A 115,343-nucleotide genomic window follows, 5' to 3' on the forward strand; every position below is an offset into this window, starting at 1 on the left:
TAGTCTCACACCTCGCCCCTCAATAAAGCTTAGAAAAATGAAATTAATAGTAAATACAAAGAATATAAGATCAATCATCAGAGCAGGCGCCTTAGGCCTGCTGCTGATTGGATTGAAAGCAGAAACAGCGAAAGCGCAATTGCACCCTTTGGGTGCCATTTATTATCAAAACCCTTATCTGATCAACCCTGCCTTAGCTGGTAAAGAAGAAGGTTTTTTTGCCAATGCAGCTGTCCGTCGTCAATGGTCGAACATGCCAGGTGCTCCTTCAACCCAGGCATTAAGTTTTGAGTATGGATCCGGCAAGAAATCAGGGGTAGGAATTAACCTCTACAATGATGAAGCGGGTCTTCAGAAAAGGACCCGGGTAAGAGGAACGTACGCTTATCAGCTTCCACTGGATGCAGATGGTCAAAGACTAAGCTTCGGTGTATCACTAGGCTATAGTGATGACCGGTTGATGCAGGAACGTTTAAGTTCTAACGTAGATGGTTCTGACCGTTCAATTGCGGGTTACCAGGACCGCGACACGTATTTTGATGGTGACTTTGGTGCTGCTTACCAGGGCAAGAAGTTAGGTCTGGAGCTTGCAGTACCAAACTTAAAATCATTCTTTAAGAAAGATCAGGCGGAAGGGAACCTGGCTGACGAATCAAAGCTGTACACAGCAGCAAGCTACAAGATGTTTTTCGCTGATGCTTTGGATGGTATGACACTGGAACCGAAGGTAGCTTATCGCCAGATCAAAGGTTTTGAAGACATTGTAGACTTTGGAGCAAATATGAGCCTGGCAGAAAATAAGGTGAATGTGATGGCAGTTTATCACAGTACCCGTAGCACTACGATCGGTATGGGTGTTAAGTACCAGAAGTATCTTGTGATTAGCGGGATTTTCACTTCTGGAACTGCTGCAATCCGGGATTATACCAATGGCAATTTCGAACTGAATCTGAGGGTAAGCCTAGATGAAGTATTTAAGGGGAAGAAGTAGAGAGGTTACCTCTGCTTCGAAGGTTTTTTATGTTAACAGGTTGTAACAGGAGGGCTTCTGCGGTTTCGCGGGAGCCCTTGATTTTTTTAGAAAGCTCCACCTAGTCAATTTTCTAATTGGAATAGGTCATTTAGGCCTGAAACAAGGGCAAATTAAGTCCGAACTACTGAATCTCATACCTAAATCAATAAACAAATCCCTATCGCACCCGTAGGAAACGCCCGAAAGAAGGGAGCAGATGGTGCCTGCTCAACGACATTGAAAATTTTAATGAGTGATGTATGAGTAAATTCTACTTGAAATGTTTTTTTGTCTGGCTATCCTTATTAGTTGGAGTCACAGGTAAATCCTATGCTATGGGATATATCTTTGACTCGTATTATTTGAAGGAGCAAGCTCAGATTAAAGTAAAGGTCACAATCTGGGAGGATGATTGCGGGACCTGTACTAACGATGCTCTTGCAGATTCACGGCTATTCGTGAATGTAAATGGAGGTAGCTTCGACCTCTTGCGAGGGGCGACTCGGGGGAGTGCCGGTGGTTGGTTCCGCGATTCCAAAGTAAGTATTGGAGGAGAGTACCGGGAAGGTGATCACTATTTTAGGGATTACTATATTCAAGTTCCGACAGATTGGTTTGGAAAGAACATTACTGTTGGGTTTGACTATGTCTGGAATGATAGTGATGATCGTGCTGGTACTAAATGGGGAAATCATTATATTCCTACCATCGACGGAGCGGGGTTTAACTTCTGGTCGACTGGGCAATTAAACGATGTCGTTGTTAAATGGAATAAGCCAAATTTAAACGGGTATCCGCAATGGGGAATAGCCTACGACGTGTATCGTAACAATTCCTTTTTGGGAACTACAACTAATCAGGAGTGGACCGATCTAGGTGCTCAAAAAGGTATCAAGTATAACTACAAAGTTAAAACCCGGCTTACTACAGCTGGCAATTCTGTTATTGAGTCCTACTCAGGAGACGTAAGCTCCTGGAGTAACATGAAGGTTGAAACAACCAACGCCCAACTATTTTTCTGTGATAATGGTATTTGGGTAGATTGGAAAAATAAACCAGTATTGGATGGGGTATGGAGCTATCGTGTTGCAAGAGCTACTAACAACCAATTCACAGCTAATTTTAAAGAGATAATAGTTGACAACCAGAACGAATGGCATATTAAAGATGAGTCGGATCTGGAGTATAATCAAACCTATTTCTACCAGCTAAGGGTATACCGGGACGGAGCGGAGATCCAAGCCCTAAGATCTAACACTCGTCAGATCACGGCTGCTAATCTTAAACCGGCGGTACCATCTGTTAACCTCGAAGTAAGCGGGATTCATCATCGCCTGAGCTGGAATTACGACTGTTTCAATAATGACAAATTCCAGCTGATCCGGAAGGTTTATCAGGTTGGAATCCTGCAGGAAGAGTCTACTATTAATCTTGCAAAGGACATTCGCGAATGGATGGACACCAGGCTTAAATCCTGTTATACCTATGAATATCAATTAATAGCTATTAACAGGTATACACAGTCTGAAGGTAATATTATTACCAGAACTGTTACAGATAATATCACTGACGCATTCGTAATAACAGATGCTGAAAAGCTGGATCCTGAAAATAATTTCTATAATCACGATTTCAAGTTCAAGGCTTCGAAAGGTTTCTTTACTAACTACGTTCAGTTACAGTGGGAGGCGAAATATCCTTCACGTATTCAAAATTATCATATCTATCGTCGCATTGCCGGCTCTGGTACTCCTTACGAGTTGATCCGGGTAGAAGGCAGTAGCGCAACCTTATTTATAGATGAATACACAGAAGCGAATACTATTTATGAATACCGTATCCAAGGCTCTGCTCCTTGTGATGGTGTTACCTTAAAGACTGATTATGCGGTAGCATTAGGTTTCCGTTCACCTTTCGGTACTATTACAGGCCGTGTTGCCTTTGAAGGGGGCCAGGGTGTAGAAAATGTAATGGTTCGCGCTAGAAACACTGAAGGTGCTGTTGGTAAAGCGATTAAATTTAAAGATCAGACTGCCTCGGTAGGCTTTGTTTCTTCTAAAGTTTTTTGGCCAGGAGTAAATGGCTGGGGACTAGATGCATGGTTGCGCCCCGAGAATATCAACCAGGATTATGTATTGTATGACCATTTTGATAATGGAAAGGGACTTAAACTTTCTTATACTAATGGTCGCTTTGTGCTTCAATCGGGTGCTGAACAATCTAGCATTAATGCGAAAGTATTATTTGGAAACAATGAATACACCCATTTATCCGTTAGCTTAACTGCTGCTAACGATGTGCAGTGGGTGGTAAATGATTCTGTATTTACAGCACAAAAGTTAAATAGTGGATTTGTTAAAGCAGACGATGAAAATCTTCCTTTAGTTATAGGTAACAGTCGCACGAAAAACCAGGGCTTTGTAGGAACGATAGACGAGGTACGTGTTTGGACTGTCGCTCACAATGGAACAGAGCTGGAAAGAGATCACTCCCGTTTTATGGTGGGTGGTGAAACTGGCCTGACTGCTTATTTGCGTTTTGATGAGGGCTTCTCGGCCAATGGCTTCGACGTTTCCAAGTCAGGACGTAAGTTTAATGAGAATCATAGTAAGATATCCGGAAACTTTGAGTGGACTTCTACAGTGCCTTCAGAAAGTCAGTTAGCTAATGTTGCTTTCACTGACGCTAAAGGTGATTACAAGATGACTAATATTCAGTTTAGAGGAGCGGGTGAAATTTATGAGATCACGCCAATGCTTGGTATCCATAAATTTGAGCCTTCATCGATGACCTTATTTATTGGTGATGGTGCCCTTACTCACAATGGAAAAGACTTTAAAGATGTATCTGCATTTAGAATGTATGGTACAGTAAAATATAAAGGAACTCAATTTCCTGTAAAGGGAGTAAAGGTGATGGTTGATGGAAAACAGGTCCTTAATTCAGATAACGAACCTGTAATGTCTAATGCTAATGGAGAGTACGACCTGTTGGTTCCGATAGGAAAACACAATGTAACTTTCAGCAAAGCTGGACACTCCTTTGCAAACCCTGCTTTCCCTTCTAAAGGTCTTCATGACTTTCAGGAAAATTTAAGAGGAGGTTATAATCTGATCGATACTACTACCGTTATGGTTCGCGGACGAGTAGCGGGCGGTCAGGTTGAGGAAGCAAAATCACTTGGTGTAAGGCTTTCATCAAACAATCTTGGTCGGGCTAAGATCGTTCTTAAACCAGAGATAGACGCCGCACTTGATTCGTTAGATGTAACCAAAAGAACACTTGAGATTGTTACTGATGAGCAATACGGTGAATTTGTTGGCAGGATCATTCCTGAAAGATTTATTGTTCAATCTGTAAGAACGCTTAACAGAAGAAAAAGCACGAACGATTACTATAGCTTTGGTGATCAGAAGATACTCGATCTTACCCCTCCGGTAGATGGCTATAGCTGGGAATATAAGTATGACACGAAGGTAACTACTAAGAAAGTAGACTCAGCTGCTTACCATTTCAAACGCCAGTTTATCTTACATACAGATGCGAAGTACACGATCAATGAAGGAGAGGCTATCGGTGAAACGTCTTACAAGGTAGGCGATAAAACCATTAACCTCGTTAAAGAAGATAAAACTCCTTTATTTGGTGCGCCGGTATTTAAAATGAATGCAGAGTACGAATATCCTATTCATTTCTATGAGGAGTATGAGAATGCGGATAAAGAAGAAAGTGACGCTTCTCGTTTTACACGCGTGCCAATCACAAGTGCTGAAGTTAGAGTTGCAAACAGTTTAAAGCAAGGAAGCCAGGATGAAACATTTGAGCTGAATGACAGTAAGGGAAAACTGAGTTATAAGTTCAATGCTACAGGCCCAAATCTGAACGGTGATTACCTGAAAGGGCTGCAGCTGGCTATTAAAGTAGGTGATTATCCAATCAAAGCATTCCCAGCATTAAAAGGCTATATCCTTGGAGCGGTATCTACAGGTTCAGGTTTCGTTACTAAAGGACCAAGCGTGGTGGAATTTGTATTACGTGACCCTCCGGGGACAGGCAGTTATTCTTACCTGTCGAAAGGTTCATCAATGTCAAAAACCATGTCCCTTAGTGAAACAAGCTCTAGAAGCGAAGGCTTCAATGTGGCGGCTAGTTTAGGACTTACTTTCACCACATCCAGTGGAGTTGGTGTGGAGGTTGAGCTGGAAAATGAATTTGTCAACGATATCGGAGGTGGTGAAACTGTTTCCAGAGGTGCAACAAAAGAAGGTGAATTTGTTGAAACGATTGACATTAATGAGGCATGGGAAACCAGCAGCAGTCCTGACTTCGTGGGAAGCAAAGGCGACTTGTTCGTAGGTAGCGCCATGAACTTTATTATTGGTAAGACCGAGACCTTTGAATTGGTTGAATGGACTGATGAGTTCGAGAAGTTTGGTTTCGCAAGAACTGACTTGATTGAGATCGACGGTAAAAATTATGCCCTGATCAGACGTCAAGGTATTGCGGCAGCGCAAAACAACTTCGGTACGCGTTTCATGTACACCAAATTCCATATAGAAGAGAAACTGATCCCTGAGATAAAAGCATTAAGGAACAGCCTTTTCACTAATGTAAAAACTAAAGCTTACTATAACTCCAAGCTTGCGGTTGACGACAAGAATTATGGAGCAGACAATTACGATAAAAAAGCTTTTGGAGCTTCAGCATGGGTATTACCTAAAGAAGGAGCTTCATCAATAAGAAAATCAGGCGGTCCAAGTTACGATTTCAATCCTCCGAGAGCCGGATATATCGACTCTGTTTATATGTATAACCAGCAGATCGCTCTTTGGGAGAAAGCATTGCGAGACAATGAGGCTAACAAGGTGATCAGCAGACAAAATGCTAAACAAAGTAATAACGTATCGTTTGACGGTGGTACTAATTACACCTGGGATAAAACGATGACCAATGAATGGAGCACTACGAATACAATAGAGATTGCATCCGAAAGTTCCTTAGAAACTGCTTTGGGTTATAAGGTAAATGCATTTGGAATTGTACTTGAAACAAGTACCAGCTGGGGTACCTCAAAGACAAGGTCTGACGGATCAGGTGGTAGTAATAGCTTAAACTTTGGATATGTTCTTTCTGACGGAGATGAAGGTGATTACTATAGTGTTGATGTGATTGACCCTTCTGATCTTAAGTTCCAGACTAAAACAGGTAAGACAACCGATTGGGCAGAATACTATAAATATCAGGAGAACGGTTCTCAGACTAATAATGGATTCTTCTCTCCAATGTTCTTTACTCGTGGTGGTCAGACGATGTGTCCTTATCAGGGTGAGGAAAAGACCAAATACTATCAGCCGGGAGAAATCCTGAATGCTGCAACTATGAGAAGAGAAGTTCCTTCTATCTCAGTAGAGCAAGCAGTAGTTTCTAATGTTCCTGAAACAAATGCTGCAGTATTTACAATGAAGCTGGAGAACCTTAGCGAAACTGAGGCTGATGATACCTGGTTAGGTGTTCAGGTTCTGGATGGTACTAATCCACACGGTGCAATTGTATCTATTGACGGAGCCTCAGCCAATAAAGCATTCCATGTTCCTTTTGGGGAAGTACTTAAGAAGACCTTAACTATTAAAAAAGGACCTGGTGCTGTATACGATTACGAAAAGATAGGTATCATCCTACATTCACTTTGCGAAAGGGATGACGTTGCTGATACGGTATATATTTCAGCTCATTTCGATCCGGCTTGTACCATTGTAGATATGAAAAAGCCGCTGGACAACTGGCTTGCTAATGTCGAATCGAATGGTAAGGTGGAAGTGGAGATGACTGGCTATGATGTAAACCTTGCTTCATTCAAATCTATTGAGTTACAGTACAAGAGCACAGCATCGAATACTTGGGCAACTCTTCATACCTTTTACAATAAAGAGGCTGACTATGACGCTGAATTAGCGAAAGATAAAAATGCTGCGATTAGCAAGATTAATGGTAAACCAACGATCATTTACGACTGGATGGTAACTGATCTTCCCGATCGTAATTATGAAATGCGTGCAAAATCTGTTTGTGCGGATGGTTCAATAAACTACTCGCAGGTAAGAACAGGTATTAAAGATGCAACGCCACCATTAGTATTTGGCGCACCTCAGCCGGCAGACGGTATCCTGTCTCCTAATGACGAGATAATGATCCAGTTCGGAGAGCAGATAGAAGGTGGTTTGGTAACTAAAAATGATATCCTTATAAAAGGTGTATTGAATGGTTCTAAACGTGCTCATGGTGCTTTCCAAAAGTTTGATGGAAAAGAGGCTTTCGCTAAAATACCGGTAGGCTTAAGTCTGGATCAACGTTCATTTACGGTTGAATTCTGGGCAAGACCTCAATCAAATGCTACAGACCATGTGGTATTCTCACAAGGTGAAGGCGCAGAAATGTTGAATATCGGATTTAATACCGCAGGAAGGTTATATGCAGAGTGGAACGGTCAGCCACGAATTACGTCGACCAAATCTATGGATGCAGATACTTGGGCACATTATGCAGTAAGTTATGATCTGGCTACTAAGAAAGTAAATATGTATGCTAATGATCAGCAGCTTGCTGAGAAGGAACAAGTAAATGAGTTTACAGGAATTGGTAGTGTAAGCATTGGTCAGAACACTGCTGCTTCGGCTAGATACCATGGTGATCTTTATGGATTGAACGTTTGGGATATCTACAGAAGCCGTGATGAGGTATATGCCGGTCAGTCTAAGAAGTTAAGCGGATCGGAGCGAGGCCTTGTAGGTAGCTGGGCAATGAATGAACTAGGTGGTAAGATCCTTAAGGATGCTGCACGTGCTCTTCACGCTCAAACAACAGCCACCTGGATGACTGAACCTGCTTCTTCTGCAATCAACTTTACGGGTAATAGCTATGTTCAGGTTCCGGCAGCTCATGCGCCAATTACGAAGAATACAGATTTTACCCTTGAGCTTTGGGTTAAAGCAGGAAGTGCAGCAAAGGAGTCTACTATATTCTCTGCATATCAGGATAATACCGATATGAAGTGGTCTTTAGACTTTGATGGAAAAGGCGGTTTGTTCCTGAAAAATAATGAGCTATTATTTAAAGGGATAGATAATAATATCCTTGACGATCAGTGGCACCATATTGCCATGGTGACAGACAGGAGAGGTAATTTATCATTCTACCTTGACGGTGAGTTGAAAAATTCACGAAAGGCAGATGTTCTTACTAAACTTGCTTCTGCATCACTTTACCTTGGTGCACATTATGAGAACAAGGCAAATGCTAACGGCACCTTGATTGGAAGCTTTAGCCAGAACTTTACAGGTAAACTGGACGAGTTCAGGTTGTGGAACTCAGCGAGAACAGCCGAGCAGATCAAGCGTGCAATGCATATTAAGCAAGCGGCTACACTTCCTGACTTGCAGATCTACTATCCGTTCGAGACTTATGTTGACAATAGCGGAGTGATGCTTTCTTCCAATTCTAATAAGGATCTGAGTGGAAAGAGTACCTCAGTTGCTCAATTCAATAATGCAGCGTACACTACTGAGTCTCCGCTAATTGACAGACCTCAACCGGAACAGTCAGTAGATTTCAATTTTGTAGTGAACGGGGATAAAATCCTGATCACCCTAAATGAAACGCCTGCGCTTGTTGAGAAAACTATTCTGGATATTTCTGTAAGAGGAATTATGGATAAGCACAATAACGTGATGCAAGGTGTAAGAACCTGGTCGGTTTTTGTGGACAAGAATCAGGTTAAATGGAACGATACGAACCGTAAGTTCGAGAAGGAACTGTACAAGCCAATGAGCTTTGAAGTTCAGATCGTTAATCAGGGAGGTACTCAGGAGAAATACAGTTTGGAGGGATTACCTGCATGGTTAACTGCAAGTCCTGCTGCTGGTACTATTGAACCCAATAGTCGTAAAACGATTACCTTCACGGTTGAGGAAAGTCTGAACATTGGTAACTATAAGAATGACCTGTTCCTTCGTACCAACTTCGGTTATGATGAGAAGCTGACGCTTGATCTTAAAGTGTTTGCTCCTGGTCCAGATTGGAAGGTAAATGCGGCTAACTTTGATAAATCGATGAGCGTGATCGGTCAGATCAAGATCAATGATAAATTCTCTATAAATCCTGACGATAAGGTAGCCGCCTTTGTAAATGGCGAGCTAAGAGGTGTTGCTCCAGTGAAATATGTAGCAGGATATGATAAATACCTGGTGTTTATGGATGTCTATGGAAAAGTGAATGAACTTGAAAAAGTTTACTTCAACATCTGGAACGCATCATCAGGTGTAGTACATACCAATGTAACACCTACAGACATGGTATTCCGTGACGGGGAAGTTTATGGTGCCCCATCTAACCCTGTTATCTTCGTTGCTAGTGATGAGGTTTACCAGGACATAGCACTTAAACAAGGGTGGAACTGGTTGTCATTCAACGTCAATGTTAAGACTACGGGACTTGATAAATTAATAGATCCAACTATCCTTGACAAAACAAGTGTGTTCATGGATCAGCAATGGACGGCGGATTACTCAATCGGTTCATGGGCTCCTCCAGGTAAACAGGTGAATAACACTGGAAGCTATTTATTAAGAGTAAGTAAAGACGCGAACCTGAGGATCAAAGGCGGTATGCTAAATCCAGCAAATGAGCAGATCACTTTGAAAAAAGGCTGGAACTGGGTTGGTTATACGCCACAGGTAAGTATGCCGGTGAAGGATGCGCTTGCGGGAGTTAAACTTCAGAATGGTGATATCATAAAGAGCCAGACAGGATTCTCGATTTATGATGAATACATGGGCTGGATCGGAAGCTTGAATTACCTTAAAATAGGTGAAGGATACCGTATCAAGTCATCAGCAACAGGAGACGTTAAATTTGTATTCCCTAAAGCTTCGATAAACTCCGGCGCTACTACTATCGCTTCAGTTAAAGGCTCTGCAAAAACGCTTGCTGCTTCAAAGAAAGAGGATAGTAATCAATACACTGTCTTCTCTGAAAAGGCTGCTGCTTCCCGTTTCAACATGAACATGATTGCCGCTATTGAAGGCTTAACAGTTCGTGAAGGAACAGTGATAAAAGCGTTGAATGCAAAAGGTGAACAAGCCGGCTGGGGAAGTGTGATCACTATTGAGGGTAAGCAAGTGTTCTTTGTGACCCTTAACAGTGATAATCAGAATGAAGTTTTAAGCTTTGCATATAATGATGCAAAGGGTAATCTAATCAGTACACTGAAGGAATCTGTTGTCTTCAAAAATGATAACATTGCTGGTACATTGGCTGAACCCTTTATATTCACCTCCGATAAGGTATCAATGAAGCTTGAAGCTACAGTACAGTTAACAGCTTATCCAAATCCTTTCGAAAGCGAAGTAACATTTAAATGGAAGAATGACCCATCTCAGAATACCGTAATAGAGGTTCTGGATCTGTCAGGAAGACTAGTTCGTGTACTGGTAAATGCCAAGCTTGCAGAAGAGGAGGGAGTATATGTGTGGGATGCCAGAAACGAAGCTTCTTTAATTCCTGGAATGTACGTCGTACGCCTTACTCAGGGTAAGCACAAGGAAACCATCAAAATAATTAAAAAATAATCTTATAGTCCTGCACGCACCATCGTGCGTGCAGGTTTCTAATGCTGATTTAGATAATCTATTAAAGAAATTCATAATAATCTGATGAAGAAATTTTTACTTATCTCATTCGTCCTCATGCTAGCAGCGACTATCTCCAGGGCTCAGGCTCCTTTGTGGTCTGTGAACTCGCAGGATTACGCCTACCAGATGGCACTTGTAGCTGCTATTAATATTGACGGGGTAGAAGCTGATAATTCTAACACTACCTTAGCCGCCTTCATTAATGACGAATGTCGTGGCGTGGGTAAGCTAACTTACATTGCTTCAGTAAACCGGTACATGGTTTACATGAATATTTATAGCAATTCGGGTGAGGGAACCGTAAAGTTTAAGCTTTACGATGCTAAATTAAACCGGACCGTTAACATAGAACAGACAGAGCCGTTTGAGATACAGAAACTTACTGGTTCTACCAGTGCTCCCCTTGTTGTTTCGTACCCTCGTTTAAGCTCTGAGGCGAAGTTCTTTACTTACAAGTTGCCGGGACAGGAAAAATCTGAAATTGTTGGTAATGACATTAATGTTGTTGTTCCTTTTGGCTCTTCGCTAAATAACCTGATCGCTGAGTACACTACTCCTGAAGTTGCAAAAGTTTCAGTAGGTACACAAGTACAAACCAGTAAGGTGAGTGCAAATACGTTCAGCTCTCCTGTGATCTATAAAATAATAGCACCCGATGAAACCAAATCGGCCGAATTTAAGGTGTCGGTTAAGTATGGAAATGCTACTCCGGTTAATATTACCTTAAGTAATTTGCAGCTCAGTGAGAACTCGCCGATAGGTACACTAGTTGGTAATTTGCAGGGAGTAGACCCAGATGGAGATCTAAACTTCGTGTACAGTTTGGTTGCTGGCACGGGATCAACCGACAATACTTATTTTCAGATCAATGATAATAAACTAAGTCTTGCCAAAAAGCTGGATTTTGAAGTGAAAGAGTTCTATTCTTTAAGGGTTAAAGCGGATGATGGAAAAGGTGGTTTAGTTGAAAAAGTATTAACGGTTACTGCCTTAAACGAAAATGACACAGCTCCGGTAGTATTGACCAAATCTATTACTATTCCTGAGAATCAGGAGTCTGAAACCTTGGTGTACCGCATGGAATTATCAGATGCTGATGGTTCTTCGGTATTTACTTATAGGATAAGCGATGGAAATCAGGACGGAAAGTTCAGTATTCACGAACAAAAAGGAGAGATTAAAATTGCGAAAGCAATTGATTATGAAACTGATAAAAGAAGTTTTACGCTCGAGGTAATGGTGAATGACGGGAAAAATGAAAGCCGGGCTTTAATCACCTTCAATATTCAAAACCTTAATGACAATGCTCCGGTGGTTAAAGAGCAAACTATCCAGATGAGTGAAAAAGCTGTCCTGGGTAGCCTGGTACATCAGCTGTTACCAGCAGATGCAGACGGTGTAACAACCTTTACTTATCGAATAGTTAACACTAATCCACTATTCGAAGTTACTCCGCAAGGTTTGATCCTGGTTAAGGCAGGCTTGGATTATGAGAAAGCTAAAAGCCACAGTTTAAGAATAGGAATTGCTGATGGAGCTAACGAAGCTTTCTACACATTCAACGTGCAGCTTCAAAATGAAAACGATGAGAAGCCTCTGTTGGTTAAAAAACAGATTGAGTTGAATGAAAAAACGGCTCCGGGAACAGTCATTACTCAGTTAGAAGCAACGGATCCTGATAAAGATGGTTCTCCTATCACCTTTACTTTGCTGCAGACTGATTCTCCATTCCAATTAGCAAGCGATGGTACATTGACCTTGAAAAAAACCTTGTCTTACTCATCATACCCTAATTACAAGCTAAGAATAAGTTTGTACGACGGTGTAAATACTTCTGAAGAAGAGCAGGAGATCACTGTTATTCAAGATGCTACGGTTAATTTCCAACCAGCTAATGTGATTACTCCAAACGGTGATGGTATAAATGATACCTGGGAGATTAAGGATGGACACTTATATGAGAACTATACGTTCAAGGTGATCAGTTCACAGGGTAGAGAAGTCTTTTTCCAAAAAGGTTACAAGTCTCCTTTCTGGGATGGTCGTTTTCAAGGCAAGGACCTACCGGTAGGTACCTATATATACATTGCACAGTCTGATGACAAGACAAAAACTTTTAAAGGGACTCTATCCATACTTCGTTAACCTATCAAGACATAATAGATGAAAAAGAATACTTCATTTTTTATAATAATTTCCCTGCTGAGCTGTATCGGCAGCAAGTCATATGCCCAGGCAGTGCAGGATTACCTGTTTAAAAACTGGGATCTAACCTATATCAATCCTGGAGCATTAACTACTGATGGCGGATTGAAGAGCACGGTGCAATACAATCGCAATACGATTGATGGTGTTAATACTGAAGTAGGTGCTCAGTTTCAGATGCACTCCAACTTCGGTAAAAATCATGGGGCAGGTATATCGATGCAAAGTCAGAAATCGGGAGTGTTTTCTGGAACCAGCTTTGGAGCCGGTTATGCTTACCGTGTTAAACTCAGCGCTAATCAAAGTTTATCATTAGGATCAAGGGTAGCCTATTTTAAGCAAAGCATTAACCGGGGCGAGGTTATTAATGCAAATACGTCAGATCCTGTTCTTTACGGCGATGCTTATCAGGAGGGAAATTTGATGATCTCGGCGGGAGCGTTGTATCAATGGAAGGGATTACAGCTGGCTGTTTCTTCACCTGAGTTCTTGCCTATGGAAGGAAATACGGTGATTAGTAGAAATTACAATGCCTATATTGGGTATACCTTCAAGTTTGAGGGTATAAACCTGCGACCAAATTTCTATTACGAGGATATAAAGACCCTTGGCGATTGGTATGAAATGGGTATTTATGGAGAGCTTGAGAAGCAAGTAATCCTTGAAGCCTCTTACACCTCGCAGGAGAGTGTGCGTTTAAGAGCCGGTGTTAACTACAAGAAATTGAACATGGGCTACGGATATGATAGCGGCAGTTCATCTCAAAACGCAGGGCTTAGTAAAAGCAGTCATCAGCTATTCCTGCAGTATAGCTTTGGGAAAGTGGTAGATTAGTGCAATAAAGCAATCTCCAGCCAAAATACAAGGGTTTCTGCAACTTGCAGGAGCCCTTTGTTTATTAGGGTTTTAGAAATTAAAGGTTTTTCTTTTATCTTTCCAACATGAAAGGAATTTGTCAGGATGATATTTGATAAGGTAGAGCTCATTCCGCTTCAGCCCCTGCATGCAAGGTTAAGGGAAAAGGCATTGCGGGAACTTAAACACGATCCCTTTTCTAAATACATTGGTGATAATATTAAGGATATTTCTAACAATGTAACCTGGTTGAATGATGCTGTCAAGAAGAACCTTCATGGGAGTTCCTTAAAGCACTATGGCATCTTTTCGGCTGATAAAGAAACTTTCATTGGGGAGATAGGAATAGATGCTTTCGATGAAGCGGAAGGTGTCGCGAACGTTTTTTACTGGGTACGACCCGGATCAAGGAACAGGGGAATTGCAAGGCAGGCGATCGAATTGCTTAAAGTTGAAGCGGCTTCATACAATATCCAGTATTTCAAATTCATTATTGATAAATCAAATTTCCTGAGCGAAAGGGTGATCCGTAAAGTGGGTGCTTCGAGGAACCTTGTGTTGAATGGTTCGGTAGAAACCGGTGATCCGCACAGGTACTATTACTTTTTGGAATTACAAGGGGAAGAAGATAAGATTGGGAAGATAGCTTTATAAAAAGACTACAAGATCTTAAAGGGCTTTTGCAACAATGCAAAAGCCTTTTTGCTGTTACAGTTCTTTAAGAACAAATGTTACAATTTCAGTGTTTTGTCAAAATGGAGATCAAAGGAGAGGGGCAACAACTTGCAGAGCTATGTTCCGTTAAGTACTAGTAGTTTAAAACACTTATTTCCCCCTGATTGTATTATACCAGGATGGGAAAATGTGTTGGTTTTTGTTGCACCTTCGTGATGGGTGAAGAATAAGAGTTCGGGCTAATCTAATTAATGGGAAAATCGGGAAATAATATTTACCGCACCAGTGCACCTGGGATGATAAGGAGTGCCTTAAAGTTTGCACCTGTACCAATGGCGGTACTTGAAGGCTTTGATCTGGTGTTGACTTACGCCAATCAGGCACTATTTAAGGTATGGGGAAAGGATAAGAGTATTGTTGGAAAACAACTTCTTGAAATATTGCCTGAGTTGCACGATCAGCCCTTTCCCAATCAGCTGAAACAGGTTCTTTTAAGTGGCGAGGTTTATGAGGAAGACGAAGCTCCTTCTTATGTAGTTAAAAACGGCAAAGTAGAAACCATTTATTTTGATTATTCCTATACTCCTGTTAGAGATGATGAAGGTTTGGTAATAGGGGTTTTAGTAGTTGCTAATGATGTTACTGACCGCGTTGAAGCACGTGCTAACTTTGAAAAAAGTTCTATCGAAGCAAAGCAGGCTCAAAAAAAACTGGAAATGACCCTCGGTGCCGGAAGAATGGGCTACTTTGAGGTTGATCTTAATTCAGGAGCTATCACGGGTACTCCGCAATTTCGTACCACCTTTGGCTTCGATGAAGAAGAGGATCTAACCCGGGAAACCGTGATGAACAGGATGCTTCCAAAGTACAGGGAGCTTGTTGAAGAGAAACTGGCCTTTGCATTTGAGAACAAAACTGTTTACACTGCACAATATGAAATAGTATGGCCTGATGGTTCCCTTCATTGGATCAAAACAACCGGTTATGCAGTATATAAGGGATCAGGAGAACCTATAACGCTGTGTGGTGTCGCTATAGAGGTAACGAGGGAGGTGCAGGCCGATGAGAAGCGCTCTATCCTGGCAGCAATCATTGATTCTTCAGACGACACGATCTTAAGTAAGACCCTTGATGGAATTATTACGAGCTGGAATCCTGCTGCCCAGCGGATGTTCGGATATACCGAAGAGGAGATCATCGGCAAACATATTTCAACCCTGATCCCTCATCGATTGCTATCCGAGGAAGACCATATCATCGGAAATATCAAACAGGGGAAGAAGATCGATCATTTTGAAACTACCCGCCTTAGAAAAGATGGTTCAGAGATCAATATTGTACTTTCAGTATCGCCCATAAGAGACCGGTCCGGTACTATTATCGGAGCTTCTAAAATAGCCAGGGATATTACCGAGACAAAGAAAGTAGAGGAAAAGCAGGCCATACTGGCAGCTATTGTTAACTCTACTGACGATACCATCCTCAGCAAAACCCTTCAGGGGATTATTACCAGTTGGAACCCTGCTGCCGAGCGGATGTTTGGTTATACCGAGCAGGAGATCATCGGTAAACATATTTCTGTTTTAATTCCGCCCGAACATCTGTTCGAAGAAGATATTATCATTGGAAATATTGCCAGGGGTAGTAAAGTTGACCATTTTGAGACCGTACGTGTTACCAAAGATGGCAGGAGGATCAATATCTCGCTTACCGTTTCACCCTTACGCGATGGGAATGGGAATATTATAGGAGCTTCGAAGATTGCCCGCGATATTACTCCCCAGAAACTGGCGGAAAAGCGACTCAGGAACTATGCACATACACTTGAGACGATCAACGAGCTATGTAAGACAATATCTGGGGAACTTGATGTTGAAAGATTACTGCAGATAGTGATTAGTGCGGCTACGCGTGTTACTGGAGCAAACCTGGGAATGATCTTTTATAATAGCCGGGATGTGAACGGCGATTTAAGCAGAATGCATTCCTTCTCCGGTCAGGGAAGCCTGGTGTTTGACCGGATGCAGGAAGAAGGGAAGTTAGATGCACTGGATCAGCTGATAGCCTGTGATGAAGTACTTCGGATAGACGATATAAAAAAGGCCTCCCTGGATAATTGCAGACAGTTTGAGTCTCTTTTCGAAGCCATTAATATGGTGAACTTCCTGTTGATGCCCGTCACGTCGAAATCTGGTGAAGTAATAGGAACAATTCTTCTGGCGGATGACGAAGCATCGAAGTTTAATCTCGAGCAGGAAGAGATCGTGCTTGCTATTGCTTCTCAGGCATCCATTGCGCTGGAGAATGCACGCCTCTTTGAAGAAGTGAATGTTCTGAACACCAAGAAGGACGAGTTTATCGGGATGGCGAGTCACGAGTTAAAAACACCCCTTACAAGTATGAGCGGCTACCTTCAGATCCTGGAACGTGTACAGCAGAAGGAGGAGCATAAAAGCTTTGTTCAGAAAACGATCAGCCAGGCGAATAAGCTATCTGCCCTGGTTAATGATATACTCGACGTCTCCAAGATAGAAGCAGGTAAGTTACAATTTTTACTTCAGCGTTTTGATCTCTCTGCTTTGGTGCTCGAGTGTATTGAACTTATCCAGCTTTCTAATTCTTCCCATAAGATAGATGTAACTTCTCCATTGCCTCTTGTTCATTTAACAGGCGACCGCCACCGGATAGAGCAGGTTATTATCAATCTCTTAACTAACGCCATAAAATATTCGCCGGGAGCGATAAAGGTGAAGGTATTAATGGAGGTGAATGAAGAGGAGGTTAGAGTAGGAGTTAAGGATCAGGGGATCGGCATTGCTTCTGATAAAATTCCTCACTTGTTTTCACGCTTCTACCGTGTGGAAGGTCTTAACCCGGGGATGTCTGGACTGGGGATCGGTTTGTATATTTCCAAAGAGATCATTGAACGGCATTTTGGAAGGATATGGGTGGAGAGTGAGGAAGGGGAAGGAAGTACCTTTTGGTTTTCGCTGCCATTACAGGGGATCGCCTAAGTTAATTTCATCTGGTTTATAGCGCGATCTTTACTCGCTGGAATTGCTTTTTCACTTGATTCGTATTGTCTTTTTTCGTACCTTGTTTACACCAATAAACCTGGATCATAGCAGGATATATTTTATGGAAAGTGACTTCTATCATTCGCTTTTATAGATATATCATCGAGATTTATAGTATAAACCTTCAATTCTCTTGTTATGAAAACGATTCTTCTCTTAACCGATTTTAGCAAAAAAGCTGATCATGCTGCTGAACTGGCTGTTGAAGTAGCTGAACGTGTAGGTGCAGACATCCTCATTTATAATGCATGTCTGATCCCTGAAGTAATACCCGCAGCCGAAGCGATTTTCTGGCAGAACGAAACCTATGGGATGCTGGAGGATGAAACTAAGGTTTTGCTGGAGAAAACGGCAAACAGGCTTAAAAAAAAGGTAGCTGAGGGCGATAAGAATTTGTATAAACCGGAGATTAACTTCTTCTGTGATTTTGGAACAGTAGCCGACACCATCGCCACGGTTGTTGAAAAGAATCATATATGGCTGGTGATAATGGGTACCAAGGGAGATAATGGAATCAGCAACTTCCTCTTTGGAAGCAATGCTTACGGTGCCATCGATAATGCGAACTGTCCAATCCTGCTAATTCCGGAAAAAACAGATATTGAAGATATAAAGAAACTTGCTCTGGCTACTGATCTTCAGATCGAAGATATGAAGCAGGTGGATTTCCTGGCAGAGTTTGCACGCCTGTTTAAAAGTGAGGTAGTGGTTACTTACGTATCACCAAAAGGGGTTACTTCTGAAGAGGAACAGGAGCAGATCTTTGAACTCGTTAGCCGTTTAAATAATGGTACAGCCTCTTTTAAGGGTATCTCCGGAGATGAGGTCGAAAAGAAATTGGAGGAATTTTCACAAAGCGAGCATGTAGACGTGCTGGCGGTGATCCATAAGAAGTATAATTTGCTTGAACGGATCTTCCATAGCAGTACTACAAAAGTTCTTATCCGCCATTCCAAAGTACCCCTGTTGGTATTACCGGGATAGGAATAAAAGGCAGGGCTTGAGTAGGAAGCCCTGCCTTTTCCATTTAATTTTTTCTTACTCGCGATTGAAGATCTCGACCCAGTGCTGCAGGCGTTTTACATGCTTTTCCTTCAGCTGATCAGGCAGTAACCTCCATGACCAGTTATTCTCAGCGACAGCAGGGGTATTCATCCGGTGCTTCTCACCCAAACCTAACACATCCTGAAGTGGCAGGATAACGGTCTTAGCGACGGAGGCATAAGCTAAACGGCCAAGTATTTTATGAATGTTACTATCCTCTGGTTCAATACCAGCATAAGCTGTTAGCCGCAGCTTCATATCCTTATCCACTTCTGTATGGAACCATCCTACTGTGGTGTTATTATCATGGGTACCCGTATATACCAGGAAGTTCTGACCATAGTTATGCGGAATGTCAATTGAATCAGGAAGGTTATCCCCAAAAGCAAATTGAAGAACTTTCATTCCGGGGAATTCAAATTCATCCCTCAGGTCGTATACCGGTTGATCTATATCCCCAAGGTCTTCTGCTACAAATGGAAGTTTCCCGAGCTTATTCTCCAATGCTCTGAAAAAGTCAGATGCTGGTCCTGGTTTCCATTCTCCATTTTTAGCTGTTTCCTCGTTTGCCGGTACATCCCAGTAGGACGAGAAGGCACGGAAATGGTCTAGCCGGAGGTAATCGAATAATTCCATGTTCTTGCGGATGCGATCGATCCACCACTGGTATCCCTGCTCTTTTAAAACATCCCAGCGGAAGATCGGCATTCCCCACAACTGTCCATCTTCATTGAAATAATCAGGAGGAACTCCAGCTACCCCAAGGGGCTTTCCTTCTTCATCCAGCGCAAATATTTCTGGGTTAGCCCATACGTCGGATGAGTCGTAGCTTACGTAGAAGGGAAGGTCGCCAAACATGCGGATATTGAGGTTGTTGCAGTACTGCTTTAGCTCTTTCCATTGCTTCATGAAAATAAACTGCAGCCATTGGGTCTTCGAGATTAGATATTCCTCTTTCTCCCGGAATTCAGCGAGCGCTGCTCCATCCCGTAATTTATACTTGCGGTCCCATTCATACCAGGGCTTGCCATCGTTCTTTAGCTTAAGGGCAATGTAGAGTGCGTAACTATCCAACCAGTAAGCCTCGGCTTTGCAGAACTCTGTAAAAGCCGTACCAAGCTCAGCATAGGTACCTTTTCTAAAGTTTTGGAAAGCTTTTTCGAACAGTCCGTTCTTGATTTTCTCAGCCTCTTTGAAATTGGCTTTCTCTTTCGATGAAAGTTTGATACCCTTCAGGTCTTTCGAGTCCAACAAGCCTTCCTCTACCAGCTGTTCGGGACTGATGAGCAAGGTATGTCCGGCCATACTGGAAATAGCACTGTAGGGAGAATACCCTTGTCCGACTGCGGTAGGACTTAAAGGTAATATTTGCCATAATTTCTGTTTAGCGGTAGCAAGGGTATCGGCAAAGCGTCGTGCTTCCGGTCCAAAATCGCCTGTTCCAAAATTTGATGGTAGTGAGGTGATGTGTAGCAGGATACCCGCACTTCGGGGATTTTCGGGCTTGGTAAGTTTTAAAAGTGCAAAGGGCAGATGAGCAAAAAGATCTTTTACGAATAGCTCATTTTCTGTCTTGCTTTTTGTTTTCAGAAAAACGTTCTCTAAATCCTTAGGCGCATTTTTAGGAAGAACAATGCGCGTTTCCTTCCATTTGATCTCCAATAGGTCGCGCTCCTGTTCTTTGGCGATCGTAGCAGCATGCAGGGGTACAGCGACGATATACCACGTTTGTTTATGTTTACGGGCATAGGCCAGAACGTTATCCTGATACTTGCCTTTTACTTTCAGAGGTACATACTCGCCTTGTTCGAATAAGTCTTTTGAAGCCTGACGTTCCTTATACAGAACCTGGGTAAGCCATAATTTGATTTTGCCCGAATAGCGATCCTGCCAAAGCTGCTTTAAATTTCCTTCCGGATCTTCCGTTTTGCTCTGCAGGTCTGAAAGCCATTGCTGACGTTTATCATAATCTACTGGCCTTCTATTGTCAGGGTCTACCAGGCTCAAATCCCAGAGTTCGCAACCCTGATAGACATCGGGCACGCCGGGACAGGTGAACTTAAGTAATACTTGTGCTAAAGAATTAACGATCCCAAAATCGACCACCTTCTTTTGAAGGTTTTGCAGATGCCTGAAGAATGGCTTATCCGTATCGAGGAGGGAAAGGGCAAAGTTTTTTGTAGCGTTTTCGTATTCCTCGTTAGGTGTGGTCCAGTTCGATTTATCCTTGGCTTCACGTAAAGCCTTTTCGAGGTAATCCTGCAATCGGTTTTTCAAATTATCTTCATCCTGCCCAGGCATCGGCAGAGCGCCAACGAGGGTCTGATAAATGAAGTATTCGTCGTTCACCTCGGGATTATGGTTCTCTTTAAGATGTGTATTCAGGTATTGCCATAACTCAATCGTCTCCAGCCATTCATCGGCAATATCTGTAAGAACATTCAGGCGGGCACGTACATCCTCACCGCGCTTGGTATCATGGGTAGAGGTGGCGTTGATGGATAATGGCCAGTTCTCCTGCCGGTCCTTCATCCGCTCATGAAAATCTTCAGCAGTGATTCCGAATGCTTCCGGAGCATCGCCTACTTCATTATGGCCCACAAAGCGGTTATAGGTATACATCAAGGTATCTTCTACTCCCTTAGCCATTAAAGGCCCTGAAAATTGCATCAGGCGCTGGTAGAAATGAAGGGCTTTCTGATTCTCTGCCGGGTTGTTGTCTTTGGGTTTTTTGAGCAAAACGTCTGCGATCAACTCTAATGATTCGGCGAGCTTTGGCTTGCTTTTCTTTATTTTTTTGATCTCTGCTTTCAGGGCATCTGCTTCTTCCTCATCCAATGGCAGGTTGTTGCCATAGTAACGGTAAACCGGACAGTGGATAAGGATCTCGCCAATCGCTTTTTTCAGGTCCTGAGTGTCAATTGACTTTAGCTCTGATTCCTTTGCAAGGTCTGATTTAAGGAATAGTTGTAACAGGTTATCCAGCTCGCCCTGCATATGGTTATACAGGATATATGATTTTTTATCGTGGATCTGCTGGTGGATTTCTGTTTTATCGCCAATCAGCTTTTCATAAAACTTAGTAAAGGCTTTTTCTGCTTTGGTATTGGTGAATAGATTGTTCACAATAGCCAGGAAGTCGTAGCCCGTGTTTCCTTGTATGGGCCAGCGCTTTGGAATATCTTCTCCAGGTTCAAGGATCTTTTCTACTACGATATAAGTATCCTCGCCGCTAAGCTTTCTAAGATCTTCCAAATATTGGGTCGGATTATAGAGCCCATCGATATGATCTATCCGGAGTCCGTTAAAGACGCCTTGCCCGGTCAGTTTTTGAATATATTGATGAAAATGATCAAAGACGTTCTTGTCCTGTATGTTAAGACAAATTAGTCCGTTAACGGTGAAGAAGCGTCTGAAATTGATCTGGCTATCCGTCTCCTGCCAGTGACATAATTCATAAACCTGTTCCCCGGTAATTTCTTTTAAGCGAACAGCATCATGGTTTATAGCGTTAATAGCTTCGGCAATTGCTGTTTCTGACGACTCGTTCTTCTTCAAAGAGTCCAGCTGTAACAGGAATTCATTCCACTCCTTCGAATAGATCTCAGCATCTTCGATCTGGTGTAAGCCCTGCATCTGATCTAGCAATTGCTGAATTGCCTGATTGGGAGCTTTTATCTGACTTAGGATGCTTTGGTATGACCGGGGCGTAAGGGGATAGAAGCTATCATAATAGGCAAGGCCATACCTGCCATTCTTATAATCGATCTTTAATTCTCCCTTTTCGATAACTTCTTCCAGTTTCGATCCAAGAAAGGGAACCATGATCTTTCCTCCATGAACCGGGCTTTCCCATCCTATATCAAAAAAGCTTGCATATTTGGATTGTTTTCCCTTCTCCAATACGTCCATCAGCCACTCGTTATTAGGATCGAATGCCATGTGATTAGGTACGATATCCTGAAGCCAACTTATGTTCTGGTTCTTAAGCTTTTGGCTGATGCTTAAGAGTTGCTCTTCCGACCCTATTTCAGGATTAATCTTGTGGGGATTCAATCCGTCGTAACCATGGGTACTGCCTGAAGTAGACTGAAAGACCGGAGAGGCGTAAACGGTGCCTACACCCAAATCTTTTAGATAGGGAATGATCTTTTCAAAAGCTTCAAAAGTAAATTCTTTGTGAAACTGAAAGCGGTATGTAGATATGGGGTTAAACATGAGAGGTTTTTGTTATTTCTTGAAATAAAAATCGTTTAGCTTGCCTCAGGAGCACTGTTTTGATAGATAACCATTGCCTCTGCCGGAATCAGGATGTTTTCTCCTTCTGCGGCATAATCAGGTATCTCTTCAGACCCTCCGAATTCAGAACTGGCAGAGTTAAGTAATTTATGCCATTGAGCACTGTATCCGGGTAACCTGATCTTTTTAGGGGTGTTAGCAAAGTTCAATAGAAAAACAAGATCAGTACCCTGGTCCCAACGATGAAGAATAACCACCTGCTCATCTTTCTGATGTTCTACCTCTAATTGGGTACGATCCAGTTTACTAAGGACAGGATGATCTTTCCTTAATTGAATAAGTGTTTTATAGTAATTGAAAAGGATGCTGTGAGGCTGCTGCTGAGGCAAATGCCATTGCAATTTAGATTCCTGAAAGGTGCTTTCAGAAACGGGGTCAGGTGCTTCTCCTTCTGCGTGAAAGGCTGCGAACTCTGCCTTTCTGCCTTTTCTTACCAATTCTGCCAATTCCTGGTCGGTGTGACTGACAAAATAGAGGAATGGATTTGACTCTCCGTATTCTTCGCCCATAAAAAGCATGGGGATATAAGGGCTGATCAGGACAGCACCCGCGAGCAGTTTTTGCATCTCGAAGCTATGAAGCTGACTCGTGCGCTCTCCCAACATGCGGTTTCCTACCTGGTCGTGATTCTGTGAAAAGACGATAAATTGCTTTCCCGGGTTATTCTCGGCCTTAATACCGAACATCTTCTTGCGGTGAGGGGAGAACTGCCCATCATATACATACGCGTCTTTATATGCTTTAGCAAGGTGATCAACATCAATGAAATCTGAATAATAGCCATTGCGGTCGCCACCTGCAGTTACCCGTAAGGCATGGTGAAATTCATCCACCCACTGCGCATCCATCCCGTAGCCCTCTTTTTCAAGCGGATTAATATACCTTGTATCATTCAGGTCGAGCTCTACGATGAGATAATGTCTTCTTCCGGTTTCCTGCATCAACTGATCTACATTCTGTTTGATCTCCCGCAGGATATGAACAGGACTAAAGTCTTTGATCGCATGAACAGCATCCAGCCGTAAGGCGTCAATATGAAAGTCACGGAACCACATCATTACATTCTCTATAAAGTAGCGTCTTACGCCGTCGCACCATTCGTCGTCAAAGTTTATCGCATTACCCCAGGGAGTGTTGTATTTATCCGTGAAATAGTGGCCAAAATCTCCAAGATAGTTTCCCTCCGGCCCCATGTGGTTATAGACACAGTCGAGGATAACTGAAATGCCTTTTTGATGACATGCGTCTACTAGGTGCTGAAGTCCAGCTGCCCCTCCATAAGTATTTTGTGCGGCAAAAGGAAGTACTCCATCATACCCCCAGTTCCGGCCGCCTGGAAATTGGGCTACGGGCATGATCTCGATCGCATTAACACCGAGCTCAAGAAGGTAGTCTAATTTTTTCTCAATTCCTTCGAAGGTTCCCTCGGGACTAAAAGTTCCGGTATGTAATTCGTAAATGATGTATTTTTCAAGGTCTAGGTTCTGCCAGTCCTGGTCTGTCCACTGATAGGTCTTAAGGTTAACGGCGAGTGAGGATCCGTGAACCGTATCTTCCTGGGCGCGGGAAGCAGGATCAGGGCGGTCCTTTTCGTCGTCGAGTACGAACATGTACCGGTCGCCCGCTTTTATTTCTGAAGTAGTTAAAGACCAGTAGCCGCCTTCTTCTTCCTGCAGCGCTAGTTTTTTCCCATTCTCTTTTAGCAGTATCTCCACTTTCTCAGCTTTCGGTGCCCAAAGCAGCACTTCTGCCTGTTCTTCCTCATTGAAGCTTACACCCAAAGTTTTGTGTTTCATCTTATTTAATTCTTCTTGGCACTGGTTGCAATGCCTGGTAGGTAGATAATGAAGTCGGGGATGCTTATTGGCAGATCCCCGACGTACAGATTATTTATTCAGGTATAGGTAGGGTTAATGGTATTTATCTCGGTACGATCTGTTTAAATACCATCACCGATCTTCCCTCTACTGTCACGGTGTCTTTTGGAGCAAATACTTCCCCTTCCCTGGAATCGTTGATGTAACCACTATGAGTATCTATTACTTTGATCCACTCTTTACCGTATTTTTTAGTGGGTAGTGCATACTCGATAGGCTCATAATGAGCATTGAATATTACATAGAAATGGTCATCGAGAACAGGCTCTCCTTTAGGCCCCACTGTACGGATCCCTTTACCGTTCAGGAACACACCGATCGACTTAGCGAAGTTATCTGCCCATGCCTCATCCGGCATTTCTGTTCCATCGGGCAGGAACCAGTTAATGTCTTCCACACCAATACCTTTTATCGGCTGTCCTTTAAACCAACGGCGTCTGCGGAATACGGGGTGGTGTTTACGGAAGTGGATAAGCCTGCTGGTGAATTCCACCAAATCTTTATCTGCTTCTCCCCAATTGATCCAGGAAATTTCATTGTCCTGGCAGTAAGCATTATTATTACCGCCCTGACTTCTACCTGCTTCATCACCAGCTACCAGCATTGGTACACCCTGGGAAATGAACATGGTGGTCAGGAAATTTCTTTTTTGTTTATTCCTTAATTCTATGATCTCCGGATCGTCTGTTGGTCCTTCCACTCCGCAGTTCCAGGAACGGTTGTGGCTGTCTCCATCATTGTTGTTTTCCCCATTGGCTTCGTTATGTTTTTCATTATAGGATACCAGGTCATGCAGGGTGAAACCGTCATGAGCTGTAATGAAGTTTATACTGGCTGTTGGTTTGCGGTAGTCATCTTTGTACAAGTCTGAACTTCCGGTAAATCTTTCTGCAAATTCACCCAGTACACTTTCTTCTCCGCGCCAGTAGTCACGTATACAATCACGGTACATACCGTTCCATTCTGCCCATCCCGGAGGGAATTTTCCTACCTGATAGCCTCCTTCTCCGATATCCCATGGTTCGGCAATTAGTTTTACCTGTGAGATCACGGGATCCTGGTGAATGATATCAAAGAACGCACTTAGGCGGTGTACTTCATGAAGTTCGCGTGCCAATGTAGAGGCAAGGTCAAAGCGAAAGCCATCCACATGCATCTCCAGGATCCAGTATCGTAAGCTGTCCATGATTAAGCGTAAGACATTAGGAAGGTTAGCGTTGAGTGTATTTCCACAACCTGTATAGTCCATGTAATAACGCTTGTTGTCGTCTACCAGGCGATAATAGGAAGCGTTATCAATCCCGCGGAAGCTCAGCGAAGGCCCCATCTGATTCCCTTCAGCTGTGTGATTGTACACCACGTCAAGGATCACTTCAATTCCTGCTTTATGCAGTTCCTTCACCATGTTTTTGAACTCTATCACCTGCTCTCCCTGTGTACCACTACTGGAGTAACGCACATCAGGGGCAAAGAATCCGATAGTATTATATCCCCAATAATTAGTGAGATCTTTTTCGAACAAGTACCGGTCGCGCACGAACTGGTGTACGGGGAGGAGCTCAATAGCCGTAATTCCAAGCTTTTTCAGGTACTTGATCGTCACGGGATGTGCAATAGCGGCATAACTGCCCTTTATCTCTTCCGGAATATCCGGATTCATTTGTGTAAAACCTTTTACATGCGCTTCATAGATGATCGATTTATGATAGGAGACCTTAGGCGCCACATCCCCTTCCCAGTCAAAGTTTGGGTCGATTACAACACTTTTAGGAATGTACGGAGCACTGTCGCTTTGACTGAAACTCAGATCTTCGTCAGGATGTCCCATCTCATAAGGGAAAAGGGAATCGTGCCACTGTACTGTACCGGCAATTGCTTTTGCATAAGGGTCAATCAAAAGTTTGTTAGGGTTGAACCGATGACCCTCCGAAGGCTCGTAGGGCCCATGCACGCGGTACCCGTACAATTGGCCCGGCTTCATGTCAGGAATGTATACATGCCAAACGTGGTGGGTCCGCTCCTGGATCTTTATCCGGTCGCTTTCTTTTGAATCGTCATTGCTGTCAAATAAGCACAGGTCTACACCTGTAGCGTTCTCCGCGTATATAGAAAAGTTGACACCTTTTCCGTCCCAGGTAGCTCCGAGCGGATAGGGACTTCCAGGATATATTAGTCTGCTCATATTGGCTATAAAATGAAAAATCAGTACGAAATGTTTTACAGTTATGCAAGGCTTTTTTGCAGAATTTGAAAACAGGTGTTTATAGCGAAAAGGGGAGCGTATAAAAACCTGGGAATAAAGAATTGATCAGCAGTTTTACAGCACGATCCTTAATTCCCCTTTTATTTTAATTAATTTTGCTTCGATTATGTCGGATATTATACAGCTTTTACCAGATTCGGTAGCCAACCAGATTGCAGCAGGGGAAGTAGTGCAGCGGCCCGCATCGGCAGTAAAGGAACTTCTGGAAAACTCAATTGATGCCGGGGCTTCTAAGATACAACTCATTGTAAAAGAAGCGGGAAAGTCTTTACTTCAGGTAACTGATGATGGATGCGGTATGAGTATTACCGACGCACGCATGTGTTTTGAAAGGCATGCAACCTCTAAGATCAAACAGGCTACAGACCTTTTTGCCATCCGTACCATGGGGTTCAGAGGCGAAGCAATGGCCTCGATCGCTGCTATCGCCCAGGTGGAGCTAAAAACCAGACGGCATGAGGACGAGCTGGGAACGCTTATTTGTATAGAAGGTTCTGAAGTAGTTAAGCAGGAACCTGTGTCAGCGCAGCCCGGTACGTCTATTTGTGTGAAGAACCTGTTCTATAATATTCCAGCCAGAAGGAATTTTCTCAAGGCAAACTCGGTTGAACTAAGGCATATCATTGACGAGTTTCAGCGTGTTGCCCTGGCTCATCCGGAGATCTTTTTTACCTTCCATTCTGATGGCAATGAAATTTTTCACCTGCCTAAAGCCACATTGAAGCAACGAATAGTCCATCTTTTTGGAAATTCTTATAATCAGAAGCTGGTTCCGGTAGAGGAAGATACCACTATCATCAATTTAAAGGGCTTTGTAGGCAAACCGGAATTCGCCAAGCGAACCCGAGGTGAACAGTTTTTCTTCGTGAACAAGCGTTTTATTAGGGACCCTTATCTGAACCATGCCATATTAACGGCCTTTGAAGATTTGCTTCCGGAAGAAACTTACCCTCTGTATGTACTCTTTATCGAAATAGATCCATCCAAGATCGATATAAACGTGCATCCTACAAAGACAGAGATCAAGTACCAGGACGAGAAGTCGATCTATGCGATCATTCGCTCTGCTGTAAAACGCTCTCTGGGGCAATATAATATTACACCGACAATCGACTTTGACCAGGAAACGGGTTTCAGTCACATGATCTCTCAAAAGGCTCCTGAAGATATTATTCCTCCGCAGATCACCTTCAATCCTGATTTTAATCCATTTGCAGCTGATCAGAAGCAAGCGCGTGGCACTTCTTCAACTTCCTCTTCCTACTTTGAACGCGGCTTTGGTTCTGAAAAGAAGGACGTGAGCAAGAATTGGGGTTCATTGTATGAGATCGTTGAATCTCCAGTAGCGGAACAACAGCAAATAGAACTGGAGCCTGAGATTGAGAAAAAGAGCCATAAAACCAGCGATCGTCAAATATTTCAGCTGCATAACCGTTTTATTATTTCACAGATCCGTTCAGGCTTTATGCTTATAGATCAGCAGGGGGCACATGAACGTGTTTTGTACGAGCGTTTCCTGCAGCAGCTCGACACGCATAAAGGGGCGAGTCAGCAAAGCTTGTTTCCGCAGACGGTGACTTTAAGTGCAGTAGATTTTGAGCTGGTTCGAGAACTGCTTCCGGATATACAGTCGCTCGGTTTTCAGGTACGTGAGTTTGGTAAGAATACCGTAGTTGTGGAAGGGATACCTGCTGATATAAGTGCAAATGTGAGCGAGGTGGAAATGCTTGAACATTTGATAGAGGGTTTTAAAAACAATTTTACGCTCTTGAAATTAAATAAGCGTGATAACCTGGCCCGTACGCTTGCCCGAAATGCAGCTATTAAGGCCGGAACACCGTTATCGCAGGAGGAAATGAACAATCTCATCGATCAGTTATTCGCCTGCGAAATGCCTAATTCGTCCATTTCCGGGAAACCGGTTGTTATCACTTATGCCATGGACGATCTTTTACAGAAATTTGAAAAATAAAAGGCCGTGAAAAACGGTATTATATTAAATGAACAGCTACAGATCATCTCCTCTTGATAATATTCCTCCGGTTGTAAAGAACCTGTTAATAATAAATGTTATTTTCTTCATTGCGACTCTGGTGATCAGAAGGGGCGGGGATATGATCCTGGTGGACCTTTTAGGCGTTCATTATTTTGATTCCCCCAAATTTAGAATCTGGCAGCCCATCTCGTATATGTTTATGCATAGTCCCACCGACTATTTCCATATACTATTCAATATGTTTGCTTTATACAGCTTAGGGGCTGCTATAGAATACGTTCTTGGTTCAAAAAGATTTTTAAATTTCTACCTCCTTACAGGGTTAGGCGCCTTAGCGCTTCAAATGGCAATTCAGGCTTTTGAAGTGTATTCATTAACGGGGGGAATAACTATAAATCCAGAGACTTATCAATCTCCAGATCAGTCAGCCCTTCAAAAATTGGGAGAGATTTATTATGGCCCTATGTTAGGTGCCTCAGGTGCAATTTTTGGTATATTTATCGCGTTTGGAATGCTCTTTCCAAATGCAGAATTGTTTATTATGCTGATACCAATACCGGTTAAAGCAAAATATATAATGCCTGTATACGTGTTAATAGAGCTGTTCTTAGGAGTGAGACAGTTTGCAGGTGATTCAGTTGCTCACTTTGCACACCTTGGAGGAGCATTATTCGGTTTTATATTGATTAAACTTTGGGGGATCAGACGTCCCGGAGGGTTTTTATGAACAGATCTGTAGTTAGTGATTTATGGTATAAAATGGTACATTCGGGAAGCCGGATGAACTTTTTTATTGGTATTAATACCATTATTTTCTTGTTCTTTGCGGTGGTTAATGTTGTGGAGTTCCTTTTCCGCATGGAAACTGGAATTCTTCCTTTTCTGAAAGTCAACCTGGCTTTACCCGCATTTTTACCATCACTGCTCTATAAGTTCTGGACCTTGTTCACGTACATGTTCGTTCACGAGGACTTTCTGCATTTTATCTTCAATATGTTAGCCTTGTACTGGTTCGGCCGGATCTTCGAAGATTTTCTAAATGCAAGGCAGTTTACCTTCACCTATATCGCTGGCGGAATAGTAGGAGGCTTATTATTTATTCTCTTCTATAATGTTTTCCCAGGCTATCAGGAAACCCTCCCATACGCTACTGTTGTAGGTGCTTCTGCTTGTGTAATGGCAATAATTGTTGCCACGGCTACTCTGCTTCCTGATTATAATCTACACTTATTGATCTTTGGAAGTGTTCAGCTGAAGTATCTTGCCTTAGTTTACATCTTGATCGATATTATTGGTATGGCTGGTCTTAACGCAGGGGGAGCTATCGCCCACCTTGGAGGTGCCTTGCTTGGCTTTGTTTATATTAAACAACTAAAGGCAGGGAATGACTGGAGTAAGACCTTTCAGCGCAAACCTAGATTGAAAGTAGTTCACCGGGAAAAAGTCACTTCAAGGGTTATAAATGACATTCCCGAACAGGAAGTGATAGACAGGATACTTGACAAGATCTCACAAAAAGGATATCAGAGCTTAACAAAGCAGGAAAAGGAATTGCTTTTTAAGGCTAGCAACAAGAATGAGGAGTAAAACCAGGAAAAAAGGATCGTCTATAGGGTACTTTAGTAAAAGCATCTTTGTGCTTAATACTATCGCTGCTGTTACTTTGCTCTTAAGCTATCTGGCCGCATTCATAAATCCTCAGTCCTTCTGGCCCTTTGCATTCTTTGGTTTAGCCTATCCATTTCTCCTCCTGATCAACATTGCTTTTGTAGTATACTGGCTTTTCCGGAAAGCGAAATATTCACTGCTCTCCCTGGCTGTTATCCTTATTGGCTGGAAGTTTGTAACAGGAAATATCGGTTTCAGAGGCTCCACCGGTATCCAAGTTCCTAAATCATCCCAGAATTTCATACGTGTTCTAACCTGGAATGCTCATTATTTTAAGAAGTTCGACTCTCAGAACGATAAGATCGTAAAGGATCAGATGCTGGATGTGATCAGGAACGAACAGCCGGATGTTCTATGTATACAGGAGTTTTATTCCAGGAAGAAGGGCGAATTCAATATCAGAAAATCAGTGTTAGAGATCTTAAACACCGAGCATTATTACCTGGAGAACATCATGGCTAATGATTATGAAGGAATTGGGTTAGCTATTTTCTCAAAGTATAAGGTCAGGAACAAAGGCCAGATCGTATTCCCTAATACCGACGCAGGTAATCAGGTGATCTATGCTGATTTTAAAGTCAATAATAAGAGCTTCAGGATCTATTGTGTACATCTTCAGTCGATCAAATTTCAGCCTGAGGACTACGACTACCTCAAGGAAGTTAAACAGGCCAACGCGAATGCCGAGTCTTCGAAACGTATTGGGAGCCGCTTGAAAAATGCATTTCTTAAAAGGGCTGAACAGGCCAAAATATTGAGGAGACATGCATTGGACAGTGGTCTGCCGTATCTTATTGCAGGTGATTTTAATGATACTCCTGCATCTTACACCGTTAATACGCTTAGTAAAGGCATTAAAAATAGCTTCAGGGAAAAAGGTAGTGGGTTTGGGGTAACTTATAACGGAGACTTCCCGAATTTTCAGATCGACTACATCCTTGCGTCGAATGATTTTAATGTTAAAAACTACTGTATCATACCTAAAAAGCTCTCCGATCATTATCCTGTTCGTTCGGACATGGAGCTTAAATAATCTGTTTTAGCCGGATTTCATCACCGCATTTATTTCCCTATTTTATTAAGTTTGCAGAATGACTAACAGCCTTGTTATTTATAATACGCTTACCCGTACAAAAGAAAAGTTTGAGCCTTTAAATCCTCCTTTTGTGGGTATGTATGTATGTGGTCCGACTGTTTACAGCGATGTGCACTTGGGAAATTGCCGCACCTTTGTTTCCTTCGATCTGATCAATCGTTACCTTTTGCACCTTGGCTATAAGGTAAGATATGTCCGCAATATAACGGATGCCGGACACCTGGAGGGTGACAGGGATGAGGGAGATGATAAGTTCTCTAAAAAAGCAAGGCTGGAGCAATTAGAACCCATGGAAATTGTACAGCGTTACACGATCGGTTTTCATGATGTAATGCGATTATTTAATACGCTGCCTCCAAGTATAGAGCCCACCGCTACCGGTCATATCGCTGAGCAGATCGAGATGGTGAAGCAGATCATAGATAATGGCTTCGCTTACGAGCGGGAGGGAACGGTGTATTTCGATGTGGAAAAGTACTCTCAGGGTAATAACTATACCATTCTGACCAATCGTAATCTCGAAGAACTTCTTGCTAATACCCGCGATTTGGGTGGGCAGGATGAGAAAAAAGGCCGCCTGGATTTTGCCCTTTGGATAAAAGCAAAGCCCGAGCATATCATGCGCTGGCCTTCTCCCTGGGGATGGGGATTTCCGGGATGGCATATTGAATGTTCTGCTATGAGCAGTAAGTACCTGGGCGATGTTTTTGATATACATGGAGGCGGAATGGACCTCGCGGCAACACACCATACTAATGAAATTGCACAGTCGCAAGCTTGTAATCATACCTCTCCAGCTAAATACTGGATGCATACCAATATGCTAACTGTTAATGGTGCCCGTATGTCAAAATCGGCAGGAAATGGTTTTCTTCCGCATGAATTGTTCACAGGAAGCCACCCGTTGTTGCAAAAGGGCTATTCGCCAATGACTGTTCGATTTTTTATGCTGCAGGCCCATTATCGTAGTACCCTGGATTTCTCAAATGAAGCCCTGGAAGCGTCAGATAAAGGGTTTAAACGACTGATGAATGCTATTGATCTTTTGGATAAGCTTAAGCCTTCAGCTACATCAAACGTTCAGGTGGGAGACCTTAAACAAGCCTGTTATGATGCGATGAACGACGACTTTAACAGTCCTGTAGTAATCGCACAGCTATTCGAGGCCGCCCGGATCATTAATGGTGTCTATGATGGTAAGGCTCAGGCTACCCAAGAAGATATCGAGGCATTAAAATCCCTGATGGATGACTTTGTGTACGATGTATTGGGTTTGAAGGTGGAGAAGGCCGAAACAGACGATATTGGCAAGATCATGGAATTTATCATCCAGCTTCGTTCGGAGGCCAAGGCGAATAAGGATTACCTAACCTCTGATAAGATTAGAAATGGTCTTCAGGATCTGGGCATTCAGCTAAAAGATAGTAAAGAGGGCACAACCTGGACAAAGGCTTAACATTTTGGAGTATCCTAAGGATGGATCTATTTATCATCTTTAGGATACCTCACCTTCCTGACAAAACAATTTTCTACTTTTTGAAGTAGTATCTTTCAAATAAGATAAACCCTCCTGGCTCGTTTGTCTTCTATGATGAAATTTTAGTCTTAATGAAATTATTTTCTAGTATTAGTTTTCTTCTGTTTTTTATATCAACAGCATATTCTCAGACGACGATAAAGGTTAGTCAGATCCTGAACAATGAGAGCAATTTTGCAGCCTTGGTTAGTCAAAAAGGATTGAGAAAGGCTTTTCTTAAGGTGTCTGATAAGAATACCCTGGTGTTCAAACCCGGCCCGGTTAGTGCCCTGAAATATTATAGGGAGCAGCCAGACAGTATTGGTTATATGAGCTGGGAACCTGAATTTGCACGGATATCTAAAAGCCTGGACTGGGGATTTTCAACGGGACCTTTCATTTACAAGGAAGTTGTTGATGGCCCAGCAAAATACTACGGTACTTATGTTTCTATCTGGAAGAAGAACGACAAGGGAAAGTGGCGATTGGCTGTTGATTTAGGGGTATCACACAAAAAGCCGGCTAAAAAGGGCGCCATGAATTTTGCGAATCCAGTGGATGAGAAGTTTGTTCACCAGCGCTCAAAGAATAGGTTGCAGCAACGGGAAGATATCGTATTCAGTTCCGATAAATTACTAAGTACGATTGAGAAGGCAAATAATAAGATTGCGATGAATGAGTTCCTTTCAGAGAATAGTCGCCTTATTTTGCCTGACTATGAACCTATAGTAGGAAAGAAAGCTATCATGGATTTCTGGGCTAAAAAGGATTTTAGAGAAAATTCAACTCCTTTGAAAGTAGACCGGGCTTATAGCGGTGAGTTCGCTTTTACTCAGGGAGAGGCCACTATCTATACAAAAGTAGGGCCTAAAAAATATCATTATATACGTATTTGGGAGGTGCAGCCTGGGTTTAAGTGGAATATTATCCTTCAAATTTATAACGAAGCAGGAGAGAGTGTTTTGAAAGAGACGGAAGATTAGTCCACTGATTCCTGCTTAAATTATAGATACTGCTTTTTATAATAGCCTTTTTATCAGATCCTCTGTTGAGATTCCTTCAGCTTCGGCCTTATAATTACGCACTATCCTGTGTCTTAAAATAGGCTCTGCTATTGCCTGTACATCTTCAATATCCGGAGAGTATTTGCCATTTATTGCAGCGTGGCATTTAGCACCCAGAACAAGGAATTGAGAAGCTCTCGGTCCTGCTCCCCAGCTTAAGAACTTATTAACGTCGGCTGTAGCGGTAGGGGTGTTTGGACGGGTTTTAGCGGCAAGGCCCACTGCATACTCCAATACATTGTCTGTAATCGGAATATTTCTAACAAGCTTCTGGAAATACATGATCTGTTCTGCATTGAGTATTTTCTGCAGATCTATCTGACGGTTTGCAGTGGTGTTCTTCACTACTCTTACCTCGTCCTGAAAAGAAGGATAAGATAAGAATACGTTAAACATAAAGCGATCTAATTGGGCTTCGGGAAGGGGATAGGTACCTTCTTGTTCAATTGGGTTCTGAGTTGCAAGAACAAAGAAGGGCTTTGGTAAGGGATAAGTCTGGCCGCCTACCGTGACGATCTTCTCTTGCATGGCTTCCAGAAGCGCCGCCTGAGTTTTTGGAGGTGTCCGGTTAATCTCATCCGCCAAAATTATATTAGAAAAAACCGGTCCTTTGATAAACTTAAAAGACCGGTCTTCACCAAGTATTTCAGACCCTACAATGTCCGAGGGCATTAAGTCGGGCGTGAACTGTATGCGATTATAGCTTAAGTCAAGCACCTGTGCTACAGTATGAACTAATAGTGTTTTTGCTAGTCCCGGTACACCGACCAGCAAACAGTGACCATTGCTGAATATAGAAATTAAAACAGATTTTACTACATCGTCTTGTCCGATAATGACATTTCCGATTTCTTCTCTTATTTTTTTATACGACGCACTTAGGGCATCTATGGCTTCTATATCCGATTTGTAGGTCATGTTTTAGTTCGTGGATGTCCAGAGTTTTAAGCTCGAGCAAGACTGAAATTCAGGGTCAATCTTGATATAGGTCTGCTTACGTTTCTTTTCAAACCACTCACTTGCCTTTTTGTTCAGTTTATCCTGATAAGCATCTTCCTTAAGCTTAGGGAAATCCTGATCAAGGTTAGCCTGATGTGGTTGTGTTTTAGATTTCAGATAAAAGAACCTGTATCCCTGCTTGCCTTCTTTCGATGTGAATAATTCTGGCTTAGAGTACGTTCCAACCTTCATTGTATCAACTGTAAGAAACACAGAAGGCTCCAGTTTGTCAGTAGGGATATAGGTAGTACGACTAGATACTCCTTCTGAGTTTAAAAGCATACCCCCGCTAAACTTAGTTTCATTATTATCAGAGAACAGGGAAGCTGCTGTAGCAAACGGAAGTTTTCCAGCAACAACATCGCGGTAAATACTGTCGATATGTACTTTAGTGCGGTCAAGACTCGCATTAGTAGGTTCTGTTTTAATAAGGATGTGACGTGCATGTACCTGCTCTCCTCGCCTTTCAATTACTTGTAGCACGTGAAAACCATAGTCCGTTTCAAACACCGGAGAAACTTCTCCTGCTTTAAGTTTGAAAGCCATTGCACTGAACTCCTTTACCATTGCCGTTCTGTCAAAAAATCCAAGGTCGCCACCCTCCGGAGCAGAACCCGGATCCTGAGAATATACACTTGCCAGGGTCTCAAAGCTTTCTCCTCCTTTAACGCGCAGGCGTAATGCCTCAGCTTTATCCCGGAAGCTCTCTTTCTCCTGTTTAGTTAATTTTGGATTGATCACTACTTCACCGATCTCAACTTCTGTATTATAGTAAGGTAAACTATCTTTAGGAATGGACTCAAAATAACGTTTAACTTCCAAAGGAGTCACCGCAATATTTTCAGTGATCTTAGAGCGCATCTTTTCTGCGATCATTTGCTCACGAACATCGGGTCTGATCTCGTCTTTATACTGAAGTACAGACCTGTTCAGGAATTTTTCTAATCTTTCCTGACCACCGGCACGTTGAACAAAAACACGCATACGACGATCAACTTCACTGCTTACATCGTCATCGGTTACTGTTACAGAGTCGATAACTGCCTGCTGGGAAAGCAATTTCTGCGTGAGCATCTGTTGAACCAGATAGCATTTAACCTCCGGGTTTTCAGTATTACCTTGTAAGATGTAGTTGGCGTAATCTCTCTCAATATCCGATTGAAGGATAACATTGTCGCCTACGACAGCTACAATTTTATTTATAGAACGTTGCGCGTATATGTTAGTAAGTGAGGCAATCAGAATAGCAATAACCCCTAGAATTTTTCTCATTCTCTCTATTAATAATTATGCCCTTCGGCAGATTTTTACATGTTAATCCAGAATCCCGCAAAATTATCAGAATAATTTGTTATTCGATCATTTTCTGAAATATAAGCTATGGGACGCTAAGGTAAGTGGATTTCCTATCTGATTTATAACGAAAACTTTATTTAACTATTTTTAACAGCCACTATTATTGTTAAAACTTCTAAAGCCAGCTATCTGGCATTGAAATGAAATTCTTAATTTTGGAGGGATGAGTGAACTAAGAGCAGATCATAGCGTGGCCCTTCGATTTTTAATGACAGAAGAGCTTTACCTGGTAGACCCTATTGATTCTGTAATTGCACGGACGAATCAGGCAGAAGTAATACCGCCTTCCCCTGCGCCCTCTGTTGATGTTAGTGAGACTGTCTCCTTTGACTATCTTGGTGAGAACAATAAGTATTTTGCTATTCTGGTAAATTACCCTGGACAGCAGTATATGGCGGCTAAAGAACTGGAGGCATTGAAAAGTATACTCGGTGCGAAAAAGATGCATATAGAAGATGTAGCTCTGGTAAATTTACATAAGTATCCCTCGGCTAATTTTCATCAGCTTAAAACCTTTCTTGCATCTAACCGCGTTGTAATCTTCGGAATCCCATCTCAACAAATACAACTACCTGCATTTCCTTTAAATCAGATTTCAGAACATGAAGGAGTGAAGGTGCTTGTTACCTTCGCGTTCTCTGAAATGATGACCGACGTTGAGAAGAAGAAAGCGTTCTGGAACGTAATGAAAGTATTTTAATAACCTTATTTTTCATAGATGTAAAATGCAGACCCTGGTATTTTCAACAAATAATAAGCATAAGCTGCAAGAAGTACAAGCTTTGATAGGAAGCAAATTTCAGCTAAAGACACTTGAGGAGATAGGCTGTTTTGACGATATCCCTGAGACTGGGGCTACTTTTGAAGCAAATGCGTCGCAGAAGAGCCATTATATCTATGAACGTTTTCAGCTTGATTGTTTTTCGGATGATTCAGGTTTAGAAGTGGATGCTTTGGATAAAGAGCCAGGTGTTTTTTCTGCCCGTTATTCCGGATCCAGAGACTCGGAAGAAAACCTTCAACTTGTATTAAAGAACATGCAAGGGAAGGAGGACCGCACTGCCCGTTTCCGTTGTATGATCTCTCTAATCTTAGACGGTGAAGAGCATTTTTTTGAAGGTAGTGTTGAAGGAGAAATCACCTATACCAAGAGTGGTTCTGAGGGTTTTGGCTATGATCCTATTTTTAAACCTGCCGGCTACGATAAAACCTTCTCAGAAATGAGCGGGGAGGAGAAAAATAAGATCAGTCACCGGGGTATTGCTGTTCAGAAAATGGTCACTTTCTTAAAGTCTGTAACTATGGATTAAGTCCCTGTCTCTTTTTGTTTTTCTTTTCTTTCTTTTAGCTTAAAGCTATTTAATCTTTTTTTGATTTTATTTCCGCTTTGTTTGGCGCTAATCCTATATTTACGCCACGACACTCAGCTATTTTTATTTTAAATAGTACCAGTTCTCGCTGGTTACTCATAATCATTTAGAATAGGGGAAAAGTAGCAGTATTTATTTTATTAATTTTTTAGGGTTTTGATGAGGCCCTAAAGGAATTTTATTAACCTTTTAATTCGCAATTAGGCAGGAAAATGAACTTAAAAACTCGCCTTATCCTAATTTTTGCCGGTATTTTTATGCCTTTGCTTTCAATAGCTCAGTATTACGGCAATTATTCTTATCGTAAAAAGCTTACGCTTAATACGACAACTTACGTCAGTGGAAATGCAGACTTAAGCAACTTTGTGGTTTTATTATCTATCACGGATAATGATCTGATTAGAACAGGATCTATATCTGACAAGCTTAGGTCAGCAAGTGCTAATGATATTGCTTTTACTGATGCTACAGTTACCCAGACCTCTGCTACTGAGTATAACTACCAGTTGGAAAGTTACGATGCTGCTACCGGTACCTTAAAAGTCTGGGTTAAAATACCAGTTTTAAAAAAGGCAAGTAATAACACGGTCTATTTCTATTTCGGTTCAAATACTCCTCCTGCCCATCCTTCGGCTAAAGATACCTGGACCTCTGATTATAAGGCGGTTTTTCATTTTAATGAAAGTTCCGTATCAACTAATAGCGGGGCTATCACTAATGGAATAGGCTCAAATAACGCCACACTGAGTAGTAACACAGCTACCTTGGAAGAAGGGAAAATTGGAAAGGGGTATAAGTTTACGGGGAGCCAAAATATTGTTACTGCGAGTTCTGTGGTTTCTACTTCAAATCAGACATTTACTATGTCTGCATGGATAAAGCCTTCGGATCTGTTAGCTTCAAGTATTGACCAGAAGATAATGTCGAATTATACTCCTGCGGTGGGATCTCACACCGGCTTCCAAATGGGTATTTACAAAAATAACAACAGTGATGTTCCAAGGGTCCAGTCTGAATTTTGGTGGGGTACTTATGGAAGTGGGACGAAAGAGACAGGAGGAGGAACTAGCCTTGTGCAGGACGGTTGGTATTTTGTACAAACGGTAGGGGAAGGTAATGGTTCGAACGCTTACATTAGAACTTATGTAAATGGAGTGCTGGAAAGATCAAAGGATGCGGGAAGTGATGGTCGCAACGGGTCTCTGTTATATCTAGGTTCCGGTAGCCCTTCTGAGGGGACCGATCTTCGTTATTTCAAGGGGATAATGGATGAAGTGAGGATTTCTGAAGTCGCTAAGTCAGCAGATTGGATCAAAACAGAATATAATAATCAAGCAGGAATCAGTGGTCAATCTTTTGTTTCCATTGATCACCTGGAAGTCTTAAGTACTCCTCCTTCTGTCCCTACCGACGCGAACAGTGCGGCTAATTTGATTTCTGAGATTACCACTAACGGAACTTCGGTGGGACTCAAGGCTTCTTCGTCCTCCAATACCGCAGGCAGTATTTCTTATTATCTTACCGATGACGCTGGCGGGCGCTTTACCATTAATTCTAGTACAGGCGAAGTTACAGTTGCTAATGCAGGTTTGATTAATTATGAAATCAATCCTAGTCATACCATCACCGTTCTCGCTTCTGATACCTATACCACTTCATCGAGTACATTTACTATAAATGTGATCAATGAGCCTGAGCCTTTTGTCAACCCGGTGGATATTAATTCCGCTGCCGACCAGGTAGCTGAAAACTCGTCTAATGGAACTACGGTGGGAATAACAGCTTTCTCTGAGAATGAAGGCACAGCGGTTACCTACAGTTTAACCGACGACGCAGGCGGGCGCTTCGCTATCAACAGTAGCACGGGTGTGATAACAGTAGCGAATGGAAACCTTTTAAACTACGAAGCGAACCCCTCTCATACGATTATTGTAAAAGCAACAAGTGGTTCTGATTGGAAAACCTCAACGTTTACTATTGCTCTAACCGATGTACTGGAAGCTTCGACTGGAAGTAGCTACAGTAATTATCTGTACCGGAAAAAGCTTACCCTGAATGCTGCCAGTTATGTAAGTGGTACAGGGGAACTTTTAAACTTCCCAGTCTTGTTGGAAATCCATGATACGGATTTGAAGCATACCGGAAGCTTAAGTGATAAAATTAAATCAGCCACTGCTAATGATATAGCATTCAAAGAAGCTTCGGGCACTCAAAGTTCTGCAGGCGAGTTGAGCTATCAAATAGAAAGTTATGACGCAGTAAATGGCGTTTTAAAGGTTTGGGTTAAAATTCCAAGCTTGAAGAAGTCGGTGAATAATGAGGTCTATATGTACTTCGGATCGAGTAATCCAACTTCTCACACTCCAACTGATACCTGGGGTTCTGATTACAAGGCGGTCTTCCACTTCAATGAAAACGCTTTTACAACTAATGCGGGGGGGATTATTGATGGTAAGGGCTTGAATAATGCTACTATGACAAGTTCGGCAAATAATATGACGACCGGTATTATTGGTAGTGCTTACTCGTTCGATGGAAGTAGTCAGGTAATAAAAACGGTCAACACAATGCCTTCTACCACTAACTTTACGATATCGGCCTGGGTAAAGCGATCTGGAAATTCTGCTGATCAAAAGATCTGTTCTAATCAGGACAAAGATAATAGTGGTCGTGGTTATAAGATGGGGATTTTTACGGATGATAAGCCAGAGTCTGAATTTAATCAGGGTTCGAGTATTGACACTCGCGGTGTTGATCCGTCTTATACCACTATTAATACAACAGACTGGTATTATCTCCAAACAGTCGTAGATGGAACAGCGCTACGAACTTATTTAAATGGGCAGCTTTACCGTTCTCGTTCTACAACTAATACTGGGGAAGTTGGTTCGTACTTGTATATCGGGGCAGGTGCTTTAAATGAGTGGCAAGGACTCCGTTTTTATTTCCATGGTTCAATTGACGAATTCCGCGTTTCCTCTGTTGCTAAATCCCCTGATTGGATCGCTACTGAATATAACAATCAGCGTTATCCATCAAATCAGGGAACTGGTTTAAACGGAGGTGATACCTTTATAAAAACCTACGGTTCTTTAGAGTTTGTAAATACTGCACCGACTAGCCCCACTGATATAAGTTCTCTAACTAATGAAGTTCCTGAAAATTCGGAAATCGGTACGTTGGTGGGACTGACCGTTTCAGCTTCAGATCCTGAGCAAAATCCTGTTACTTACTCCTTAACAGACAATGCTGGAGGGAGATTTACTATTAATTCTTCTACTGGCGTCGTATCTGTCGCTAATAAAACTTTACTCAATTTCGAGAAAGCACAGTCACATACAATTACTGTGCAGGCTTCAGATGGGTACTATACTTCAAGTCAGAGCTTTACAATTGCTGTCACTAATGTTGTTGAAACGATTTCAACAATCGAGGATGTTAATGCTGCTGCAAATGAGATTTCAGAAGGTGCTACTATCGGGACTATTGTTCCAATTACTGCCTTTGCCGAGCATGAGTTTAATGCTACTGTGATTTATTCATTAAGTGATAACGCAGGTGGAAGATTTAAAATCAATGCAAGTACAGGTGTTGTAAGTCTGGCCTCGGAGAATCTTGATTACGAAACTACAAGTACTCATACGATAAAGGTTGAAGCTAAGGAAGGGGCTACAACAATAGTAAAGGACTTCATCATAAATGTTACTGACTACTATGACTTCAGTTCTGGTTATGCTTTTAAAAAGTCTGTTACCCTAAATAACAACCTGTTAAATTTAAGCTCTGGCTTAAGCAATTTTCCTGCCTTGCTCCGGGTCCAGGACAATAATTTAATACTTGCAGATAGGTGTTCAGGAGTTATTGGCTCTATAGCTAACCCTGATATCGCTATTATCGATCCTACGTCCCCTACTTCGCAGCTTAACTATAAGATCAAGAGTTACAATTCTACTAGCGGGACTATTGATGTGGAAGTTAAAATTCCGGCTCTGACCTCTACTCCGAAAATCCTTTATGTTTATTTCGGTACAGAGGCTGCCGACCTAAGTCACACGCAAGCCTTTACAGATGCCACCTATAGTGGAGTTCCTGCCACTCCTGGTTCTGACTGGACCTCTGCAACCACTACGATCAATTCTAATCCCGCGGCTTATACCAGCAATGGTACTTTGGAGGTTATCTACAAGAAAGCGGAGACTTTAGCCGGGGCACTGACCTATACCTGGACGGGTAGCGTAAGTACGGATCCGACTAACGCCGGTAACTGGACCTGCACTACAAGTGGGGAAAGTAATTTATTGCCAGCCAACACAGGGAAAGTAACATTACTGATTCCGGGCGGGCTTACTAACTATCCAGTTTTAACAGCTAGTCTTTCGGCTTACGGAATTACCATTGCTTCGGGTGCTAGTCTTTCTTTAAATGGTAAGCAGTTAAATGTAAAATGTAATTTCTATAATAACGGTTCCCTCCTTTACAATGAAAATAATAGTTCAGCCCTGGCCTTCAAGGGAGAGTTGTCTAACCAATATTACTATGGAAATACGATCAATGGACAAGTTGGAACCTTAGAAGTAAATAATACAGCAGGAAATGTCATACTACTGGGAGGAGGACTGGATGTTTATTCCCTTGTAACGGTATCTTCAAATTCCCTGAGTTCAAATGGTTATTTAAATCTAAAAGCAAGTGCTACAACAACCGCTGCTGTTGCGCCATTGCTTAATGGTACTTCAATTTCTGGTGATGTAAATGCAGAGATATTTTTCACGGGTGGTGGATATGAGATGCGGGGGCCGAGATCTTTCTCTTCTCCTGTTAATGGAATGCAAAGCACCTTAAGTACCTACGAGCAATTACAGAAATCGATGATCATTACCGGGCCGGGTGGTGAAAGTAATGGCTTCGATCCGGGAGGTGGTTTAAGGCCGAACGCTGCAACCCTTACCCGGTACTATGAACCCGCTAAGGTAACGCAGTCTCAGTTTGTGGATGTGGGGAATATTAAGGATCCTTTACTTCCTGGAAACGGCGTTTTTATCTATTTCCGTGGTAACAGAAATGGGTACACGAGAGAAACAGCGACGAGCTCTCATAAGCTTAATGCCCCATTTATGGATCCTGAAAATACGGCAGTCAAGCTGGAAGGACCGGTAAACCAGGGTGATGTTAAGGTTGATTTCACCTTTACAAATAATGGAGAAGCGGCCCGGGACGGTTTTAACCTGATTGGAAACCCTTACCAGGCCGTGATCGACTGGGAAGCTGTGGAGAAAGTTGGTGTGGGTACACAATTGGTTGTAGCCAAGCCGACGGGCGGATTTGCAACATACATGAAGCCTAACAACTCTGATGTTTACATTACAGCAAACGCTAACAGCTCGCCTTACACTGGTGGCACCCTTCGCTATATCCAGCCTGGATTAGCTTTCTATGCAAAAGCTACAGGCCCTGGATCCTATGTAAAGTTCAAAGAGGGCGATAAAGTAATATTAACCAGTACAGAAACTCCGGCTAAACTTCTCTCTACCCGCCAAAGTGATGTATCAATATCGATAGCTGGCGTAGAAAAGCCAACAGTAAAGGCAATTTCATCCACGAAGATCTTAAGAATGAACCTGGAAGGAAAAACGAATACGGAGGAATCTGTAGTGCTCTTCAATCCGAACTTTGATTCAAAAGCAGTGCTTAATGAGGATGCAACTGTCTTTGGTTCGAGCACAGTTACATTCAGCACGCTTTCTTCAGATAATGTAAGATTAGTAATTAACGCTCTGCCTACGGCTACCAGTACCACTATTATTCCCCTGAACATAAATGCTGAAAATACCGAGGATGTTAAGTTGAACTTTACAGATCTTTCAGCTATTGGTAATGCTCAACTGGTATTAGTAGACAGCTACCTGAATAAAACTATCGAAATCACATCTTCTAACGCCAGCTATCCTTTTACTATTGATAAGTCGGTTGCTGCAAGCTATGGAACTACAAGGTTAAAACTTATCGTTAATCCACCTTCTGTTCTTCCACTCGAAGCGGGAAGCTTTATAGCCAGGAAACAGAACAACGAAGTGAAACTTAACTGGACCACTCTATCTGAAAGCAGGTCGAAGGAATTCTTAATCGAGAAGTCGTTTAACGGAGTTGATTTTACAGAATTAGGCCGTATTACTGCTTCAGGGAATTCTTCTGTAAAGAAACAATATAATCTTACTGATCAAGCTCCGGCGGATGGTATTAATTACTACAGACTCAGTTTGCGGAACGATAATAATGAAATAGCTTATACTTCCCTTGCTTATATTAACTATAGTCTAAAGAACGTCGCTAAAGTCTCACTTTTTCCAAATCCAGCCACTCACATTCTTAATGTCGCCCTGGATAATCCTCACTCTGTTAAAACCTGGAGCATTATCAGTCCCGAGGGCAAGATATTGAAACAGAAGCAGGTGTCTAACAACGGAGCTCTGCAGCTGAATGTAGCAGATCTTAGATCAGGTGTTTACATCCTTGATCTGATGGGAGAAGGAAATGAGGTTATAGCAAGGTTAAAATTCATTAAAAACTAGACTGATCGCAATCATGATAAAAAGACTTTTTCTTACAGGTATAATATGCCTCTTATTTGCTCTTTATAAGCCTTGTTTTGCAGGAGAGGCAGATTGCGCTGCAGCTCAGGAAGCTGTAGAAAGTGGCGAAATGGATCCGGAGGATTATGCGGATATGTATCCCTTCTGTAATGGGGATAGTAATATTGATATGCCCCTGGATGACGGGGTTCCGTACCTGATTATAGCAGCTGCATTATTTGGGGCTATAAAAATATATAGGAAACAAAACGAACTAAAGGGGAGTAGGGTAGGATAAATATTCAGGTGTAAACAAAGAGAAGGGGTAAGACTGAAAAGTCCTACCCCTTTTTCTTTTTGGGTGAAGTAGCGGTAGGTTTAGCTGCCGGAGCTTTTCTTTTAACCGCTGCTGTTCTTTTTATCCCCAGGATTTCTTCCTTTGATTTCGGTCGCTCGTTCGGTTTCCAAACAAAGCCTTTCAAAATCTCATCGTCTTTATTGATCTTTTCAATAGGGTGGTACTTCCCTTCGGGTTTTCGGATCACCAACACTTCCTGAACCTTGTTGTTTGCAAATTGTATTCGCATCCGGCTACTCAAGGTCCTGTTCATTCCCGAATAAGCGCTGTCTTCTACCGTGTAATAAATGCTTTCAGCATTACCGTCCACATACATCTGATAGAGTTTATTGTCTTTAAATATGCCGGTTAACACTTTTCCTTTAACCTGATTGAATTTACTTGAGTCTAACTGAGTACTGGCAATAAAGCCATTATGCTGAAGAAGCATGTTGTCAAGCTTCTGATCTTTCAATTTCAGGAAGATAGTATCTGCAGAAAGCTGAGAGCCTTGGGTCCAGATCATCGGACTTTTATAACAACGGATTATGGAATCGGCGTAGCTATAGAAGGCTGAATCAGATTTGGTTTGAAGGTCTGATTTGAAGATCTTTACTTTATGGTAGGCCATGACAATGCGGGTGCGTGCCGTATCTAAAGCCGGGTTTTTAGCAGTCTTAGCTAAGGTTGTAGAATCAATGCTTACAGAATCCCTGCCAACAGTCTTAGCTGTATTTTTTCTGTCTGCCGGGGGTGCTGCTTTAGCAGTTGTCGTAACAGAGTCTTGTGGTACTGCTTGTTTTTTGTTGAATAGGCCAAGCAGCCCTCGCTTCTTCTTTGCCGGCCTCTTTTTTTCTTCTTCTTTTGGTTGTTCTGCAGGGGCCTCCTGTTCCTGATCTTGTTCTTTAGCAGTTACAGGTGGAGCGGCAGTTTTTGTTTCAGTTGATGCATTGTCAGGGGTAGCAGTGCCTTCCTGAGCAGTTCCTTCTGCAGGCTGTTCTTCTTCTTGTGCAACTTCTTCGTTTGACTTTAATTCCTCCTCATTTGCTGGTCGCAGATCTTTAACCAGGATCAGTTTTGTCCTTAAGGTATCTGCCGTCATATAGATCGAATCAACCTTATTCGAATCTTGCTTGGTTTCCAGGATCACATAGGCATGACCCGTAACAAAAGCGCTCTCGTCCCGCTGATTGTAAACCCCAATATCACCTCTAAGGGTACTTTTCTGTACGGTATCTATAAAAGTTACACGTCCGATTGCTCGTCCATTACCTATTCTGCGATCATAATATAAACTGTCGCCTTTTAGGGTCTTACTTCCATCTGTATAAAGATTTTTCTTTCCAAAATACGCCTGTCCAGTAAGTGTGTTGTAGTTTCCGTTTTCTGTATATAAATTAGTTTGATCCTTTTTCCCCTTGATGTTAGTTGGACCGTAGAAGTAAGCTATGCGGTTTGCTGTATTATATTTTAGCGTATCAGTTTTAATAATAGCATCAGCAGTATTTACTACAACATCATAACGGAAATAGGCATCCTGTGTGGTGGCAAAATAATAACCATTTTTACTGGTAAGTATGTCTCCCTGGTTATCAATTCTTCCTCCATTAACGTAAGTCCCGATTCTTGTGCCAAGGTTATACGTTAGGAAATTTGTTGTCAACAGCGTTCCACGGTCGTTAAGGCGCACGTTATTGGTAAGTATTGCCTGCCGCGTTGTTCCGTTATAGTTTAACAGGTCAGAATAAATAGTCGTACCATTCGGCTGGGTTATAACAACATTTCCAAAAGCATCAAACGTATTAGCATTCTGATTGAAATCTGCACTATCAGCTGTAAGGGTTGAGCCTTCCTGGGAAAAGATCGGTCTGATGATCCGCATTACACCCTGCTTGGTAAAACCCTTGAAGGATTCTGAAGAAGTAAGTTGCACCTGCTTCCCCTTCTGAGCGAAGCTGTTAATTGCAGTAAGGATACACAGTATTAGAAAACAAAATTTTCTCACGATGCAAAATTAGTCTTTTAAAAAGATAAATAGTACCACCGGCTATTATAAGTCTTTAAACAATAAAATGATACTTTTGACCTATGTTGCCAACCGAGCGCTTTTTAACATTTATTCAACAGCAGCAACTCTATAATACAGACAAGAAAGTTTTACTGGCTGTAAGTGGCGGTCGCGACTCGGTACTTATGGTAAAGCTGTTTAACGCAGCATCTTTGTCCTTTGGTATAGCGCATTGTAACTTTGGTCTTCGTGGCAGTGAATCAGAAGGTGATGAGGTTTTTGTGAGAGAGCTTGCCCTTGAAATGGGCGTAAGTTTCTTTTCAGTAAGGTTCGATACCCAAAAGTATGCTACCGATAGAAAGGTGTCTATTCAAATGGCCGCCCGGGACCTTCGTTATCACTGGTTGGAAAAGATACGGGAGGAAAACGACTTTGAGGCTATTGCATTGGCACATCATGCAAGTGACGTGACAGAAACTATTTTACTTAATCTAACTCGGGGAACGGGGATTGCCGGAATGCATGGCATAAAGGTAAAAAGAAACAATCTTATTCGCCCAATGCTGTTCTTAAAACGCGAAGAGGTTGATGAGATAGTAGGATCAGAAACGATCGTGTACAGGGAGGATAGTTCAAACCTGTCCGCCAAATATGCCAGAAATAAAATAAGGCTTGAGGTCATTCCCAAGCTGAAGGAGTTGAATCCGGCCCTCGACGAGACGTTCGAAAAGAACAGTAGACGATTCGGACAGCTTGAGGAATTTTTGAACATCCAGGTAAGTGGACTTAGAAATGGTCTTTTTAAAAAACTTCCGGAGGGACTAATTGAAATTGAACTTCAGAAACTGAAAGAGCTGCAGCCCCTGGAACTGTTATTGTTTGAGCTCTTTAAGCCTTTTAATTTTTCAGAAGCAGTGCTGGCGGATCTGGTAGGTACCTGGAGAGGAGAACCCGGAAAAGTATACGAATCCACAAGTCATCTTATTGTTCTGGACCGCAACAAGCTGATTCTGGAGGAGAGATTGTGTAAGGAGTCAGAGGAAGTAATTTGGCATTGTGATCGCAGGCAACTGGAGTACCTCGGCCGGCAATACACGAGTGAAACCGTTGGTAGTGAAAATTTAAGTATTGAAAGAAGCAGGGAGAAAGCTTTTTTTGACGAAAATTTGTTACAATACCCCTTAAAGCTGCGTCTATGGGAAGAAGGGGATTATTTCTATCCTTTCGGAATGAAAGGCAAGAAAAAATTGAGCGACTATTTACGGGAGATGAAAGTCCCTCTTACGCAGAAGGGGAAGATACCTCTCTTAGTGAACGGAAATGGTGACATTTTATGGGTTATTGGTTACCGGACAGATGAGCGGTATAAAGTAGGTCCCCAAACAAAAAAAATTAGTATATTCAAGCAAATCTAAGAGCATGAGCAGCAAGCCTGTTTTTGAAGAAAAACAATACCTGGGTCGGGATTTTAATCGCATCAGCATTCGTGCTGTGATGATTCTTTTTTGTATTGCAGCTTATTACATTACGGAAGGAAGGGAAAGGAACGGCGATTTATTCCTACTGGTAGGAGCAGGAATTTTTATTGTTTCCATTATCATGCTTTTTATGGTTCATTACCGCACCACTGTTAAGAACGGAAGTCTTATCCTGGACGGCTTATGGACCACCAAGTTGGTTAAGATAGACTTGAATAGTATTGCCAAAGTTGAAAGAAGGAAATATAATTCTTTTATCATCAATAATCCGGTGTACAACCTTCATCAAAATGGTAAGGTCCGCTTTTATGCCAGTGGAAAGGAAGCTATTTATTTAACTGACAGGGATGGTTTGGAATACATAATAGGCACTCAAAATCCGGAGGAACTGGAGCGGGCAATAAAGGGCGAGTTGTCGAAAAAGACTGCATAGTGAGAGTTCTAACACTCTGAAAAACAGAACCCATAGTGTATTTAGTACAGATGTAAAAAAGCTATACAGTCCGACCTCTTTTTTGTTCAGTGTGCTGATTTTCTTACACCTCTTCTTAAACCAAAAGTTAATTTTAATTTTTCTTACTTAATTATTGCGCTTAAGTAGCCTGAACCTGCCTGAGTTACAGTATTCTGGACTAAACTTTGCTTAAGTATTAGCATATTAAATCCCAGTCTTTATGATTTTAAAAACGTACACTCCGGCAGAGAATCCTTACCATAAATCGAAGTTTTCTTACGCAGAAAATAGAAAGTTTGATGCTTTTATGTACCTGCTCCTTTTAATGGTTGTTTTATCGTTGGCAATCTATACTTCCCTTTAAAATCTGCAACATTTATGCATCAGGTGGAAGTAAGAGATCAGGTCCGGGAAATTTTGCATAAAATGGCAAAGAAGCCATCAAATACTTTTTTAGATACCATTGCTTGTTACCACAATGAGGGTAAGCTTGATTATAACCATATTCGTAAGGCTATTATTCTAGGCTTCAGGTCTGGCGATAAGAATGCGGTTCTTTTAGGCTCTCTACTACTCCAGCTTGAACCACAAGAGGTTCATGAGCTTGTAAAGCAAAAACCTTTGTTCAATTAATCCTATCATTAGTAGAAGATACATCTTCTTATTTCTTTTGACACCAACCCGGTTGAGCAGTAATCCCGGCGTTCTCATAATTCAATTTGTCTTTCTGGTTATACTTAAGATCACCATCATCCCTTAATTTTAATTAGTGATATATCATTAGCCCTTATTATTTTCGTTAATAATTACTTGCTTCAACCAGGCCAATGAGAAAACGCTCTTTGCTATATTCCATTTCAATTCCTTTGATCTTTATCGCTTTGTATATCTTTCTTTCGGCAGAAGTTCCGCCTAAGGATAACCAGTCCTGGCTGAATGAGACAAAGAAGGTTGAGACGACCACCGTCTTACTAAGGAATGGTGTAGGGCTTGTGCCCCTAAAAGATCTCGCCTCCAATAGGATTGCCATTGTAAATGTAGGTTTTACCCATGCTTCATGTTTTGATAGCCTTTCAAAGCGATATGTGAAAACGGATTCGTTTTCCTCGGGCAGCTATGCCGGAGATCACTCATTAGACAAGCTAAATACTGATCTGAAACTCTATCAGACTGTTATCATCCAGCTAACAGATTCAACGGTTAGTGATACGAATGTTCTCAACTTCATTGCGGATCTAAGCAAAAGTAAATCTGTGCTGATAGTGGTTTTTGGAGAAGCTATGGCGTTGAAGTATTTGGATAATTTAAACGTTCCTGTTATCTGGACAGCTGAAAAATCAACCGTTTCAGCAAGCTATACTGCTCAGCTGGTTTTTGGAGGTGTTGAATCGAAGGCGAAATTACCCATTACAGTTTCTCCGGTTTTCCAGGAAGGAGATGGTTTCGAGACCAAAGCAATCCGCCTGAAATATACTGTACCAGAGGAACTAGGGATAAGGACTGATGATCTGGAGCGACCCGTTGATAAAATAATGGAGGAGGCGTTAACAGCAAAAGCTACTCCGGGTGCAGTGGTCCTGGTGGTTAAAGACGGAAAAGTTATTTTAAATAAGGCTTATGGCTCCCATACCTATACTAGCAGAGAAAAGGACAAGGTAGATGATATCTTCGATCTTGCATCAGTAACTAAGATATCTGCTACTACTATCGCCGCTATGAGGTTATGTGAACAGGGAAAGATCGATCTGAACCAAGGTTTGGGAACCTATCTTCCTCTTGCCCGTTCTACCACGAAGAACGATCTCACCTTGAAGGAATTAATGCTTCATGAGGGAGGTCTTACTCCTTTTATTCCTTTCTATAGAAATCTTAAATCCGTAGATTTCAGTCGCGATTCATCTGCCCTCTATTCTGTGAAGGTTGCAGACCGGTATTATTTAAGGAAGAACTATTACGAGGATGTAATGCTTCCACAAATGTTGCGGAGTTCTGTTTCTGGGAGAGGGAAATACGAGTATAGCGATTTGAGTATGTATTTCCTGAAAGAGGCGATTGAGAGGCAGGCTGCGCAGCCATTGAGCAAGTACGTTGAAAATGAATTTTATAAACCTCTGGGTATGCACACTGCTGGATTTAATCCAAGACTGCGTTTTCCCAAAAACAGGATTATTCCTACGGAAGAGGATCTCGTTTTTCGCAAAACTCTACTGGAGGGTTATGTTCACGATCAGGGAGCTGCGATGGCAGGAGGAGTTGCGGGCCATGCAGGACTTTTCGCCAGTGCTAATGATCTGGCTATTCTATTCCAGATGATACTAAATGGAGGAAGTTATGGAGGAGTAACTTATTTTAATCCCTCTACAATATCCTTGTTTACCTCAAGGCAGTCTTCAACAAGCAGGCGGGGACTTGGATTCGACAGATGGGATCCGGAGACGGGTACCTATCCCTCAAAACTTGCCTCTCCTCAAACTTTTGGTCATACAGGCTATACAGGTACCTGTGTATGGGTAGATCCTAAATATAATCTCATCTACATCTTCTTGTCTAACCGGGTTAATCCGCAGGTGACTGATAAATTGTCTACTCTTAAGATACGGCCAAGAATACAGGACGCAATCTACGAAGCGATAAGAAAAGCGGGTACTTAGAGGTTAATTGCTCTTACACACCAAAGAATTGACGGGCGGGAAACAATCTCTTCATAATTTCTCTTTTAATTTGTATATGAAGATTGGAATTGTTTGCTACCCTACCTTTGGGGGTAGTGGCGTTGTTGCTACCGAATTAGGTAAGGCACTTGCCGGTAATGGTCATCAGGTTCATTTTATTACCTACAGTCAGCCTGCCAGGCTTGATTTCTTCTCTGAAAATCTTTATTATCATGAGGTTTCTGTTTCGAACTATCCTTTGTTTGATCATTCCCCCTACGAAGCTGTACTTGCCAGTAAGCTAGTTGACGTAGTAAGATTTGAAAAGTTAGATATCCTGCATGTTCACTATGCAATTCCACACGCTTCGGCAGCCTTCATGGCTAAGCAGATCCTGGCTACTTACGGCATTCATATTCCCGTTGTAACTACTTTGCATGGTACAGATATAACGCTTATTGGAAAGGATGTAACTTTCAAGCCGGTAGTTACCTTTTCAATTAATCAATCTGACGGAGTTACAGCGGTATCTGATGATTTAAGAAAGGCAACGTACGAACATTTCGATATCCATAAGCAGATAAAGGTTATTCCCAACTTCATTGATCTTAACCGTTTCAGCCTGAAGAAGAAAGACCATTTCAAAAAGGCAATAGCTCCGAATGATGAAGTGATCTTAGTACATACTTCTAATTTCAGAAAGGTAAAAAGGGCTACCGACGTAGTGAAGGTCTTTAAAAAGGTTAATGATGTATTGCCTTCTAAATTGCTGATGGTGGGAGACGGTCCTGATCGATCGAACTGTGAACAGCTTAGTCGCGAATTGGAGATCGGTAATGATGTAAGGTTCCTTGGCAAACAGGAGGCTATAGAAGAAATCCTTTCGGTTGCTGATCTTTTCCTGATGCCTTCTCATTCAGAAAGCTTTGGTCTTGCTGCTCTCGAAGCAATGGCCTGTAAAGTTCCCGTTATTTCATCAAATACCGGAGGATTGCCGGAGTTGAATGTTAATGGTGTAACAGGTTTTTTAAGCGATGTGGGCGATGTGGAAGAGATGGCAAAAAATGCAATATATATATTGGAAGACAGGGAAAGGTTAAGTCAGTTTAAGGAAAATGCATTAGCCCACGCGAAGAATTTTGAGCTAAGTAAGATCCTCCCTATATATGAAGAATACTACAGGGAGGTTCTTGAAGCTAATTTGGTATAGCTTAATTGTTGACGAATTTCAGGCATACAGGAGTTGCGACAGTTATTCGTTCTCCTGTATCTTTCAATAAGCCGGTTTCCTTATCTCTTTTAAATATCACTACAGAGTCGCTTAGCTGGTTCGCTGCCAAAACGAATTCGCCATCGGGACTTATTACAAAATTCCGTGGGGCTCTTCCCATAGTCGATTGTCTTCCAGCCAGGGTGAGTTTTCCTGTTTTGCTGTCTATATTAAAAATTGCCAGGTCATTGATGTCGTCACGGTAGGACGCATAAAGAAACTTTCCATCAGGAGAAACATGAATATCTGCAGCCCAGATTTTTCCATTATAGTTTTCTGGCAAACCTGAGACGTCCTGGATAAGGGCAAGTTTCCCTGAAGTGTATGCATAAGCACTTATATTTCCGCTAAGCTCCTGTATGGAGTAGCCAAACTTACCATTAGGATGGAAGTCGAAATGGCGAGGTCCACTACCAGGCTGAGTATTTACAGCAGTCAGCTCTTTTAATGGGTTTTCCTCTTCCTTGCTTATTTCGAAGATATTTATTTTGTCGGTTCCAAGGTCGCTGACCATTAGGAATTTATTGTCGGGAGATATAACGGTTGAATGGACGTGCGGAGCTTCCTGACGATCTTTATTAGCACTACTGCCCTTGTATTGGATGAACTGGCTTTTATCGTTAAGAGAACCATCCTTATTAACTCCAATAGCCGTTGCGCTTCCTCCACCATAATTAGCAAGGAAAACGTGCTTGTTATCTTTATCGGTAGATACATAGCAGGGGCCGTTGCCGATAGAAGGCTTAGTATTAAGCAGATTTAAATTTCCACTCTTCTTATCAAAAGAAAGTGCAGCCACAGCTCCCTTTCCTGGTTCAGCTTCGCAAACAGCATAAACTCGCTTTCCGTCCTTCGTTACAGCGAGATAGGAGGGGTTAGTCAGTCCTGCAGCTTTATTTTTATAAGTCGCTTTTCCGGTCTTACCGTCAAACTCGTAAACATAGATCCCTTCACTTTTGGTCCCTTTTGTATAGGTTCCGATCAGGAGATTTAACGTCTGAGCCTCTGATTTAATGAGTGTCATAGATAGAAATGTTAGGAAAAGAGTGTGTGCAATAAATTTCATAACAGATAATTTGTTTTGCAAGGTAAACATTCCTTCTAATAAATTTTCAATAGCTCCGCTTGTGAGGGAAGATGTAGGGCTGAAAAACCAGTCTGGTTAAGAAATATGGAGCAAAAAAAAGCTCCGGGGAACCGGAGCTAAATTCTTATTTTATGAAGTGCTTCAATTGTACGATCTCTTTCTCGTCAAGATATCTCCATCGGCCACGAGGGAGGTCTTTTTTGGTAAGATTAGCATAAACAACACGGTCCAGCTTTACCACCTCGTATCCTAAATGCTCGAATATTCTTCTTACAATACGGTTCTTGCCACTATGGATCTGGATACCTATTTCACGCTTACTCGCTCCCTGAACATAACTTACGTTATCTGGCTTGATTAAACCATCTTCCAGTTCAAGTCCGAACTCTATCTTGTTAAAATCGCCTTGGGACAGGCTCTTGCTAAGCTCTACATGGTAGATCTTGGTGATGTTATTTCTTGGATGAGATAACTTTTCTGCCAGGTCACCATCGTTAGTCATCAGTAATAAACCCGTAGTATTACGGTCTAATCTTCCTACCGGATAGATCCTTTCACGGGAAGCTTTATCTACTAATTGCATTACTGTACGGCGTTCCTGAGGGTCGTCTGTGGTGGTAATATAGTCTTTTGGCTTATTCAAAAGAACGTAGACCATCTTCTCGCGTTTAAGGGTTTCTCCGTTATAACGGATCACATCTTTTGCGGGATTAACTTTGAAACCAAGTTCCGAAACTACTTCACCGTTTACTGAAACCACCCCGGCTTCAATCAATTCATCTGCTTTTCTTCTTGAACAAATGCCTGCATTAGCAATATAACGATTTAATCTTATTAGGTCAGGTTCCTTAGAGGAAGGTCCGTTCTGACGTGCACGGGTGGTTGGTGCTAAACGCTCCTCGTGTGTCCACTCCCTGCCTTCATTGCGATCGAAAGACTTTCTTTCGCCTGTACTACGAGGTCTCTTCTCTCCTGATTTTCTTTCTTCGAAAGGTTTTCTATCTCCAAACTTCTTATCCCTGTCTCCGAATTTCCTTTCGCTATCTCCAAACTTCTTATCTCTGTCTCCAAATTTCCGTTCAGTATCGCCAAATTTCTTATCCCTGTCTCCGAACTTCTTATCTCCAAACTTTTTGTCGCCAAATTTCTTATCACCGAATTTCTTGTCGCCAAATTTTTTATCTCCGAAAGATTTCTTTTCGAAACCACCCTCAGAAGATCTCCCTCCTTCAAAACGTTTTTTTCCGAATGAACTGCCGCCCGAACGGCTTTTCCCTTCTCCGCCTTCACTGCGACGACCTTCGCGTTTTTCAAAGCTTTTGTCGCCTGATCTTTTACCGGAATCAGATGAGCTTGGACGGCTTCTGAAAGGCTTGTCCTGACCTTCGCCAAACAATTTCTTCTTTTCGCTGTTGAAACTGTCCGGTTGTTCGTTTTTGGAACCTCCTTCAAAACGTTTGTGTTTTAAGGACTTGTCTTCACGACTGTTCCTGTTGTTTTTGTATGACATGATACGTTGGTAACCTCTTTAAAATGGGGTGCAAAGATAGGAATTTAACGTGGCAAAGCGGGAATCTGTTTTGGTTTATTTAAAGGTTTTTTAGTTAAAAATTGAAACGTAATTGGCTGTAAATAAGACTGTAAATAGAACAGTAAAGTGTAAGTGTTTGATTATTAAGTATATATTGTTTACCTTTGTAAAACTTTCTTTGTTTAACTTAAAGAACGGAACGCATGATTAAGAAACATTTGATTGCGTGTTCGGCGATTTTTTTAGTCACGGTGATGTTTAAATACGTCATCAATGGCGCATCCCGAAAACGCATAGATTCGTTTCCACAACAAGTGGACGTCCCTTCTGAAGAGAAAGAAGAAAAAGAAGTTTCTTCAAAAAAATCTCTAAAAACGCTCGAGTTTGCTAATGAAAGAATACCTGTTAATGACGCCCGGGTGGCATGGCGTTTAAACAAGCATCTACGAGCACATTATTATCGAAATGTTGGTACCAACAAACTGCATCAGAAGGCAGCACGTTGGTTCCCCGTAATTGAACCCATCCTGAAACTTCATGGTATTCCAGAAGATTTCAAGTACATTCCCCTTGTCGAAAGCGGATTTTCTGACGGTGTATCACATCGCGGAGCAGCAGGATACTGGCAATTTATGCCTGGAACTGCCCGTACATATGGCCTGAAGGTGAATGATGAAAGGGACGACCGGAAAAATATCCGTAAATCTACTGTTGCTGCCTGTAAGTACCTGAAAGAATTATTTCAGGAATTCGGTAGCTGGACCTTAGTAGCTGCAGCTTACAACACCGGCGAGAACAATCTTAGAAGGGAGATGTATCGTCAACGTCAGCGCAACTATTACAAAATGCGTCTCAATCGCGAGACCGCAACCTACCTTTACAAAATAGTATCTGTAAAGGAGATCATTGAAAAGCCAACAAAATATGGCTATGTGAGTAGAAGCCGCAACTTACTTGCTTCAAAACAGGAGGCATCTCCTAAGCAAGCTGATGTGTTTAGTTTCAATACAGATCTAAACTCAACACCGGCATTTACCATACTTGCTAATTAAACACTTACCATAAAGAGGCTGTATTAGAATTAGCCCGGGTCCTTTTTAGAAAGTGAGGCATCCCGGAAGATTCTTGTACGGCCTCTTTTTACTTTGAAAGGATAGGCTTTCATCAAACAATTTGTGATCTTTGCCCCTTATTTCATCATTTAATATGAGTAAAACAACCCCAGACTTAGGAGAGCAAAGCGAAGTTGAAGTTTACGGTGCAAGGGTCCATAATTTAAAGAACATAGATGTTTCATTCCCAAGGAACAAACTCGTAGTTATTACGGGTTTAAGTGGTAGCGGAAAGTCCTCTCTGGCTTTTGATACTATCTATGCAGAAGGACAACGCCGGTATATGGAGACATTCAGTGCTTATTCCCGACAATTTCTGGGAGGGATGGAACGGCCCGACGTCGACAAAATATCAGGCTTAAGTCCCGTAATTGCCATCGAGCAGAAAACTACATCGAAAAATCCCCGCTCGACTGTGGGGACGATTACGGAGATCTATGACTTCATGCGTTTACTCTATGCACGAACAGCAGAAGCTTATTCTTATGTTACCGGCGAGAAGATGCAGCGGATGTCTGAAGATCAGATGATCAATAATATATTGGAGCAATTTGACGGCAAAGCCGTAAACATCCTTGCTCCGGTAGTTAAAGGCAGGAAAGGTCATTATCGTGAGCTGTTTGAACAGATCAGAAAACAAGGTTATCTGAAGGTACGTGTGGATGGGGAGATCCTCGACCTTGCTCCTAAGATGCAGGTAGACAGGTATAAGATCCACGACATCGAAATGGTGATCGATCGCCTTATCGTTGGGGAAAATGATCGTAAGCGACTTCAAAACTCTATACAGATCGCCTTAAAAACCGCGAAAGGTATTATTAAGATTGCCGACCAGGAAAATAACGAATTTTTCTTCAGTCGTTATTTAATGGATCCTGTTTCTGGGATCTCCTATGATGAACCACAACCAAACACATTCTCATTTAACTCACCTTATGGTGCTTGTGAGAAGTGTGATGGGCTGGGATACATATACGAAATTGACGAGAACTCAGTAATTCCGAATCCTAAACTAAGTATCACTCAGGGGGGGCTCGCTCCTTTGGGCGAATACCGGGAGACCTGGATGTTCCAGATCCTGAAGGCACTCGGAAAGAAATATGATTTTTCTCTTTCTGCACCTATTGAAAAGCTGCCTAAAGAAATTCTGAATATTATTCTAAATGGTTCGGAAGAGATCCTTACTGTTCCGGTAGAGTATAATAAATGGAACGTCCAGAATTACCAGATCACCTTCGACGGTATCATCAAGATGCTCGAAGAACAAACTGAGCGTAAAAGCGAAGAAGCGACCGATGACCTGGAGAATTACCGTATCCTGAAAAGCTGTCCTGTTTGTAGCGGAGCAAGGCTAAAAAAGGAATCTTTGCATTTTAAGATCGACCAGAAAAATATCTTTGAGTTGTCCAGTATGGATGTTTCAAAGCTTTCTGAATGGTTTGATGGTTTGGAGGAGCGTCTTAGTGAACGACAAAACGTAATCGCAAAAGAAATCCTTAAAGAGATCCGTGCAAGAATTGGGTTCCTGTTGGACGTAGGATTGAATTATCTTACGCTTGACCGGACTGCAAGAACGCTTTCCGGGGGAGAAGCTCAACGTATACGTTTAGCTACCCAGATAGGATCTCAATTAGTAAACGTATTGTATATTCTTGATGAGCCCAGTATTGGATTGCATCAGCGCGACAACGCCAAATTGATATCTGCATTAAAGAATCTCCGCGATATTGGAAATTCTGTATTAGTGGTAGAGCATGATAAAGACATGATCCTGGAAGCAGATCATGTGATCGACATGGGACCCGCTGCTGGAGTACATGGAGGTGTAGTTGTAGCCCAGGGAACTCCAGAGCAAGTGAAGAAAGCTTCAACGCTTACTACCGCATATTTAAGTGGAGAAAAAGGGATTGCTGTGCCTGCCGAAAGAAGGAAGGGTAATGGACACTCTCTCATTATTAAAAATGCAACGGGTAATAACCTTAAGAATGTAACAGTAGAGTTCCCTCTGGGTAAATTTCTATGTGTAACGGGGGTATCCGGAAGCGGGAAATCGAGCTTAATCACAGAAACGCTCTATCCTATCTTAAATCATTATTTCTTCAGGGCAAAGAAAACACCTCTCCCCTATAAGAAAATTGAAGGTTTAGAGCATATCGATAAGGTCATCGAAATAGATCAAACCCCGATAGGAAGAACGCCTCGTTCTAATCCATCCACCTATACAGGCGTATTTTCAGATATCCGCGCATTATTTGTTCAGTTACCGGAAGCAAAGATCCGGGGATATAAGCCAGGACGCTTTTCTTTCAATGTAAAAGGAGGCAGGTGTGAAACCTGTCAGGGTGCAGGAATGAAGGTTATAGAAATGAACTTCCTGCCGGATGTTCAGGTGCCCTGCGAAGAATGTCAGGGGAAACGCTATAACCGGGAAACGCTGGAAGTGAGGTATCGTGGAAAGTCGATCAGTGATGTGTTGGATATGAGTATTGAAGATGCGGTAACTTTTTTTGAACCTATTCCTTCTATCTACAGAAAGGTGAAGACTTTATACGATGTAGGCTTAGGTTATATCAAGTTGGGCCAGTCATCTACCACATTATCCGGAGGGGAAGCCCAGCGGGTAAAACTGGCCACAGAACTCTCCAAGAAAGATACCGGCAAAACTTTCTATATACTTGACGAGCCAACAACCGGTCTTCATTTCGAAGATATTAATGTCTTGCTTGGTGTGCTTAACAGATTGGTAGATCATGGAAATACGGTCCTGGTTATCGAGCATAATTTAGATGTGGTAAAGGTGGCCGACTGGGTAATAGATCTGGGGCCTGAGGGAGGTTCCGGAGGCGGAAAGATCTTGTTTGAAGGTACACCCGATAATTTGATCAAGGTTAAGGAAAGTCATACCGGGAAATTCCTGAAGATCGAAATGGGCCGGTAATTTCTTTTCAAATCTTATACAATCTTTTTAAAACCTATAATGGTTCAAAAGCATTATAGGTTTATACTACCGGTTCAAACCCTGAGCTATGTTGAAACTTTTAACATCAGAGCAAACTCGTCTTACAGATAAACATACTATTCAAAATGAACCTGTAAGCTCTGTTGATCTGATGGAACGTGCTGCCCAAGCATTTGTTGCTGCATTTCAACGTAATTATCCCCAGAAAGAAACCACTATCTCTATTTATTGCGGAACCGGAAATAATGGTGGAGATGGGCTTGCAATAGCAAGGCTCCTGGATCAGGAAGGGTACTTAAACCTCTCAGTAAAAGTGATCCGCTTTTCTTCCCGTTTAACCTTAGATTTCCTGGAAAACTTCGACAGGATAAAAACGCTGCCCATTGCAGTAACAGAGATCAAGGAAACAGACCCTTTCCCTGTTGAAGATGCAGAGGTAATAATAGATGCTTTACTTGGTTCGGGCCTGAACAAGCCTCTTGAGCATGAGTGGAGGGAGCTGGTGATCTGGCTAAAAAGTCTTAACCGTATTGTTGTCTCTGTGGATATTCCAACTGGTTTCAAATCTGAAGGACCCTTTGCCGAGAAAGATCTCTCCCTAAGATCAGATTTAACGATAACCTTTCAACGTCCTAAGATCAATTTCCTTCTTCCAGAATCAGCCCCGTATATAGATAGGTTTGAAGTTGTGGAAATTGGGCTTGACGAAGAATTTATCCAATTACAGGATAGTCAATTTCAGCTCCTGACGACAACAGACATCCGGGAGAGGATAATAAAAAGAAAATCTTTTGATCATAAAGGGACTTTCGGCCATGCTTTGGTTATTGCTGGAGCTCCCGAGACGATGGGAGCTGCTTTGCTTTGTGCAGAAGCTGTAATGAAAACAGGTGCGGGACTAACAACTGCCTGCATTCCGGCTGAAGGCTTAGTAGCCCTTAATACCCGCTTGCCAGAGGTAATGGCCGCACTAAGAGTTAATGGAGAACTACCTAAAGAGCTTAATTGGGAGAAGTACGCAGTGCTTGCTATGGGGCCTGGTGTAGGAACCTCTGTCGCCAGTAAGGCTATCCTTGAGGAAACGATTAAAAGCTTCACCAAACCGATTGTCTTTGATGCGGATGCGCTTAATCTACTGGCAAAAAATCCTGATCTTCTCGCAATGATACCTGAAGGTTCTATTCTAACGCCTCATATTAAGGAGTTCGACCGATTATTTGGAGATCATAGTTCCTGGTGGGCAAGATTAGAGACAGGAATGCTGCAGGCAGAGCGTTTGAAATCTTATATCATTCTTAAAAATCGCTACACCATTATTATAACACCCGCAGGGCAGTGTATCTTTAATCCTACCGGAACACCAGCTATGGGTTCAGGGGGAATGGGTGATGTCTTGACCGGAATTATTGCTTCTTTTTTGGCACAAGGGTATGCTTCCGAGAGTGCTGCCTTGTTAGGCGTATTTTTACATGGTAAAGCTGGAGAGGATGTTGGAAAGCCGGTGGTTATAGCTTCAGAAGTAATTCAACAGTTGCAGCTAACACTAAAAGAATTTTTGTAGCTGAGGATTTGGGAAGAAGTAGATACGTTTTTTTAAAATAGCGACAGAATTACAGGATTAAAAATAGTTTATGTTGAATAAAAAAGGCCTTAATCCACGTGAGATTAAAGCCTTTATGTCATTTATGCTTTCCCTTATCTTGGTAAGTCGAAAAGATGTTTTTCTGCATGGTAAGAAGAACGAACCAGGGGACCGCTCTCCACGTAACGGAAGCCCATATCCATTCCTGCTTCTTTGTATTTCGCAAATTGATCCGGGTGAATCCAGTCAAGCACAGGATGGTGAGTTTTAGAAGGCTGTAAGTATTGCCCTAATGTTAGAATATGTACTCCCGCATTCGCCAGGTCCTGCATTGTTTCTAATACATCTTCTTCAGTTTCGCCCAAGCCCAGCATAATACCAGATTTAGTACGTAAACCAAATTCAGAAATTCGCTTTAAAACTTCGAGACTACGATCGTACTTTGCCTGGATACGCACTTCTCTTGTAAGTCGTTTTACCGTTTCGATATTATGTGAAACAACTTCTGGTCTTTCTTCACAAACGCGATAAAGATTATCCCATATTCCTTTGAAATCAGGAATCAGCGTTTCCATAGTAGTGCCCGGACTCTCTCTTCTCACCGCTCTTATCGTTTCAGCCCAGATAGTCGATCCTCCGTCCTTTAAATCATCGCGGTCTACAGAGGTAATTACGGCGTGCTTTACATTCATCAATTTGATTGAATTCGCAACGCGATTCGGTTCGTCAAGATCCACAGCTAATGGCCGGCCTGTTGCAACTGCGCAAAATGAGCACGATCGCGTACAGATATTTCCAAGGATCATGAAGGTTGCAGTTCCAGCTCCCCAGCATTCTCCCATGTTAGGACAATTACCACTCTCGCAAATCGTATGGAGTTTATGTTCGTCAACAAGACCACGAACATGTGCATATTCTTTTCCAACAGGTAATTTAACACGCAACCAACTTGGTCTGCGTTGTTGTTGTACCTGATTAGCAGGAATTACCGGCAATTCAATCATAATACAAATGTACAGCATAGATATGAGATGTGAGGCAGAAGTGGTAAGATTTTGACGCTTAATCCATAGAGGAGCTGTTTCCCTTTCATCTTTTCCTTTTACCTTTAACCTTACTATGGCTACATCAAAAATTACATATCTAGGGGATTTGCGCACGGAATCCGTTCACTTGCAATCGGGCGATAAGATCATTACGGATGCTCCTGTGGATAATAAAGGAAGGGGTGAGGCTTTTTCACCAACTGATTTGCTGGCTACTTCCCTCGGGAGCTGCATGATTACCATAATGGCTATCGCAGCAAGGGAACGTGGGATAAATATTGACGGAACAAGCTGTAATATAACGAAGGTGATGGCTGCTGAGCCAAGGAGAGTTAGTGAGATTCATGCCGAACTGCATTTTCCGGCTAACTACACCGATAAAGAAAAGGCAATCCTTGAACACGCAGCAAAGACCTGTCCCGTTTTCTACAGCCTACATCCCGACATTGTTAAGAATATAACTTTTGTTTATTCTTAACACCTTACAACCTAAAATAAAAGCAGTGAGAGCCTTCCCACTGCTTTTATTTTAGGTTGTAAGTCTAAAAGGCCAACATGAACCTTCAAAAACTTATATTCTCCGTTTGTGAGCTTCAGCTCATGAAGTTTCTCTCCTCCAATCAGGAGTTAACAGTCATTTGTTCTGCTGCATCTTCTGCAGAAATTTCGCTATGTGATGCCTCATATACGCACTCCCCATCCTTTATAAGAAGCAGTTGAGGAGATTCATGATGAACATTGAATACTTCAGCAATTGAGTTAGAAATACTTCTATAGTTCAAAAGATCCAGAAAATAAACAGGGGTTTCTGCAGGCAGAGCGTCCCATTCAAACTCGAACTTTCTTTTAGCCATAAGGCTTATCGAGCAACGTGTGCTATGTTTAAAAATCAAGCTATAGCCCGTAGCAGATTTAATCGAATCCAACTGATCGATTTTTTCTAATAATGTCCAGTTCATAAATAATGATAATCAAAAAAACAGCCAAACTCACACTCGCCATCGCTTCCCGCTGTTTTACGGGTTACTATGCTCTTCTTGGTCGAGGGTATGAATTATAAGCAGGGCACATCTTACTTGAACATGATTCAAATATTGTAGCCATTGAAAATAAAAGAAGTAGACCGATAGCAACCTTTTTCATCAGAATTAATTGTGTTTTTGTAGATAAGTTTTTCATAAGCAGTAAATTATCTAAAGATACGGTTTATGAAAAAAATCATCAAATAGTTTCTCAATCTGTTGACAATCTTACTTATTCTGTAAATTAAGATATCGCTTCACAGATTTTTAATGTTAATATTTCTGATTCAATACGTTAGGTTTCGAAATTAGTTTCAAAGATTCTTTTCTAATTCTACCATTAGTATTGCCGTTGCTGCAGCTTCATCTCCTTTATTTCCATGCTTACCACCTGCGCGGTCCATTGCCTGTTCCTGGTTCAATGTAGTAAGTACTCCGAATATCACCGGTTTAGCATGTTTGATGCTAACATTTGCTATACCATTTGCTACAGCATTACAGATATAATCGAAGTGCGGAGTTTCTCCCTGAATTACACAACCGAGACAAATTACAGCATCGAGCTTCTGCTTGCTTAAAAGCAGGTCTGCTCCTGATGTTAATTCATAGCTCCCGGGAACCAGCACTGAAAGGATATCTTCAGGATTAGCGCCCTGTTTAATGAGCAGGTCATACGCCCCTTTGTACAGAGCCCCTGTTACGTCAGCATTCCATTGAGCCGTTACAATTCCAAAACGATAGCCCTTTGCTGAAGGAATAGTAGTGTGCGAGAAATCCGACAGGTTTTTTAAGTGAGTTGCCATGGGGCGAAAATAATAAATGGTTACCTAAAATATTGGTAACCATTTTCGAGCAAGGGTATTTAAAATTTTTATTACAGCAATCTTACAAGCGGGCTTCGGCTCTTGAGATATATGCGTCTACTAAAGATGCTTCCTGGCTTTCAGGATATTCTGATTTGATCTTTTTGTAAACATCTAAAGCATCATCATATTTCTTTTGCTCTTCGTAAACCAATCCAAGTTTTTTAAGGAACATTGGAGAGTTGAAAGAGTCGGAACCTTTATCTGCTGCTTTTTTGTAATAACTGATGGCTTCGTCGTAATTTTTCAATTCGCTGTTAGCATCGCCGATCATACCTAATACAAGGGGATCCACAACAGGACTGCCAGTTGCTGAGTAGTTTTCTAATGCTTCAATAGCTTTCTTGTACTCACCTTTTTGCAGGTACAGGCCTCCAAGATATACGTTCGCTAAATTAGCCGACTTAGTGTTTGAATATTCATCTGCAATTTTTTCGAAGCCCGGGTAAGAACCATCACCAGTGATTGCTTTATCCGCCAAAGAATCAGCAGCTACGTATTCTTCTGCTTTAAACATTTCATCCACGGCTTTAGTTGCACGAGGCCCCAGATAAACATATTGATATCCAAAATATAATAATACCAAGGCTAAGATAGCGCCTCCGATAACTGTTAAGCTTTTTCTGTTTTCCTGCACAAAGCTACCTGTGTTGCCTACCTGGGTATTTTCAGTAGGGGTATTTATTTGTTCTTTAGACATTTCGTTTAATTAAAGGATGCAAAAATACTCTTTTAAGGCTTACTGTCAACAGTCTTTTTTGCAATTGAATGACTATTCTAAATATCGGAATAGGCTATGATATATACTTCCCCAGAGCCGAAAGAGAAAGCTGCTCTTCAGGAAGGAATAATTTTATCTAAGTTTGTAAGAGTTTATGTGGCTGCAGAAGTTATCCCTACTTAATTTTAAAAACTACCAGGAAGCAGAATTGAGCTTTTCTCCTACAGTTAATGCCTTTACAGGTGATAATGGAGCAGGTAAGACGAATTTGCTTGATGCAATACATTATCTCTCCTTGTGTAAGAGTTACTTCAACCCGATAGACTCACAGCAGATCAGGCAGGGAGCAGATTTTTTTATGGTGCAGGGTGTGTTCGGGAAGAATGAGAATGAAGATGTTGTAGCCTGCTCCCTTAAAAAGAACCAGAAAAAGCAATTCAAAAGGAATAAAAAGGACTATCAGCGACTGGCTGATCATATCGGACTGTTTCCCCTGGTGATGATTTCTCCTTATGATATCAGCATTATTATAGAAGGAAGTGAAGAGCGGAGACGATTTATCGATAGCGTCATCTCTCAAACCGATAATCAATATCTTGACGAGTTGATCTCTTACAATAAGAGCCTTGCCAGCAGGAACATGCTTTTGAAAAAGATTGCTGAGACAGGTCGATATGATCCCCTGTTACTGGAGGTTTATGATGAACAGCTTATAACATCCGGGAATAAGATATTTAACAAGCGGCAAGCATTTATGACAGAGTTTCTGCCTGTTTTTAACAAGCATTATCAATACCTTAGTGAAGATGCGGAGCATGTTGAATTAATCTACGAATCACAATTGTTGAATAACCCTTTCGCTGCTCTGTTAAAAACTTCTGTCGAAAGAGATCGTGTGCTGGAACGGACTACCTGTGGAATTCACAAAGATGATCTCAGCTTTTCGATTCATAATCTTCCTATGAAAAAGTTTGGGTCGCAGGGGCAACAGAAATCTTTTCTGATTGCACTAAAGCTTGCCCAATATTCTTTTCTGCACCAAAGGAAGGGCTTCAAACCATTGCTGTTGCTGGATGATATTTTTGACAAACTGGACGACAAGCGTGTGAAGAAATTGATGACGATGGTTTCTCATCATGATTTCGGACAGATATTTATCACCGATACCAGTACAGAACGTATTCGAACAATATTTGCAGGTATTGGGGTGGAAGTTAATATCTTTGAGGTTGAAAGAGGTGCAGTTAAATGATCAAGCGAACAAACGATAAAACGATTAAAGAAGCGGTTGAGCAAATGCTCAATGTATACAAGTTGAGACGTAGGTTCGATGAGACCTCTTTGATCGCCGCCTGGCCGGAAATGATGGGAAAAGCAATAGCTTCGCGTACAACCCAAATGTATATTCGCGAAAGAAAGATGTTTATCAGGGTAGATTCTTCAGTAGTGAAGAATGAATTGGTAATGATCCGCTCTCAGATCCTGGATAAGATGAATGAAAGAGCCGGAAATAAGGTTCTTGACGAAATCGTATTTTTATAAAAGGATTGAAGGAATGAATGAGAGAAGGAATGAAGGTTATTCACTCATTCACTCATTCTATCATTCACTCATTCTATCATTTGATATTAGAATCTTTCGAAAGCTGAGAAGTAGAAGTTTCCTTCGATCTCTGCGTTTTCATCTGAATCTGAACCGTGAACAGCATTCGCTTCAATTGATTCAGCATATTTCTGACGGATAGTTCCTTCGTCTGCCTTTTTAGGATCAGTTGCACCGATCAAGGTACGGAAATCAGCAACTGCATTTTCTTTTTCAAGGATAGCAGCAACAATAGGTCCTGAAGTCATGAACGATACCAGGTCACCATAAAAAGGACGCTCTTTATGTACTGCGTAAAATTCTCCTGCAGCTTCTTTGCTTAATTGGATATATTTCATCGCAACGATCTTAAATCCGCCTTTGATGATGTCATCTAAAATTGCACCAGTCTGTCCGTTTCTTACAGCATCTGGTTTAATCATTGTAAATGTTCTGTTTGTTGCCATTGTAGTTTTAAATTGGCGCAAAGGTAAGTTTTTGAGGTGAAAGGCAAAAGGTTAAAGGAAAACCCGTGTCAACGAATTTTTTAAATGCACACATTCGTATTTCTAGAGCTGCAATGCTCAGTATAAACTAATTTTGTAACATCAGGCTTTTTAATAGCTTTGCATTTCTTAACACGAAGAATGCTGGAAATAACCGCGCTTAAGGAAATATTAGCTGACCCAAAGCATATTGTAATAACAACTCACCATAAACCGGATGGTGATGCTATGGGTTCATCATTGGGAATGTATAATTATCTGATACAAAAGGGACATCACGTAAAAGTGGTTTCGCCTACAGATTACCCTGTTTTCCTGCATTGGTTACCCAGTAATTCAGACGTTGTTATTTTTACAGAGCAAAATCAAGAAAGTGCGAGACTGGTTGAAAGTGCCGATCTTATTTTCTGCCTTGATTTTAATACCCTTTCAAGGATAAATGAATTAGGTGAGTTGGTCAGAGCTTCATCAGCTATTAAGGTAATGATAGATCATCACCTTGAGCCTGAAGATTTCGACAATTATCGTCACTGGAATATTAATGCATGTGCAACGGCCCAGTTGGTTTACGACTTTATCGTAAACATCATGCAGGAAGAACAGCTGATCAATAAAGACGTAGCCAGTTGTTTGTATACCGGGATTATGACAGATTCTGGTTCCTTCCGTTTTCCAAATACCACTCCGGAGGTTCATCATATCGTTGCAAACCTTATTAATAAAGGAGCCGAAAACTGGAAGATCCATCAGCTGGTATACGATAACTTCTCGGAAGACCGTTTACGTTTTCTTGGGCATTGTCTGCTGAACAACCTTCAGGTGTTCAGGGAGTATAATGCTGCTATGATCTCAGTTACACAGGCAGAATTGCAGCAATATAATATTGAAACAGGAGATACGGAGGGGCTGGTTAATTATGCCTTAACTATAAACGGTGTAAGGTTGGCCGCTTTAATTATAGAGCGAGCCGATAAAGTGAAGCTTTCCCTTCGTTCTACCGGTGAATTTCCTGCTAACGAAATTTGTAAGAAATATTTCCAGGGCGGCGGTCACAGAAATGCGGCAGGAGGTCAGTCAGATCAGCCAATTGCGGAAGTTATAGAAAAGTTTAAATCTATTTTACCAGAATATAAAAGTCTATTATTAGTATAATTTTAAAACCAAATGAAACGAAACTTAATTGTTTTAGGATTGGCTGCTCTTGCTTTTACGAGCTGTAAGCAATTCAAAAAAGGTGAAGGTGATCTGCACTACATTATTCATGAAGATAAAGATGGGCCAACGATTAAAGAAGGTGATTTTATTGCATTCAATGTAATTCAGAAAACTGAAGAAGATTCAGTAATGTTCAACTCCTTCGACATGGGCCGTCCGGCATATACTGCTCAGCAAAAGTCAATGTTCAAGGGCGACTTCTCAACTGCTTTCAGTATGTTAAGTGAAGGCGACAGTGCTACTTTCAAAATCAATCTTGATTCTCTTCAGGCAAAAATGAACATGCCTAAGCCAACTAATACAAAAGGAAAATACATTGTATTAAATATCAAGGTAGACAAAGTTATTCCACGCGGAAAGCAGACAGAAGCTCAGATGCAGGCTAAAGTTGAGCAATTCTTTAAAGCGGAAGCTGAAAAAGCTAAGAACCGCGAATCAGGAATTATCAATAGCTACGTTTCTGCTAAAGATCTTAAGCCAACAACAACTGTTTCTGGTTTAAAATATGTGATCACTAAAGAAGGTAATGGTGTTAAAGCCGCTCCTGGTGATACTGTAGAATTGAACTACACAGGACGTTTCCTTACTGGTGATAATAAGGTTTTTGATACCAGCGTGAAAGAAGTTGCACAGAAAGAAGGTAAACTTGATCCAATGCGTCCTTACCAGCCGATCAAAGTTCCTGCTGGAATGAATGCTACCATACCTGGTTTTGACGAAGCATTGCTTTTATTAAGTAAAGGTGCAAAAGCTTCTGTTATCGTTCCTTCTAAACTTGGATACGGTCCTCAGGGAAGTCAGATCATCGGTCCATATACTCCTCTAATGTTCGAGTTAGAGATTGTGAATATTAAGAAACCTGCTCCTGGTTCAGCTCCGGCACCAGCTCCTGTTATGCCTCCTGCAGCTCCTGCAGCGAAATAATGATTGAAGGAATAAATAAATAATAAGAAATAAGCCCGCCTGATTATACTATCAGGTGGGCTGTTTAGTTTATATCCATATGAATTTTAAGAAAATATTATCCGCACTACTGGTTATTGCTTCGTCACAAGCGATAGCCCAGCATACTGCGGGTCTGGAAACTCTGCCGGGAGGAGTTCAGTATAAGATCTTTACGGCTAATACCACCCCTAAAATTAAGGTGAACGATGTGATCACCTTTAATATGATCCAAAGAACTGATAAAGATTCTGTTCTTTATAGCAGTTACACTGCAGGTCGTCCTGGAAAATTGCAAGTTCAGGCCGCTCAGAATAATCTCGATCTGATGGCTTTCCTTCCATTGCTTACAGCAAGGGACAGTGCTATCTTCAAAGTTCCTGCAGATTCGATATTTAAGGGTGCCCCGGATTCCGAGAGGCCTCCGTTCCTTAAAAAAGGTAGTTATCTTTCGGTAACAGTGAAAGTTGAAAAAGTCCAATCGATGGACGAGGCCATGGCAGAGTATAAGACAGAGATGGAGAAAATGAAGGCTACTGAAACGGAGGCTTTAACAAAATATCTGACTGATCAAAAGCTTAATCCAGCAAAGACTACTTCAGGTCTACGTTATATTATCACAAAGCCTTCTATCAAACCTAAAGCTGTTAAAGGGGATTCTGTATGGGTAAATTATGTAGGAAGTACACTTGATGGAAAGGTGTTCGACTCAAGTATCGAATCTGAAGCTAAGAAAGCAGGTCTAGAGCAACCCGGAAGAACATATGAGCCGATTAAACTAGTTTTAGGACAAGGTCAGGTTATCCCAGGATGGGAAGAAGGGTTGTTATTATTAAACGAGGGTGCTAAGGCCACTTTTATTATTCCTTCTGAGCTGGCTTATGGCCCTCAGGGAAGTCCTCCTGCAATTATGCCTTTCAGTACTTTGAGGTTCGACCTTGAGTTGGTTAAAGTAAAGAAACCTAAAAAGGTTGTAGCAAGCCCAGCTAAAAAGCCGGGAACAACAACAAAGAAAACCACAACACCTGTTAAAAAGACAACAACTCCGGCAAAGAAACCAGCAACGCCCGCTAAAAAGCCGGCCGCAACTACAAAGCCAAAAACAAAATAAATAGAAAGCCTCCGAAAGGGGGCTTTTTTTGATAAAGAGTTATTTGTTTCAATATTTCTTCACGCGAATAAAAGGCTCCAATTGATTTCGATCGGAGTATAAAAGTTTACCTTTGAAATGCTTCAACCTAAAGAAACGTAAGTTTTAATTAGTACATCACCTTTACTCCAATTTCTAGTCCGCTTTAAACTCCTCTCATAGTTTCCTATAACGCTCAATTAATACGTTTGCCCCAATCGTAAATCTAAAATCCCCTGCAATTCTGTCACCTTGTCATTTTTCTTCCTGTCTCTTTTATCAGTCTTCTTGTCAAAATACTGTCAGCTGAGGCAATGTCTGTTATTGGCATAAGCATTGATAAGAAGAAGCAGAATTAATTGTTGAACAATCTAAAGTAAAATATATCATGTCAAAAATTATTGGTATCGACTTAGGAACAACTAACTCCTGCGTAGCCGTAATGGAAGGTAATGAGCCTGTTGTTATTGCTAACAGCGAAGGTAAACGTACTACTCCTTCTATTGTAGCGTTTGTTGAGAACGGTGAGCGTAAAGTTGGGGATCCTGCAAAACGCCAGGCAATTACTAACCCTAGAAAGACGATCTACTCTATAAAACGCTTCATGGGTAACAGCTTCAATGAGGTTACTAAAGAAACTGAACGCGTACCTTATGCTGTAGTAAAGGGTGATAACAACACTCCTCGCGTTGAAATCGACGACCGTAAATATACTCCACAAGAAATTTCTGCTATGGTTCTTCAGAAAATGAAGAAAACAGCGGAAGACTTTTTAGGTCATGAAGTAACTGAAGCAGTTATTACTGTTCCTGCTTATTTCAATGATGCACAACGTCAGGCAACTAAAGAAGCTGGTGAAATTGCAGGCTTAAATGTTAAACGTATCATCAACGAGCCAACTGCAGCTGCTTTAGCTTACGGTTTAGACAAAGCGCACAAGGATATGAAGATCGCAGTGTTCGACTGTGGTGGTGGTACTCACGACGTTTCTGTTCTTGAATTAGGTGATGGCGTATTTGAAGTTAAATCTACTGATGGTGATACTCACTTAGGTGGTGACGACTTTGACCAAGTGATCATCGACTGGTTAGCTGCAGAGTTCCAGTCTGAAAATTCAATGGACCTTAAGAAAGATCCTATGGCTTTACAGCGTTTGAAAGAAGCTGCAGAAAAAGCAAAGATCGAACTATCAAGCTCTACTCAAACTGAGGTTAACTTACCTTATATCACAGCCGACGCAACAGGTCCTAAGCACTTGGTTCGCACGTTAAGCCGTGCTAAATTTGAGCAGTTAGCTGATAGCTTAATTAAACGTACCATCGAGCCTTGCCGTTCTGCTTTGAAGAATGCGGGTCTATCTCCATCTGATATTGATGAAGTGATCCTTGTGGGTGGTTCTACACGTATCCCTGCTATCCAGGATGCCGTTAAAGCTTTCTTCGGTAAAGAACCTTCAAAAGGTGTTAACCCGGATGAGGTTGTGGCTATCGGTGCAGCAATCCAGGGTGGTGTATTAACCGGTGAGGTTAAAGATGTATTGCTTCTTGACGTTACTCCTCTTTCATTAGGTATCGAAACTATGGGTGGTGTAATGACTAAACTGATCGAAGCAAATACAACTATCCCAAGCAAAAAATCAGAGACTTTCTCTACGGCATCAGATAATCAGCCATCTGTTGAAATCCATATCTTGCAAGGTGAGCGTCCAATGGCAAGCCAAAACCGTACTATCGGTCGTTTCCACTTAGACGGAATTCCACCTGCACCTCGTGGTGTGCCTCAAATCGAAGTAACTTTTGATATTGATGCTAACGGTATCTTACACGTCGGAGCAAAAGATAAAGCAACAGGTAAGGAACAAAAGATCCGTATCGAAGCTTCTTCAGGTTTGTCAGACGAAGAGATCCAAAAAATGAAGCAGGAAGCTGAAGCGAACGCTGAAGCAGATAAAAAAGCTAAAGAAGAGATCGACAAGCTAAATGCTGCTGATGCTCTTATCTTCTCCACTGAAAAACAGTTGAAAGAGTATGGCGATAAGATCCCTGCAGAGAAAAAAGCACCGATTGAGAGTGGTTTAGAGAAATTAAAAGCTGCTTATGCTGCTAAAGATTTCGCAGGTATTGATACTGCTCAGGCTGAATTGCAAAATTCATGGACTGCAGCTTCTGAAGACATGTACAAAGCAGCTGGTGATCCAGGAGCCGCAGGTGCTCAGGCTGGAGGCCCAGGTGCTGGAGCTGGAAACAACGGTGGCAACGCCGGAGATACTGTTACAGACGTAGATTTCGAAGAAGTTAAATAGTCTTACGAAATTATATAGCAAAAAAAGCCGTTCTGATTTTTCGGAACGGCTTTTTTGTTAATACTAGATTCCTACTTTTGCAGAAATGATTTTAACAGACACGCATACGCACCAATATTACGAGAAGGATGCTGAAAAGCTGAAGGAGTTGATGCAGCGCTGTTTGGATAACAAGGTAGAACGCTTATTCCTCCCCAATGTGGATTCTGAATCAATCTCCCTGATAAAAAATCTCGTAAAGGAATATCCCGTAAATTGCTTTGCGATGCTGGGACTTCATCCCTGCGACGTAAAGGAGAACTACCGGGAAGAGCTGGATACTATTTTTGCTGCTATCCCTAGCACAAAAATTTATGCCATTGGAGAAATTGGGATAGACCTCTATTGGGATAAGACAACGCTCGAACTGCAGCAGAAAGCTTTCCACGAGCAGATCGGATGGGCTAAAAATATGGATCTGCCTATTGTTATTCATTGCAGAGAAGCATTCGACGAAGTTTATGAAGTTTTACTTGCGGAGAGAGATGAAAAGTTAAGGGGAATCTTTCATTGTTTTTCGGGAACGGTGGAACAAGCAAGAAAAATCATTGATTTAGGCTTTTATCTGGGTATTGGTGGCGTAGTCACGTACAAAAAGTCAGGATTGGATAAGGTTGTCGAGGAAATTCCTTTGGATAATATCGTTTTAGAGACAGATTCTCCTTATTTAACTCCCGTACCATATAGAGGTAAACCAAATGAAAGTAGTTATTTGGTGTATGTAGCTCAAAAAGTAGCAGACATTAAGCAAATAAGCCTCGAAGAAGTGGCAGCGATTACCACAGAAAATTCAAAAATTATTTTTAACACGTAGGAACGAGTTTCCTTTTTTATATTTAGGAAATTTTAAGGAGTAGAGTTTAGATGACAAAGGTTTTAATTATATACACTGGTGGAACTATTGGAATGGTTTTCGATAAAGTGACGGGTGTTCTTAAGCCTTTAGACTTTAAACACATCAACGAAAACGTTCCTGAACTCCAACGCCTCCCATACGAAATTACCGTCCATTCTTTTTCTGAGATCATCGACTCCTCTAATATGAGTCCCGAGATATGGATTGAATTGGCAGAGCTGGTAGAGCAGAATTACGATCTCTACGATGGATTTGTTATCCTTCACGGATCAGATACCATGGCCTTTACTGCTTCTGCATTAAGTTTCTTACTGGAGGGATTGAATAAACCGGTGATCTTTACCGGATCTCAGCTACCCATAGGAGAGATCAGGACGGATGCTAAGGAAAATTTGATCACGGCCCTCGAGATCGCCTCTGCTAAATTGAATGGATCTGCCCGCGTACCTGAGGTATGTATCTATTTCGATTTTCAGTTGTTCAGAGGAAACAGGGCATTTAAATATAACTCTGCTAAGTTTGAGGCCTTCCGGTCTCCTAATTATCCTGTATTAGCGGAAGCTGGGGTGCATTTGCGTTACAATGATGCAAGCATCCGCAAATGCGAAGATTGTACATTCAGAGCTCACAAAAAGCTAAATAACTCTATTACCGTTCTGAAGCTTTATCCTGGTATCAGTAAAGAAACAGTTGGTGCTATTGTTAATTCGAAGACAAGAGCTATTATCCTCGAAACTTTTGGCGCCGGAAATACCACGACAGAAAAATGGTTCCTTGACTGCCTCGAGAGTGCAATCAAGCAAGAGAAGGTAATACTGGATATATCTCAATGTAAAGTTGGCAGTGTTGAGCTTGGCAGATATGAAACGAGTCGCCCATTAAAGAATATGGGAGTGGTAAGTGGCTATGACATGACCTACGAAGCTGCCGTTACTAAGTTAATGTTCCTGCTTTCAAGGGGCTATACTTATAATCGTATTACAACATTACTGGAAACAAATCTTAGAGGAGAACTAAGTAAAACGCCTTTTGCGGCACCTGCGAAGTCTGTTTTCTAGTTTCGTTCATCTAAGTAATTTTAAGCTATAGAATTCGCTGCAAATTGTTATTTTTGCATTCCCAAACAGAGAGGTGTCCGAGTGGTTGAAGGAGCAAGCCTGGAAAGTTTGTATACTCGCAAGGGTATCGCGGGTTCGAATCCCGCTCTCTCTGCTGAATTAATATTCAAGGATTACAAGAGCCTGTTGATTGAAGATCGCAGGCTTTGTTTTTTAACGATTCTACTAGCCTTCCTTTAGGTTGATCACTATCCCCATAATTCTATCCCCTGATTTTTCTATCCCCTGTGCTTATTAACCCCTAGTTAATACCTGCTTATTCTCAAGTCCGATTCAGATCCGATTCAAGTCCGATTCAGATCCGTATAAATGCCCTTGGCTAATGGGATTTTAATGGTACTTGAATATAAACTGATAGTTAAATGAATGGGGTTTCGGCATAAGCCGGTATAGGCAAAGTAGGAACCCGGGTGTAGTCCCCCAGCTACAGAAAGAGTATTATGCACGTGGTTTTTTTGTAGGAATTGAAGAAATCAGGAAGTTTTGTTTTTCACAGGAGCTAAAAGTTGAAATGCATTTTGGCTTTTAAACGAACTGTTCAATCACCTGTTTTAATTGACTTGCCTGGATCACTCCAGATTGACGCCATTTCGTCTCACCGTTTTTGAATAGGATGAGCGTGGGAACGCCCTGGATATTATAAGCTTTGGCAGCCGCGGGATTTTTATCTACATCCACTTTCAGGATAGTTGCTTTGTCTCCCAACATGGTTTTTGCCTGATCAAGGATAGGTGCCATCATTTTACAGGGACCACACCACTCTGCAGAAAAGTCAACCAGCACAGGTTTATCAGAGTTAATAATATCATTGAATGTTGCCATACCCCAAAGTTGTCAAATACTATTCCAATCACCATATCTGGCATAAAAAAACAGCATACCAGAAATTGATATGCTGTTCTAATATATGAGCAGAAAAATCTTATCGGATCACTACTGTTTTAACAAAGTCGCCTGTTGCATTAAATTGAAGGCCAATCCTTGTATTGTTAGAATTGATGATCACAACATATGCTTGTATCGTGCTATTTATTTTTACGGCGAAAGCTTTGTCAAACACATAACCTGGGTAGGTAGTAGTTAGGTAGGTAAGAGTAGTTGCTGGTAATTCTGTTTGTGCAACTGCTGTTTTCTTGCCTTTGTGAGCAATGATCTGGGCACGTTTCAGGAACAGGTTAGCAGAGCTAAAGGCTGTTGCATATAGTCCATTATTCGAGCTGATCACCACTGTACTGCTGTCTTTACCTTTGAACGCCGAAACCAAGGTGTCGGTTGGGTAGTTAACCAGGAAGTAAGCTTTAATTACTGTTGAAAGTGACGACACTGCAATGGTGTCGTGATGTGCACCTTCTCTTCCATCAAAGCGACCTCCGCGTTTCCAACCTTTTCCTCTAAGGTCACCACGCTCGCGTTGTTCAAAAACTCTAACAAAAGCGCCTGTTGAATCAAATTTTAATCCCACTGGTTTGTTGTTATAAAGGATTACCACAATATAACTGTTAACAGAACCACTTACCGAAACCTTAAAGGTCTTTTTTAAAGTATAACCACTATAGTTTGCAGCTAGGTAAGTAGAAACAGAGGCAGGTAAATCTGTTGCAGCGATAGAATCGCGGGTTGCTCCGTCAGGAGTGGTATTAACAATATAAACAGCATCTCCTGATACACTTGCACTTTCAACAAGAATAGCCTGAGTGGAAGCGACATCATCTGAGGTGTCCTGCGTTTCTTTTTTGCAAGAGGTAAAAGTAAGGGCAAGGGCGGCAGCCGCTAAAAATAGTCCGTTAATAAGTTTGTTTCTCTTCATGTTGTTATAATTTAAGTTTCTATCAATTACTGATCTTTTTGACATTACGAAACTATTTTGGGAACATGAAGAGAAAATGAAAAATCAGAAGAATGTATTTTTTTTTCTGACTAACTACCCTGTAAGATTTTATCAGCTTCAATTGCAGCTATTTGTCCCGATATGATAGCAGGAGGGACGCCTGGACCGGGAACGGTAAGCTGACCTGCAAATAGCAGGTTCTCCACTTTTTTAGATTTCATCTTCGGTTTAAGAAATGCTGTTTGAAGTAAAGTGTTTGCCAATCCGTACGCATTTCCTTTGAAAGAATGGTAGTCTTTTTTGAAATCCTCTACTGCATAACTTCTTTTTACGACAATAGAATCCCTGATGTCTATCCCTGTAATATCAGTAAACCGTCTCATTAGCAGGCCGAAATATTTTTCGCGTGTGCTCTCTGAATCTTCAAGCCCAGGAGCAATAGGCACAAGGAAGAAAAGGTTCTCAGACTGTGCCGGAGCCACACCAGAATCAGATTTAGAGGTGCAGGAGACATAAAACAGAGGTTTGGTGGGCCATTTAGGTGTTTTATAGATCTCATCTGCATGAGCGTTGAAGTCTTCGTCGAAGAAAAGGTTATGATGTTTGATTCCAGGGACAGGCTTGTTAGTTCCTATGTAAAAAAGAAGAGAGGAGGGGGAAAGCGTGCGCTTATCCCAGTACTGCTGCTTGTAGTTCTGATACTTTTTCTCTGTCAGCGACTGGTCTGTATGTTCATAGTCAGCACTGGAGATAACAATATCTGCATCAAAGAATCCAGAAGCTGTTTCAATACCTTTTGCACGGTTGTTTTCGATAACGATCTTTTTTACCTCCTGATTCAAGTGAAACTGCACTCCTTGTTCTTCAGCAATGCTCACCATCGCTTTAACAATTTGGTTCATCCCGCCCTTTGGGTACCAGGTGCCCAGGCTCAGATCTGCATAGTTCATCATACTATAAAGGGCGGGCGTATTCTGGGCCGTTCCTCCAAGGAACAATACTGGAAATTCGAGGATCTTTATGATTTTTGGATGAGAGAAGTATTGCCGTATGTGCGACCCGACCGAAGTGAACATTTGAATCTTAAAGCTTTCTATCAAAAGCTTAAGATCCATGTATTCTATAACAGAATGAGAGGGACGGAACACGTATTCATTCATCCCTTTTGAATACTTGTATTCTGCCTGTTTGAGGAATCGTTCCAGTTTCTCGCCAGCTCCTTTTTCCATTGATTCAAATAGCTCTTTGAGCTGGTCAAGATCTGCGGGGATGTCTGTAAAGTCATTGGGCCCCCAGTATACCCGGTAGGAGGGGTTTAATCGATCGAGCTGATAGAAATCGGAGGACTTCTTCCCGAATAGTTTGTAGTAATTTTCAAAGACTTCAGGCATCCAGTACCAGCTTGGGCCCATGTCAAAGGTGAAGCCATCTTTCTCCCAAGTCCTCGCCCTTCCACCTAACTGGTCATTTTTTTCAAAAATAGATACGTGGTAACCTTGTTTTGCCAGTAGGGACGCAGCAGTGAGTCCGGCAAAACCTGAACCGATAACAGCAACTTTGGGTCTTGTCATGAGGGTAAATCTAGTAAACCTGTAGCACTTAAGGCAGAGAAAACAAGTTAAGGGTTTTGTAGTTTTGTAATTTGACATTAATATTTCCAGATGCGGCTAGTCTTACTATTGTTTTCGATGATCTTTACTATTCCGGCAGGTGCTTATGATCTTAATGCCATCCGTCTTGAATTTTACAAATCTGTTGACGATGCAGGCGTGGCCAATGCTCTTTTTAAAAAGTTAAAAGGAATTGAGAAGAAAGACGCGCTTTTATTGGCTTACCTGGGTTCAACAGAGGCTGTGAAAGCCAAGCATGCCTGGAATCCCTACAATAAGCTTTCCCTTTTAAAAGCTGGATCTAAAAAGCTGGAACAAGCTGTAGGTGAAGATCCGAATAACCTTGAAATTCGATTTTTGAGGTTTAGTATGGAGCATTATCTGCCTACTTTTTTAGGTTCTTCCAAGCATCTAGACGAAGACCGGAAACAGATAGTGAAATTAATTGGAGCAGAGAAGCTTGGCACCGTTGATAAAGCATTGCTAAAAAATATTATTTCATTTATGAAAGAAACAAAACGTTGCTCTTCGTCAGAGCTTGCTATTTTAAATAAGGCTCTTTAAAATGGATAAACACTATACGTATCTGCTAATTAATTTCCTGACTATTTTCTTTCCCTTAATTTTATCATTCGATAAAAAAGTTAGATTCTATACTAATTGGAAGTACATTTTCCCTGGTCTGCTAATTACGGGCGTCGTTTTCCTTGTTTGGGATTATGTTTTTACTCTTTACGATGTATGGTCCTTCAACAACGATTATGTTGTCGGTATATGGTTCCTTGATTTGCCGCTTGAGGAAATCCTTTTCTTTATTACCGTTCCTTTTGCATGCTTATTTATTTATGAATGTCTTAATGCTTATGTAAAGCCAGACATTCTTGGAAAGGTTGCCAGAGATATTACATGGGTCTTTCTGATCCTCTCGGTGGTGCTCCTTGGCTTCTTTTTCGACCGGGTTTACACTTTGATCACCTTTGGCCTTCTGGCGCTTATGTGTATCTATGTATTATTTAAGGGAGAGCAGAAAGCTGGTCGTTTTTATCTAGCATACTTTGTCTCACTCCTTCCTTTTTATATAGTAAACGGTTTGCTCACTTCAATACCCGTTGTTCTTTATAACAATTCAGAGAACATGGGGTTGAGGGTAGGGACCATTCCCTTTGAAGATCATTTTTATTCTTTAGCAATGTTGCTTATGAATATGTTGTTCTTTGAATACTTTCGTGCTAAAAAATTGAAGGATGCCTGAAGTTCCAATCTATACCAGAAGTCAGTTAGCCTTACGGAATGGCCAGGACAAACCAGAGATCTGGGTGTGTTATAAAGGCCTTATTTATGATGTTTCGGAAAGTCGCCTGTGGAAGAACGGGAAGCATTACGAACATTGGGCAGGCCAGGATCTTACTGAGGAGCTGAAGGACGCACCTCATTCTGCTTCAGTTTTCTCAAAGTTTGAGGTGGTCGGAAGAATGTATAGTACAGATTGATCGTGAAGATTCAATCTGTACTAGGGAGGTCTTAAGCGATTTCGAAGCTGCTTAAGTTTATAAACTGCTTAACGCGATCTGCTATCTCTTCCTGACTGAGGTTTTTAATTCTTTCTGTCCCAAATTTTTCAACGCAAAATGATGCTAGTGCAGATCCGAAGATAATTGCATTCTTCATGTTATTAAAGTTGATTGTTCCAACTTTTGCAAGATATCCAATGAAGCCACCGGCAAAAGAATCGCCTGCTCCGGTTGGGTCAAATACCTCAGCCAGTGGTAAGGCTGGCGCAGAGAACACTTTATCTTCATGGAAAAGTAGCGCACCATGTTCCCCTTTTTTAATAATCAGGTATTGTGGTCCCATTTGAAGGATCTTTTTGGCTGCTTTAACCAAAGAGTATTCACCGGAAAGCTGACGCGCTTCAGCATCGTTAATGGTTAGTACGTCAACTAGTTTTAACGTTTCCAGAAGGTCATTTAAAGCTACATCCATCCAGAAGTTCATGGTATCCAGAACGATTAATTTAGGACGTTTCTCTAATCTTTCGATCGTTGTTCTTTGAACTTGAGGGGTAAGGTTACCTAGAAGTAAGTAATCACATCCCTGATAAGAGGCGGGGACAATTGGATCAAAATCAGCGAGAACATTTAGCTCTGTGGCAAGAGTATCTCGTGAGTTCATATCGTTATGATATTTACCAGCCCAGAAGAAGGACTTTTCTCCTTCTTTGATTTGTAATCCCTCTACATCTATACCGTGTTTTTCAAAGTCGCTTATATCTTCCTTGTGAAAGTCGTCACCAACCACTGCGATGATCTTGGTTTTATCGTAGAAGTAAGAGGCAGCGAGACTTGCATAAGTAGCTGCTCCACCCACAATTTTGTCTGTTTTTCCGAAAGGAGTTTCAATTGCATCAAACGCCACGGTTCCTATTATGACTAAGCTCATGTTTTTTTTAAAAAAAGTTTCCGCAAATATTGCAGAAATAAATTTAAATCCCGAATATTGCAGTCCCAAAACACAGCAAGGTTTTAAATAAAAACCAGTGTTGTTAAGCCGGTAAATACTCCTGAGTAGCTCAGCCGGTTAGAGCATCTGACTGTTAATCAGAGGGTCGCTGGTTCGAGCCCAGCCTCAGGAGCAAAATCCTCACTTTAAAAGAGTGAGGATTTTCTTTTTTATACCTCTGATGTTTTTTCTTTACAGTAGTGTTCACCTATTGCACATAAAAAGAACAACCTGTGTAATTCGTAGTCACTGAGCAATTTGAATCTTATATCTTAGCTTCGTAATCAATTTGCCCAAGGCAGGATGAAGATTATTAATAGTGATAACTCAGCTTCCTAAAGAAAGAAAATGATAAGTACATTGTTTAATCCGTCTTCTTACTCAATTGCAGTGATTGGACTTGGCTATGTAGGGCTTCCTCTGGCTGTTGAATTTGGAAAGAAATACAAAGTAACTGGATTTGACATCAGTCAGGCAAGGGTGAATGAGTTGAATCAGGGAAAAGATCATACTCTTGAGGTAGATCCTGCAGAATTGAAGTCGGTGGTTCGTAAGAGTGATGCCCTTGCGGGTGTATTCTTTTCAGCCGATAAAGAAAGTTTGGCGGATTGTAATGTCTATATAGTAACTGTACCAACACCAGTAGATCAATACAATAATCCGGATCTTACACCATTAAAAAAGGCTACCGAGATGGTAGCAGGTGTGTTAAAGAAGAGAGATATTGTGATCTACGAGTCAACTGTTTTTCCCGGCTGTACAGAAGAAGAATGTATCCCTGTTCTTGAAAAGTTCTCGGGATTAAAATTCAACGTGGATTTCTTCTGCGGATATTCGCCTGAAAGGATTAATCCGGGCGACAATGCGAGAAAGCTGCCAAATATTAAAAAAGTAACTTCGGGATCAACGCCAGAAATAGGGCAGATTGTAAATTCATTATATGCTTCTATTATTCCTGCAGGAACCCATCTTGCCCAATCTATAAAAGTGGCAGAAGCGGCCAAGGTTATTGAAAATGCTCAGCGGGACATTAATATTGCCTTTGTTAATGAGCTATCGAAGATCTTTTCGCTTTTGAATATTAATACTCAGCATGTTCTCGAGGCAGCTGCAACAAAGTGGAATTTCCTGCATTTTAAACCAGGACTGGTTGGGGGACACTGTATCGGTGTAGACCCCTATTACCTGGCTCAAAAGGCTACCTCTGCCGGGTATTATCCCGAAATTATCTTGTCGGGCCGAAGGATTAATGATAGCATGGGTCCTTATATAGCAGATGCTGTAGTGAAGCTAATGGTTAAAAAAGAGATTGTAGTTTGGGGCTCAGATATACTAATCCTGGGGATCACTTTTAAGGAAAATTGTCCTGATGTGCGAAATACCAAGGTGGTGGATATAGTGAAGGAGCTAAGTTTATATAAAGCCAATATTACTGTTTACGATCCCTGGGCTAGTTGTACCCAAGTAGAGGAAGAATATGGTATAAAATGTATTAATGCACTGCCGGAGGATAAGCAATATGACGCTGTCATCCTCGCAGTTTGCCATAACGAGTTTTGTGACCTGGAATACGGAGCCTTGCTGAAAAAGTCGTCGGTGCTATATGATGTAAAAGGGGTGCTTAATCTCGATCTGGTAGATGCCAGGTTATAATTTGTCTAGCTATGTATAAAAATAAATATCACTCGGTTGATTTAAGCCTGTTTAGCTTTTTGATAACGGGGGGAGCCGGATTTATAGGTTCCAATCTGGTAGAATACTTGTTGAAGTACGGTGCGGGAAAAGTGCGGGTATTGGATAATTTCTCCACGGGATCCCATGATAATATTACTCCTTTTCTCAGTAATCCAGCCTTCGAGCTTTTCGAAGGGGATATACGGGATATGGAGACTTGTAATAATGCAATTGACGGAATTGATTATGTAAGTCATCAGGCAGCCCTGGGGTCAGTTCCCAGATCTATTAATGATCCGGTAACTACTAATGCGGTAAATATTTCAGGTTTTCTCAATATGCTTTGGGCCATCCAATCTAGGGAGAGAGTAAAGCGTTTTGTTTACGCGGCCTCGTCTTCTACTTATGGAGATAGTAAAGAGCTTCCGAAAGTTGAAGAACGGATAGGCAGGCCTTTGTCTCCTTATGCAGTTACCAAGTATGTAAACGAGTTATATGCTGATGTATTTGCAAAGACCTACGGCATGAACCTGATAGGCTTGAGATATTTTAATGTTTTTGGGCCAAGGCAAAATCCTGAGGGAGAGTATGCGGCAGTTATACCTAAGTTTATTAAAGCCTTAAAAGCGGGCGAGCCTGCAATAATAAATGGAGATGGTGAACAAACGAGGGATTTTACTTTTATCGAAAATGCAGTCCAGGCAAATGTAAGGGCCTTCTTTTCTGAAGAAGAAGGGGCTGTTAATCAGGTTTATAATATTGCCTTTGGAGAGAGCATTTCATTAAACCAGTTATGGGCCCTGCTCAATAAGCATCAGGGAAGCATTATCCCAGCAGTGTATAATGCAGAAAGAAAAGGAGATGTTAGAAACAGTTTGGCAGACATTACTAAAGCCAACTCCTTACTTTCATACAATCCTCAATTTAGTGTTGAAGATGGGCTAAAGCTTTTGTTAGCCGAAAACGAATGTTTTCAACAGACAAACAAATAGGCCGTTTCATTAAAACAGTATCCTCTCCTGTCTCTTATTAGGTGAGGATATTGTTATGAATCTTTTGGACCTTATTTTAGTACTTATACTCGTTTTTTCTGTTTGGCAGGGGATTTTGAAAGGCTTCATGATCGGAATGGTCGAAGTCTTCCTGTGGGTTTCCGGACTGCTCCTTGCTTTTATCTGCTACCCCTATATTTCAACCTTTATACAAAGATATATTGCCACTGGTATTTGGGTTTCACCTGTTTCTTTTATTCTTGCCATTATCGTTACACGATTGACCCTTTCAGCGATTGCTAACTATGTACTTTCAAAAATTCCTTCAATTTATCATGCCTCCAGACTGAACAAGGTGCTGGGAAGTGTTCCCGGAGGATTTACAGGGATAGTTTACCTGCTGCTGATAACCTCTTTACTAATCTTATTTCCTGTTAGTCCCTCACTTAAGTCGAGGGCTGAAAGGAGCTGGGTGGTCTCGCAGTTAATACCAGGCCTTGAGAAGATCCATCTTGCGATCTCTCCTTATATAGAAGAGTTGGAGAAGCAATCGGGGCCCTTACTTACGCTTAATAAGAAAAACGACAAGTTCATTAAATTGAATTTTACAGTGGCCCATACAAAGGTCCGAGAGGATTTGGAGGCAAAGATGTTGATTTTGATCAATAGGGAGAGGGCGAAAGTTAATCTTCAGCCCCTTCGGGCTGATCAGGAAATAGCGGTTGTGGCCAGAGCTCATTCGGCGGATATGTTCGCCAGAGGGTATTTTTCTCACTATACTCCAGAAAATAAATCACCTTTTGATCGAATGCGAGCTGCAAAAGTGAGATTCCTGACAGCGGGAGAAAATCTTGCTCTGGCTCAAACCTTAACTATTGCCCACGAAGGCCTTATGAACTCTCCGGGACACCGGGCTAATATTCTCCATAAATCTTTTGGCAGGGTCGGAATTGGGATATTGGACGGGGGGATTTACGGTTTAATGGTAACGCAAAACTTTCGGAACTGATTTTGTTTTACACAAGTATGGAGTATAACGATCGACGCAATTATACAAGTCAGAATAATAAATTACGCTGGGTAGAAAAGTTGTCATACCTTTTAGATGAGCAATTCCGTTTGCCAGGGACCAACTTCCGGTTTGGCCTGGATCCTATATTAAATCTTATTCCTTTTGCGGGAGATATGAGTGGACTACTTATCTCTGCCGCTCTCGTTTTAACCCTTGCCAAGAACGGAGCAAGTAGTAAAATAGTGACATTAATGGTGCTCAATATTGTTCTTGATGCAACTATAGGAGGGATACCGATCATAGGACAGATCTTTGACTTTTTCTTTAAAGCCAATAAGCGCAATATAAGGTTGCTAAACGAGCACTACGTAGAAGGTAAACATCAGGGAAGTGGTAAAGGGGTGCTTCTCGGTGTGGGACTAGTTTTGGTGATGATCTTTATTCTAATGGTATATCTGATATGGCAGCTTACCGCTTGGGTCTTTAGCCAATTTTAGAAAAAGAGCTTCCGCCCGTCATAGATGCTGACCTAATCTTTTTGCATTCAAAGCCACCTTATCCCCTAAAACAATACTTGCGCCACTTACAAACAAGTTAGCGTAAGTTGTTGTTTATGAATTAAAAAGGAAAATCAATATGGGACAGGTTTTTACTATAAGCCTGCAGGGCGCTAAATTTCATTACCAGTTATTAAAATTGAATCAGAAAAACAGAATGGTGGAGTCGGAAATATTACTACAAGGGAATACCGTTACACTATATAAAGATGACAGGGGATGGAAGCAGAAGGAGAACGCATTACCTCTGGTAGATGAGTTGGTTCGAGCAATAGGTAACTCATTGTCTTTAAGGTACAGAATATAAAGCGTTCAATCCCTTCCTGTTTTTATTGTTATTTATGATGAGTGAAGATCGCTCCCAATTTATTCTTGAGTTTAATTAATTACGAAATTTCAGCAATGGAAAGTATTAGTGATTACTAATGCTTATCATTGTTATTTTTTACTTTATTGTCCCCTAATGAATTTGAGTTTAGTCCTAAAAGATAAAACGGACATATCGCATCAACAGCTGGAAAAACTTCTGGTCGGAAAGCTAAAATCAATAGCAGTTGAAGCAGACTACATCGAGATTTTAAAAAAGTTTTACGGCTACATTAAGCCGCTCGAAGAAAGGATAAGTAAAAATCTTGATATAAATAAGGTGCCTGATTATCCTGAAAGAAGAAAATCTGATGCATTAGAACTAGATTTACAGTACTTCAACACTACTTCAGACGTGTCTTTATGTGACGACCTTCCTGTAGTAACAAACACGTATGAGGCCATTGGTGCGTTATATGTTTTGGAAGGTTCTACACTTGGGGGAACAATCATAAGTAAAATGGTTTCTGCTAAGCTTGGTCTTAGTGCTTCTGAGGGCCTTTCTTTTTTTTATTCTTATGGTAGTGAAACGATGAAGATGTGGGAGCAATTTAAAATTGCTTTAAATACTAGGGTGGCTGAAGAAGACTGGAATATGGTAATAATTGGCGCCGATGAGACTTTTATTAAATTTAGAAATTGGCTAGAATGAGCAAAAAGAATTATGACTCCGAATTTTGTGGTAGTTTGCCCTTACATCACATCAATCAGATCCAGCCTTACGGATACTTGCTTGTGTTGAACAAGGAAGATTTGAAAATTGTTCAGGCAAGTGAAAACATATCTGAAGTTTTCGGTAAAGATGTTGCTGATGTAGTGGATTCTAATCTTTCTGATTTCGTAAATGAGGAACACATCAGATTACTTGAAGATAGTTTCTCTAAAACAATTTCTGATAAGATACCTCTTAATTTATATATTAAAAAAGGCGACACTCAGGCAGAATACATTGCGCTGGTGCACAAGAAAGATGAGCTGTTGGTAGCGGAATTGGAAAAGGCTGATACGAGGAAGTCATTTACGGAAGTGTTTCAAGAGATGAAGTATGTGATGGCTGAAGTGAATTCTGCAATTTCTATTGAATCCATTTGCCAGATCTCCGTTGCTGCTTTGAAAAAACTCGCTGGTTTTGACCGCGTATTGATGTATCAATTCGACGCAGATTGGAACGGAACGGTCATTGCCGAAGAGAGGGAACAAGATATGGAGCCTTACATAGGTCTTAAATTTCCAGCTTCTGATATTCCAAGGCAAGCAAGAGCCCTCTATCTCAAAAATCCCTATCGATTAATTCCGAACCGCGAGGATAAGCCGGTTAAGGTTTATCCTGTGATTAACCCACTTACTAATTCCTTTATAGATCTTACCGACTGTAACCTTCGTAGTGTTGCGGGGGTGCATTTAGAATATATGGAGAACATGGGAATAAAAGCTTCCATGTCAATCCGTATCATTCGTAATGGTCATTTATGGGCTTTGATATCCTGTCATCACCGGGAGGCAAAATACTTGAATTACGAGCTGTGTTCGGTTTTTGAACTCCTGTCGGAATTGATCTCCTCTAAAATTACTTCTATGTTGTATCAGGAGCAATTTGAGTATAAGAGTACGTTATGGGAGAAGAAGAGATTGGTGTTGGACGGTATTTATAGCATTAACGAACTGTTTTCAGGCCTTATTCAAAAAGATAAAGACCTTTTGGAATTATTCAATGCCGGGGGATTAGCGCTGGTGTACAAAGGTAAAGTGCATTTACACGGCCAAACACCACCAGTGGAGGATGTGAAGCATCTGGTTTTTTGGTTGCAACACAAGACAATTTCGGAGGCGTATTTTGAAAACAGCCTCTCTGCTGCCTTTGAGCCTGCCCAAAATTTTGCAGAAGAGGCCAGTGGATTGCTCGCTATACCCGTTGGTGGAAGAAATGAAGATTTTCTTTTGCTTTTCAGGCCGGAGGTGCAAACAACGGTTAATTGGGGAGGAAATCCTGGGGAAGCGATTAGATTTGAGCCAGATGGGAAAAAATATCACCCCCGAAACTCTTTTTCTATATGGCAGGAAACGGTCCGGAAGACTGCCTTACCCTGGGATGCAGAAGAAGTAAAGGTTGCAGAAAGCCTTAGAAGCTTTATATTTGAATATTCTACTAAATACATATATAGTTAGGGCGGCTTTACATCTATGGAAAAGACGGTGAACGAAGGTTTAATACAAAGGAATTCTACAAAGCTAGATCATTATGTGGTTGCTATTGGCGCGTCTGCTGGTGGTTTGGAGGCTATTCATGAATTCTTTGATAATATGCCCACTAACGCTAACTTTTCTTTCATAGTCATTCAGCATTTGTCTCCTGATTATAAAAGTTTGCTTGTGGAGCTGGTATCTAAGCATACCCACATGAAAGTCTTCGAAGCTGGAGATAAAATGACGGTGCAAAAGGAATGTATCTATGTAATTCCCAATAATAAGTTAATGACTATTTATAATGGGAAGTTGCATTTGGTGGAAAAGGTTCCGGATAAGCAACCCAATACGGCTATCGACCATTTCCTTTATTCTTTAGCACAGGAAAAAAAGGACAAAGCAATTGCTATTATCCTTTCAGGAACAGGTTCTGACGGTACAAGGGGGATTGAGGTGATCAAAAATACAGGAGGAATGGTCATTGTGCAGGATCCGGTGACTGCAAAGTTCGATGGGATGCCAAACAGTGCAATCGCCTCTGGCAACGCAGATCTTATCCTGCCCCCTGAGATGATTCCCGAAGAGATCTATAATCATGTAAACGAAGCTCCGATCCTTGTTCTGAATAAGGGCAAAATAGACGATAATTTACTCGATGAGATCTTTAACTTGATCCATAAAGCCCACGGTTACGATTTCCACTACTATAAAACGCCTACTATCATCAGAAGGATAGGAAAGAGGATGGGGCAACATAACATCAAAAAATTAGATGATTATGTTACTGTTCTTAGGCAAAGTCCCGAAGAAGTTAAGAGCTTAAGTAAGGACTTTTTGATAGGCGTAACCCGTTTTTTTAGGGATAAACAAGCCTTCGACTCGATTTCACAACAGGTTTTACCGGATATCATTAATGACAAACACGACGGAGACATACTGAAGGTTTGGATTTGTGCTTGTAGTACCGGGGAAGAAGCCTACTCACTCGCTATACTTATCGACCAGTATCTGCAACGTTTCAGACGTTTGCTTGAGGTTAAGATATTTGCTACCGATATTGATGAAAGCAGTATTGGGTTTGCTGCAAAAAATTTATATCCTCAGTCTATCGAGAAAGATATAGATGAAGATACCCTTAAAAAGTATTTTGTTAAGGAAGGTAAATTCTATTCTATTATTCCCCGGATTCGTAAACAAATAGTATTTGCCAGGCATAATGTAATTAAAGATCCTCCTTTTATAAAAAACGATCTGGTAAGCTGCAGAAATATGCTCATTTATATGAATAGCGTGTTGCAGCAGAAGGTGATGAATACCCTTCACTTTTCTATTAATACGGGAGGCTATCTGTTCCTTGGAACAAGCGAGACAGCCGCATCCATTAAAGACTCGGTAGATGAAGTCAATAGTAAGTGGAAGATCTACCGTAAGATTGGAAAAAACCGTATATCTCCTTTCGAGGTTTACCGGCAACTGGATAATAAGGGCGAGCAGCCCAGGGTTTCCCCGTCTATCATAAAGGCGTCACAGAAGAAGACTAATCCTCTGGCTGATGACCTCACAGAAGCAATTATAGATGACTTTGGTTATGTGTGTTTCTACATAGACAAGAATTACGAGATTAAAGAATCAGTAGGAAATTTCAGCCGGTTTTTATCTCTTCCTGAGAAAAAGCTTAATCTGAACATTTTGAAAATGGTGCCTCAGGAGCTCTCGGTTGCATTGAATACAGCAATTCGCAAGAGCTGGAAAGAGGAGAAGAAGGTTTTTCTTAAGAGCGTGCGGGTGAAACAGGACCAGGTTGATCTGTTCTTAAGTATCTCTGTAAGGCCCGCCCAGCCTCTTCAGGGTAAACCATATACCTTGGTGGTGCTTGGCGAGAACAGCCTTAGTCAGGTTCATGTGCGGGAGGAAAGTTATCCTATACCTAGTCACGAACACAACGAATACGTTGCCGAGTTGGAGGCGGAGTTGAATGAAACCAGGTCCAATCTCCAGATGGCCGTAGAGGGATTGGAAACTACCAACGAAGAATTACAGTCGAGCAATGAAGAGCTGCTTTCAGCGAATGAAGAGTTGCAGTCAAGTAATGAGGAGCTTCAGTCGCTTAACGAGGAACTGCATACCTTGAATACTGAGCATCAGCTTAAGATTAAGGAGCTGATCGAGCTAAATGATGACCTTAATAATTATTTCAGAAGCACCGATATTGGGCAGATCTTTATTGATAGAAATCAAAATATCAGGAAGTTTAACGCTTCTGCATTAAGACTGGTTAACTTAATTGAGGGAGATATTGGCCGGCCTATCAGTCATATTTCTACCAACATCCGGTACGAAAACCTCGTCAGAGATATTACACATGTTATAGAGACGGATGATATTGTAGAAAAGGAAATTATTCTTACGAATGATACCAGGTTTCTCATGAGGATAATGCCTTATGTAAGACAGGATAAGCGTACCGATGGAGCTATAATTACTTTTGTTGATATTTCAGCAATTGCAAATCTTAATAACATTATAAATGGAGTGTTCAACTCCAGTTTAAGTTCGATCATTGCCTTTAAAGCAGTTAGAAACTACAATAGCCAGATTGAAGATTTTGTTATACTTACCTGTAACTATGCTTCTGACGCTATATTAGGAGGAAGTATAAATCAGGCTGGTAAGCATTTGAAAGAGATTAGCAGCTTATCTGGTACTGATTTCTCAAACAGCTGCATTTCAGTGGTAGAAAAAGGTGCTCCTCTTCATACTGAACTGAACATTGATGACCGCTGGTATGAGATTGTGGCAGTGAAAATGATGGACGGCTTCGTAGCTACGTTTACTGATATAACAGATAAACGAGATGGGGAGCAGAAGCTGAGACAAAATTATAACGAACTGATCTCTGTCAGGGAGAACCTAAAGAAACTTAATCTTGAACTGGAAGATAAGGTGGCAGAGAGGACCCGGGAACTAAGCGTATCTGAAGAAAGATTCAGGTTGGTTTCCAGGGCAACAAATGATGCTATCTGGGATTGGGATCTAGTGAATAATAGTTTGTGGTGGAGTGATAGCTTCTTTAAACTGTTTGGCTACGAGTATTTTGAAGAGGTTAACAGCAGTAATTTCTGGTTCAGCAAGATCCATCCTGAGGATAGGGAAAGAGTAAGAAAAAGTATCAATTCGGTTATCAACACAGGCAGTGATCAATGGAGCGAGGAGTATCGTTTTGAGAAAAAGGACGGTTCATTCGCATGCATCCTTGACCGGGGCTATTTGCTACAGGATGAATACGGAACGCCCTACCGGATGCTCGGTTCGAGATTGGATATTTCGGAGTTGAAAGAAGCTCAATACCAAATCATTAAAAGTGAAAGCCGGTTCCGGAAAGTGTTTGAATCAAACATGATCGGAATGTTATTTACCAATAAGGATTCGGTGATTATAAATGCGAATGAGGCCTTCTTGCAAATGATCGGCTATAGCCGGGAGGATTTGAAGAACGGACTTATTACCTGGAGTAGAATTACTCCGCCTGAATTTCTGGAAAGAAACAGGCTGGCTGCTGAACAAATTTGGAACAGTGGAGTTTGTCCGCCATTTGAGGGTGAGTATTTGCGTAAAGACGGCTCAAGGATGTGTGTGCTGCTGGGTGCTGCTTCCGTTAGTGAAGACGATGCTGTTGCCGTTACCTATATCATTGATATTACAGAGAAGAAGGACGCCGAGAGAAAGGAACAGGAACTTCAACGAATTATACAGAAACAGCAAGATGAGTTCCGGGGTATTTTTATGAATGCTCCTGCGCTTATTTCTATCCGTAGAGGAGAAGATCTACGGGTTGAGTTTGTGAACCAAACGGCAATGGATTATTTCGGAAGAAATGACCTTGTAGGTAAAAATAATACGGAATTACTAGGGGAATATAAGCCAGAAAGTAAAGAATCGGACGAGTTGATCCAGCAGGTTTACAAAACGGGGATCCCATTTTTTGGCAAAGCATTCCACGTTAGATATGATCGGAACAGAACGGGCGTAATAGAAGATGGCTGGTTCGACTTCGTTTATCAGCCTGTTTATAGTGACGATGGAATTGTAGACGGTGTTGCCACCTTCGCTTTTGATGTCTCTGACATGATCAGGGCTAATCAGGAGATTAAGAAAAATGAAGGCCGGTTCAGATTTCTTGCCGAATCCATCCCTCAAAAAGTTTGGACTGCAAAACCAGATGGTCTGGGTGACTTTTTCAATAAGGTGTGGCTGGACTATACCGGTAAAGAAATGCACGAGCTTGAAGGCTGGCAGTGGCTTGATGTAATACATCCTGAAGATCGGGAGAGGAACAGAGAGCTATGGGTACAAGCTATTGAAGCTGGTCAGGATTTCGAAATGGAAAGAAGGATCTTAGGCACCGATGGCCAGTACCGATGGCATTTAAGCAGAAGTATTCCGCAAAAAGATGATAATGGGGAAATCGTCATATGGGTAGGCACAAGTACCGATATTCACGATCAGAAGACAGCCTCCGAGGCGTTGAAGGAGAGTGAAGATTATTTCCGTCAATTGGCCGATCAGTCGCCCTTCATGATCTGGAAAGTGGATGAGAAGGGAGATTGTAACTACGTAAATAAAAAATGGATCGCTTTCACGGGGCTCAGTTTCGATGCTAGTATGGGCCTCGGCTGGAGTAAAGCCTTCCACCAGGATGATGCAGACAAGGAGTATAAGAAGTTCGTTAAGGCCTTCGAGTCCAGAGAGATCTTCTATTCCAAGTTTCGACTAAGAAGTATAAAAGGAGAGTATCATTGGGTGCTGGCTCAGGCTAACCCGGTATTTGGAGCCTCCTTCGAAGGGTATATTGGAAGTTTAACTGATATTACGGAACAGGAGTTGGCACAGCAAGCCACTAAATTGTTGATGCAGAAGAAGGACGAGTTCATGAGTATTGCGAGTCATGAATTAAAAACCCCTATTACGAGCATGAAGGCCTCATTGCAAATTGCTGAGCGTTTGAGTAACCGTAAAGTAGAGGTTGAGAAGATCCAGTCCTTTATAGAGAAAGCAAACAAACAGGTTAACCGTCTTACTGCATTAGTTGAAGATTTGTTAGATGTAACCAAGATCCAGGCAGGTAAATTGCAGTTTGAAAAGGATAGGTTCTATATTGACGAGGTAGTTCAGACTTCTGTAGATCAGATGCAGAACGACTCTATCAGGCATACCATTGTTGTTGAAGGGGACAAAGAAATTGCCGTCTGGGGAGACATGCATCGTCTGGAGCAAGTGATCGTAAATTTCTTGTCCAACGCTATCAAATACTCGCCTGATTCTGATAAAGTATTGGTAAATATCAGGAGAGAAGAGGATAAGGTAAGAGTTTATGTAACTGATTTTGGTATCGGGATTCCAGAAGATAAAATTAATTTCGTCTTCGACAGGTTCTTCCGGGTGCAGGAGTCGTCACAGAAGTTTTCGGGGCTAGGTTTAGGCCTCTTCATATCCGCGGAAATTATAAAACGGCATGAAGGTGACGTTGGTGTTTATAGTGAAGAAGGTAAGGGTTCAACATTTTGGTTTGATTTGCCTATTGCAGATTAGGGAAATGCAGAATGAACTATTGAAATATATTAATAATTAAATTTTTGCGGGTTCATTTATTTGTTTTAGCTTTATGCTTGAATGAAGCGTATAGTAATTTTTGATGATGATGTGGATATTTTAGAAATTCTCACGTATTTACTTACTGAGAAGGGGTGGGAAGTCCATACGCGAACAACTTGTAACAATATTTTAGAGATAATTTCTGAGAAAAGGCCGGATGTGATCTTAATGGATAACTGGATTCCGGATACGGGAGGAATAAAAGCAACGCAATTGCTTAAAGCTGATCCAAAGCTTACTAATATTCCCGTTATTTACTTTTCTGCGAACAATGATGTTGAAATCCTTTCTCAGAAGGCGGGAGCGGACGCTTACATTGCAAAGCCTTTCGATTTAGACGAGCTTGAGAAGATAGTAAACCAATTTGCTCTTTCTTAAAAAATTATAAAAGGGATTGAATTTACAACTGTCAATAGTTCTGTAAATCCAATCCCTTTTTATTTTATTTAAGTTCGAATACCGCCCTCATCTGATAATTCAGCTTGATCTTCTTAAAATCGATCTCCGGCATAGGCGCTGATTCTGCAGCTGCAGCCTTATCCATCATCATTACATTTGCACGATAATAGGGCTGTGGGTAAACTTCATTATTGATCTCCTGTATTTCAATAGCATCTCCCACTTTATCATTGACTGCTTCTGCCAGAAAGCTTGCTTTGTCTTTGGCGGCTTGTAGTGCTTTTATCTTGAGGTCTCTTTTCAGAGATTCTATTTTTGAGTAATCATAGGACTCTATATTCGTATACTCAATTGCCCTTGGCTCTACACCATTTAATATTTGATTAAACTTATTGAGGTCAGTAACCTTTATCCGGTACTGTTTCCTCGCCAGAAAATCGGGATTTTTCTTCTTTTCCCATGTATAATTATAGCTGGATATATTATTGATCGTAAAATTCTCCTTTGGAATTCCAGCATTTATTACAGCCGAGTATAGTTGCTTTTCAAGGTCCTCAATATCTACTTTCTTCTTGTTGGCGTTGTCCCGGTAATATTCTTTAAGAGAAATTCCAACGTAAATAATATCGGGGGTAACTTCGGTTTCTGCAGATCCTGATACTTCGATTTTTCTGCGCATATCAATAGTCTGAGCTGATGTAGTAATAGTGATACCGCTAATAAGTGCGATGAAGAATAATCTTTTCATATTTTATCTAATTGTTGTGTGCTGCTATGATGCAAGCAGGAAGTTAATTCCATAAACATCTTGCAAAAAGAATTGCTTGTAATAAGGACGAAAAAAAGAGTACGAATGTAACAGGGGTGCGAAAAACTGAAGTAAGGATCTAATTACTATTATGAGGATCGTAATGGTAAACCACTGTGTAAGCGGCGTTCTGCTGTTTTACCGAGAGCTGTCCGATTTTAAGGTTAGCTGCCTGAGGGGTTGGTTCGCATATCGAATAATGGGTACCCTGATAGATAATGGAATTTGCTGTGGGCTTGTCAAATGCTACTGCAACAGTTATATGGGTAGGGTACAGGAGCGCAATCATTGGAAGATTGTATAGCTCTTTTACGAGATAGAAGAATAAAGCGGCCCTGTCATCACAATCACTATATTCTGAGAATAGTGTCTGTTCCGGCGAAAATCTTTTTTCTTTACCAAATAGTTGGTTATCATCCTGATAAAGGAATGCGTACCGGGTAAAGTTCATCAGATATTCAATTCCCTTTTTTTGATTTTTCCCTTCTAAAGCTTTCTTTAGCACTGGAATTAAAGATCCGTAGGTTTCATGACTTAAGGGAATATTGAAATAGGTTGCGAAATCTACTACAGGATAGTTAGCAAAAATATTTTGCACTTCAGGGTTAACCTTCACTTTGAAGTGATATACCTTTTGTTTGTAGCTGAACTTGATGTCCTTCTCGGAATAGTCCTCCGGTTTAAATTCAGGCATACGAGTAACCTTATATGAAAACTCATTTTTAGCTCCAGGAACATCTATCTTCACTGGGATAGCTACCTCTTTGCTAAAATCAAACTTCCCATAATCGTGGTAGTTTAAGCACATGTACTTGTTTCCGGCCACAGTAAAGAAAGGGATATCCATGATATCTTCAGCGTTCCTGACATAAAATATTATCTTATGATTGGCAATTGCAAGACGGGCATCGTAGCCCGAGTGTGTAAGAAGGAACCATTTGTAGAGGGTGTATCTAAAATAGTTTTCTTTTTTCGGTGCGATCTGCTGCGCTGTTTTTCTAACAAGCTGGTAGTATAACCAGTCATTTAAATTATGGGTTTCTTTGTAGTTCAAAAGAGAACTAAGCAAAGCCTGGTAGTCAGTCCTCTTTATCTGATCATAAAATTTATGGACAGCTTTATCGCCAGGAACACTATCGGTTTGGATGATAGCAGACTCAGGTACCCTTAAGTTTACTGTACCCTCGTAAAATTCGAAGCTATACCCCTGATACTGTTCCTGGGCTTTCAACTGTCCCACAAAAATGACCAGGAAAGCAAAGTAAATCAATTTTACCAGCCTTCTCATACTGTAAACTTAATATTTATTTTACATTGAATTAATATTATTTAAACGTAAGAATGGGAGGGCTTGTTTCAGAAGCTTAGAAACTTAATATTGTTGGTAAAACTAAATGTTAATTTAATATTAGAAAGATTGGAGGTCTGGAAGTGATAGAGGATAGGTTATAAAACAAAGCCCCGCTAGGGGCGGGGCTTTGTTTTATTCTTCTATAATTTCGCTGTGGGGATAACTTTCTTCTACTTTCTCTTCCTTGAAATATCTTTTCTGCCATATGAGTATTGCAATAACACCTATGGAAATGGCGGCATCTGCAATATTAAATACTGGCCGGAAGAAAATAAACTCCTCATTCTGCCAAATAGGAAACCACGAAGGAAAAGTGCCCTGTACCAATGGAAAATAGAACATGTCGACAACTTTACCCTGGAAAATCCCCGCATAACCACCTTGTTCCGGAAGAAGCTTTGCAGGTTGAAAATAAGAACTCTCACTAAATAAGATCCCGTAGAAGGTGGAATCAATTATGTTTCCCAGTGCACCAGCAAAGATTAATGCGACATTTAATATTAGGCCACGATGATACTTCTTCTTAATAAGATAAACTACACCGTATCCTATAAGGGAAACTGCAACGATGCGAAACAGTGTAAGAGCGAGTTTTCCTGCAACACCTCCAAACTCCATTCCGAACGCCATTCCGTTATTCTCTGTAAAATGTATCATACCCCTATCGCCAAGGAATTTGAATTCCTGACCAAGGGTCATGTTTAGTTTTATCCAGATCTTTAAGGCCTGGTCTGCTAGTAGTATTAAAATAATAGCCAATACAGGCTTGGTATATGCTTTCATTAAGATTGCTTCAGTTTTGCTTCCATACTCAAGGTAGTATGAGGTACAGCTCTTAGACGTTCTTTAGGGATTAACTTACCTGTTTCGCGGCAAAGTCCGTAAGTCTTATTTTCAATACGTACTAAAGCTCCTTCGAGGTTTTCGATAAACTTCTTTTGACGTGCAGCTAATTGATTAGTCTGCTCCTTTTCAAGTGTTGCAGAGCCATCCTCGAGGGTTTTATAAGTTCCCGCCGTATCATCAGTTCCATTTAAACTAGGATTACTTAATGATTGGGTAAGTGCGTTTAACTCTTCTTTAGCTATGCGAATCTTCTCTAAAATAAGTTCCTTAAATTCTTGTAGTTCTACGTCTGAGTACCTTGTTTTCTCGTTATTTTCCATATTAAGCTTTTGTAAGAGTTACTAAAAATTCCTGCTCGTCGATTTCTATACTATCACCTTCCGATAGATCTTTATCTAAATTGAATGAAGCTGCCAGAATTTCGGCGCTAATATATGATAAATTCGCTTGTACAGCTTCTGCTATGTAAGGGTGTTCAATTATCCTCACATTGATCTTGTCTGTTACTTCAAAGCCTTTATCTTTTCTCAGATTTTGAATCCGATTGATCAATTCGCGGGAAATTCCTTCCTGCTTCAATTCGTTAGTTACCGTAACATCTAAAGCAACGGTTAGTTTTCCCATATTTGTTACCTGCCATCCGGGAACGTCTTCCGCGATAATCTCTACATCATCAATCGAGATTGTTAAACTGAACTCATCCTTACTAAAATTAACAATACCTTCTTTCTCAAACTCAGCAAGGTCTTGCTGTGACAGGTTCGTGATGAAAGCAGCAACATCCTTCATGTTTTTCCCTGCTTTCGCACCTAATGCTTTAAAATTAGGCTTAACCTTCTTTTTAATGATACCAGAAGTGTCGTTAATATAATCAATGTTTTTAATATTGGTCTCAGAAAGGATTAATTCCTTCACTTTTTCAACTTTTTCTTGAAAACTGCTATCTAAAACCGGTAGTAAGATCTTATTAAGTGGTTGACGTACATTAATTCCAACCTTTTTGCGCAGTGACAGTATCATGGAAGAAATATCCTGAGCTAAAGCCATACGTTCTTCCAGATCTTTATCAACTAATTCGGGATGGTAGGATGGAAAGTCGGACAAATGAATTGATTCCGCGCCATCTTTCTTAGTAATATTATTCAAATCAAGGAACAATCGCTCGCTAAAGAATGGAGCCACTGGTGACATTAACTTAGCTATAGTTGAAAGACAGGTATAGAGTGTCTGGTAAGCTGAAATCTTATCACTGCTATAGTCTCCTTTCCAGAAACGACGACGACAAAGCCTCACATACCAGTTACTCAAGTGCTCATCTACAAATTCCTGGATAGCCCTGGCTGCACGAGTCGGCTCGAACTCTCCATAGAACCCGTCAACTTCCTGTGATAGCGTATTCAGCAACGAGATTATCCAACGGTCTATCTCTGGTCTTTCAGCCAAAGGAATTTCTGCTTCCTGATACTTAAAGCTATCGATGTTAGCATAAAGTGCGAAGAAAGCATAAGTGTTATAAAGGGTTCCAAAGAACTTCCTGCGTACCTCGTCTAAGCCTTCGATGTTGAATTTCAGATTATCCCAAGGAGATGCATTACTGATCATATACCAGCGGGTGGCATCGGCACTATATTTATCAATAGTTTCAAACGGGTCGACAGCATTACCTAAACGCTTAGACATTTTATTGCCGTTTTTATCTAATACAAGTCCGTTCGATACCACATTTTTAAATGCTACTGAGTCATTAAGCATGACTGCAATAGCATGAAGCGTGAAGAACCATCCGCGCGTTTGGTCAACACCCTCGGCGATGAAATCTGCAGGATAAGCATTCTGGAATCTATCCTGATTTTCGAAAGGGAAATGCCATTGAGCATAAGGCATCGCTCCGGAATCAAACCACACGTCGATAAGGTCTGGTTCACGAAGCATCTTTTTACCGGTAGACGAAATTATGATCACATCATCTACATAAGGCCGGTGTAAGTCAAAATTGCCTTCTGTAATCTGAAGGATCTGAGCTTGTGCTTTATCTAATTCTTCCTGATCCAGTAAACCGCTGTCAACAGCTTCGATGATCTTTTCTTTGAGTTCCTGGATTGAACCGATGCAAATTTCTTCAGCACTGTCTTCTGTTCTCCAGATAGGAAGCGGAGTACCCCAATATCTTGAACGGGAAAGGTTCCAGTCTACGAGGTTCTCCAACCAGTTGCCAAAGCGTCCGGTACCTGTAGCCTCAGGTTTCCAGTTTATTGTTTTGTTTAGTTCAACGAGTCGGTCTTTTACTGCAGTGGTCTTGATGAACCAGCTATCAAGGGGGTAGTAGAGCACCGGCTTATCCGTTCTCCAGCAATGAGGATAACTGTGTTCATATTTTTTCACATCGAACGCTTTATTTTCCTCTTTAAGCTTGATGGCAATCAGAACATCGGTAGGTTTAAACTCTTTATCTCCCGCAATTTCTGCGGAATAGTATTCCTCTTTTACAAAACGGCCAGCAAAATCAGTTACTTCATCTACAAATTTTCCCTGACGATTAACCAGAGGATGTTGTCTGCCTTCGGCATCAGTTACAACCACTGCAGGAACTCCTGCAGCTTTTGCAGCTCTAAAGTCATCTGCACCGAAAGTAGGAGCAATATGAACAATTCCTGTTCCGTCTTCCGTGGTAACGAAGTCGCCGGGAATTACACGAAAGCCATTTGATTCAAGCTCTTCATTTGTTACATACGGCAGAAGCTGGTGATAGCGAAGGCCAACCAGGTCAGCGCCACTGAATTCAGCCGCTATTTCCCAGGGAATCAGTTTGTCTCCTGCTTTGTATTCCTGGAAAGAAGCATTCTGTGCATCAGGTTTGAAATGTTTAGATACAAGGTCTTTTGCCAATACAACGCTCACTGGTGCGTAGGTGTATTGATTGAATGTCCTGACCTTGACGTATGGAATATTATTACCTACTGCAAGGGCACTATTTGACGGAAGCGTCCAGGGTGTAGTAGTCCAGGCCAAAATAGCTGTATCCTCCAATTCGTTCTGGAAGAGAACAGGCATTAGTGGGTGTATCTGGTCTTTTTTGACTCTGAATTGGGCAACGATTGTTGTATCTTTTACGTTCCGGTATGTGCCCGGTTGATTAAGTTCGTGAGAACTTAATCCAGTTCCTGCAGCAGGTGAAAAAGGTTGGATTGTATAACCCTTATATAAATAGCCTTTTTTATAAAGCTCTTTTAATATCCACCATAATGTCTCGATGTAATCGTTCTCGTAAGTAATGTATGGATTTTCCAAATCTACCCAATACCCCATTTTTTCAGTCAGATCATTCCATACATCAGTAAATTTCATTACTTCCCTACGACAGGCAGCGTTATATTCTTCCACCGAGATCTTCTTTCCGATATCATCCTTGACTATTCCCAGTGTCTTTTCTACTGCTAGTTCGATAGGGAGGCCATGAGTATCCCAACCTCCTTTACGTTCTACACGAAACCCTTTTAAGGTCTTGTAGCGGCAGAAGATGTCTTTAATTGTTCTGGCCATAACGTGGTGAATGCCAGGCATTCCGTTGGCTGATGGAGGGCCTTCGTAAAATGTATATGGTTTAGAAGCCGGACGGTTGGTAATACTTTTTTCGAAGATATTATTGTTCTTCCAGTATTCCAGGATCTCCTTGCCGGTTTCAGATAAGTTAAGTTGTTTATATTCTTTGTACATCAGGATTTTAAACAAATTTTTAAGGCTGCAAATTTAGGGATTTGAAATGATAAATATCGGTCTTTTAAGTTTGCTGTATTCTACTAATAAGACTATGTGTATAATTTAGTATACAAGAGCTTTGAGTAATAATGCTTATTCTAGTATTCTAAGTCATGGCTTGATTTTAGCGCTGTATTATGTCAACTGTAAATTTTCTTAACTGTAACTGTTTTTATGAATAGATTTTTGAAAAGAGGCTTGCTTTCGCTGGTGGCGGGGATTGCTCTCAATGTTGCCGGTTATCTAATGATGGAACACAATCAACGCCATTACGGCTGGCTTATGATTGCTGGGGTTATCCTGTTCGGTCTTGGATTCATTCTTATCTTGTATAGCTTTATGAGAAAGGTGGAAGCTCAAGGGCTAATAGAAGAACGAGCAGAAGTGAAAGAAAAAAGAAAGAGATTTCGATTGGAATTAAAAAAGCCGAAGAAAGTATCTCCGGCTTCCTGATTCTTAGATTGAAAGGTGACTATTCATTCTTAGCCAGGTGCTGACTTTTATTCTTAGCCAATCTTTTTTCAAGGCTTAATAGTAAAGCTGGCAGAAGCGTAAGATTTGAAATCAAGGCAACCATTAGGGTTATGGATAGTAATATTCCTAAAGCAACCGTTCCGCCAAATGTAGAAGCTGTAAAAATGCCAAATCCGAAAAAGAGTATCAAGGCAACATAGATCATACTGATACCTGTTTCAGCAATGGTATCAGAGACAAGTTTTGAAATACTGTGATCAGAGACCTTCATTTCATGGCGGTACCGTGTTAGAAAGTAAATGGTTTGATCTGAGGCTATTCCAAAGGCGATGCTGTAAATAAGGATAGTTGAGGGCTTTAGAGGAATTCCGCTAAAACCCATGATTCCTGCAGTGATAACAAGCGGGATGATGTTTGGAATAAGAGAGATAAGAATCATTCGTACCCCCCTAAATAAGATCCACATTAGGATTGCTATTAAGCCAACAGCGATCAGCAAGCTATCTCTAAGGTTTTCTACCAGATAGTTAGTTCCTTTGACATAAATAATACTCGTTCCAGTGACGTCAACGGTATAGCGTTCCGGATTTAATATAGAATCAATTCGAGGTTTAATCTCATTGATCAACTCGTTCATTCTTTTAGAACCGACATCGGCCATTTGAAAACTGACCCTTGTTACCTGCCTGTTTTTATCTACAAAGCTCTTTAGAAGATTTCCATTGCCACCTGAATGAGCAGCATAGTTAAGGATAAAGTTCATCTCAAAGTCGGACGGAACCCTGTAAAAATCTTTATTACCCTCGTAGAAGGCTTGCGAAGAGAATTTCAGAACTTCAATAAGAGAAATTGGTCTTGAAAACTCAGGATAAGAGGCGATCATTTGCTGAAGTCTCTCTATTTTATTTACTACCGGCATTTTCATAACCCCATTTTTCCTCCTGGTGTCGACACTCACTTCAAACGGCATTACTCCTTCAAAATTAGTATCGAAGAATTTGAGATCACGGTAAACAGGGTCATTTTGAGGGAGGTCATCTACAATGTATCCATTAATATTGATTTTAGAAATACCATATATGGAGATGATAAGCAGTAAGACGGTAGTTAGGTAAACCCAATTTCTCCTGTTATGAACGAGGTGATCTACTAATTTCAGCAATTTTGTAAGGAAAGGAGTATCCAGATGCTTTACATGTTTTAAGTCTGGAGGAGGAAGATAGCTGAAGATAATTGGAATTAAGCATAAAGACATAAGCCAGGTAGTGAGAACGCTTATTGATGCTACAATACCAAATTGCATGAGTAGTTCACTCTTAGTGATATACAGAACCCCAAATCCGATAGCCGTGGTAAGGTTTGCAACGAAAGTGGTAATGGCAACCCGGGAAATGACAGTACGAAGTGCTTGTAGTTTATCCTGGTGTTTCCTGTATTCGCTATGATATTTGTTCAATAAAAGGATGCTATTTGGAATGCCAATGACAACAATAAGCGGAGGGATTAATCCTGTAAGTAAAGTAATGTCGTATTTAAACAGAACTAGTATTCCAAGACTCCAGACAACTCCGGCTATTACAACAAGGACAGGAAATATCACGGCATAAAAGGACCTAAAGAATATAAGTAGTATCAGGGCTGCCACCAGAATAGAAAGGCCAAGGAATAATGCGAATTCCTGAGAGACTTTTTTGCTGATTACGGTCCGGATATAAGGCAAGCCTGAATAATGAAGGCTAATGTTGTGTTTCTTACTGAAGGCTTGGCTCTTTGCAACAATAGCGTTGATTACTGGAATACGTTCTTTTGAGTTCAAAACCTTCCTGTCAAAGGTTATTGCCATCAAAGACGCATTATTCTTGCTATTAAAAATTAATCCATCGTAAAAACTTTGATTATATAGTTTCTTTTTGAATGCCACCATCTCGGCATGAGATTTAAGAGGCTCTTTAGTAAGCGGCTCAAGACGGAATTTCTGGGCTAGCGTGTCTTTTTTTAATTCAAAAAGATTTCCGATGGAAAGAGTTTGCTGAATCCCATGCAATTGTTGGATATCCTTAGTAAGGTCCCTCCAATCGTTGAATGTTCGAAAATCATTCATCTTGGGAGACTGAACGCCAAGAACTAAAATGCTGCCGTCCTCTCCAAACCTGGCTTTAAACTGATTGTAAGTACTAAATGCACTATCTGTAAGTGGAAGAACTTTGCTACCCGAGAATGATAATTGAACCTTGCTAGCCTGCCATCCCATCAATACAGAAATTCCAAGGAAGATGAGGAATACGGTTAAACGATTAGAAAGAACGAATTTTGAAAGTTTCTCCCACATAGAATATCAACTGCTGCTTAAATTTTGTTGGGCAGCAAAACTACAAAAATAAGTTTACCGAAATAGTTAGGGTATAGTCAGGCAATTTTAAGCTTCTTTATTTCTTATCATAAGACCTGGTTACAAACGATTTATTAGATAAACTTTATCTTCGCTAATTCCTTTTAAGCTTTAAATAAGTACTATGTCAATAGAGTCAGAAAGTGATTTGATTGCGATAAAAAAGGTAAGTGAGGCTGTGGCTAATACCTTACGCATGATGAGAGAATTCGCAAAACCAGGCATGTCTACCCTCGAGTTGGATGAGTATGGGGGGGAGCTGCTCAAGGAATACGGTGCAAAGTCTGCGCCCAATGTCACCTACGGTTTTCCTGGCTATACGTGTATCAGCATCAATAATGAGGTAGCGCATGGTATTCCTTCAGACACAAAAATCCTCAAAGATGGTGATCTCGTTAATATTGATGTTTCTGCTGAGCTTGACGGGTTTTTCTCCGATAATGGAGGATCTTTTATTCTCGGCGAAGATGTTAATCACCTGTCCTCTTTAGTTGAGGCTTCAAAAGACATTCTGTACCAAGCGATCCATCAAATCAAAGGAGGCGTAAAAATCTCTGATATTGGACGATTGATTGAGGCAGAAGCTAAAAAGAGAGGTCTTACTGTTATTAAAAACCTGGCGGGACATGGAATTGGAAGGAGCTTACATGAAGAGCCTCATGATATTTTATGCTACCCTGATCCTTTAAATAAAAACCGCTTTCGTAAGAATTCTGTCGTGGCAATTGAGACCTTTATTTCTACAAGAGCTACCTATGCTTATGAAAATGCTGATGGTTGGACAATGGAAACAAAAGACGGAAGTTTTGTAGCACAGCATGAGCATACTATTTTGGTCACCGATGGTGTGCCTGTGATTTTGACTGAGGCTAATGCAATTTGGGATTAACCATTTAATTCCCTGAAAGATTATACCTTTCTATTTTTTCGGCGAGTTCCTGTAATAGTTCCCGGTCTAATTCTCCCGGATTTTTACAGATATGAAGAAATCCGTATTGATCTGGTTCGAAGCTTGCCACCAGCTTCTCTTCTTTAAATACCTCAAATTTACAGTGTTCATGTTCGTGGTGAACATAGTCTACTACTTCAAAATTCATGAGTTCGCTATTTTTTTTCACTTCTATTCTGATCCTATCCATTCTGGAGGTACGGAGATATTGGGAAAATGTTTTCCCGCATTGATAAATAAAATCAACGAATAGTCGGAATATCCGTAACCTTTCTATGCGTATAGCGTAAAAAACAAAGCAACAGTGCCCCTGCTCCTGTGTAATTGAGTTGCGACAATGTTCATTTGAATGAAACGCGCTTCTTTGGTGGTATTACTATCAGGGCTGTGTATGGCAGTTGTTTTAGCATATACCGCTCGTATTATTATTGTTAACAGTACTGGTTTGACCGATATTGATTTCGTCAATTCGGGTCCTTTTATATACGAGCAGGATTTTAACTCGAAGCATATCAATGTCGATAAGTCGGAGCCTAATGTTAGATTTGATGCGGATGGCATCAGTATGGATTTTGTGCAGCCTGCAAAAGGTAAGGTAACCCTGGTAAATATTGAGGATGCAAATCAAAATAGAAGCTATCCTATAAATAGTGGCAGGTCTAAAGATGTTAGTATTCCACTTTCAGGCTTGTCTGTAGGACAATGGAAATTGAAGTTCGAATGGGAAAGCGAGGGCAAAAGCTTTCTGTATGAAGAAGATGCTTTTTTAAAATAATTCTCCAGACCCTGTTTCTGCTGCTTCAATTGATCCTAAATGCTTTAATACTGCCTTTATTTCCCCGAAAGTAACTTCGTCTCCCAGAAGTGTTTTTATTTCGTTTAAAGATCTTAGTCTGTGTGTCTCAATAGTTTCTATTATTTGTTGAGCTTTATTTTTTGGAACTAGATCAAAAAGGTCTAATTCGCCTGTTCCAATATAATGGGTAAGGTGTCCCTCAATAGTTCCAGCTGTTAAATTTCGTTCTTCTGCTATTTCGCTAAGTTGTTTTCCTGCTTTAAAGAGTTCCAGACTTTGTCTTTTTGTGTCAGTACTGATCTTTTCTTTATCTTCCGGCTTGCGGGGAGAGGATCTTTTAATATCATTCTCGTTGCAGTAAGTGTTTATAATCTGCAGGATTTGTTGTCCGTATTGCTTTACTTTTTGCTTTCCGATTCCCTTGATCTTTTCCATCTCTGATATATTTTCGGGCAAAGAGGAAACAAGCTCAAGTAATACTTTGGAAGGAAGGATAAGGTAAACAGCTGTATTGTGCTTTTTTGCGAGGTTATCTCTCCACTTCTTCAAAAGTTCATAGAGCTCTCCGTTAGAAATACTTGCCGGTGCCGTTGTTGACTTAGTTTCAGAACCCTTTTCTGTTGCCTGAAAGTCTATTTCTGCGTCAGCTTTTGCTCTTAAGTAGGCTATCGTATTTAGTCCTGATCCGCATACATTTAAGGTAGCAAGTTTCACAATTACCTCTTTCCTCAAATTATCTTTTGCTTCGGTAAGAGTTTTGTTGACGGCTTTATTATCTGTGTCGAGTGATATTGTTTTCAATCTTTCGAAAAAGTTTTGATAAAGTTTTTCGAAAAAATAGGAAGAAGCTTTCTTCACTCGCTCTTGTAAAATAACGTTCTCTTCAGGTAGGTTTGTTGATGTATCGAGCCTTGCAATCTCTCTTTTAAATGTTTCTGCGACTGTATAAATTTCTTTTTCGGCCTGCAATTTCATGCTTTCAAGAAATTCAAGGTTAGCTTTGGGAAGCAAGTTATCATGTTCCTGGGCTTGCTTCAGACAGTAAAATAATCTAGACTGCAGTGTTTTAAAGTCGAATAGTTCTGACAGAATATTTCGCTGAAATGAAGCTTTGGCAGCAATCAGTTGCTCCTCTCCCGGGGCATTTCTTTCTGCCTGTTGAGTGTAAGTTGCAATTGTTCCATCTGTTTTTACACTATTCAATTTGATAGGAGAGCTCAATACCATCCCTTCGAAAGTTTTACAACGACTAAGGGCAACGTACACCTGCCCATGGGCAAAGGAGGATGCTGCATCAATGATGGCCTTTTCAAAAGTTAAGCCCTGACTTTTATGGATAGTGATAGCCCATGCAAGTTTGAGTGGAACCTGAATAAATGTTCCGATTATTTTTTCTGCAACTTCTTTAGTCTCTGGATTGAGTTCATATTTGAGATTATCCCATTGAATTGCTGTTACTTCAATATCATAGAACTCTTTAGGACAGCGAACAAAAATTCGTTCACTTTCAATCCGTGTAATTTTTCCAATCTTTCCGTTATAATACAGCTTATCTCTTGATCCATCGTTTTTTACAAACATAACTTGTGCTCCAACTTTGAGCTCCAGATCTGATTCTGTTGGATAACTGAACTCTGGAAAGTCACCTGTGACGATTGCCTTGAAAGTGCTGGATCTGCCGTCAAGTTCTTTAAGCTTTGTATTATTTATATTGACTGCTGAATTGTTATGAGTGGTTAGGGTAATGTAACCTTCATCTTCGTCAGGCTTGAAGTCGGCGATGTGCCGTTCATTTAGTTGTGTTAATAGCTGCTGGTCAATTCTATTTTCCCTAACTTTATTCAGAATATCTATGAAATGAGTATCTGATTGTCGATAAATATGCTTGAGCTCGATACAGGCGGGAGCACTTTGTTGGAGTGCTTTACTGCTGAAGAAATAGAGGTTAGGATAGTAAGGCTTTAAAATTCTCCAATCCTCTTCCTTTATTACGGGTGAAAGCTGATGCAGGTCGCCTATCATCAATAATTGTATTCCGCCGAACGGCTTGGATTTATTTTTATATCTGCGTAAAACCTCGTCAATACCGTCAAGTAGATCAGCCCTCACCATACTGATCTCGTCTATTACCAGAAGGTCGAGGCTTTGAATCAGGTTGATCTTCTCTTTGTTGAATTTCCGGTTTCTGGAAATGTCATCAGTATTGCCTGAAACACTTTCGGCCAGGTAAGGTCCAAAGGGCATTTGAAATAGAGAGTGTATAGTAACTCCGCCCGCGTTGATTGCCGCAACTCCTGTTGGCGCCACGATTGCCATACGTTTAGGGCAATCTTCTTTCAAGCTGCGGAGGAATGTAGTTTTCCCAGTACCTGCCTTGCCGGTTAAAAAAATGTTTTTGTCAGTGTAAAGCACAAAGTTTCTGGCTATTTCAAGCTGGTGATTTTTTTCCATACTCAGATATAAAAAGGTCTGGTTTTTATAATAGGTGAAAGGTAAAAGGTTCTGCGATAAAGTTACGAGATGAAGGGCTTGTGAAGTATACTTTGGAAAAATAATTTTGCTGTATTAACAGTAGAGCGTATGAAAGTATTTTTTATTGCCATTTTTATTGTTTTTTTAAGTGTGGGAAGTTCTTATTCTCAGGTTTTTGAAAATCCATATTACAAAACGAGCGACGATCAAACTACTACAATTACCCGAATTGAACAGACACCAAAATCGACAATTATTACCTTTGAACATATGCAGACAGCTGAAGGTTGGATAGCATTAAGTAAATCAATCTATTTACAAAATGCCGAGGGAGATCAGATGTACAAATTTATTAAAGCCGAAGGGATACCCCTGTCGCCTCAAAAGAAATCATTAAAAGGAGATGAGGGCAAGTTTATCTTTAAAGTTCATTTTGAACGCGTGCCTTCCACTATTAAAACAATTAATATTATAGAGAGAGCCATTCCAAGGGACGAAGCTGGCAGCTACTTTAATTTCTTTGGAGTTAGCATGGATAAGACAGGTAAGGCCTTAAGAGAGGGACGTTCCCAAAGGATTTGAAGGAATGAAGCCGATTTAATCGGCTTAAGATATCAGCACTGAGGCAATAGGATACCTCAGTGCTGAATCAGAGATGTTTATTGTTGCATAACTGTAACAGGTGCAGGTTCAGTTTCAATAAGTTTTCTTAATTGTATTATCTTCCAATCATCGCCTTTTTTTACCATTGTTAAAGAATGCTTTGCAACGAAGTCGGGATAGGCAAAATCAATATTCACTTCGGCTGTATTGGGAGTAAGTTTGACAATTTCATATTGAGGATAACAATCCTGATCTAATTTGCCAACTTGCTGTAAAAAGCTTAGATATTCTCCTTTTGAAATTTCAATTTCTCCAAGCTTCCCCGGAGTAAGAATACGGACGTCCTTGTCCAGCAATTTACGCAGTTGGGGAACATCGTTGTTTCGTTGAGCCTGCATAAATATCTGGATGAAATAATTTTCCGGATATGCGAAAAACACCAATTTTAAAGACGGTGAAATTTGAGACAGGTCAAGAACATTGTTGACCTATCTCATTGAATTTTCTATCAAAAGGCTGTTATTTTAAGCTGATTTGATATGTATATCCAAGCTATTGCCGAAAAGTATCACAATGCGTCTGTAGAGATTATAGACAAGTTGCATGAAGAGAATAAGAAAGACAACATCATATTGAATACCCGATTTAAACAATGTTATTTTCCATTTCATGCAGAAAATTTATCTTTAAAGTTTGCCTTTTCCGGCAACGAGTTTTATGAGCTAGACCGAAGACAACTGTCGGTAAGCAAATCAAATTTTCTTATTGTTAATGAAGGACAGGAGCATGCCAGCTGGATAGAGTCAGATGGTTGGGTTAATTCTTTTGCTATCTACTTTAATCCGACTTTTGTAGCCGCCAGCGTTGACGATGTGATCCTAAAAGATGAAAAGCTGCTGGATAACCCTTTCAATGTTTTTTCAGAAAGTAAAGAGCTCGCTTTTTTTCAAACTCTAATCCCATTGGATGAGAACCTTGTTTATGAGGTTGCCGCTTTCAAAAACTATTTGGAGGCAACTGGAGGGAGGGAACATCTACCAATAGATGAGGAGTTGCGGAAAGTTCTTCATCGAATCATTTGTTTGCATCAAGCAGAGTTGGCTGGAAAACTTTGTAAAGTTGATGCATTAAAAAGATCTACAAAGCTTGAGATTATAAAAAGGCTATACATGGCCAGGGATTTTGTAGAGTCTTTTTACACAGAGAATTTATCCATCAAAGATGTATCGAGGGCTTGTTTCCTTTCTGAAAATCTTATGATGCGGTATTTTAAAGCCGCTTTTGGGATAAGTATACACCAATATCTAATTAACAGACGACTGGAATTTGCCAGGGAGCAGATCTTATCTACAAACCTTACTTTTAATGAAATAACTTATCGGTCTGGTTTCGATTGTCCAAGCTCTTTCGGAAGGTTATTTAAAGCCCGGTTTGGAATAACCCCTAATTTCCTAAGGTCGGATTTTCGGGATCGTTGAAGTGAATGGAGTATCTCAATTGCATCTTTCCTCGGGTAGCATAGTGGGAGATAAAAAAACATTCTATTAAATTTCCATTAACCGCTTGATAATCAAATTTAAGTTCCCTACTTTTGCGTTCCCATTTTTTGGGAAAAACGATTAGTTAATTTTATAAACAAATAACAGCAGTAAATGCCTACTATTCAACAATTAGTTAGGAAAGGTAGAGTAGCTCTGGAGGATAAGAGTAAATCTCCAGCGTTGGACAGCTGTCCACAGCGAAGAGGCGTGTGTACTCGTGTATACACCACTACACCTAAGAAACCAAACTCAGCAATGCGTAAAGTTGCCCGTGTACGTTTAACAAACGGCAAAGAGGTTAACGCATACATCCCTGGAGAAGGACACAACTTGCAGGAACACTCGATCGTGTTAATCCGTGGTGGTCGTGTTAAAGACTTACCAGGTGTGCGTTATCACATCATTCGTGGTGCTTTAGATACTTCAGGTGTAAACGGAAGAAATCAGCGTCGTTCTAAATATGGTACTAAACGTCCTAAACCAGGTCAACCGGCAGCGGCACCTGCAAAAGGTAAAAAGAAATAAGGAGGATTAAGAAATGAGAAAGTCAAAACCAAAAAAACGAATTATCCTTCCTGATCCTAAGTTCAACGACGTTCAAGTTACACGTTTTGTGAACAACATGATGTACGACGGAAAGAAATCAACTGCTTATGCAATTTTCTATGATGCTGTTGAGCTAGTAGAGAAGAAAACCAACGAAAGTGGTTTAGATGCATGGAAAAAGGCGTTGAATAACGTAATGCCTGCTGTTGAAGTTAAATCTCGTCGTGTAGGTGGTGCAAACTTCCAGGTTCCAACTGAAGTTCGTCCTGAGCGTAAAATTGCTTTAGGAATGAAATGGTTGATCCTTTATGCGCGTCGTCGTGGTGAAAAGACTATGATGGAAAAATTAGCTGGTGAAATTATCTCTGCTTCTAAAGGTGAAGGTGCCGCTGTGAAGAAAAAAGAAGATACTCACAAAATGGCTGAGGCAAACAAGGCGTTTTCACACTTCCGCTTCTAGTTAAAGTAGATTACACAGATTAATAATGATTACACCGATTGTACGTTAGCATAATCGGTGTAATCGTTTAAAGTCAGAGAAATCATAAAACAAATGGCAAGAGACTTAAAATATACAAGAAATATCGGTATTGCTGCTCACATCGATGCTGGTAAAACTACCACAACTGAGCGTATCCTTTATTACGCAGGTGTTAGCCACAAGATCGGTGAAGTACACGAAGGTGCTGCAACGATGGACTGGATGGCGCAAGAGCAGGAGCGTGGTATTACCATTACTTCAGCTGCTACTACAGTTAACTGGAAATACAGGAATCAAAACTATCACATCAATATTATCGATACGCCAGGGCACGTGGATTTTACCGTAGAGGTAAACCGTTCTCTTCGTGTCCTTGATGGATTAGTATTCCTATTTTCTGCGGTTGACGGTGTTGAACCTCAATCTGAAACTAACTGGCGTTTAGCTAACAACTATAACGTTGCCCGTATCGGTTTCGTTAACAAAATGGACCGTTCTGGTGCTGACTTCTTAAAGGTTGTTAAGCAGGTTAAGGATATGCTTGGAAGCAATGCAGTTCCTTTACAGTTGCCAATTGGTTCTGAGGATGCTTTTAAAGGTGTAGTTGACCTGATCAACAACCGTGGTATTGTTTGGAATGAGCATGATAAAGGAATGACCTTTACTGAAGTGCCAATTCCAGAAGATATGCTCGATGAGGTTGCTGAGTGGAGAGAGAAATTGTTGGAATCTGTAGCTGATTATGATGAAACGTTGATGGAGAAATTCTTTGACGATCCTAATTCAATTACAGAGCGTGAAATTCTTGACGCTTTACGTGCAGCTGTTCTTGATGCTAAAATAGTTCCTATGGTTTGTGGATCCTCTTTCAAAAATAAGGGTGTACAAACAATGTTGGATTACGTAATGGAGTTATTACCCTCACCTCTTGATTCAGAGGGAGTGACTGGTACTAACCCTGATACTGGTGTTGAAATCACTTTGAAGCCATCAGAACAAGAGCCTTTTGCAGCGTTAGCATTTAAAATTGCAACTGACCCCTTTGTTGGTCGTTTGTGTTTTATTCGCGTTTACTCTGGTAATCTTGAAGCTGGTTCTTACGTATACAATACCCGTTCAAATAATAAAGAACGTATTTCTCGTATCTTCCAAATGCATGCGAACAAGCAAAATCCTATCCCTAATGTTGGAGCTGGAGATATTGCTGCAGTAGTTGGCTTTAAAGATATTAAAACAGGAGATACTCTTTGCGAAGAAAAGAACCCAATTGTTCTTGAATCAATGGTATTCCCTGAACCTGTTATCGGTTTAGCGATTGAGCCTAAAACTCAGGCTGATATTGATAAATTAGGTATGGCTCTAGGTAAATTAGCTGAAGAGGATCCTACATTCCGTGTACAAACTGACGAGGACACTGGTCAAACTGTAATTTCAGGAATGGGAGAGCTACACTTAGATATCCTTATTGACCGCTTACGTCGTGAATTTAAAGTTGAGGTGAATCAGGGAGCTCCTCAGGTTGCTTACAAAGAAGCGATCACAGGCTCTACTCAACACCGTGAAACATACAAAAAGCAATCTGGTGGTCGTGGTAAATTTGCTGATATTCAAGTTGTCATATCTCCGATTGACCCAGACTTCGAAAAAGGCGGATTACAATTCGTAAACGAGATTTCTGGTGGTTCTATTCCTCGCGAATTTATTCCTTCAGTTGAAAAAGGTTTTGCTGCAGCCATGGCTAATGGTGTATTAGCAGGATTCCCTCTTCCTGATCTTAAAGTTCGCTTAGTTGACGGATCATTCCACGCTGTCGATTCAGACTCATTATCCTTTGAACTTGCTGCACGTATGGCTTACCGCGAGGCATTGCCTAAATGTAAGCCTGTATTGATGGAGCCAATAATGAAGATTGAGATCCTTACTCCTGAAGAGAATATGGGTGATGTAATTGGTGACATGAACCGTCGTCGTGGCCAACTTTTAGGTATGGACAGTCGTAATGGTTCACAAGTTATCAAAGCATTGGTTCCTCTATCTGAAATGTTCGGTTATGTAACTCAGTTACGTACCATCACTTCAGGACGTGCTACTTCTACAATGGAGTTCGATCACTATGAACCAGCTCCTAAAAACGTACAAGACGAAGTTGTAGCGAAAGCTAAAGGTAAGTCTGTTAGCGCGTAGTAGTTGGGATTACACAGATTATAAAGATGATTACACCGATTTGATTTACTAGATCGGTGTAGTCATTCCAAAAATCAGTGAAATCGTAATAAGAATAATAAATTGCTGGTCGTAATAAATAGCTCTTACTTCCGGTTTAACTAAAATAAAAATGAGCCAAAGAATTAGAATCAAATTAAAATCTTACGATTACAACCTGGTTGATAAATCAGCTGATAAGATCGTAAAAACTGTAAAACCTACAGGTGCTGTTGTTAGTGGACCTATCCCTCTTCCAACTGAGAAAAAAATCTTTACAGTATTACGTTCTCCGCACGTAAACAAGAAAGCTCGTGAGCAGTTCCAATTATGCTCTTACAAGAGATTGTTGGATATCTACAGCTCTAACTCAAAAACTGTAGATGCACTTATGAAACTTGAATTGCCAAGTGGAGTTGAAGTTGAGATCAAGGTTTAAGTAGCTGGAGATTTTAAATTCACCGAAATAGATCCCGTCAGGTTTTCCTGGCGGGATTTTTTTATTAAACACGAATTACACGAATTACACGAATTACACGAATTACACGAATCTTTTGTAGATGCTTTAGTAAGACTAATGATTGGAAGCTAGTTATTCATTACAAAGTTAGCTTGAAAAAAAACGCAGGTAGGGTTTACCTACCTGCGCTTCCTTATCTTTTATTAGCCTTCCTTCAAATTTTATACAAACGCGTCTTCTGCATAAGCTTCCAATGGAGGGCAAGAGCAAATGAGAGTACGATCGCCATGGGTGTCATTGACCCTGCCAACGGAAGGCCAGAACTTGTTATCCTTAACGTAAGGGAGAGGGAAAGCAGCTTGTTCGCGAGAGTATAGCTTGTCCCAATTATCAGAAACTGCAACACCAAAAGTATGGGGTGCATTTTTCAACGGATTCTGAACTTTGTCTGATAACCCGCTTTCAACTTCTTTGATTTCTTTTCGAATAGAAATGAGAGCATCACAGAATTTATCTAGCTCATGTTTTGGTTCTGACTCAGTTGGCTCAACCATTAACGTTCCTGGTACAGGGAAGGAGACCGTTGGAGCATGGAAACCATAGTCCATTAATCTTTTCGCAATATCCACAACTTCAATTCCAGCAGTTTTAAAGGCTCTGCAGTCCAATATCATTTCGTGTGCACACCGGCCTTTAGATCCAGTATAGAGGACGGGATAATGCTGTTCTAACCGTGATTTAATATAGTTCGCATTAAGAATTGCATATTGCGTTGCATTTGTTAATCCTTCTGTTCCCATCATAGCAATGTAAGCGTGTGAAATGAGAAGAATAGAGGCAGAGCCCCATGGTGCAGCAGAAACTGCGGGGATGGACTTTCCTCTTTCAATATCTACGACAGGATGCCCTGGTAGATAAGGTACTAAATGATTAGCAACTCCAATAGGACCCATTCCAGGACCACCGCCTCCATGCGGGATACAAAACGTTTTATGAAGGTTCAGGTGACAAACATCAGCTCCAATGGTTGCGGGACTTGTCAATCCCACCTGGGCATTCATATTTGCTCCATCCATATAAACCTGTCCTCCATTTTTATGAATGATCTCGCATATTTCAATGATAGATTCTTCAAATACTCCATGGGTTGAAGGGTAGGTAACCATTAGGCATGAAAGGTTGTTTTTATGCTCTTCCGCTCTTGCTTTAAGATCTTCTACATCAATATTTCCGTTTTCATCACATTTCACAACTATGATTTTCATTCCTGCCATTGCCGCGGAAGCAGGGTTAGTGCCATGTGCGGAAGCAGGAATAAGGGCAACATTCCGGTGTCCCTCTCCTCTGTCTATATGAAATGCCCGAATGACCATTAATCCTGCATACTCCCCTTGAGCTCCAGAATTTGGTTGGAAGCTCATTGAGGCAAAACCTGTAATTTCACTTAGCCAATCGTTAAGTTCAGTAATCACTTGTATATAACCGCCTACCTGGTCAATTGGTGCAAAAGGATGGATCTTGCTGAAGTGAGTCCAAGTCACAGGGATCATTTCTGTTGTTGCATTCAACTTCATGGTACAAGAACCGAGAGGAATCATTGAATGGCAAAGAGAAAGATCTTTGGCTTCTAGAGATTTTATGTAACGCAACATCTCATGCTCAGAATGGTGCGTATTGAAAATTGGGTGAGTCAGGAATTCAGAGCTTCGGATAAGCTCAGACGGAATTCTTGCAGAGACAGAAGCTTTTAATGAATTTAAGTTTACATCATTTAAGTTCTTTCCTTTTACTTTTGCAAAGAAGGCAATGATGGTTTGAATATCCTCAAAACGTGTAGTTTCGTCGAGTGAAATTGTAATGAAAGAACCTTCATAGTGCAGATTCACTTCATTATTTAATGCCTCTGCATGGATAGCACCTGTAAGATCTCCGGCGTTAATTTTGATTGTATCAAAAAAACTATTGTTCTCTTGTTTATAACCTAATTCCTCCAGTGCGTTTGAAAGAAGTACAGTTAAACCGTGAACTCTTTGAGCAATCAGCTTTAAGCCTTCCCGCCCGTGGTACGCGGCATACATTCCAGCCATAATAGCTAGTAAAGCCTGAGCTGTACAGATATTTGAAGTTGCTTTGTCTCTACGGATATGTTGCTCTCTAGTTTGCAAAGCCATCCTTAGAGCATAATTACCTGAAGAATCAACTGTAACGCCAATAATTCTCCCAGGCATAGATCGCTTGTATTCTTCTTTCGTAGCGAAGTAGGCAGCATGAGGGCCTCCAAAACCGATTGGAACACCAAAGCGTTGCGTGTTTCCTACAACAATATCTGCACCCCATTCTCCGGGAGGAGTAAGTAGGGTTAAGCTTAAAATATCAGCAACAACCGTAAGTTTTATGCCTTTTTCGTGAGCCTTTTCTGCAAATTCCTTGTAGTTGTAAACTGCTCCATTTCCTACAGGA

General features: G+C 41.1%; 82 protein-coding genes and 2 tRNA genes (1 of these 84 running past the window's edge). 57 read left to right on the top strand and 27 right to left on the bottom strand.

Annotated elements, in window-relative coordinates; translation table 11 throughout:
* The 7 genes from J4N24_RS19585 to J4N24_RS19615 all read left to right on the top strand — a co-directional run.
* Nucleotides 1-991: PorP/SprF family type IX secretion system membrane protein (locus tag J4N24_RS19585; RefSeq protein WP_207535427.1), on the top strand; the 991-nt coding region annotated here is incomplete at its 5' end.
* Nucleotides 992-1,272: 281 nt separating this feature from the next.
* Nucleotides 1,273-10,635 carry a LamG-like jellyroll fold domain-containing protein gene (locus tag J4N24_RS19590; protein ID WP_207535428.1) on the top strand — a complete coding sequence of 3,121 codons (9,363 nt, stop codon included), beginning with the start codon at nt 1,273-1,275 and terminating at the stop codon, nt 10,633-10,635.
* A gap of 84 nt (nt 10,636-10,719) precedes the next feature.
* Nucleotides 10,720-12,843: a cadherin domain-containing protein gene (locus J4N24_RS19595; protein ID WP_207535429.1), complete on the top strand. Its 2,124-nt coding sequence runs from the start codon at nt 10,720-10,722 to the stop codon at nt 12,841-12,843.
* Nucleotides 12,844-12,861: 18 nt separating this feature from the next.
* Entirely contained in the window at nt 12,862-13,737 is an 876-nt protein-coding gene (locus tag J4N24_RS19600) for a PorP/SprF family type IX secretion system membrane protein (RefSeq protein ID WP_207535430.1), read from the top strand.
* 126 nt (nt 13,738-13,863) lie between these two features.
* Nucleotides 13,864-14,412 (top strand): GNAT family N-acetyltransferase, encoded by a 549-nt coding sequence (locus J4N24_RS19605; protein WP_207535431.1) that lies wholly within the window; start codon nt 13,864-13,866, stop codon nt 14,410-14,412.
* Nucleotides 14,413-14,684: 272 nt separating this feature from the next.
* On the top strand, nt 14,685-17,447 hold the full coding sequence (locus J4N24_RS19610) for a PAS domain-containing sensor histidine kinase (protein ID WP_207535432.1): 2,763 nt from the start codon (nt 14,685-14,687) through the stop codon (nt 17,445-17,447).
* 201 nt (nt 17,448-17,648) lie between these two features.
* Nucleotides 17,649-18,494, top strand: a complete 846-nt coding sequence (locus tag J4N24_RS19615; RefSeq protein ID WP_207535433.1) for a universal stress protein — start codon at nt 17,649-17,651, stop codon at nt 18,492-18,494.
* A 54-nt stretch (nt 18,495-18,548) separates the two neighbouring features.
* Here J4N24_RS19615 and treY read toward each other — a convergent pair whose 3' ends face one another.
* The 3 genes from treY to glgX form a co-directional block, all read right to left on the bottom strand.
* Complete coding sequence (treY, locus tag J4N24_RS19620; protein ID WP_207535434.1) at nt 18,549-22,772, bottom strand: malto-oligosyltrehalose synthase; 4,224 nt, start codon at nt 22,770-22,772, stop codon at nt 18,549-18,551.
* A gap of 35 nt (nt 22,773-22,807) precedes the next feature.
* Nucleotides 22,808-24,649 (bottom strand): malto-oligosyltrehalose trehalohydrolase, encoded by a 1,842-nt coding sequence (gene treZ, locus J4N24_RS19625; RefSeq protein ID WP_207535435.1) that lies wholly within the window; start codon nt 24,647-24,649, stop codon nt 22,808-22,810.
* Nucleotides 24,650-24,773: 124 nt separating this feature from the next.
* Nucleotides 24,774-26,912 carry a glycogen debranching protein GlgX gene (gene glgX / locus J4N24_RS19630; protein WP_207535436.1) on the bottom strand — a complete coding sequence of 713 codons (2,139 nt, stop codon included), beginning with the start codon at nt 26,910-26,912 and terminating at the stop codon, nt 24,774-24,776.
* A 187-nt stretch (nt 26,913-27,099) separates the two neighbouring features.
* Here glgX and mutL point away from each other — a divergent pair, with 187 nt between their 5' ends.
* From mutL to J4N24_RS19660, 6 genes are all read left to right on the top strand, one after another.
* Complete coding sequence (mutL, locus tag J4N24_RS19635; RefSeq protein WP_207535437.1) at nt 27,100-28,965, top strand: DNA mismatch repair endonuclease MutL; 1,866 nt, start codon at nt 27,100-27,102, stop codon at nt 28,963-28,965.
* A 28-nt stretch (nt 28,966-28,993) separates the two neighbouring features.
* Nucleotides 28,994-29,716: a rhomboid family intramembrane serine protease gene (locus J4N24_RS19640; RefSeq protein WP_207535438.1), complete on the top strand. Its 723-nt coding sequence runs from the start codon at nt 28,994-28,996 to the stop codon at nt 29,714-29,716.
* Nucleotides 29,713-30,576, top strand: coding sequence for a rhomboid family protein (locus J4N24_RS19645; RefSeq protein WP_207535439.1), 864 nt, complete (start codon nt 29,713-29,715; stop codon nt 30,574-30,576). The genes J4N24_RS19640 and J4N24_RS19645 overlap by 4 nt, the downstream gene beginning before the upstream one ends.
* Nucleotides 30,566-31,690 (top strand): endonuclease/exonuclease/phosphatase family protein, encoded by a 1,125-nt coding sequence (locus J4N24_RS19650; protein ID WP_207535440.1) that lies wholly within the window; start codon nt 30,566-30,568, stop codon nt 31,688-31,690. Before J4N24_RS19645 ends, J4N24_RS19650 begins: the two co-directional genes overlap by 11 nt.
* A 58-nt stretch (nt 31,691-31,748) precedes the next feature.
* A complete protein-coding gene (gene cysS / locus J4N24_RS19655; protein ID WP_207535441.1) occupies nt 31,749-33,209 on the top strand; it encodes a cysteine--tRNA ligase in 1,461 nt (486 codons plus the stop codon).
* A 152-nt stretch (nt 33,210-33,361) separates the two neighbouring features.
* Nucleotides 33,362-34,252: a Cif family virulence factor gene (locus J4N24_RS19660; RefSeq protein ID WP_207535442.1), complete on the top strand. Its 891-nt coding sequence runs from the start codon at nt 33,362-33,364 to the stop codon at nt 34,250-34,252.
* A gap of 36 nt (nt 34,253-34,288) precedes the next feature.
* On the opposite strand, the gene J4N24_RS19665 is transcribed toward J4N24_RS19660, so the two are convergent.
* Together J4N24_RS19665 and J4N24_RS19670 are read right to left on the bottom strand one after the other, a co-directional pair.
* Nucleotides 34,289-35,251: an AAA family ATPase gene (locus J4N24_RS19665; protein ID WP_207535443.1), complete on the bottom strand. Its 963-nt coding sequence runs from the start codon at nt 35,249-35,251 to the stop codon at nt 34,289-34,291.
* Nucleotides 35,252-35,254: 3 nt separating this feature from the next.
* Nucleotides 35,255-36,604, bottom strand: a complete 1,350-nt coding sequence (locus J4N24_RS19670) for a peptidylprolyl isomerase (protein ID WP_207535444.1) — start codon at nt 36,602-36,604, stop codon at nt 35,255-35,257.
* Nucleotides 36,605-36,851: 247 nt separating this feature from the next.
* Here J4N24_RS19670 and J4N24_RS19675 point away from each other — a divergent pair, with 247 nt between their 5' ends.
* The 4 genes from J4N24_RS19675 to J4N24_RS19690 all read left to right on the top strand — a co-directional run bounded on the left by J4N24_RS19675 (nt 36,852) and on the right by J4N24_RS19690 (nt 44,925).
* Complete coding sequence (locus tag J4N24_RS19675) at nt 36,852-37,388, top strand: hypothetical protein (RefSeq protein WP_207535445.1); 537 nt, start codon at nt 36,852-36,854, stop codon at nt 37,386-37,388.
* Nucleotides 37,389-37,413: 25 nt separating this feature from the next.
* Nucleotides 37,414-37,998 carry an RdgB/HAM1 family non-canonical purine NTP pyrophosphatase gene (gene rdgB / locus J4N24_RS19680; RefSeq protein WP_207535446.1) on the top strand — a complete coding sequence of 195 codons (585 nt, stop codon included), beginning with the start codon at nt 37,414-37,416 and terminating at the stop codon, nt 37,996-37,998.
* Between the two features lie 272 nt (nt 37,999-38,270).
* On the top strand, nt 38,271-44,627 hold the full coding sequence (locus J4N24_RS19685) for a DUF2341 domain-containing protein (protein WP_207535447.1): 6,357 nt from the start codon (nt 38,271-38,273) through the stop codon (nt 44,625-44,627).
* A 13-nt stretch (nt 44,628-44,640) separates the two neighbouring features.
* The gene (locus J4N24_RS19690; RefSeq protein WP_207535448.1) at nt 44,641-44,925 is read left to right on the top strand and encodes a hypothetical protein; all 285 of its coding nucleotides are present in this window, start codon (nt 44,641-44,643) and stop codon (nt 44,923-44,925) included.
* A gap of 43 nt (nt 44,926-44,968) precedes the next feature.
* Here the strand turns inward: J4N24_RS19690 and J4N24_RS19695 are convergent, their stop codons facing one another.
* Nucleotides 44,969-46,969: an OstA-like protein gene (locus J4N24_RS19695; RefSeq protein WP_207535449.1), complete on the bottom strand. Its 2,001-nt coding sequence runs from the start codon at nt 46,967-46,969 to the stop codon at nt 44,969-44,971.
* 83 nt (nt 46,970-47,052) lie between these two features.
* Here J4N24_RS19695 and tilS point away from each other — a divergent pair, with 83 nt between their 5' ends.
* The 5 genes from tilS to bshA all read left to right on the top strand — a co-directional run bounded on the left by tilS (nt 47,053) and on the right by bshA (nt 52,765).
* Entirely contained in the window at nt 47,053-48,387 is a 1,335-nt protein-coding gene (gene tilS, locus J4N24_RS19700) for a tRNA lysidine(34) synthetase TilS (RefSeq protein WP_207535450.1), read from the top strand.
* A gap of 4 nt (nt 48,388-48,391) precedes the next feature.
* Nucleotides 48,392-48,883 (top strand): hypothetical protein, encoded by a 492-nt coding sequence (locus J4N24_RS19705; protein WP_207535451.1) that lies wholly within the window; start codon nt 48,392-48,394, stop codon nt 48,881-48,883.
* A gap of 447 nt (nt 48,884-49,330) precedes the next feature.
* Nucleotides 49,331-49,537 carry a hypothetical protein gene (locus J4N24_RS19710; RefSeq protein ID WP_207535452.1) on the top strand — a complete coding sequence of 69 codons (207 nt, stop codon included), beginning with the start codon at nt 49,331-49,333 and terminating at the stop codon, nt 49,535-49,537.
* Nucleotides 49,538-49,731: 194 nt separating this feature from the next.
* Entirely contained in the window at nt 49,732-51,555 is a 1,824-nt protein-coding gene (locus J4N24_RS19715) for a serine hydrolase domain-containing protein (RefSeq protein ID WP_207535453.1), read from the top strand.
* A 76-nt stretch (nt 51,556-51,631) separates the two neighbouring features.
* Nucleotides 51,632-52,765: an N-acetyl-alpha-D-glucosaminyl L-malate synthase BshA gene (gene bshA, locus J4N24_RS19720; protein WP_207535454.1), complete on the top strand. Its 1,134-nt coding sequence runs from the start codon at nt 51,632-51,634 to the stop codon at nt 52,763-52,765.
* Nucleotide 52,766: 1 nt separating this feature from the next.
* On the opposite strand, the gene J4N24_RS19725 is transcribed toward bshA, so the two are convergent.
* Both J4N24_RS19725 and J4N24_RS19730 read right to left on the bottom strand, forming a co-directional pair.
* The gene (locus tag J4N24_RS19725) at nt 52,767-53,849 is read right to left on the bottom strand and encodes a lactonase family protein (protein WP_242691743.1); all 1,083 of its coding nucleotides are present in this window, start codon (nt 53,847-53,849) and stop codon (nt 52,767-52,769) included.
* A 187-nt stretch (nt 53,850-54,036) separates the two neighbouring features.
* On the bottom strand, nt 54,037-55,422 hold the full coding sequence (locus J4N24_RS19730; RefSeq protein WP_207535456.1) for a pseudouridine synthase: 1,386 nt from the start codon (nt 55,420-55,422) through the stop codon (nt 54,037-54,039).
* 275 nt (nt 55,423-55,697) lie between these two features.
* On the opposite strand from J4N24_RS19730, the gene J4N24_RS19735 reads away from it, so the two are divergent.
* From J4N24_RS19735 to J4N24_RS19745, 3 genes are all read left to right on the top strand, one after another.
* Nucleotides 55,698-56,495, top strand: coding sequence for a lytic transglycosylase domain-containing protein (locus J4N24_RS19735; RefSeq protein ID WP_242691744.1), 798 nt, complete (start codon nt 55,698-55,700; stop codon nt 56,493-56,495).
* Between the two features lie 154 nt (nt 56,496-56,649).
* The gene (gene uvrA, locus J4N24_RS19740; RefSeq protein WP_207535458.1) at nt 56,650-59,493 is read left to right on the top strand and encodes an excinuclease ABC subunit UvrA; all 2,844 of its coding nucleotides are present in this window, start codon (nt 56,650-56,652) and stop codon (nt 59,491-59,493) included.
* A gap of 88 nt (nt 59,494-59,581) precedes the next feature.
* Nucleotides 59,582-61,075 (top strand): NAD(P)H-hydrate dehydratase, encoded by a 1,494-nt coding sequence (locus J4N24_RS19745; RefSeq protein ID WP_207535459.1) that lies wholly within the window; start codon nt 59,582-59,584, stop codon nt 61,073-61,075.
* 134 nt (nt 61,076-61,209) lie between these two features.
* Here J4N24_RS19745 and lipA read toward each other — a convergent pair whose 3' ends face one another.
* Nucleotides 61,210-62,100: a lipoyl synthase gene (gene lipA, locus J4N24_RS19750; protein ID WP_207535559.1), complete on the bottom strand. Its 891-nt coding sequence runs from the start codon at nt 62,098-62,100 to the stop codon at nt 61,210-61,212.
* A 115-nt stretch (nt 62,101-62,215) separates the two neighbouring features.
* On the opposite strand from lipA, the gene J4N24_RS19755 reads away from it, so the two are divergent.
* A complete protein-coding gene (locus J4N24_RS19755; protein ID WP_207535460.1) occupies nt 62,216-62,620 on the top strand; it encodes an OsmC family protein in 405 nt (134 codons plus the stop codon).
* Between the two features lie 142 nt (nt 62,621-62,762).
* On the opposite strand, the gene ytxJ is transcribed toward J4N24_RS19755, so the two are convergent.
* The 3 genes from ytxJ to J4N24_RS19770 form a co-directional block, all read right to left on the bottom strand.
* A complete protein-coding gene (gene ytxJ / locus J4N24_RS19760; RefSeq protein ID WP_207535461.1) occupies nt 62,763-63,101 on the bottom strand; it encodes a bacillithiol system redox-active protein YtxJ in 339 nt (112 codons plus the stop codon).
* A gap of 377 nt (nt 63,102-63,478) precedes the next feature.
* The gene (gene ribH, locus J4N24_RS19765) at nt 63,479-63,967 is read right to left on the bottom strand and encodes a 6,7-dimethyl-8-ribityllumazine synthase (protein ID WP_207535462.1); all 489 of its coding nucleotides are present in this window, start codon (nt 63,965-63,967) and stop codon (nt 63,479-63,481) included.
* A gap of 82 nt (nt 63,968-64,049) precedes the next feature.
* Entirely contained in the window at nt 64,050-64,727 is a 678-nt protein-coding gene (locus J4N24_RS19770) for a tetratricopeptide repeat protein (RefSeq protein ID WP_207535463.1), read from the bottom strand.
* A gap of 175 nt (nt 64,728-64,902) precedes the next feature.
* Here J4N24_RS19770 and recF point away from each other — a divergent pair, with 175 nt between their 5' ends.
* Both recF and J4N24_RS19780 read left to right on the top strand, forming a co-directional pair.
* Complete coding sequence (recF, locus tag J4N24_RS19775) at nt 64,903-66,000, top strand: DNA replication/repair protein RecF (RefSeq protein WP_207535464.1); 1,098 nt, start codon at nt 64,903-64,905, stop codon at nt 65,998-66,000.
* Nucleotides 65,997-66,290, top strand: a complete 294-nt coding sequence (locus J4N24_RS19780; protein WP_242691745.1) for a DciA family protein — start codon at nt 65,997-65,999, stop codon at nt 66,288-66,290. The genes recF and J4N24_RS19780 overlap by 4 nt, the downstream gene beginning before the upstream one ends.
* A gap of 86 nt (nt 66,291-66,376) precedes the next feature.
* Here the strand turns inward: J4N24_RS19780 and J4N24_RS19785 are convergent, their stop codons facing one another.
* Complete coding sequence (locus J4N24_RS19785; RefSeq protein ID WP_207535465.1) at nt 66,377-66,796, bottom strand: nucleoside-diphosphate kinase; 420 nt, start codon at nt 66,794-66,796, stop codon at nt 66,377-66,379.
* 180 nt (nt 66,797-66,976) lie between these two features.
* Here J4N24_RS19785 and J4N24_RS19790 point away from each other — a divergent pair, with 180 nt between their 5' ends.
* The 7 genes from J4N24_RS19790 to J4N24_RS19820 all read left to right on the top strand — a co-directional run bounded on the left by J4N24_RS19790 (nt 66,977) and on the right by J4N24_RS19820 (nt 74,530).
* Nucleotides 66,977-67,987 carry a DHH family phosphoesterase gene (locus J4N24_RS19790; protein ID WP_207535466.1) on the top strand — a complete coding sequence of 337 codons (1,011 nt, stop codon included), beginning with the start codon at nt 66,977-66,979 and terminating at the stop codon, nt 67,985-67,987.
* A 12-nt stretch (nt 67,988-67,999) separates the two neighbouring features.
* Entirely contained in the window at nt 68,000-68,974 is a 975-nt protein-coding gene (locus J4N24_RS19795; protein ID WP_207535467.1) for an FKBP-type peptidyl-prolyl cis-trans isomerase, read from the top strand.
* Between the two features lie 79 nt (nt 68,975-69,053).
* On the top strand, nt 69,054-70,103 hold the full coding sequence (locus tag J4N24_RS19800; protein WP_207535468.1) for an FKBP-type peptidyl-prolyl cis-trans isomerase: 1,050 nt from the start codon (nt 69,054-69,056) through the stop codon (nt 70,101-70,103).
* Nucleotides 70,104-70,509: 406 nt separating this feature from the next.
* On the top strand, nt 70,510-72,423 hold the full coding sequence (dnaK, locus tag J4N24_RS19805; RefSeq protein WP_207535469.1) for a molecular chaperone DnaK: 1,914 nt from the start codon (nt 70,510-70,512) through the stop codon (nt 72,421-72,423).
* A gap of 85 nt (nt 72,424-72,508) precedes the next feature.
* Nucleotides 72,509-73,276 carry a TatD family hydrolase gene (locus J4N24_RS19810; protein WP_207535470.1) on the top strand — a complete coding sequence of 256 codons (768 nt, stop codon included), beginning with the start codon at nt 72,509-72,511 and terminating at the stop codon, nt 73,274-73,276.
* Nucleotides 73,277-73,326: 50 nt separating this feature from the next.
* Nucleotides 73,327-74,376, top strand: coding sequence for an asparaginase (locus J4N24_RS19815; RefSeq protein ID WP_207535471.1), 1,050 nt, complete (start codon nt 73,327-73,329; stop codon nt 74,374-74,376).
* A gap of 67 nt (nt 74,377-74,443) precedes the next feature.
* Nucleotides 74,444-74,530, top strand: a tRNA-Ser gene (locus tag J4N24_RS19820).
* A gap of 431 nt (nt 74,531-74,961) precedes the next feature.
* On the opposite strand, the gene trxA is transcribed toward J4N24_RS19820, so the two are convergent.
* The 3 genes from trxA to crtID all read right to left on the bottom strand — a co-directional run bounded on the left by trxA (nt 74,962) and on the right by crtID (nt 77,835).
* Nucleotides 74,962-75,258 carry a thioredoxin gene (gene trxA, locus J4N24_RS19825; RefSeq protein ID WP_207535472.1) on the bottom strand — a complete coding sequence of 99 codons (297 nt, stop codon included), beginning with the start codon at nt 75,256-75,258 and terminating at the stop codon, nt 74,962-74,964.
* 100 nt (nt 75,259-75,358) lie between these two features.
* Nucleotides 75,359-76,243: a PepSY-like domain-containing protein gene (locus tag J4N24_RS19830; protein WP_207535473.1), complete on the bottom strand. Its 885-nt coding sequence runs from the start codon at nt 76,241-76,243 to the stop codon at nt 75,359-75,361.
* A 110-nt stretch (nt 76,244-76,353) separates the two neighbouring features.
* On the bottom strand, nt 76,354-77,835 hold the full coding sequence (gene crtID / locus J4N24_RS19835) for a bifunctional phytoene desaturase/3,4-desaturase (RefSeq protein WP_207535474.1): 1,482 nt from the start codon (nt 77,833-77,835) through the stop codon (nt 76,354-76,356).
* A gap of 90 nt (nt 77,836-77,925) precedes the next feature.
* Here crtID and J4N24_RS19840 point away from each other — a divergent pair, with 90 nt between their 5' ends.
* From J4N24_RS19840 to J4N24_RS19850, 3 genes are read left to right on the top strand one after another with little or no spacing between them, the layout of a single operon-like run.
* Complete coding sequence (locus J4N24_RS19840) at nt 77,926-78,438, top strand: hypothetical protein (protein WP_207535475.1); 513 nt, start codon at nt 77,926-77,928, stop codon at nt 78,436-78,438.
* 1 nt (nt 78,439) lies between these two features.
* The gene (locus tag J4N24_RS19845) at nt 78,440-79,126 is read left to right on the top strand and encodes a lycopene cyclase domain-containing protein (RefSeq protein WP_207535476.1); all 687 of its coding nucleotides are present in this window, start codon (nt 78,440-78,442) and stop codon (nt 79,124-79,126) included.
* Nucleotides 79,119-79,364, top strand: a complete 246-nt coding sequence (locus J4N24_RS19850; RefSeq protein WP_207535477.1) for a cytochrome b5 domain-containing protein — start codon at nt 79,119-79,121, stop codon at nt 79,362-79,364. Before J4N24_RS19845 ends, J4N24_RS19850 begins: the two co-directional genes overlap by 8 nt.
* Before the next feature lie 31 nt (nt 79,365-79,395).
* On the opposite strand, the gene J4N24_RS19855 is transcribed toward J4N24_RS19850, so the two are convergent.
* Nucleotides 79,396-80,313 carry a PfkB family carbohydrate kinase gene (locus J4N24_RS19855; protein WP_207535478.1) on the bottom strand — a complete coding sequence of 306 codons (918 nt, stop codon included), beginning with the start codon at nt 80,311-80,313 and terminating at the stop codon, nt 79,396-79,398.
* 119 nt (nt 80,314-80,432) lie between these two features.
* Here J4N24_RS19855 and J4N24_RS19860 point away from each other — a divergent pair.
* The 10 genes from J4N24_RS19860 (at nt 80,433) to J4N24_RS19905 (ending at nt 93,188) form a co-directional block, all read left to right on the top strand.
* Nucleotides 80,433-80,506 (top strand) — tRNA-Asn (locus tag J4N24_RS19860).
* Between the two features lie 215 nt (nt 80,507-80,721).
* A complete protein-coding gene (locus tag J4N24_RS19865; RefSeq protein ID WP_207535479.1) occupies nt 80,722-82,026 on the top strand; it encodes a nucleotide sugar dehydrogenase in 1,305 nt (434 codons plus the stop codon).
* 11 nt (nt 82,027-82,037) lie between these two features.
* A complete protein-coding gene (locus J4N24_RS19870; RefSeq protein ID WP_207535480.1) occupies nt 82,038-83,039 on the top strand; it encodes an SDR family oxidoreductase in 1,002 nt (333 codons plus the stop codon).
* Nucleotides 83,040-83,094: 55 nt separating this feature from the next.
* A complete protein-coding gene (locus J4N24_RS19875) occupies nt 83,095-84,048 on the top strand; it encodes a CvpA family protein (RefSeq protein WP_207535481.1) in 954 nt (317 codons plus the stop codon).
* 17 nt (nt 84,049-84,065) lie between these two features.
* A complete protein-coding gene (locus J4N24_RS19880; RefSeq protein WP_207535482.1) occupies nt 84,066-84,548 on the top strand; it encodes a DUF4112 domain-containing protein in 483 nt (160 codons plus the stop codon).
* 139 nt (nt 84,549-84,687) lie between these two features.
* The gene (locus J4N24_RS19885; protein ID WP_207535483.1) at nt 84,688-84,915 is read left to right on the top strand and encodes a hypothetical protein; all 228 of its coding nucleotides are present in this window, start codon (nt 84,688-84,690) and stop codon (nt 84,913-84,915) included.
* A gap of 156 nt (nt 84,916-85,071) precedes the next feature.
* Nucleotides 85,072-85,626 carry a biliverdin-producing heme oxygenase gene (locus tag J4N24_RS19890; protein ID WP_207535484.1) on the top strand — a complete coding sequence of 185 codons (555 nt, stop codon included), beginning with the start codon at nt 85,072-85,074 and terminating at the stop codon, nt 85,624-85,626.
* The gene (locus tag J4N24_RS19895) at nt 85,623-87,140 is read left to right on the top strand and encodes a GAF domain-containing protein (protein ID WP_207535485.1); all 1,518 of its coding nucleotides are present in this window, start codon (nt 85,623-85,625) and stop codon (nt 87,138-87,140) included. The genes J4N24_RS19890 and J4N24_RS19895 overlap by 4 nt, the downstream gene beginning before the upstream one ends.
* Before the next feature lie 27 nt (nt 87,141-87,167).
* Nucleotides 87,168-92,747 carry a PAS domain S-box protein gene (locus J4N24_RS19900; RefSeq protein WP_207535486.1) on the top strand — a complete coding sequence of 1,860 codons (5,580 nt, stop codon included), beginning with the start codon at nt 87,168-87,170 and terminating at the stop codon, nt 92,745-92,747.
* A gap of 81 nt (nt 92,748-92,828) precedes the next feature.
* Entirely contained in the window at nt 92,829-93,188 is a 360-nt protein-coding gene (locus J4N24_RS19905; RefSeq protein ID WP_207535487.1) for a response regulator, read from the top strand.
* 64 nt (nt 93,189-93,252) lie between these two features.
* Here J4N24_RS19905 and J4N24_RS19910 read toward each other — a convergent pair whose 3' ends face one another.
* The 5 genes from J4N24_RS19910 to ileS all read right to left on the bottom strand — a co-directional run bounded on the left by J4N24_RS19910 (nt 93,253) and on the right by ileS (nt 99,928).
* Nucleotides 93,253-93,957, bottom strand: coding sequence for an SIMPL domain-containing protein (locus J4N24_RS19910; protein WP_207535488.1), 705 nt, complete (start codon nt 93,955-93,957; stop codon nt 93,253-93,255).
* Nucleotides 93,958-94,096: 139 nt separating this feature from the next.
* Nucleotides 94,097-95,305 carry a hypothetical protein gene (locus tag J4N24_RS19915; protein ID WP_207535489.1) on the bottom strand — a complete coding sequence of 403 codons (1,209 nt, stop codon included), beginning with the start codon at nt 95,303-95,305 and terminating at the stop codon, nt 94,097-94,099.
* 195 nt (nt 95,306-95,500) lie between these two features.
* Nucleotides 95,501-96,151 carry a lipoprotein signal peptidase gene (locus J4N24_RS19920; protein ID WP_207535490.1) on the bottom strand — a complete coding sequence of 217 codons (651 nt, stop codon included), beginning with the start codon at nt 96,149-96,151 and terminating at the stop codon, nt 95,501-95,503.
* Entirely contained in the window at nt 96,151-96,534 is a 384-nt protein-coding gene (locus tag J4N24_RS19925; protein ID WP_207535491.1) for a TraR/DksA family transcriptional regulator, read from the bottom strand. The genes J4N24_RS19920 and J4N24_RS19925 overlap by 1 nt, the downstream gene beginning before the upstream one ends.
* A 1-nt stretch (nt 96,535) precedes the next feature.
* A complete protein-coding gene (ileS, locus tag J4N24_RS19930) occupies nt 96,536-99,928 on the bottom strand; it encodes an isoleucine--tRNA ligase (RefSeq protein ID WP_207535492.1) in 3,393 nt (1,130 codons plus the stop codon).
* Nucleotides 99,929-100,144: 216 nt separating this feature from the next.
* Between ileS and J4N24_RS19935 the strand changes: the two genes are divergently transcribed.
* Nucleotides 100,145-100,423, top strand: a complete 279-nt coding sequence (locus J4N24_RS19935; protein WP_207535493.1) for a hypothetical protein — start codon at nt 100,145-100,147, stop codon at nt 100,421-100,423.
* A 19-nt stretch (nt 100,424-100,442) separates the two neighbouring features.
* Here the strand turns inward: J4N24_RS19935 and J4N24_RS19940 are convergent, their stop codons facing one another.
* Nucleotides 100,443-102,773, bottom strand: a complete 2,331-nt coding sequence (locus tag J4N24_RS19940) for an efflux RND transporter permease subunit (protein WP_207535494.1) — start codon at nt 102,771-102,773, stop codon at nt 100,443-100,445.
* A gap of 184 nt (nt 102,774-102,957) precedes the next feature.
* On the opposite strand from J4N24_RS19940, the gene map reads away from it, so the two are divergent.
* Nucleotides 102,958-103,722 (top strand): type I methionyl aminopeptidase, encoded by a 765-nt coding sequence (gene map, locus J4N24_RS19945; RefSeq protein WP_207535495.1) that lies wholly within the window; start codon nt 102,958-102,960, stop codon nt 103,720-103,722.
* Nucleotides 103,723-103,726: 4 nt separating this feature from the next.
* Here the strand turns inward: map and J4N24_RS19950 are convergent, their stop codons facing one another.
* Entirely contained in the window at nt 103,727-103,930 is a 204-nt protein-coding gene (locus J4N24_RS19950; RefSeq protein ID WP_207535496.1) for a hypothetical protein, read from the bottom strand.
* A 243-nt stretch (nt 103,931-104,173) separates the two neighbouring features.
* On the opposite strand from J4N24_RS19950, the gene J4N24_RS19955 reads away from it, so the two are divergent.
* Nucleotides 104,174-104,557, top strand: coding sequence for a hypothetical protein (locus tag J4N24_RS19955; protein ID WP_207535497.1), 384 nt, complete (start codon nt 104,174-104,176; stop codon nt 104,555-104,557).
* Here the strand turns inward: J4N24_RS19955 and J4N24_RS19960 are convergent.
* Entirely contained in the window at nt 104,549-107,029 is a 2,481-nt protein-coding gene (locus J4N24_RS19960) for a helix-turn-helix domain-containing protein (RefSeq protein ID WP_207535498.1), read from the bottom strand. The two genes, J4N24_RS19955 and J4N24_RS19960, sit on opposite strands and share 9 nt — an antisense overlap.
* A gap of 129 nt (nt 107,030-107,158) precedes the next feature.
* Between J4N24_RS19960 and J4N24_RS19965 the strand changes: the two genes are divergently transcribed.
* Nucleotides 107,159-107,632: a hypothetical protein gene (locus tag J4N24_RS19965; protein WP_207535499.1), complete on the top strand. Its 474-nt coding sequence runs from the start codon at nt 107,159-107,161 to the stop codon at nt 107,630-107,632.
* Nucleotides 107,633-107,709: 77 nt separating this feature from the next.
* Here the strand turns inward: J4N24_RS19965 and J4N24_RS19970 are convergent, their stop codons facing one another.
* The gene (locus J4N24_RS19970) at nt 107,710-108,093 is read right to left on the bottom strand and encodes a nuclear transport factor 2 family protein (RefSeq protein WP_369806246.1); all 384 of its coding nucleotides are present in this window, start codon (nt 108,091-108,093) and stop codon (nt 107,710-107,712) included.
* Between the two features lie 99 nt (nt 108,094-108,192).
* Here J4N24_RS19970 and J4N24_RS19975 point away from each other — a divergent pair, with 99 nt between their 5' ends.
* From J4N24_RS19975 to rpsJ, 5 genes are all read left to right on the top strand, one after another.
* A complete protein-coding gene (locus tag J4N24_RS19975) occupies nt 108,193-109,131 on the top strand; it encodes a helix-turn-helix transcriptional regulator (protein ID WP_207535501.1) in 939 nt (312 codons plus the stop codon).
* A gap of 174 nt (nt 109,132-109,305) precedes the next feature.
* Entirely contained in the window at nt 109,306-109,719 is a 414-nt protein-coding gene (rpsL, locus tag J4N24_RS19980; RefSeq protein ID WP_207424095.1) for a 30S ribosomal protein S12, read from the top strand.
* Between the two features lie 13 nt (nt 109,720-109,732).
* Nucleotides 109,733-110,200: a 30S ribosomal protein S7 gene (gene rpsG / locus J4N24_RS19985; protein WP_207535502.1), complete on the top strand. Its 468-nt coding sequence runs from the start codon at nt 109,733-109,735 to the stop codon at nt 110,198-110,200.
* A gap of 93 nt (nt 110,201-110,293) precedes the next feature.
* Entirely contained in the window at nt 110,294-112,405 is a 2,112-nt protein-coding gene (fusA, locus tag J4N24_RS19990) for an elongation factor G (protein WP_207535503.1), read from the top strand.
* 151 nt (nt 112,406-112,556) lie between these two features.
* The gene (gene rpsJ, locus J4N24_RS19995) at nt 112,557-112,862 is read left to right on the top strand and encodes a 30S ribosomal protein S10 (RefSeq protein ID WP_207424092.1); all 306 of its coding nucleotides are present in this window, start codon (nt 112,557-112,559) and stop codon (nt 112,860-112,862) included.
* Nucleotides 112,863-113,104: 242 nt separating this feature from the next.
* On the opposite strand, the gene gcvP is transcribed toward rpsJ, so the two are convergent.
* A protein-coding gene (gene gcvP / locus J4N24_RS20000; protein WP_207535504.1) for an aminomethyl-transferring glycine dehydrogenase crosses the window boundary here: on the bottom strand, nt 113,105-115,343 show its 3' portion. Its footprint extends 647 nt past the window's final position; 2,239 of the gene's 2,886 nt are visible here — the last part of the coding sequence; its start codon lies beyond the right edge, outside the window; its stop codon occupies nt 113,105-113,107.

Source organism: Desertivirga arenae, from assembly GCF_017355785.1.
Taxonomy (GTDB): Bacteria; Bacteroidota; Bacteroidia; order Sphingobacteriales; family Sphingobacteriaceae; genus Desertivirga; species Desertivirga arenae.

Excerpts from the sequence above, each read along its gene's own strand:
- J4N24_RS19590 (WP_207535428.1), top strand. The coding sequence starts at position 1,273 with ATGAGTAAATTCTACTTGAAATGTTTTTTTGTCTGGCTATCCTTATTA.
- J4N24_RS19595 (WP_207535429.1), top strand. The coding sequence starts at position 10,720 with ATGAAGAAATTTTTACTTATCTCATTCGTCCTCATGCTAGCAGCGACT.
- J4N24_RS19600 (WP_207535430.1), top strand. The coding sequence starts at position 12,862 with ATGAAAAAGAATACTTCATTTTTTATAATAATTTCCCTGCTGAGCTGT.
- J4N24_RS19605 (WP_207535431.1), top strand. The coding sequence starts at position 13,864 with ATGATATTTGATAAGGTAGAGCTCATTCCGCTTCAGCCCCTGCATGCA.
- J4N24_RS19610 (WP_207535432.1), top strand. The coding sequence starts at position 14,685 with ATGGGAAAATCGGGAAATAATATTTACCGCACCAGTGCACCTGGGATG.
- J4N24_RS19615 (WP_207535433.1), top strand. The coding sequence starts at position 17,649 with ATGAAAACGATTCTTCTCTTAACCGATTTTAGCAAAAAAGCTGATCAT.
- treY (WP_207535434.1), bottom strand. The coding sequence starts at position 22,772 with ATGTTTAACCCCATATCTACATACCGCTTTCAGTTTCACAAAGAATTT.
- treZ (WP_207535435.1), bottom strand. The coding sequence starts at position 24,649 with ATGAAACACAAAACTTTGGGTGTAAGCTTCAATGAGGAAGAACAGGCA.
- glgX (WP_207535436.1), bottom strand. The coding sequence starts at position 26,912 with ATGAGCAGACTAATATATCCTGGAAGTCCCTATCCGCTCGGAGCTACC.
- mutL (WP_207535437.1), top strand. The coding sequence starts at position 27,100 with ATGTCGGATATTATACAGCTTTTACCAGATTCGGTAGCCAACCAGATT.
- J4N24_RS19640 (WP_207535438.1), top strand. The coding sequence starts at position 28,994 with ATGAACAGCTACAGATCATCTCCTCTTGATAATATTCCTCCGGTTGTA.
- J4N24_RS19645 (WP_207535439.1), top strand. The coding sequence starts at position 29,713 with ATGAACAGATCTGTAGTTAGTGATTTATGGTATAAAATGGTACATTCG.
- J4N24_RS19650 (WP_207535440.1), top strand. The coding sequence starts at position 30,566 with ATGAGGAGTAAAACCAGGAAAAAAGGATCGTCTATAGGGTACTTTAGT.
- cysS (WP_207535441.1), top strand. The coding sequence starts at position 31,749 with ATGACTAACAGCCTTGTTATTTATAATACGCTTACCCGTACAAAAGAA.
- J4N24_RS19660 (WP_207535442.1), top strand. The coding sequence starts at position 33,362 with ATGAAATTATTTTCTAGTATTAGTTTTCTTCTGTTTTTTATATCAACA.
- J4N24_RS19665 (WP_207535443.1), bottom strand. The coding sequence starts at position 35,251 with ATGACCTACAAATCGGATATAGAAGCCATAGATGCCCTAAGTGCGTCG.
- J4N24_RS19670 (WP_207535444.1), bottom strand. The coding sequence starts at position 36,604 with ATGAGAAAAATTCTAGGGGTTATTGCTATTCTGATTGCCTCACTTACT.
- J4N24_RS19675 (WP_207535445.1), top strand. The coding sequence starts at position 36,852 with ATGAGTGAACTAAGAGCAGATCATAGCGTGGCCCTTCGATTTTTAATG.
- rdgB (WP_207535446.1), top strand. The coding sequence starts at position 37,414 with ATGCAGACCCTGGTATTTTCAACAAATAATAAGCATAAGCTGCAAGAA.
- J4N24_RS19685 (WP_207535447.1), top strand. The coding sequence starts at position 38,271 with ATGAACTTAAAAACTCGCCTTATCCTAATTTTTGCCGGTATTTTTATG.
- J4N24_RS19690 (WP_207535448.1), top strand. The coding sequence starts at position 44,641 with ATGATAAAAAGACTTTTTCTTACAGGTATAATATGCCTCTTATTTGCT.
- tilS (WP_207535450.1), top strand. The coding sequence starts at position 47,053 with ATGTTGCCAACCGAGCGCTTTTTAACATTTATTCAACAGCAGCAACTC.
- J4N24_RS19705 (WP_207535451.1), top strand. The coding sequence starts at position 48,392 with ATGAGCAGCAAGCCTGTTTTTGAAGAAAAACAATACCTGGGTCGGGAT.
- J4N24_RS19710 (WP_207535452.1), top strand. The coding sequence starts at position 49,331 with ATGGCAAAGAAGCCATCAAATACTTTTTTAGATACCATTGCTTGTTAC.
- J4N24_RS19715 (WP_207535453.1), top strand. The coding sequence starts at position 49,732 with ATGAGAAAACGCTCTTTGCTATATTCCATTTCAATTCCTTTGATCTTT.
- bshA (WP_207535454.1), top strand. The coding sequence starts at position 51,632 with ATGAAGATTGGAATTGTTTGCTACCCTACCTTTGGGGGTAGTGGCGTT.
- J4N24_RS19725 (WP_242691743.1), bottom strand. The coding sequence starts at position 53,849 with ATGACACTCATTAAATCAGAGGCTCAGACGTTAAATCTCCTGATCGGA.
- J4N24_RS19730 (WP_207535456.1), bottom strand. The coding sequence starts at position 55,422 with ATGTCATACAAAAACAACAGGAACAGTCGTGAAGACAAGTCCTTAAAA.
- J4N24_RS19735 (WP_242691744.1), top strand. The coding sequence starts at position 55,698 with ATGTTTAAATACGTCATCAATGGCGCATCCCGAAAACGCATAGATTCG.
- uvrA (WP_207535458.1), top strand. The coding sequence starts at position 56,650 with ATGAGTAAAACAACCCCAGACTTAGGAGAGCAAAGCGAAGTTGAAGTT.
- J4N24_RS19745 (WP_207535459.1), top strand. The coding sequence starts at position 59,582 with ATGTTGAAACTTTTAACATCAGAGCAAACTCGTCTTACAGATAAACAT.
- lipA (WP_207535559.1), bottom strand. The coding sequence starts at position 62,100 with ATGATTGAATTGCCGGTAATTCCTGCTAATCAGGTACAACAACAACGC.
- J4N24_RS19755 (WP_207535460.1), top strand. The coding sequence starts at position 62,216 with ATGGCTACATCAAAAATTACATATCTAGGGGATTTGCGCACGGAATCC.
- ytxJ (WP_207535461.1), bottom strand. The coding sequence starts at position 63,101 with ATGAACTGGACATTATTAGAAAAAATCGATCAGTTGGATTCGATTAAA.
- ribH (WP_207535462.1), bottom strand. The coding sequence starts at position 63,967 with ATGGCAACTCACTTAAAAAACCTGTCGGATTTCTCGCACACTACTATT.
- J4N24_RS19770 (WP_207535463.1), bottom strand. The coding sequence starts at position 64,727 with ATGTCTAAAGAACAAATAAATACCCCTACTGAAAATACCCAGGTAGGC.
- recF (WP_207535464.1), top strand. The coding sequence starts at position 64,903 with ATGTGGCTGCAGAAGTTATCCCTACTTAATTTTAAAAACTACCAGGAA.
- J4N24_RS19780 (WP_242691745.1), top strand. The coding sequence starts at position 65,997 with ATGATCAAGCGAACAAACGATAAAACGATTAAAGAAGCGGTTGAGCAA.
- J4N24_RS19785 (WP_207535465.1), bottom strand. The coding sequence starts at position 66,796 with ATGGCAACAAACAGAACATTTACAATGATTAAACCAGATGCTGTAAGA.
- J4N24_RS19790 (WP_207535466.1), top strand. The coding sequence starts at position 66,977 with ATGCTGGAAATAACCGCGCTTAAGGAAATATTAGCTGACCCAAAGCAT.
- J4N24_RS19795 (WP_207535467.1), top strand. The coding sequence starts at position 68,000 with ATGAAACGAAACTTAATTGTTTTAGGATTGGCTGCTCTTGCTTTTACG.
- J4N24_RS19800 (WP_207535468.1), top strand. The coding sequence starts at position 69,054 with ATGAATTTTAAGAAAATATTATCCGCACTACTGGTTATTGCTTCGTCA.
- dnaK (WP_207535469.1), top strand. The coding sequence starts at position 70,510 with ATGTCAAAAATTATTGGTATCGACTTAGGAACAACTAACTCCTGCGTA.
- J4N24_RS19810 (WP_207535470.1), top strand. The coding sequence starts at position 72,509 with ATGATTTTAACAGACACGCATACGCACCAATATTACGAGAAGGATGCT.
- J4N24_RS19815 (WP_207535471.1), top strand. The coding sequence starts at position 73,327 with ATGACAAAGGTTTTAATTATATACACTGGTGGAACTATTGGAATGGTT.
- trxA (WP_207535472.1), bottom strand. The coding sequence starts at position 75,258 with ATGGCAACATTCAATGATATTATTAACTCTGATAAACCTGTGCTGGTT.
- J4N24_RS19830 (WP_207535473.1), bottom strand. The coding sequence starts at position 76,243 with ATGAAGAGAAACAAACTTATTAACGGACTATTTTTAGCGGCTGCCGCC.
- crtID (WP_207535474.1), bottom strand. The coding sequence starts at position 77,835 with ATGACAAGACCCAAAGTTGCTGTTATCGGTTCAGGTTTTGCCGGACTC.
- J4N24_RS19840 (WP_207535475.1), top strand. The coding sequence starts at position 77,926 with ATGCGGCTAGTCTTACTATTGTTTTCGATGATCTTTACTATTCCGGCA.
- J4N24_RS19845 (WP_207535476.1), top strand. The coding sequence starts at position 78,440 with ATGGATAAACACTATACGTATCTGCTAATTAATTTCCTGACTATTTTC.
- J4N24_RS19850 (WP_207535477.1), top strand. The coding sequence starts at position 79,119 with ATGCCTGAAGTTCCAATCTATACCAGAAGTCAGTTAGCCTTACGGAAT.
- J4N24_RS19855 (WP_207535478.1), bottom strand. The coding sequence starts at position 80,313 with ATGAGCTTAGTCATAATAGGAACCGTGGCGTTTGATGCAATTGAAACT.
- J4N24_RS19865 (WP_207535479.1), top strand. The coding sequence starts at position 80,722 with ATGATAAGTACATTGTTTAATCCGTCTTCTTACTCAATTGCAGTGATT.
- J4N24_RS19870 (WP_207535480.1), top strand. The coding sequence starts at position 82,038 with ATGTATAAAAATAAATATCACTCGGTTGATTTAAGCCTGTTTAGCTTT.
- J4N24_RS19875 (WP_207535481.1), top strand. The coding sequence starts at position 83,095 with ATGAATCTTTTGGACCTTATTTTAGTACTTATACTCGTTTTTTCTGTT.
- J4N24_RS19880 (WP_207535482.1), top strand. The coding sequence starts at position 84,066 with ATGGAGTATAACGATCGACGCAATTATACAAGTCAGAATAATAAATTA.
- J4N24_RS19885 (WP_207535483.1), top strand. The coding sequence starts at position 84,688 with ATGGGACAGGTTTTTACTATAAGCCTGCAGGGCGCTAAATTTCATTAC.
- J4N24_RS19890 (WP_207535484.1), top strand. The coding sequence starts at position 85,072 with ATGAATTTGAGTTTAGTCCTAAAAGATAAAACGGACATATCGCATCAA.
- J4N24_RS19895 (WP_207535485.1), top strand. The coding sequence starts at position 85,623 with ATGAGCAAAAAGAATTATGACTCCGAATTTTGTGGTAGTTTGCCCTTA.
- J4N24_RS19905 (WP_207535487.1), top strand. The coding sequence starts at position 92,829 with ATGAAGCGTATAGTAATTTTTGATGATGATGTGGATATTTTAGAAATT.
- J4N24_RS19910 (WP_207535488.1), bottom strand. The coding sequence starts at position 93,957 with ATGAAAAGATTATTCTTCATCGCACTTATTAGCGGTATCACTATTACT.
- J4N24_RS19915 (WP_207535489.1), bottom strand. The coding sequence starts at position 95,305 with ATGAGAAGGCTGGTAAAATTGATTTACTTTGCTTTCCTGGTCATTTTT.
- J4N24_RS19920 (WP_207535490.1), bottom strand. The coding sequence starts at position 96,151 with ATGAAAGCATATACCAAGCCTGTATTGGCTATTATTTTAATACTACTA.
- J4N24_RS19925 (WP_207535491.1), bottom strand. The coding sequence starts at position 96,534 with ATGGAAAATAACGAGAAAACAAGGTACTCAGACGTAGAACTACAAGAA.
- ileS (WP_207535492.1), bottom strand. The coding sequence starts at position 99,928 with ATGTACAAAGAATATAAACAACTTAACTTATCTGAAACCGGCAAGGAG.
- J4N24_RS19935 (WP_207535493.1), top strand. The coding sequence starts at position 100,145 with ATGAATAGATTTTTGAAAAGAGGCTTGCTTTCGCTGGTGGCGGGGATT.
- J4N24_RS19940 (WP_207535494.1), bottom strand. The coding sequence starts at position 102,773 with ATGTGGGAGAAACTTTCAAAATTCGTTCTTTCTAATCGTTTAACCGTA.
- map (WP_207535495.1), top strand. The coding sequence starts at position 102,958 with ATGTCAATAGAGTCAGAAAGTGATTTGATTGCGATAAAAAAGGTAAGT.
- J4N24_RS19950 (WP_207535496.1), bottom strand. The coding sequence starts at position 103,930 with ATGAATTTTGAAGTAGTAGACTATGTTCACCACGAACATGAACACTGT.
- J4N24_RS19955 (WP_207535497.1), top strand. The coding sequence starts at position 104,174 with ATGGCAGTTGTTTTAGCATATACCGCTCGTATTATTATTGTTAACAGT.
- J4N24_RS19960 (WP_207535498.1), bottom strand. The coding sequence starts at position 107,029 with ATGGAAAAAAATCACCAGCTTGAAATAGCCAGAAACTTTGTGCTTTAC.
- J4N24_RS19965 (WP_207535499.1), top strand. The coding sequence starts at position 107,159 with ATGAAAGTATTTTTTATTGCCATTTTTATTGTTTTTTTAAGTGTGGGA.
- J4N24_RS19975 (WP_207535501.1), top strand. The coding sequence starts at position 108,193 with ATGTATATCCAAGCTATTGCCGAAAAGTATCACAATGCGTCTGTAGAG.
- rpsL (WP_207424095.1), top strand. The coding sequence starts at position 109,306 with ATGCCTACTATTCAACAATTAGTTAGGAAAGGTAGAGTAGCTCTGGAG.
- rpsG (WP_207535502.1), top strand. The coding sequence starts at position 109,733 with ATGAGAAAGTCAAAACCAAAAAAACGAATTATCCTTCCTGATCCTAAG.
- fusA (WP_207535503.1), top strand. The coding sequence starts at position 110,294 with ATGGCAAGAGACTTAAAATATACAAGAAATATCGGTATTGCTGCTCAC.
- rpsJ (WP_207424092.1), top strand. The coding sequence starts at position 112,557 with ATGAGCCAAAGAATTAGAATCAAATTAAAATCTTACGATTACAACCTG.